Here is a 113,132-nt window from a genome sequence, read left to right as displayed (position 1 = left end):
ATCTACGTTGTAATGGCGGGCATGCGTGTCTACGCCGGCCCGTCCGGGTTCAGATCATGCCGCTGACGTCCATTGGCGGGCTTGGGTGGCACTGGCCGTGGTGGGCGCGGGCGAAGTCGCGTACACGCGCCCCTCGAACAAGCGGCGCGCGGTGCGGACCACGCTGGCAATCACCGGCGAATCGCCCGAGCTGCGACTGAGGCCCACCTCCAGGGCCCCGCTCGGATGTTCGAGGGTAATGCGGCCGGGAACGGACAGGCATCCGACCAAAGTGTGGGCCAGCGTGCCCGGCGTAACGGCGGCGGTGGCCAGGCCAACGGCACCGGTAATGGCCAGCGCGGTGTGGCATTGATGCGGCATGAAATAGCGCACCTGCAGATCGCCCCCATGTTGCGGCGCCGACAGCAGCACCGGCTTCGGAATGACCTTGTTGCCGGCGTCGGCGATGCCCATGCGGGCGCCCGCCTCGATGCGCAGCGCTTCCAGCCGGCGCATGAATACCGCGTCCGCGTTCAGTTCGGCGGGCGGGGCATCGCCGCGCACGCCCAGGTCTTCGGCACGCACCAGCATCATCGGCATCGCGCAGTCCACCAGGCTGACCGGCACGCCATCGATGGTCTCCTGCGCGTGCCCGCTGGGCAGCAGCTTGCCGGTGCGGGCACCTGCCGCATCAAGGAAGGAGAGCCTGACCGGCGAAGCCGAGCCCGGCGCGCCGGCAATGCGCGTGTCACCTCGGTACACCACGTTGCCGCCGGGCGTTTCCACCGTGGCGATGATCAACTTGCCGGTGTTGACGTTGTGGATGCGCACTTCGGTCTGCGGATCCTGCGCCTGCACCAGCCCACGCTCGATGGCATACGGGCCTACGGCCGCCAGCATGTTGCCGCAGTTGGGCGAGGTATCCACCACCTGCTGCTCTACCCGTACCTGGGCGAACAGGTAGTCGACATCGGCGTCCGGACGGCTGGAGCGGTCGATGATCGCCACCTTGCTGGTCAGCGCGTTGCCTCCGCCGATGCCATCGATCTGCAGCGGATGCCCCGATCCCATCACTTCCAGCAGCAGGCGATCGCGTTCGGCGGTGTCCGCCGGCAGGTCGCTGGCCAGGAAGAACGGGCCCTTGGAGGTACCGCCGCGCATGAGAACGCAGGGAATGCTGAGCAGATCGTTGGACATACGTGTGCTAGATTGATGCGTGTAGGGGATGAATGACCCCTCTGTGATTCGATACTGGCATGACCCCAATTGATCTGTGAATTGCTGATTTTTGGATGATTGATACCCAATGAGCATCAATTGCGAAATCCTGGATCTGCGTGCGTTCCTGCTGGTGTCGGAGACCCGCAGCTTCCATCGCGCCGCGGAAATCCTGCACGTCTCCCAGCCAGCACTCAGCCGGCGTATCCAGAAACTGGAACAGGCGGTGGGGTCGCCGCTGCTGGAGCGCACCACGCGCAGCGTCAGTACCACCGCTGTCGGCGAGAACCTGCTGCCGCTGGTGCGCCGCATGCTGGAGGAATTCGATGGATCACTGTTCTCGCTGCGCGGCCGCGAAGACACCCGCGGCGCGACAGTGACCATCGCCTGCCTGCCGACGGCGGCGTTCTACTTCCTGCCCAGCGTGATGGCGCGTTTCCACGAAGCGCACCCGAACGTGCGCTTCCGCATTCTGGATATCCCGGCCACGGAGGGTCTGCAGGCAGTGGAACGTGGCGAAGTGGAGTTCGGCATCAACTTCATGGGCGCCAACGATCCGAATCTCGATTTCGACGTACTGGCAGAGGACCCGTTCGTGCTGGCGTGCCGTCGCGATCATCCGCTGGCGCGCAAGCGCAAGGTGGAATGGGCCGACCTGGCCGAGCACCAGTTGATCACCGTGCATCGCACCAGCGGCAACCGCACGCTGCTGGATGGTGCGCTGGCGCGCGAGAACCTCAAGTTGAGCTGGCACTACGAAGTGACCCACCTGTCGACGTCACTGGGCATGGTCGAGGCGGGCATCGGGGTGTCGGTGCTGCCGAAGATGGCTACGCCAGATGGGGATCACCCCACCCTGGTGACGCGCGCGATCGGCAACCCGGTGGTGTCACGCACGATCGGCATCGTCCGCCGCCGCGGCGCCCTGCTCTCGCCCACGGCGGAGCGATTCCTGCAGATGCTGATGAGCCAGTGGCGCGGGGAGGCGTGAGCAGCCCCGCAGTTCACGCACCCATCCGTTCCGGCACACTGGGCGCTGACAGGGTCGCCCTTCATGACGAGGCCGCGAAGATCGACGCAATACCTGCAAGCGATCCCACGGCCACCCATGAGAGCGTGGCGAATGCAGTCAGCAGTACCTTCCGGTGGACGGCCTGCGCTTCGTTCTGGGCCTCCGACCGTCGCGCATAGGGCCTGGAGAAACCCAGCAGTTCGCCGGTGACAGTCAACACCCCCATCAGGATCAGTGCGGTCACGCAGAAGCCGAACATGGAGCCTATGAAGGCCAAATGGCGGGTGTCGCCGATAGCCGGCTGAGTCCCGGCCAGGGCTTCCACAAGTTGCCCCGTCCACCGGGCGGGCAGCCAAGCCAGGGCTGCGACAATGCCGAAGTGACTGGCCACGTTGATCCAGAACCAGGATGTGGTCTTCATGACGTCAGCGTTTCCGGTGTTGGCCAGTGGCGGGCATCGTGACGCCTGCGCCAGCCCCGCGCAACGCTGCATGGGGAAGCCAGCCAGCGGCCGGCACTACCAGGTCAATCAGCCTGCGGTTTCCAGCCCCTTGCCTGCCGCATCCATCCGCAACGAGGCCAGGTACCGGCAGTACTTGCCGACGAACATGAGCGGCCCCTTGGTGAGCGGTGGCGAGGGGCCCTCGCCTTGGCGCTCACTATTCGCTTCCGCCCCAATGGCGACCAGTGACAGCTGTCAGTCTTCGTGGACTACGCCGCGCGCACCGCGAACACGCTGCCGGTACTGCTCGATCCACTCCAGCGAGGGCGCGACACCGCCGAACGGGAACAGGTGCGGACTGACTTGGCCATGCGCGCTGGTCAACCCCTTCACCAGGCGATCGACGAACACCTCCGGCCCCGCCGTTCCGAGCAGGCGGCCGATCGAGATGCCATACCGGGCGAGCATCGATGCACTGGCGCCTACGCCGCACATCGCCGCATAACGCAGCAAGCGGGTGATGCTGGCCGGACCCGGCACACCGACCAGCACCGGAACGGTGATGCCACGCGTGCGCAGTGCATCCAGCCAGGTCAGCACGGTATCGGCATCGAACGCGAACTGGGTGACGATCAAGGGGGCCATGCCGCGTGCTTCGATGCGCTGGCATTTGTGTTGAAGCGCCTGCCAGCGTTCGTCACTGCTCATTACCGGATGGCCTTCCGGATGCCCGCCGATGGCGGCGACCTTGATACCGTGTCGCTCCAGAAGACCGGTCTCGATGATCGACGCGCTGTCTGCAAATGGTCCGATGGGCGTGGCCAGGTCACCCGCGATCAGCAGGCAACGCGCGACCCCGGCTTCGCCGGCGGCACGTTCCAGGAAGCGTTCAAGCGCTGCGTGTGACCCGATACGCCGGGCGGAGAGATGCGGCATCGGCTCGAAGCCGAGCTCGCGCACCGCGCATGCGGCGGCCAGGCGTGCGTCGTCGTCCTCGCTGGCCAGCCAGGGAATGGAGATGATTGTGCCGCGCGGTATGCGGGCCGCCTCGGCGCGCAGCGCAGGCATGGCTTTCGCGCTGACTTCCAGTGAAAAGGCGTTGATGAAGGCGTCCGCCCGCAGTGACATGCCTGCCGACATCAACGCGCCCCGCCCACATTGCCGGCAAGCGGCGAGCTGTTACGGGCCAGCTCGATGAAGGCCTGGAGGTAGTCGATACCGGTATCGGCCTCGCGCGCGCCCAGGTAGATCTGCTTGGGAATGCCCTTGGCGCCCAGGCGCACCGGCACGACGTCCATGCGCGCGGCGTACTCCTCCACCAGCCAGCGCGGCATGGCGGCCACGCCGCGGCCGCTGGCCACCATCTGCATCATGATGTCGGTGGTTTCAATGGCCTTGTGGCGCCGCGGCGTGATGCCGGCCGGCAGCAGGAACTGGTTGTAGATGTCCAGGCGCTCGAACGGCACCGGGTAGCTGATCAGCACTTCCTGGCCGAGCTGGCGCGGCTTTACGTAGTCCACCTTGGCCAGGGCGTGGTTGCTGGCCACCACCAGCACCTGCTCGTAGTCGAACACGGGAATGAACTTCAGGCCTGGCTTCAGCAGCGGGTCGGGGGTGACCAGCAGGTCGATCTCGTAGCCGAACAAGGCGCCGATACCGCCGAACTGGAATTTCTGCTTGACGTCCACATCCACATCCGGCCACGCGGCCAGATACGGCGAGACGATCTTCAGCAGCCACTGGTAGCAGGGATGGCATTCCATGCCGATGCGCAGCGCACCGCGCTCGCCCTGGGCGAACTGGCCCAGTCGTTCCTCGGCCAGGTCCAGCTGCGGCAGCACGCGGTTGGCGACTGCCAGCAGGTATTGCCCGGCCTGGGTCAGCCGCAGGCTGCGGCCTTCGCGCAGCCACACATCGGTGCCGAGCTGCTGCTCCAGCTTTTTCATGCTGTGGCTCAGGGCTGACTGGGTCAGGTTGAGCACGCCGGCCGCGGCGGTGAGCGAGCCCTGCTGCTCGACCTGCTGCACGATGCTGAGGTGGATCCGTTCCAGCATGACGATGAATCTCGCTCATGGATTGGTGAAGTAATACCATTTTACGTCATGGAAGGCACTGACTAGGATCGGGTCATGCTTTCACCTGCCCCCCCCCTTCGAATCGTCGCCGTCTCCGGCGGATTGCAACGCCCTTCCAGGGCCGCCACGCTGGCCGAGCATCTGCTGGACCTGATCGGCGAGGACATCCATTGCGAGCAACGCCTGATCGAACTGGGTGAGCTGGCGCCGCAGCTGGCCGGCGCACTGTGGCGCTCACAGTTGCCCGACGCTGTGGAGCGGCAGCTGGTTGCTGTTGAACAGGCCGACGTACTGGTGGTGGCAACGCCGGTCTACCGCGGTTCGTACACGGGGCTGTTCAAGCACTTCTTCGACTTCATCCACCAGGACGCACTGGTCGACACCCCCATCCTTCTGGCCGCCACCGGTGGCAGCGAGCGCCACTCGCTGGTGATCGACCATCAGCTGCGCCCGCTCTTCAGCTTCTTCCAGGCGCGCACCCTGCCATTGGGTGTCTACGCCACCGATCGCGATTTCGCCGACGGCCGCGTGCACAGCGACGCCCTGATCGAGCGGGCGCGACTGGCGGTACGGCGGGCCATGCCGCTGCTGGCGCTGCCCCGCCATCGTGCCACCGCCCTTGAGGCCGCCGCAGCGCTTTGAATGCCGGATGCCCTCGCCCGCATCCGGATGCCACCCCGCAACACGGAACGCCGCCCATGACGACCGACACCTTCACCTTCAGCATCACGCGCATCCCCTTCAACGAGGACTACCAGCCCGCCGATGGCACGCGCATCACCACCAATTTCGCCAATCTGGCGCGCGGCGCATCCCGGCAGGAGAACCTGCGCAACACGATCAGCATGATCAACAACCGCTTCAACGATCTGGCGCACTGGGACAACCCGAGCGCGGATCGCTATGCGGTCGAGCTGGACATCATCTCGGTGGAGATGCACATCGACGGCAGCGATGGCAGTGATCCGTTCCCGTTGATCGAGGTCCTGCGCCCAACCATTGTCGACACGCAGACCGGTGCGCGTACCGAGGGTATCGTCGGCAACAACTTCTCGTCCTACGTGCGCGACTACGATTTCAGCGTGGTGCTGCCGGCCAGCAACGAGGGCAAGGCCACCTTCGGCATTCCGGAAGGCTTTGGCGACCTGCATGGCAAGCTGTTCAAGCACTTCCTGGAGTCTGACGCCTACCGTGCCAACTTCAGCAAGGGGCCGGTGATCTGCATCAGCGTATCCAGCAGCAAGACCTACCACCGCACCGAGAACCACCATCCGATCCTGGGCGTGGAATACCGCCAGGGCGAGTTCTCTCCCACTGACCAGTATTTCGACAAGATGGGCCTGCAGGTGCGCTACTTCATGCCACCGGGCAGCGTGGCGCCGCTTGCCTTCTACTTCCAGGGCGACCTGCTGGGGGATTACTCGAATCTGGAACTGATCGGCACCATCAGCACGATGGAAGCGTTCCAGAAGATCTACCGCCCGGAGATCTACAACGCCAACTCCGTGGCCGGCAAGGTCTACCAGCCCAGCCTGAAGCACCAGGACTATTCGTCCACCCGCATCGTCTACGACCGCGAAGAGCGCAGCCAGCTGGCGGTCAAGCAGGGCAAGTTCACCGAAGAACACTTCATCAAGCCGTATCGCGCCGTGCTTGAGCAGTGGGCTGCCCGCTGATCCATCGATTTTACATCCGCCCCCAGGAAACAAGACGCAATGTCGACGAAGAAACTGCTCCCTACCTCCACCGCCGGCAGCCTGCCCAAGCCGTCCTGGCTGGCAGAACCCGAAAAGCTCTGGTCGCCCTGGAAGCTGCAGGACGAAGGCCTGACTGAAGGCAAGCAGGATGCCCTGCGCCTGTCCCTGCAGGAACAGCAGCATGCCGGCATCGATATCGTCAGCGACGGCGAGCAGACCCGGCAGCACTTCGTCACCACCTTCATCGAACACCTCAGCGGCGTTGATTTCGAGAAGCGCGAGACCGTGCGCATCCGCAACCGCTACGATGCCAGCGTGCCGACCGTAGTCGGCGCAGTGAGCCGTCCGAAGCCGGTGTTCGTGGAGGATGCGAAGTTCCTGCGCCGGCAGACCACGCAGCCGATCAAGTGGGCACTGCCTGGCCCGATGACGATGATCGACACGCTGTACGACGCGCACTACAAGAGCCGTGAGAAGCTGGCCTGGGAATTCGCGAAGATCCTCAACGAGGAAGCAAAGGAGCTGGAAGCCGCTGGCGTGGACATCATCCAGTTCGACGAGCCGGCCTTCAACGTGTTCTTCGACGAAGTGAACGACTGGGGCGTAGCCGCGTTGGAGCGTGCGATCGAAGGACTGAAGTGCGAGACCGCCGTGCACATCTGCTACGGCTACGGCATCAAGGCCAACACCGACTGGAAGCAGACGCTGGGGTCGGAATGGCGGCAGTATGAAGAGTCGTTCCCCAAGCTGCAGACCTCCAACCTCGACATCATCTCGCTGGAATGCCACAACTCGCACGTACCGATCGACCTGATCGAGCTGGTGCGTGGCAAGAAAGTGATGGTGGGCGCCATCGACGTGGCGTCCAGCACGGTGGAGACCGCCGATGAAGTAGCCAACACCCTGCGCAAGGCCCTGCAGTTCGTGGATGCCGACAAGCTTTACCCGAGCACCAACTGCGGCATGGCGCCGCTGGCCCGTGAAGTGGCACGGGGCAAGCTGCGTGCGCTCAGCGAAGGGGCCCGGATCGTGCGTGAGGAGCTTTCGGTGTAGCCCTGGCTGGAGATGTGTTCCCGTTTCGGGGCGAGGAGGATGGAATCTGGCCGGGTACAGACCAGGCTCCACCTCGTCCCTGCACCTCGGGCCTGGCGGCCATCATGCGCGGCCTTGGTGTCAGCGCTTCCTTGATCCTCCCCATCTCCCCTGCCCCGGCTTCAGCCAGGCGCCGGGCCTGCTGCCGCTGCTCCCGCGTCAGCACCTGCGAGGGCACGGCGCCCGCGCCGGGCGCAACAGCCACCAACCGCGCCACCGCATCGCGCAGAGGCAACTGCGGGCAGAGCCGTGCAGCACACCAGCGCTCGGCGTAGCGCTTGGCCTGACGGGCGCTGGCGGCGGACACGACCTTGGCCTGTGACATCTTGCGTGCGTCCAGATACAGGCGGAACCCGAGCACGGCATGCGGCACGATACTGGCCACCGAACGGCCGTTCCACCACAGATCCCAGCGCTCACCGCTCTGCGCCCAGCCGGATGGCCGGGAGGCGGTCACGCACGCAGGAAATTTGAACGAAGAGGCCATGGCGGAAAGGATACGAACACCCGTCGCATGACTTGAGACCGGGCGAACACCTGCGCGGAAGGCCGCCCGGATGCACTATTAACGTGACGCGTCACGCTCGATGATGCTTTCGATCCAGTTGAGGTAGCGGGACACGCGGACGTTGTAAACCACCTGGCCATAGAAGCCCGCCTCTAGCGCATGCTCGGGAACGGCGGTGATCCAGGAGCCGAGGCCCACCAGCTGCCAGGTCCCTTCCTTACTGATCAGCAGCGGGCCGCCGCTGTCGCCGTTGCCGAGCACGCCCTCAAGGGGAAGGCCCTGCGGAGGTGGATCGAACCGGTACCAGAGATAGCGCGTGTTGCCGCCGGTGATCGCGTTGCAGGCTCGCCGCAGCGTCGTACGATGCGACCCGCCGGGCGCCAGCCCCACGGCACCGTTGCCGGTGGCGCCTTTCCCTATCAGGGAGGCGACCTGCGTGACCTCGTCGGCGCCACGGTAGAGTGCAACCGGCGGCACACCGCTCACCGGGGCGGCAAGTCTGATCAGTGCAATGTCGTCCGACGCTGCCAGAAACGCATGGATTTTCGATGCGCTCCCGGTTGCCATCGCTTCCTTGCCCAGCGCCTCGGGCATCCTCCGGTAGCCGGGGTGCAGGAAGACACGCTCGACGCCGTAGCCCTTCCCATCGATGGTGATCGTGGCATCCATCCCCTCCATCGGCGCGGCATGCGCGGCAGTCAGCACCCACTGCGGTGCGATCAGGACGCCGTGCCCCTCGCCCGGCATGTCTGCCAGTGCCGGGAACACCGATGCGTCGATCCGGTACCTGGCATCGTCAACATCATCGCGGATGACCACGGCACCGGCGGCGAACGGGAGCGTGGCCAATGCCAGGAAAATCCAGCGGTTCATGATTGCTTTCATCCTTGCAGTTCAATCACAACAGCCTAGGGGATATCCCTGCAATACGGGGAGATCGTGCGACCACTCCCGGCGATGGCCGACGAACCCGGGGAAACGGGAGTTGAAGCCAGGTGGGCCATGCCCTACCTGCGGCCCCGATAGGGTTCGCAGCCCACGCCGTCATTGTCACGATCGAGGTGCGGGCCATACCCCGGATCACCACGCCGTACCGGCGCAACCCCGGCGGCGCGGGCCTCCGCGCAGTTGGCAAATGCCCGGGAACCGCGCGCGGGGGCGGGGGCGAAACTGCTGCGCGGAGTGTCGACGTATCGAGGGGCGGCTGGAGCGCCTCGATGGCAGTGATACTCACCCGTTTTCCGGTTGGTGTGGCAACCCTGCTTGTCGAGCCCGCCCGGATGCGCGAGCACATTGGCGGACAGTGCCAGTGCGAGCATGCCGGATGCAGCCAATACGATGGAATCTCGGCGCCGGGTATCCATGCCTTCCCCCTGTCAGGCAATCCTGCCAAAGGGAAGGCTAGCATGGTGTCTCGACCGCCAGGCTTGACGCTGCAGCGGCGACCACTCAGCGCTGGTAGTCCTTCAGGAACAGCCAGGTGATCAGCGTGGCATCCGGCCCCTTCGGGTCGGTGAATGGCAGGCCCGACTGGCTGCCGCTCCAGGCATGCCCCATGCCCTGCACCACATAGTGCTGGACCAGCGTCCTGCCGCCGTACGCGTAGGTGTCGACGGTATACGCGCGGCCGCCCGGCACCTGGCCGTGATAGGTGCTGGTCGGCACGCACTTCACCGAATCGTTGTCCATGCCGTCGTCGGCCAGGTCATTGGTCTGCAGGAACTGGCGCACGGCCTGCTGCCCGTTCGCCGGGTTGACGGTGAGGTCGGCGCTGCCATGGAACACCAGCACCGGCAGCGGTCGCGGCGACGGCGAACCCGAACACTGCCATGCCAGGCGACCGTTGCTGTCCGGCGAGTAGATGCTGCCGGCCAACAGTGCGTAGGCGCTGCCGGAAATCGTGGTCGCGCCCTTGAACATGCCACCGGAATGGATGGCACCTGCGGCGAACACGTCCGAATAGCAGCCCAGCATGATCGAGGTCATCGCGCCGCCCGCCGAAATGCCGGTGACGTACACGCGATGCGGATCAACGCTGTAAGCCGCCTTCACTTTGTCCACGATGCCGGCCAGGAGCGAGGGCTCGCCACTGTCGCGTGCCTGGTTGATCGGCAGCTGCCAGTTCCAGCAGCGGGCCGGATTGGAGGTGACGTTCTGCCGCGGGTAGACCACGATGAAGCCTTGGGTGTCGGCCACATCGTTGAAGCCCGAGGCCTCGCCCATCAGGTTCGGCCCGGTCACGCAGCCGTGCAGGACCAGCAGCAGGGGCAGCGGTTGTGTGTCGTCGTAGCCGGCGGGCACCCACACCTGGTATTCGCGGGCGCCGAACAGATTGCCGTACAGGCCAATGTCCCAATGCCCGGCCGGGCCTGCGGCAACGGCGCTGCCCGCTATCGCCAGCCAACTGCACAGCATCAGCAGTACAACCTTGATCGAATCGATTCCGGATTTCATGGCCAGATCCTCATGCGTGAGTCGTGGATGAAGGGGTACCGGGATGCGCTTCCGGCTGGGGGCGCGCCCATTTTCCGCATCCGGCGGCCGCTGCCGACTGGACCTAGGTCCACTCGCCGCTGCCCGATGACACCGCTAGCCTTGGCTGCAGGGGTGGCAATGGGCCATCTGCAAGCACCTGCCTGGGGGAGGACCGAATGAAACGGAATTGTTTGAGTCTCATGATCGGCGCGCTGCTGGCCTCCGGGCCGGTACTGGCACAGGAAGCGCCCCAGGCCACGCCGACGGTGGGCAGGACTGCATCACCCACCAATCTGGACAGCATCAAGGTCACCGCACGCAAGCGCGAGGAAACCCTGCAGGAGGTGCCGGTTGCCGTCACTGCGTTTACCTCCGAGGCGCTGGACAAGATGAATGTCCAGGACATCAGCGACCTGGATGCGCAGGTGCCCAACCTGACCATCTACGCTGCCCGCGGCGCCAGCAGCACGGTCACCGCCTACATCCGTGGCATCGGCCAGTCCGATCCCACCTGGGGCGCCGATCCGGGCGTGGGCATCTACCTGGACGACGTCTATATCGCGCGTCCGCAGGGTGCGCTGCTGGATGTGTTCGATGTCTCTCGCATCGAGGTGCTGCGCGGCCCGCAGGGCACGCTGTATGGCAAGAACACCATCGGCGGCGCGATCAAGTACATCTCGCGCGGCCTGCCCACCCAGACCGAGGGCTTCGCCCAGATCACCGTGGGCAACTACAGCCAGCTGGATGCGAAGGCGGCCATCGGTGGCCCGATCGGCGGTGCCGACAGCGGCCTGCGCGCCCGTGTGGCGGTGGCCAGCATGAACCACGACGGGTTTGGCGAGAACACCTTCAACGGCCAGCCGGTCAGCGACAAGCAGATCAACGCGGCACGCCTGAACCTGGGCGCGTATGCGGGCGATGACTTCGACGTGCAGTTCGCACTGGACTGGATCGACGATCAGTCCGGCATGCGCGGCTCGAAGATGCTGGCGCCCAATCCGTTCCTGCGTGCCTACCCGCCGATGGACAGCCGCTATGACATCCGCTCGGGCATGCGCAACCTCAACAACGTGGAGAGCAAGGGCGCCTCGGCCACGGTGAACTGGCGGCCGAACGAAGACATCGCACTGAAGTACGTGATCGCCAAGCGTGAATCGGACAGCGAGGCCAACATCGACTTCGATACCGCGCCGGTCAAGCTCGCCGACGTGGGTGGCACCTACCACGACGACCAGGTCAGCAACGAAGTGCAGTTGAACTACGATGCCGGCGGCCGGGTGCGCGGCGTGGTCGGCCTGTACCAGTTCAGCGGCGAAGCTGGCGGGCAGATCCAGAACAACTACTTCAGTGCGCAGTTCGCCGACAACCAGGGCAAGGTGCTGACCGACAGCATCGCGCTGTACGCGGACTGGACCTTCGACCTGACCAGCAGACTGAAGCTCGATGTCGGCGCCCGCTACACCGACGAGGACAAGCGCGCGATCGTGCTGAACCGCCTCTACGCCGACCCGGGCTTCAGTCGGCCGGCGGCGGTGACCGCCGATTTCGACAAGAAGACCAACTTCAAGAACGTCTCGCCCAAGGTCTCGCTGGACTACCAGATCACCCCGGACATCATGGTCTATGGCCTGGCGACGCGTGGCTTCAAGTCCGGTGGCTACAACATCCGCGCCAACGCGGTGGCGGTACCGCGCTCGGCGGAGCCGTTCGATGACGAGACCGTGGACAGCTACGAAGTCGGCAGCAAGATGGCCTTCCTCGACCAGCGCCTGTTCCTGAACCTGTCGGCGTTCTACAACAAGTACAAGGACATTCAGCTGTCGGTGTTCACCGGCCTGGATACCAACGGCGATGGCATCGACGATTCCTTCTTCGGCGACTTCACCAACGCCGGCGCCGGTACCGTCAAAGGCCTGGAAGTCGAGTATCAGTACCTGCCCAGCCAGCACTGGCTGATTTCCGGAAACCTGGCATGGCTGGATACCAAGTACGACGAGTACATGGACCGTGGCATCAACGTGGCCAGGCAGATGAAGTTCACCAATGCCCCGGAATTCTCTGGTGCGTTCAACGTGGAATACCGCACCGACCTGGCCAACGGCAGCAACCTGTCGGCACGGGTGAGCTACAGTTACCAGAGCGAAGTGTGGCCGACCACCGACCTCAGCCCGGTGATCCGACAGCAGGGTTACGGGCTGGTCAATGCCGGCGTCATCTGGCGCCTGGATGACGCGTGGACCTTCTCGCTGCAGGGCACCAACCTGGCCGACAAGGAATACCGCACCACCGGCTACAACATCCCGGCGGTCGGCACGCTGATTGGCTTCTATGGCCCACCACGCGAATATAGCCTCAGCGTCCGTTACGATTTCTAGCGCATCCGTTACGATCTTCAGGAAGCTTCTGCATGACGCAGTCTTACGACGACCTGTACTGGAACAGCAATGATGGATTGCGCCTGCATGCGCGCGACCATGCACCCGATGCGGGGCAGGCAGCGCGTGGCACAGTGGTCTGCATTCCGGGACTGACCCGCAATGGTGCCGATTTCGATGCGCTTGCCAATGTACTCACCGCCGAGGGCTGGCGCGTGATCGCGGTCGACCTGCGTGGTCGTGCAGGCTCGGAACGCGCATATGACCCGTCCAGCTACAACCCGCGTGCCTATGCGGATGACATGGTTGCGTTGCTGCGCTCGCAGAACATCGACAAGGCGGTGTTCATCGGCACCTCGCTGGGCGTGCTGGTGACCATCACCCTCGCCTCGCGCGCGCCCGAGCGGATCGCGGGCGCGGTGCTCAACGATGCCGGCCCCAAGGTGCCACGCGAGGCGCTGGCACGGATCGGCAAGTACGCCGGCAAGCCGGTCCCGCCGATGGACCTGGTGCAGGCCACGGCCTACGTGGAATCCATCGGCAAGGCCGCGTTCCCTCGCTTCAGCACCGACGACTGGCGGCAGATGGCGGTGCGCACCTTCCGCCCACGAAGCGATGGCCTGCTGGAACTGGACTACGACCCGGCGGTGATCCGCACCACCCGGCCATGGCTGCTGTGGCTGTTGCGTCCGGTGCTGTGGCGCGCGGTTCGCGGACTGACCGCCCGGGTGCCGGTGCTGGTGGTACGCGGTGCGCTGTCCGACATCCTGCCAGCCGATGTCGCGCGGCAGATGGCGGCCACCTCGGAAAGTACCTGTCTGGTCGAAGTGCCCGATGTGGGGCACGCGCCGATGCTGTCCGAGCCAGAGGCGCGTGACGCGATCCTGACCTTGCTGGAGCGTGTGGCGTGAGTGCGGACAGCGACCTGCCTCCCGCCCTGCAGGCGTTGCAGCAGTGGGCAGCCAGCGAGCGGCTGAGTGGCGTGACCCGCGTGGACCAGACGCGTATCGATGCCTTTGCCGACGCCACCGGCGACCACAACTGGATCCATGTCGATCCAGCGCGGGCGCAGGCCCAGATGCCGGGTGGGCAGACCATCGCACACGGCTTCCTGCTGCTCTCGCTGACGGTGGAGGACGATGTGGCCGCCCTCGCTGGCTTCCCCGGCATCGCCCACGTGCTCAACTACGGCTTGAACAAGGTCCGCTTCCTGGCGCCGGTGCCGAGCGGGTCCGAGGTGCGGGTACGCTCGCAGCTGGTGTCACTGGACGCGCGGCAGCCCGGCCAATGGCTGCTGACCCAGCGCAAGGCCGTCGAGCGGGTTGCTGATGGCGAGCTGGCACTGGTCGCTGAGCAGCTGTCACTGATCGTGATCGCCTCCTAGCACCGCCCTCCCCGCTTCTCTCCCTACACTGGAGCGATGTTGACGCCCTCCATCGTCCTCTTCGCCTGCATTGCATGGACCGCACTGCTGTTTGGCGTGGCGCTGTGGGGCGAGCGCCGGGGGCACCGGCTTTCGAGGGCATGGCCGCTCATCTATGCACTGTCGCTGGCCGTGCACTGCACCGCGTGGACCTACTACGGCGCGGCCTCGCAGGGGCTGCAATGGGGCTTTCCGATTCCACCGACCCTGGCCGGGATGGCGCTGATCTTCGCCTTGGGCCTGCCGTTCCTGCTCCGCCTGGGGCGGCTGGCCAAACAGCACAACAGTGCCACCATCGCCGATCTGGTCGTTGCACGACTGCGTGCCGATCGTGGTCTTGGCTTCACCATCACCCTGGTGGCGCTGTTCGGCATCATTCCCTACATCGCACTGCAGCTGAAAGCCGTCAGCCAGGGGCTGGGCGCCCTGCTCGGTGATCGGTTCGCGCCTGCCGGTGCGCAGCTGGACATGTCGTTCTGGTTCGCGCTGACGATGGCTGCGTTCACCCTGCTGTTCGGTGCACGCAAGGCCTCGGCCACCGAGCCCAACCGCGGCATCGTGGTCGCGCTGGGCCTGGAATCGGTGTTGAAACTGGTGGCGCTGTTGGCCATTGGCCTGTATGCGGCGCTGTCCGTGCACACGGCCGGCACACCGCTGCTGGAGAAGATGGTGCAGCTGCCGCCCCCGGCCATCGTGCCGGACTATCTCACCATGGTCGCGCTCGGGGCGATCTCCGCGTTCACCCTGCCGCACCAGTTCCACGTCGGCGTGGTCGAGCTTCGCCAGACCTCGGACCTGAAGACGGCACGCTGGATGTTCCCGGTCTACCTGCTGCTGATCGGTCTGCCGTCGGTGCCGATGGCATTGGCCGGTGCCGCGCAGCTGCCGGCCTCGGTATCACCGGACCTGTACGTGCTGGCGCTGCCGCAGGCCGGTGGCCATCATCTGCTGGCGCTGCTGGCCTATCTGGGCAGCCTGAGCGCGGCCACCGGCATGATGATCCTGTCCGGGCTGACCCTGTCGATCATGCTTGGCAACCACGGATTCGGTTCGCGCCTGCTCGGCGGCATCGAGGGTGGCGTGGCCAACGCCGATCTGCGCCCGCGCGTGCTGGCGTTCCGCCGTGCCGGCATCCTCGCCGTGTTCCTGATGTCGTGGCTGTACAGCCGCGCGATGAGCGGCACCGAGGCACTCAGCGATTTCGGCCTGATGTCCTTCACCGCCCTCTCGCAGCTGGCACCGGCTGTGCTGCTGGCGGTGTATCGCCCACGTACGCCCTCCGCGGCCATCATGGCCGGCATCGTGCTGGGCTCGTTGGCCTGGCTGTGGGTGGTACTGCTGCCGATGGTGATCCCGGCCGCGACGCCGTCGGTCGACGCCGACGGGCTGCATTGGTTGTCGGTGGTCTCGCTGCGCGTGCAGCCGGGGCATATCGCCATCAGCATGGGGGCCAGCCTGGCGGTCAACCTGCTGGCCGTGGCCCTGGTGTCGCGGGCCGTGCGTCCGTCCTTGCCGCGGAGGCGGGATGCGGTGGCTGCGGCGTCCCTGCGCAGGACCGCCGGACGCTTCCTTGGCCAGGAGCGTGCGCGCCAGCTGCTGGAGGGCCACGCCGGGCAGATGCTGGATGACGACCGGGTCACCGCCGTCGAGCGTGAGCTGACAGCCGTGGTCGGCGCAGGCATGGCACGGCTGTTGGTCGAAGCCGCACGCGAGGGCGGCGCCGCGCCGCTGGACGCGGTGACCCGCGCCGTCGGCGAGGCCACCCAGGTGCTGCGCTTCAACCAGCGCCTGCTGGAAGCTGCGCTGGAGAACATGAGCCAGGGCATCAGCGTGGTCGATGCGCAGCTGCAGCTGGTGGCCTGGAACAGCCGCTACGCCGCGCTGTTCAAGTTCCCGCCGGAGCTGCTGCAGGTCGGGCAGCCGGTGGTCAACCTCACGGCATGGGCACTGGGACAGCTGAAGATCGGCGACGGCCCTGGCGACACGCCGACCAAGGCATTGCAGCGCCGCGTCGCGCATATGCGCCGTGGCACGCCACACCTGTCCGAACGGATCTTCCCCGATGACACCATCGTCGAGATCCGCGGCAACCCGATGCCGGGCGGTGGCTATGTAGCCACCTTCACCGATGTCACGGCGTTCCGCCGCGCGGAAGATGCGCTCAAGCGCAGTAATGAGAATCTGGAACGCCGGGTACAGGACCGCACCGCACGGCTGCAGCAGGCGGTACAGGAGGCCGAGCGCGCGAACGCGGCAAAAACGCGCTTCCTGACGGCGGTCGGCCATGATCTCATCCAGCCCATGCATGCGGCCCAGTTGCTGACCGAGGCGATGTCGCAGCACATCGAGTCCGAGTTCCTCGAAAGTTTCCTGCGGCAGATCCGCGGCGCATTGGATTCCACTGATGACCTGCTGTCCGGCCTACTGGATATCTCGCGACTGGAAGCCGGTGGGCTGGTGGCCGATCCGCGCCCCTTCGCGCTGTCGACCGTGCTCGATCCGCTTGCGCAGGAGTTCGCGGTGCTGGCGGCGGCGCGTGGCCTGCAGTTCCGCCACGTGCGGAGCCAGGCCTGGGTCCATAGCGACCCACTGCTGCTGCGCCGGGTGCTGCAGAACTTCCTGGCCAACGCCATTCGTTACACCCGCCATGGCGGTGTCTTGCTGGGTGCGCGCCGCCAGGGGCAGGCACTGATGATCGGCGTGCATGACACCGGCCCCGGCATTGCTCCGGAGCAGCAGGCGGTGGTGTTCGAGGAGTTCCACCGGATCGATCGCAGCAACGGGCAAGGACTGGGCCTGGGCTTGACCATCGCGCACCGAATCGCCGACCTGCTGCATGCACCCTTGCACCTGCGCAGCGTACCCGGGCATGGCTCGGCCTTCTCGATCAGCGTGCAACGGGCAGCCCCCCCCTGTGACCCCGCGCAGTCCACCACCGACGGGCGGCAGCAGCGCCCTGAAGGGAATTCGTGTACTGGTGGTGGACAACGACCCGGACGCACTGGCGGCGATGCGGCAGCTGCTGCATTCCTGGGGTTGCGATGTGATCGCGGCAGGCAACGCCGATGACATCGGACCCTCAGCGCTCGAGGCGGCGCTGTGGCTGTTCGACTATCACCTGGATGATGGCGATACCGGTGTTGCGCTGTGGAAGCGGCTGGTGGGCATGCATGGGCCGCGGCCGACGGTGATCCTCAGTGCCGATACCGGCAGCGATACGCGCGGGGCGGTGCGCGGCGTTGGGCTGTCCCTGCTCAACAAGCCGTTCAAGCCGTTGGCGCTGCGCTGGGCGATCAACCACCTGCTGGCGACCACTGCCACGCCCTGACCCATCAGGGCTCGGGAAGCTCTTCGATCTGCCGGGACGGATCGGCCAATCCCATTTCGTGCAGCACGCGGATGGCCTGCGCGCGGTTGCGCACGCCCAGCCGCTCCATGATGCGTGTCATGTGTGCCTTGACCGTGCGCAGCTGTACGCCCAGCCGGTCGGCGATCTGCTTGTTGAGCAGGCCCTCGGCCACCAGCCCCAGCACCTTGTACTGATGTGCCGACAGGCTGGCCAGGCGTGCGGCCAGGTCGGCATCCCTGCTGAACGGTGCCACCCGCGCCACCGGCTCGCGCAGCAACGCTGGAATCCAGCGCTCACCCTCCAGCACGGACTGCAGCGCGGACTGCAGTTCGTTCAAGCCCGAGCTCTTGGGCAGGTAGCCTGCGGCGCCGAGGTCGATGGCACGCCGGATGACCTGCGGCTCCTCGTTGGCAGAGACGATGATGATCGCCAGGCCCGGCTGCAGGGCACGGATCGTGGCCAATCCGGCCAGCCCATGGTTGCCGGGCATGTGCAGGTCAAGCAGCATCAGGTCGATCGACTGGTTCTCGATCACCTCCAGCACGCCGTCCAGCGAATCAGCCTCGCTGATCTGCAGATCGGCGACCGCCTCTTCCGCCGCGCGATGCAGTGCCGCACGGAACAAGGGGTGATCATCGGCGATGAGCAGGGTTGGCATGTCCTGGCGAGATTATCAAATCGGGTGCGCGCGGGAACAGGTACCTAGGTACGCTGGTACAGCAGGAAGGGCTTGCTAGTGTGGGGCGGAGAAGGCCGGCGACCGCAACGCCGCCCACGAGGAAATGCCATGTCATCCGCCCCCACTCCCGATGCCCATGCCTATCCACTGCTGATCAAGCAGCTGCTGCTGATGCCGCTGGCGGTGAGCCCTGGACAGGAAATCGTCTACGGCGACCAGGTACGGTTCGATTACCGCACCCTGCACGCGCGCATCGGCCAGCTGGCAGGCCTGCTGACCTCGCTGGGAGTCGGCCACGGCGACACGGTGGCGGTGATGGACTGGGACAGCAACCGCTACCTGGAGGCCTACTTCGCGGTGCCGATGATCGGTGCGGTGCTGATGATGGTGAACGTGCGCCTGGCCCCCGAGCAGATCGCGTACACGCTGAACCACAGCGGCGCGCGGGCGATCCTGGCCAACCGCGAGTTCCTGCCGCTGCTGGACGCCATCGACGAGCAGCTGCCGGACCTGCGCACCCGCATTCTGCTGGACGATGCCGATGGCCCGCTGCCGCCAGGCTTCGCCACCGAGTACGAAACGGGCCTGCGTGATGCCACGCCGGTCGTCCGCTTCCCGGACTTCGACGAGAATGCCCGTGCCACGGTGTTCTACACCACCGGAACCACCGGGTTGCCCAAAGGGGTCTATTTCAGCCACCGGCAGCTGGTGCTGCATTCGCTGGCGGCGATGGCCGCGCTCGGCGGCGCCCCCCGCCAGGGCCGCCTGCACCGTGACGACGTCTACATGCCCATGACCCCGATGTTCCATGTGCACGCGTGGGGCCTGCCCTACGTGGCTACCGCGATGGGCATCAGGCAGGTCTATCCGGGGCGCTACCTGCCTGCGAAGCTGCTGGCGTTGATCGCGCGCGAAAAGGTGACCTTCTCGCACTGTGTGCCAACCATCCTGCACATGCTGCTGGAGCATCCGGACGCGGCGCAGACCGACCTGGAGGGCTGGAAGGTGATCATCGGCGGTGCGGCCCTGCCCCGTGCTCTGGCGCAGCGTGCACTGGCACGGGGCATCGACATCTTCGGCGGCTATGGCATGTCCGAGACCTGCCCTCTGCTCACCATCGCCCAGATCGACGTGGACAGCATGACCGATGCCGACGAGGTGCTGTCACTGCGCACCAAGGCCGGCACTCCGGTGCCGCTGGTGGACCTGCGCATTGTCGACCCGGACATGGGCGATGTCGTCCACGATGGCGTGGCCACCGGCGAAGTGGTGGCACGAGCCCCCTGGCTGACCCAGGGTTACCTGCACGATCCGGACGCTTCGGCAGCGCTGTGGGCGGGCGGCTACCTGCACACCGGCGACATCGGCAACATCGATGCAGGTGGCTACCTGCGCGTCACCGATCGCATCAAGGACGTGATCAAGACCGGTGGCGAATGGATCTCCTCGCTCGCGCTGGAAGACATCATCGCACTGCACCCGGCGGTCAGCGAGGTCGCGGTGATCGGTATCGCCGATGCGAAATGGGGCGAACGGCCGCTGCCACTGGTGGTCAGGCAGCCCGGCCGTGATGTGTCAGAGGCGGAGATCATCGAACTGGTCGCAGCGCGCAGCCGTTCCGGAGACATCTCACGCTATGCGATTCCGGAGCGTGTCAGCTTCGTGGATGCGATCGAGCGGACCAGCGTGGGCAAGATCAACAAGAAAAAACTGCGCGGGCTGCATGATCCGGGCGCTGGCACCGGCGGGCGCTGACGCCCTCTGCCGGCACGGCTCAACCGCGCGATGCCCCGCCCTGCAGCAACTGGACCCAGGCCTGGAATCCCTCCAGGAAGCGCTGCAGGCGCTTGCGCGTCGCCGCGTCGAAATCGTCCGCGTCATTGTTGTAGGCGGCCGCTGCTTCGGCCACATAGAGCTGTGGCGAGGCCATGGTCAATGCCCCCATGGCGGTCAGTGTATGGCGCAGCTGCGACTGTGCCAGTTTGGTGCCCCAGTGACCCGGCGTGGCGCCGATGATCGCCACCGGCTTGGCCGAAAGGACCGTGCGGTATTCGGCATCGTCGCGGGACAGCCAATCGAGCGTGTTCTTGAGTACGCCGGGCAGTGACTGGCTGTACTCCGGCGTGGCGATCAGCACGCCGTCAGCGGCTGCAATGGCCGCGCGCAGGCGCTTGACCCCGGCAGGACCGGCCGGATCGGCGGATTCGAGGTCTTCGTCGAACAGCGGAACATCGGCAATGGTGTCATGCACGGTCAGCAGCAGGCCCGCAGGCGCGGCGCCTGCCGCGGCCCTGACCAGGCGCCGGTTGTAACTGTTGCTGCGCAGGCTGCCGGCAAACGCCAGGATGTTCAGCGGTGGAGGGTTGTCGGACATGCGGGATTCCTGGAATGAGTCGGTGCGGGGTCACGGGCCAGGCATCGACAGCGCGGGAGGCACCGGGAACGGTCGCGCACAGCGTACCCCAAGAAGCACCGCGCCCCAGCGGCAGGTGCAGGTGTCCGCCAGGTCCCGTCAGCCGGTGGCAAGCACGATCACCTGGTCGGCTTCGGTCACCACGCTGCGGCGATGGGTGATGGCCACGATCGTGACATCACCGGCAAGCGCGCGGATATGGCCCATGATCTCGCGCTCGGTCGCCTCGTCCAGCGCCGAGCTGGCTTCATCCAGGAACAGGATGGCGGGCTCTCCGTAGAGTGCACGCGCAATGGCGATGCGCTGCCGTTCGCCGCCGGAAAGTTTCAGGCCGCGCTCGCCCACCGTGGTTTCAAAGCCCTCGGGCAGCGCGTCGATCAAGGCCAGGATCGACGCCTTGTGGGTCGCGCGGCGCAACCGGGTGTCGTCGCGCGGGCGCCCCAGCAGGATGTTGTCGGCCAGGCTCTCGTTGAGCAGGATGACATCCTGGGGAACGACGGCGACGGCGGCGTGCCACGCGGCACGGTCGATGTCGGCCAGGTCGATGCCATCCACCAGGATGCGACCGTGCTGGGGCTCGATCGACTTCAGTGCCAGCTTGAACAGCGTCGACTTCCCTGCCCCGGTCTCCCCCATCAGGAAGTTGATGCCGCCGCGCCCGGCGTGGAAGGACGCATCCCGGACGCCGCGGCCATTGCCGTAGCGATGGCTGACATGCTGGAACTCGATCCGGCCGCATTCTCCGTGGAATCGGCCGGCGTTTGCTGCCTGCCGCTCTTCGAGTGCCGCCCACAGGGACGATAGCGGCGTCAGCAGCGTCCACGAACGGGCAACGTCATCGATCGAGCGCGCGATCATTTCAAAGGGCATGTTGAGCTGCAGCAACAGCAGGTTGAACAGTACGATATCGCCGACGCTCAGGTCACCGCTCTGATAGCGCGGGAGCAGCAGTGCGAAGGTGACGATGAACTCGACCGCCAGGCCGATGCCCAGCAGCGCGATGAAACCGACCCGCTGCAGCACGTAGGCCCGCCAGCTGTCGCGCACCTCCTGGGCCTTCTGTTCGAAGCGCTGGATCATCCACGCGCTGCCGCCGAACTGCCGCAGCGTCTCCATCGCGTTCATCGCATTGCCGACGAAGCGCGCATTCTGCTGGCCCGCTTCGACCGCCGCCTCACGATGGATCCGTGCTCGCCGCGTAGCGATGGCCGAGAGCGTGACGGCCACAGAACCGTAGCCCAGCACGATCGCCACCATCTGCAGGTTGATCAGCGCACCCAGTGTCAGCAGGGTCAGCAGGATCTGCAGTGCGCTGGGAATGAACACCACCAGGCCAAGCTGCACCACGATCTTCAGGGCGTTGCGGCCCTTCTCCCCGGCCACCTGCAGTTCGACTGCGTTGTAATCCAGGAAGAAGCTGTGTGTCTTCTTCAGCAGCCGCGCGAAGTAGCGGGTGCTGGTGATGAAACCCAGGTTCTCGCCACTGAGGAACGACAGGTACTGCACGGTGTTCTGCAGGATGCTGGCGGCGCCGAGCATCACCGCGTAGAGCAGGAACCATCCCGCCAGTTCACGGATGCCTTCCGTGCTGATGCGGTCGATCAGGCGCGAGAACAGGTACGGCGCTGCCACCGTGGCCAGGCTGGAAAGCACGACGATGGCGGCAATCAACAGCAGCAGCCTGCGGTCCGCCTTCCAGTACGCGGTGAGGATCTCGGTGACCGGCGGCGGCAGCGCGAACATTCTCATCAGCGTCGGTCCGGCATCGGTGCAGTGGCTCCTGTGTGGCGGTGTGCCTGCTGTCGCCCCTCGGCACAGCAAGAGATCGTCGCGCATCTTGAATGCTATGATATAACATCGCTATTGAAGGCGCGATGGCTCGTGCCGCAGACCAACATCCGATGAGATCGATGGACCGGGGCATGAACAACGCATCCACCGCCAGGCCGGCGGCATTGGTGATCGTCAGTCTGGCCGCTGCTCTGCAGCTCAACGCGCCGGCAATGGCGCAGGATGCCAGCGCTCTGGGCAGTACTGCCCAGGGCGACCGGCGATCCGATACCGCCACGCTGGACAAGGTGATGGTCATTGGCAGCAATATCCGCGATGCCATTGGCGGCGGCGCCTCTCCGGTCATCGTGATCGACCGGGAGGCCATTGATCGAACCGGGGTGGCCTCGTTGCAGCAGCTCTTCGAGAAGCTGCCGCAGAACTTCGGCGGTGGTGCCAGCGGCGCCAACGTCGGCAACCTCGGCGTCGACCGCGATACCGGCAACAACTTCGGCCAGGGCACCGCCATCAACCTACGTGGCCTCGGCACGGGCACCACGCTGACGCTGATCAACGGCCACCGCGTGACCTCCTCGAACCGCTACCAATACGTCGACATCTCGCTGATTCCGCTGAGCGCCATCGAGCGCGTGGAGATCCTCACCGATGGCGCCTCTGCCATCTACGGCACCGACGCCGTCGGCGGTGTGGTCAACATCGTCCTGCGCCGCGATTTCACCGGCTATGAGACCTCGCTGCGCTATGGCAGCGTCACCCGCGGCAACATGGACGAGTACCAGGCCTCGCAGTCGGCCGGCTGGTCGTGGGAGGGTGGCCACCTGATGGCCAGCTACGAGTTCCTGAAGCAGGGCAACCTCGCCGCCGTCGACAAGGACTTTTCCCGGAACGTTACGGTCAAGCCCTACGACATCTATCCCGGTTCGAAGCGGCACAGCCTGTATCTGGACGGCGTGCAGGAGCTCAGTGATGTGCTGACGCTCAACCTGACCGGCTCCTTTGCCAAGCGCGAGATGGACACCACCATTTCCGGCACCGCCGACGAGACCCGCCTGTTCCCGCACACGCGGCAGTTCGATGTGTTCGCCGGGCTTACTCTCGAGCTTCCGCGCCAGTGGCAGGCCCGCCTGAATTCCGGATTCGGCAGGAGCGACGTCTCCTACGAGAGAACGACCATCACCGGCAGCTCGGTCAGCACCGCGCCGCCGACGGATACGAACTCCGAATCGCGCTATCTGGAAGTGATCGCCGACGGCGAGCTGTTCAATCTTCCGGCCGGCGGCGTACGCGCGGCATTCGGTGCGGGCTACCGCCGCGATGGCTATGAACTGCTCGACCACCGCGGGCTTGAGAAGCCGCTGGATCTGCAGCGCACGATCCGTTCCGCTTTCGCTGAGCTCAACATTCCGCTGCTGGCAGACATGCCTGGCGTTCGTCGGCTGTCGCTGACTGCGGCCGCACGCTACGACGACTACAGCGATTTTGGTTCCACCCTCAATCCCAAGCTCGGCCTGCTGTGGGAAGCAACGGAAGGACTTTCATTCCGCACCAGCTACGGCCGCTCCTACCGGGCGCCGGTCTACCAGGACATGCAGCTGAACAACACCGTGGTGGTGGCCAAAGTACCCAACCCGAGCGCGGCCAACGGAAGCACGGTGCTGATGATGCTCTCCAACGGCAACCCGGATCTGGGGCCCGAACGTGCCAAGACCTGGACCGGCGGCTTCTCGTTCGCGCCCCCGTCGCTGCCGGGCCTCAAGATCGACGCGAACTACTATCACATCGAGTATGCCGACCGGATCGGCAGCGGTTTCGGCGGCAGTTTCCCGTCGCTGTTCCTGCAGTCCACCGCGCCCTATGCGGACCTGCTGACCGTCAACCCGACGCCGCAGCAGATCCAGCAGGCGCGCCAGCTGGGTGCCTCCGGCCTGGGCCTGTTCGTATCGCGGGTGGGCCCTTATGCCCTGACACCAGGAACCGATGAAACCAGCAGCGAAGTCATCCTGGACAACCGCTTTCGCAACAACGCGTTCACTTCGCAGCGCGGCGTCGATTTCAATGCCTCCTACGATTTCGACGCTGGCCAGACCCGCATCGCGTTGAACCTTGCCGGCCAGTACATCATCGATTCCAAGCGCCGCGTGACCGCCACCTCGCCCGAGGTGGACGCGGTGAATGCGGTGTACTTCCCGGTCGACCTGAAGGTGCGCGGCGGCCTCGCCATGAGCCACCGGCAGGTTGCCGGCGGGCTGTTCGTGAACTACGTGGACAGCTATCGCGATCCCGCCAACCGCGCCGACCGCCATGTCAGCTCGTGGACGACGGTCGACCTCAATCTCAGGTATGACTTCAGCGGTGCTGCCGGTGCCGGACAGGGCACTTCGCTGGCCTTCAACGTGCAGAACCTGTTCGACCGGAATCCGCCCTTCATCGTCAACAGCATCAACACCGGTTTCGACCCGACCAATGCAACGGCGCTCGGCCGATTCCTGTCCATGACATTGACCCATCGCTGGTAGGGCGCCCGCCATGAGCGATGCCTCCCCCACCTTCTCCAGACCCGCATCCGCCGTGCGCCAGACCCTGGTCGTTGCCGCGACCCAGCTGAAGCTGATGTGGCGCGAGCGGCGCCTGTTGTGGCTCGCGCTGACCCTGCTGCTGCTTGCGGGAGCGTCGGTTACCACGGGCGCAGCACGGCTGGCGCAGCAGGCCCAGGAGCGCCAGATCGTAGCGGAGCAGGAGGCCGGGCTATGGGACGGCCAGGGCACGATCGACCCGCATGCTGCCGCGCACGTCGGCCGCGCCATTCCCGCGCCGGTGCGGCCGCTGGCGGCGCTCGACCCGGGCATCACGGATTTCGTCGGCACCTCGGTGTTCATCGAAGGCCATGCGCAGAACCCGGCCCGGCACCGACCCGTCGACGCCGGCACCGCGCTCAGCCGGTTCGATGGCTTCTCCGCCGCATGGGCGCTGCAGGTCGTGGCGCCTCTGCTGATCATCCTTGCCGGATTCGCCAGCCTCTCCGGCGATGTCGCCCGCGAAACCCTCCGCCAGGAGCTCGGCAGTGGTGCATCGGCCCACGTCCTGATCGGCGGCCGGCTGATCGCGCTGGCAACGGCATCGCTGCTGCTGGTGCTCGCCCTGCTGGCGGTCAGTGTTCCCGGCATGGCCGGACGCACCCTCGGCACGGCCGACATCATGGCGCTGATTGCGATGTTCGCGGCGTATGCGCTCTATCTCCTGGTGTTCTGCGCCATCACCATCGGCGTCTCGGCGCGCTTCAGCGCAGCACGCACGTCGTTGGTGGTGCTGCTCGGCTTCTGGGTGGTAGCCACCCTGCTCGCGCCGCGGGTGGCCCCCGCACTGGCCGAATCACTGTATCCCACGCCTACTGCCCCCGCGTTCCGGGCGGCGGTCAGCGAGGACGCAGAGCACGGCGCAGATGGCCACGACCCGGCGGACAAGCGGCTGGACGCACTGAAAGCAGAGATGCTGGCACGCTACCAGGTGAAGGACGTGGACGATCTTCCGGTCAACTTCCGCGGTGTCGCGCTGGAGTTCGCCGAAGCGAATTCCACCGAGACCTACAACCGCCACTTCGAACGCATCTATGCCACCTACCAGCGGCAGGCGATCACGCAGCGCGCCTTCGCGGCGCTGTCGCCCACCCTCGCGCTGCAGGCCGCTTCACGGGCACTGGCGCGCACCGACTTCCCTGCACAACTGGCGTTCCTGCGCGGAGTCGAAGACTATCGCTACCGGCTGATCCAGGCACTCAACCTGGAAGTGAAACAGCACAAGGCCGCGAACGGCAGCAAGCATCTGGCCGATATCGCGACCCTTACCCGCTCCGTGGCGTACAGCCCGCAACAACCGCCGCTGGGCCACATCGCCGCGGCACAGTCGGTGAATTTCGCCATCCTGCTGGCCTGGGTGCTGCTGGCCCTGGGGCTGGTGTTCACGTCGGCGCGGCATCTCGGGAGTGCCCCATGAGCAGCCTGTCGATCGCAGGGCATGAGATCCGTCGCCTGCTGCGTGACCGGGCGTTGCCGGTGCTGCTTGGCCTGCTGGTGGTGCTGGCGGCCTATGCAGCATGGAATGGCAGTGCGTGGGTCGGGCAGCGCGAGGCAGCCATCAGCCTGATCAACGCGGAAGAACAGGATGCCAGGGACCGCAGCCGGGGGTTCGTTGGCAAGGCGCCGTCGGTACTGCCCCGCGTCCAGCCGGTGCTCCCTCCCGGCCCGATGGCGGCATTGTCGATTGGACAGGCGGACGCCTACCCCTACACCGCCGATGTGGTTGCGCTGGGTGACCGTACCCAGCTGCTCAGGCATGTGTGGTCCGACATCGGCAATCCTGCCGTGCAGGCCGCTGGCCGATTCGACCTGGCCTTCGTCATTGTGTTTCTGCTGCCCTTGGTCATCCTGGCGACCACCTTCGATCTCTGGTCACGCGAATGCGAGCGCGGCATCACAGCGTTGGTGTTGTCACAGCCCATCGCGGCAGGACGGCTGATCGCGGTCAAGGCCCTGGCCCGAGGTGCCATCGTGCTGCTGCCTGCGCTGGCGATCATCATTGCCGTTGCCGCTGGCTCGGGCGCAACACGCCCTTCCGGCCTGGCCGTGCTTGCCCTGATCGTGCTCGCCTACGGCAGCTTCTGGCTGGCACTGGCGGTGCTTATCGGCTGCTTCGCCCGGCGCACCACCGAGGCCGCGATCGCCGCTGGCGCACTGTGGCTGCTGATCGTTGTCATGGCCCCATCACTGGTCCTGGCAGCGGTGAACCTGAGGGTTCCACCGCCCTCGCAGATGCAACTGGCGACCGCACTGAAGGCGCAGCTGGCCGACACTGCCCGCCAGCAGCAGCTGCGCCACGCGGCAGCCTCCCCCGCCACGCGTTCGCCAGCACCGCGCATTGCGGACGCCGTGCGCGTGGCCTATGCCGATCTTGTCCAGGCCGATCAGGCCATCGCGCCCTTGATCGCCGCGCACACGGAGGCTGAGGACGCGCGGCGCCAGGCACTCGACCGGGCGCGCCTGCTGCTGCCTTCGGTCGCGGTGCAGGATGCACTGGACCGCCTCGCCGGATCCGACGCCGACCGGGCGCTGGCGTTCCAGCAGCAGGTCCTCGCGTACTGGCACGCACGTCGGCAGCTGCACAAGGACTATCTGGACCGTGACGTGCCACAGACGCTGGCCGAGTACGACGCCCTGCCCCGTTTCGAATTCCAGGACACGGCGGGCGCCCTGCAACGCGGTGTACTGATCGACCTGGCCGCATTGGCCGTCGCCACCCTGCTTCTGCTGATCGCGGCGTGGTCGATGCGGCGTCGGCTGGCCACCCCCTGAGGTACATCACACATGCTGACTGCAACGCATCTGGTCAAGGAACACGGCACGCATCGGGCGCTGGATGATGTGAGCTTCACGGTGCGCCCCGGCGAGATCTTCTGCCTGCTGGGTGCCAACGGGGCCGGCAAATCGACCACGATCAAGCTGTTCCTGGGCTTCCTCGAACCCACCTCCGGATCCGCCGAGGTTGATGGGCTCAGTGCCTGGCAGCAGCCACACGAGGTACGCCGGCGCCTGTTGTACATCCCGGAGAACGTGGCGCTGTATGACGAACTGACCGGCTATGAAAACCTGGATTACTTCGCGCGCCTGGCTGCGGTGGAGCAGCGCTCGTCCGCACGGCTGAAGGACGCGCTCAGGTCCGCTGGCCTGGCACCCGAGGCATTCGGGCGGCGCGTCGGGCTTTACTCCAAGGGCATGCGCCAGAAGGTGGGCATCGCGCTGGCCATCATCAAGGAAGCCAGGGCGCTGCTCCTCGATGAGCCGACGTCCGGCCTGGACCCGACCGCCTCGGCCGAGTTCCACGAGCTGATCGTGCGCCAGCGCGATCGCGGCACGGCGATCCTGATGGCCACCCACGATCTGTTCCGTGCCCGCGAAGTGGCGACCACCATCGGACTGATGCAGGCCGGCAGGCTGCGCAGGACGCTGGATGCCAGCACGATCACCGCCAATGATCTTGAGAGCCTCTACCTTGAGGAAATGAGCCGGAGCACCTAGGCCACGCCGGCTGCGGGCATGCCTGGCGCGCCCATCCAGCGCCTGAGCCAGGCTTCGATGTTGACCTGCGGACCGAAGATGCCCAGCACCTGGGATGAGTGATCGGGGCTGACCCTGCGGATGCCCGCGTCGGCCGATGCGCTGTCGATGTAGCCCCGCCGGGCCAGCAGGCCATCCACCAGCAGGCCCCTGATGAACTGCTGATGCCGCTGGGTGACGGCCACCGAGTGATCGTCCAGGTAGGACTTCACCTTGCGCGAGAGCAGCGCCTGCGGCAGCAGGCCCTGCAGTGCACGACGCGCGATCGTCCTGTCTTCCGCGCCGGCCATCAGCAGGTGCAGCGGCAGGCGGGCGAACAGTTCCACCACAGGCTGTGCGCTGATGGGTGATACGCCGTGCCAGCGTCCTGCACCCTCGAAGGGATCGAGCACGCTGGTCGGGAAGATCATCCGGCCAATGTGCGCCAGCTTGTGCGGAGAGAGCCTGTACCCCTGTGCGCGTGCATGCCGCAGCCAGGCCGGCGGCAGGCCATCCTGTTCGGACGCATCCACCTTCACCCATTCGCACGGGTTGCCCCAGCGGCCGTTGATGCTGCCCGGCTTCTTGAACATGCCATGGACGAAGGCATCCTTGAATACCCCGTACAGCGAATCGCCCGACTGCGCAGTTTCGAACGCGACACGGAAGAAGTCGCGGTCGATCCCACGCCGCCACGCATAATCGATGGCAGCGGCATTGCCCTTGAAGCGGAGGAAGACCGCATCGCCGCCGACACCGGTGAACTGCACCGTGTCCGCGTCGACATCCACGTCGCGCCGATGCAGCAGGTAACCCGAGCAATGCGCAGGACGCGCGGTTCGCGGGAAGTCCATGATCTCTTCCAGCGAGCAGTGCGGCTGCCGTTGGTACTCGACGAACTCGCAGCTCCTTCCGGAGGATTCACGGGCACCGGCAACGGCCATGCGCGCGAACATGCGCTCATCGGCACCAATGCCGGCATCGTAGTGATGGACGCACTTCACCTCCGGTGCGGAGGGCGCATGCAGCAGGCCGGCGAGGACGATGGAGGAGTCCAGCCCGCCGGACAACTGAAGCTGGATGCATCGATGCTGGCTCGCCAGCGCACCAATGCAGCCCAGCAGCGTTGCACGTGCCAGTTGCACGGCTTCCTCCAGATCTTCGATGGGCGCTTCACTGGCCTGCCGCACCACATCCCACTGGTAGTGCCGGCCGATCGGCCGGCCATCACGGATCGTCACTGCCTCGCCCGCTTCGAGCGCGGTGACCTCCTCGAAGCCTGTCTGCAGGCCGTCACGGAACGGGAACAGCAGCGAATAGGACAGGAACGACCAGTCGACGTTGAAGTCACCCACTCCCAGCAGCAGGCAGTCTTCCATGCTCGAAAAGACCACCGTCAACTGATCGACCGTGGTCATGTAGCACGGAATCTCCGCTGTCGGATCGCGCAGCACGAACCAGCGGGTGGTATCCGGCTGGTAGCCCACGGCAACGTAGCGCCCCCAGTACTGCTCCACCAAGCTCCTGCCCTGCGTACTGCAGGCGCTGTCTGCCGATGCAGCATCGGGAAATGCCTGTGCGGGAACGGTATCGGCGGCGAACACCTTGTGGAACAGCTTGCCGAGTACCACCAGCGGACCGGACCGGCTGTAATCGAAGTAGCCCGGGTTGTCGGTCTGGGCATAGATGGCGCCGCCGCAGCCCTTCATCACGCAGGCGATGCCGGGGCGGCCCGCTTCGATCCGTTCCATGGCCTGCAAAGCCTGCGCACGAGCGGATTCGGAATGTTCGTTCCAGAACAGAGCGATGTATCGGTACATGCCTCAAGCCGGTTACAGCACCAGGATGGGCGTCATCCGGCGCAGATTGAAGGGGATGTCGGTCAGGACCTGGTCGCCGTGCTGCAACCAGCAATGCGCTGCGAACGGCTGGGTGCGCACCGCGAACACCCACGCGGGAACGATGCCGTACCGCGACAGGAACTCACGCATGGCCAGGCAGTAGAGGAAGCACTCATCGGTCTTCCTGAAGGCGATCGGTCGCAACCAATCGAACACCCGGACCAGGAGGGCCAGCTGCTGCAGATCCACCTCGCCCGGCATGGAGGCCTGACCGCGCCTGCGGGCTGCCGACACCGTGTAGTTGAAAGGCAGGAACGTCCTGCTGCAGGCCGCGCGCGTGACCGAGGCCAGGAAGCGGCGCACATCGCAGGCCGTGATCGGCGGACATCCTCGGGACTCGCCCTCGCGCACCCAGTGCAGGGGCAACGCGATTTCGGCACTTGCTGCGGATTTGCCACGCAGCGGATCCTGGGTGATCAGGCGCCGATCAAGCAGCGACTGCAGCATCCTCGGCCTCGGCGCTCCATCGGAAGCCAGGGGCCAGTCCTGCACCAGCCCGCCAAGCGCCGCCGCTCCGCGCCGATCGATGGAGAGATAGCTGCCGGACGCCTGATCAAGAATGACCATTGCGTCACCGGTCACACAGACATGTGCGTGCTTCGAAAGGAAGTAGGTGGTTTCAGGCTGGTCCATCGCGAGCGTGATCTCATGCTGCTGCAGGCATCAGAGCGGTGCATGCGGGGGGCATGCACCGCAGGTCATGCAGGGTGCGATGGATCAGGGCGAGGTGGTCGGGAAGACGCCATCCCACAACGTGCCGTGGTTGTGCGCCTTCGTTTCGGAAACCACCGAGCCCAGCTCGATCAGTTCACTCGGATCTTCGTGATTCTGCTCTCCAGCCACTACGCCCAGCTCAATCAGTTCGTTCATGAACATCTCCTCTAGTCAGTGGATGCACCCACGCGATGCAGTGGATGCACAGCGGCCAGGCCAGCCTCGCCCCGCGTGTTTCAGGACGATTGCCGCCAAGGCACGTAAATGTTACGATATAACATATTATTTTGGTGTGACGGCCGACCGTGATCGGACGCCGCTGCAGCGACTCCCAAGAGAGCGAGATGGATGCCCACCGAGATCAATGACGATGGCCTTGATCCCACCCTTCTGCTGAAGGGCCTGTTTCCACTGCCGAAGTTCATCCGCTTCGTCCGGGAGCGTTGCCCACCAGGAAGCCTTGATGAAGCGATGCTGGTGGAGCAGTGGCGGGAAGCCCGCGCCCTGGTGCGTCGCCTTCATCACGACGAAGCAGACGACGCCGATGCCATGGACGTCCTCGACCTGCCCGAAGAAATGCGGCCACTGGCCGAGCAGGCGCTTCGCCAACCCTCGATGCACCGCATGACGAGCGTGGTGCCCCGCAGTTGGCAGATGGTGGAGATCGACCGGCTGGTGGTCTTCCAGGAGTGCATCAACCTGCGCCACATCGATCAGCTTGCAGCGGCCACGGCCGCGTCACCCGATGCATGCGAGATCATGGAACTGGTGGCGCGACGTGGACGCCACGCACATCCGGATGTGCGCTTTACCCAGTCCGATGGCAGCTACACTTTCGCATCTGCGTCCAATGACCTGCGGTTCCTCGACGTAGCGACGATCGACCCTCGCACCATCGCCGGTTACGAGCCGTTCGGCGCGGCCAGCCACGCCCTTGTCATCTATCTCGGTTTCAGCGACAACCTGATCAGCGCCACACGCATTGGCCGCCGGATCATCCTGACCAACGGCTCGCACCGGCTGTATCTGCTGCGCAGGCTCGGCTTCCGCCATGCCCCTTGCCTGGTGACCGATGCGTCCGACAGTGATCTGTCCGACGTGTTGCTGCCAGCCGCGGTGAAGCAGGATCGGCCGTTCTATCTGGGCGCTTCGCGACCGCCGATGTTCAAGGACTACCTGGATCCACGCCTGACCTGCACCGTGCCGGTCACCCGCAAGCACTATGCGCTCAGGGCCAAGCTGGATCTGCAGCGGATCACGGTTCCAGCGGTGTAGAAAGGCCGTGGGCATCAAGCCCGACGGCGGTAGCCAGCCACATCAGGTCGCCGCCCGCAGAACGCCTTTCAGATACGCGTCGTCGCCATGAACCGTTCGCGGTCCTGCTGCGTGCGGCGGCGGATCTCCTCCAGCGCCTGGCTTTCGGTCGCCTGCAGCATGGCTTCGAACAGGCGCTGGAAGTGATGGCGCATGGCATTGCGCGCGGCCACCGGATCACGCGCACGCAAGGCTTCGAAGATGGCCATGTGCTCGTCGGCACGGCTGGCGCCATCATCGTGGCAGACCCGGGCATAGACCTCGCTCACCCGCGGCAGTTCGCTGCGCATGCGCCAGATCTGCTGCACGAAAAATTCCACCACCGGGTTGCCGGAAAGCCGTGCGATGGCCAGGTGGAAACGGCGGTCGTACTCGCCGGCTTCGGCGTCGCTCAGGTCGCGACGGCACAGCGCTTCGGCCAACGACTGCAATTCGGCAATGCCGGCATCATCCAGATTGCTGGCAGCCAGCGCGGCAGCCTCGGCTTCGAATACCGCGCGGGCAGCGGTGAGGTCGAAGGCGCTGACATCCGGCAGCCCGCCGGACGCCTGCGTCGGGCGCGGCTTCACATGCACGCCCGAACCGATGCGGATGGCGATCCAGCCCTGTGCTTCCAGTGCGATCTCGGCTTCGCGGATGGTGACCCGGCTGACACCGAACCGTTCGGCCAGTTCACGCTCGCCCGGCAGCCGCGAGCCCGGCGGAAATTCGCCGTCCTCGATCAGCTTGCGGAGCTTGGCAGCGATGGTCTGGTAAAGGCGGTTGGCGGACATGCGGCTGACCCTTGGCGATTCCCTCCGGGTCCCTGCCCTGCCACCGCGGCCGGCAAGGGTCCGGTTGGAGCGACGGCGCGACCACTGGCCGCGCCGCCCTGTTCAGAACTTGTATCGTACACCGAAATACGCACGCCGCCCGTAGGTCACCACTTCGCGGAAGTTCCCATAAAGCGGCTGGTAGGCCACGCGCGGCTCGTTGGTCAGGTTCATCAGCTCCAGCGACAGCGACAACTGCTTGTTCACCCGGTAGCGCAGGCGCAGGTCCACGCTGGTGTTGTCATCATAGTAGCGGTTCTGCTGCGCGGTGTTGCCGGTGAAGTCCTGGTAGTAGTGCGAGCGGAACTTGCCGATGGCCTGGATGTTGAAGCGCCCGACGTCCCAGTAGATCGAGCCGGACAGGACGTGCCGCGAGAAGCCGCTGAGACCCGCCGGCGGCACGATCGCCGGAATGATCGTGCCATCACTGGCCAGCTGCTCGCCCAGTCGTGAGTCCTGGGTCCGGTAGTCGGCATCGGCGTAGTTGTAGCTGACCTTGAAGCCCAGCCCGTCGAACGGCTTGGGCAGGTACGACAGTCGATGGGTGGCGGTCAGCTCGAAGCCGGTCAGCGTGCTGTCCTCGTCGGTGGTTACCTGCTGCCGCACCGGCACAGTCACGCTCTGGCCGTCGATGGTGTAGGTCTCCGGCACCAGCGCGGTGGCGGTGCCGCCGTTGAACTGCTTCCAGTACACCGCGCCGGCCAGCATCGTGTCCGGGTTCGGGTACCACTCCAGTGACAGGTCGCCGTTCCAGGACATCAGCGGCTGTGCCGCCGGGTTGCCACTGGCGCTGATGTCATCCAGCGCATCGGCCAGGTTGCCGTAGGTGGCATCACTGCTCACGTTAATGGTGCGCCCCGCACCCAGCGCGGCGATGTCCGGCCGTGACATCGCGCGGTACGCACCGACCCGCAGCAACACGTCCGGGCGCAGTTCGAAGGCCGCGTTGAGGCTGGGCAGCAGCTTGTCGTTGCCCGCCTTGAACACCTGCGTGCTGTACTCGCCGGTGGGTTGCAGGCGGATCGTCCCGTCACCGTTGTCATCGATACGCAGGCCGGTACGCACGCCTTCGGAGCGAACATCGGTCTTGACCCAGCGCAGGCCGAGGTTGCCGGTCACCGGCAAACCGAACAGGCTGCTGCTGAACTCACCCAGCAGATAGAGCGCGCGTGTCTTCTCGGTGATATCGACATTGTTCGGATCCTGGAAACCCGGATCCAGCCCGCTGTCGAGGCTGCCACGGAACGACTGGTACAGGCAGTTCGGATCGAAGTACGCCCACGAGGAGATCGTGTTGCCGCTGGCGGCATCCATGAAGTCATCCTGGGGGAATGGTGCACGGCAGGCCTGGTTGGCAGCGATGATCTTCGCCTTGTCGGCCGCCACGCGCTGGTCGTAGTCGGTTACCAGAGTGTTGTCGCGCAGGCGGTAGTCGGCCTGGCTGGCGCGCACGCCGCCCTTGATGCGGGTGAAGAAACCGGACTCGGGCATGAAACTGGCATCGAAGCGGCCGGCCTTGATCTTGTGGTCATTCTCCGTTGCGCTTGAGGTCACCCGCGCCGCCCCGGTGTAGGCGTCCCAGTTGGTGGGGTCGAAGTTCGGCGCCAGCGCGACACTGGGCACTTCGCCGTGCCAGTCCCAGTCATAGTCCACGTAGCCGGTGGCACCACTGCTGATGCCGGGCACGGCGGCATTGTTGACGTCGCGCTGGTTCGCGCGCAGGCGGGTCATGCGCTCGCTATCGAGGCGATTGGTATGCGAGTACGAAAGATCGGTGGACAGCTCCCAGGCCGGGGTCGGTCGCAGGATCAGGTTCAGGCCACCCCCGGTGTATTCCTCGCCACGCCAGTAGCGGTTGGAGGTGGAGTCGATCGAGGTGCTGCCATGCAGGTGGCGCACGATGCCGTCTGCGTCCACGTCGCGCTGGGTGATGCCGCGACGTGCGTTGGACAGGCTCAGATCGCTGCGGTTCTCGTACCAGTTGCGCTCGGTGTGTTCGAAGTCGAGATTCACTTCAACCACGTCATTGGGCCGCCACTGCAGGGCAGCGAACTCGCTCTGGCGGTCGTTGCGCTCCTGCTTGAGCCGGTAGATGCGGCTGCTGGGCACCAGGTAGTAAGGTGCGCCGTTGGCGATGGCCTGCGCGGACACTTCATTGCAGTTGGCATTGCCCACGTTCTGCGTGCCATCGCAGGCATACCAGGTGGAACCGCTGGTGATGCTCTCTTCCGGATCGGTGCCGTCCAGGCGCTGGAAACCCAGCGAAATGCCCAGCTTCTGCCCGTTGCCGAACTCGAACTGGTCGATGTAGCTGGCGGTGCCGCGGTAGCCGATGCCGTCGTCGTCGCGGTACTTCTTGTCATACTCGGCCCAGCTGCCACGCAGATCGATCTGCGTCGCCCGCTTGCCGTACTCCAGTGGGCGCACTGTTTCCAGGCCGATGGTGCCAGCCACGCCGCCTTCGATGATGTCGGCGCGCTGGGTCTTGTAGATGGCCACCGTATTGATCAGCTCGGCGGGGAACATGTTGAAGTTCACCGAGCGGTCGCCACTGCCGTTGGTGATCTCGCGGCCATTGAAGTTGGTGCTGCTGAGGAAGGCGCCCAGGCCACGGATGGAGATTTCCGAGGCCCCGGTCTTGTCGCGGGTCGAGGCGGCGCCGGTCAGGGTCTCGATCGCGTCGGCCAGCGAGGGCGCCGGCAGGTCGCCGATGTCATCGGCCGAGAGCACATCGGCAATGACCGTGTCGTCGCGCTTCTTGTTGATCGAACTCTGCATCGATTCGCGGATGCCGGTGACCTGCACCTGGTCCAGCGTGGTGGGATCCTGCCCTGCTGCCTCCTTGCTGGATTGCGCCTGGGCCGTGGGCAGGCCCGCCAGCACGGCGAGCAGCGCCACGATCAGGGGTGTGGGGGACAACGAGATGCTATGCACTGCTCCGGCGGGTCGCCGCATGGTTTCCTCCTCCCAAAGGATCGCCTGCATGCCAGGCGTGGGACGCAGCTTCGGCACGGCGACATGAAAATGTCAACCAATTGGTATGTGAATGTTCAAATGCCTTTGATCCATACCAGTTGATCGCAATTTAATGTGCTTCTGCAGCATGACTTTGCGCGAAAGCTGGCTTACAACAGACCCGAAAGTGGTATGCAGACCCACCCTGAAACGACGGCCGGGCCGTCCCTGGAAGGATTTCATGCGCATTCACTCGCTGGCGCGTCACCCGTCCAACAATCCATCGCTGTTTTGCCTGGCCACTGGTCTGGTCATGTGCCTGACCAATTCAGCGGCAAGTGCAACCAGCTGGCTCGTCCACGATGTCGCTGAGTTCACTACCGCCGCCTCGGCGCTGCAGCCCGGCGATGAGATCGTGTTGGCTGACGGCATCTGGACCGACGCCCGGTTGCTGCTGAAGGGCCAGGGCACGGCAGCCGCGCCGATCACGCTGCGCGCGCAGACCGCCGGCAAGGTCGTCTTCAGCGGGCGCTCGGACCTGCGCCTGGCAGGGAGCTACCTGCAGGTGTCCAACCTGGTGTTCCGCAACGGCTACGCACCGGGTGATGCGGTGGTGGCATTCCGCGAATCGAGCAAGGCCGTCGCCAGCAACAGCCGCGTCACCGGCCTGGTGATCGACGACTACACCAACCCCGATGCCAGCGACCAGGACTACTGGGTTTCCTTCTATGGCAGCCACAACCGCCTCGATCACAGCCAGCTGCGCGGCAAGACCAATGCCGGGCCGACCGTGGTGGTGGTGCGCGATGCCACCCAGGGCCTGGACAACCAGCACCGCATCGACCACAACTGGTTCGGCCCACGCCCAGCGCTGGGCGTCAACGGCGGTGAAACGATTCGCGTCGGCACCAGTGACACCTCACTGAGCAATTCCAACAGCACGGTGGAGAACAACTGGTTCGAAGGCTGCGACGGCGAGACCGAAATCGTCTCCAACAAGTCTGGCGGCAATACCTTCCGCGGCAACGTGTTCTATCGTTCGGCCGGAGCACTGACCCTGCGCCACGGCAATGGCAACCGGGTGATCGACAATGTCTTCCTCGGCGATGACAAGGCCGGCACCGGCGGCGTACGCATCATCAACGCCGACCAGACCGTCAGCAACAACTACTTTGAACGGCTGGCCGGGTCCAGCAACCGTTCGGCGCTGGCGGTGATGGATGCGCAGGCCAATCCGCCGCTGTCCGGCTATGCGCCGGTGGTGAATACCACGATCAGCGGCAACACCTTCGTGGACGTGGCGAAGATCAGTTTCGGCGTCGGCCATGATGAGGCAAAGGGCATCGTGGTGGCCGCCAGCAACAGCCGCTTCACCGGCAACCTGATCGTCAACCGCACCAGCAGGAACCCGCCCAATGCCGCCAGTTCGCTGGCCGGTATCGACTTCAGTGGCAACGTGCAGTCGCCGGCAGCCAGCACTGTGTTCCCGGGAGGCGTAGAGAGCCGTGGTGTCAGCCTGCAGCAGGCTGATAGCGGATTGTGGGTTGCCACGCCTGCCCTGCCCGCCGTGGGTGCCGATCCTGCCCTGGCAATGACCGCGCGCGAGGCGACCGGCGTTGCCTGGTATCCCAAGGTGGGCGAAGTTGCCCTGCCACGCACCCGCAATGGAGTTGATCGATGAGGTTGCAGCCGCTGTTCATTTCCCTGGCTTTGGCCGCCCCCTTCGCCCTGCTGCCGAGCGCATCGCTGTTCGCAGCCCCCACTGCTGCCGTGCGACAGGCCGAGGCCGCGCCGGTGCTGGTCACCGCCGCACAGTGGCAGCAGATGGCCAGCGAAGGCCGCCGCTACCCGTGGTTTTCCAAGGAACAGGCGCGCACCGAGGCGACGCTGAAGAAGATGATGAAAGCCGGTATCGACGTGCCGGTACCCAAGGACAAGGGCGGCGGGCGCACCCATGAACAGCACAAGCGCAACTACCAGGCGCTGCTGGCGGCGGGCACGCTGTACCGGCTGACCGGCGACAGGGCCTACGTGGACTATGCGCGCGACATGCTGCTGCAGTATGCCCAGCTCTACCCGACGCTGGGCCCGCACCCGGAAGGCCGTGGGCAGATCCCCGGGCGCGTGTTCTGGCAGGTGCTCAACGATTCGGTATGGCTGGTCAACGCCATCCAGGGCTACGACGCGATCCGCGACGCGCTGTCCGCCGAAGACCGCAACACCATCGAATCGAAGGTGTTCCGGCCAATGGCCGAGTTCCTCGTCAGCGAGCCGAAGAACTACGACCAGATCCACAACCACGCCACCTGGGCGGTGGCCGCCACCGGCATGACCGGCTACGTGCTGCGCGACCCTGAGCTGGTGGAGAAATCCCTGCGCGGCAGTCGGAAGGACGATCATTTCGGCTTTCTTCGGCAGATCGACCTGCTGTTCTCGCCCGATGGTTACTACGAGGAAGGCCCCTACTACCAGCGCTATGCACTGGCGCCGTTCCTGCTGTTCGCCAATGCCATAGAACGCAACGAACCTCAGCGGAAGATCTTCGCGCGCCGTGACGGCGTGCTGTTGAAGGCCGTGGATGTGCTGGTGCAGTCCAGCTACAACGGCTTGTTCTTCCCGATCAACGACGCCATCCTGGACAAAGGCATCGACACCGAAGAGCTGGTGGCCGGCATCGGCATCGCCTATGCGCGTACAGGTGATGACCGCCTGCTGTCCGTGGCCCAGCAGCAGAAGCGCCTGCTGCTTTCGCCCGAAGGGCTGGAGGTGGCGCAGGCGCTGGCGGCGAACAAGGCCAAGCCTTTCGACTACAGGCCGATGCTGCTGCGCGACGGCCCTGACGGCGACCGCGGCGGCTTGGCCATTCTGCGCATGAACGGCGAGCGCGGCCAGGCGCTGGTGCAGAAGGACACCATGCAGGGCATGGGCCACGGCCACTTCGACAAGCTCAGCTGGTTGTTCTACGACAACGGCAACCCGGTGGTGACCGACTACGGCGCGGCCCGCTTCCTCAACGTGGAAGCCAAGCGCGGCGGCATCTACCTGGCCGAGAACCGCAGCTGGGCCAAGCAGACCGTGGCCCACAACACCCTGGTGGTGGACGAGCAGAGCCACTTCAAGGGCGACTGGAAGCGCGGCGAGGAGCATGCCCCGCAGGTGCGCTTCTTCCAGGCCGATGCCGATACCCAGGTCGCCTCGGCAACCATGCGCGATGCGTATCCAGGCGTGATCTTCACCCGCACCCAGGCGCTGCTGCGCCACCCCGACCTGGGTCTGCCAGTGGTGCTGGATCTGTTGCAGGTGCACGGTAACAAGGCCGCGCGCTACGACCTGCCGCTGCACTTCAACGGTCACATCGTCACCACCGGCTTCGAGGCCGAACACTTCCCCGCCCAGCGCCCGGTGCTGGGCAAGGACAACGGCTACCAGCACCTGTGGCTGGATGCACGCAGCAGACCCGGCAGCGAACCGCGTTCGCTGGCCTGGCTGCTGGACGGCCGCTTCTACACCTACCGCTTCGGCAGCAGCGCACCCGCGCAGGCGCTGCTGGTGGAAAGCGGTGCCAACGACCCGGAATTCAACCTGCGCCGCGAACCGGCCTTGCTGCAGCGCGTGGAAGGCCAGAAGGACGTGACCTTCTTCAGCGTGCTGGAGCCGCACGGCGAGTACAACGGCACCGCCGAGTACGTGCACGGCGCAGACAGCCGCATCAAGGACATCGTGCGCACCCGTGGCAGCGATGCCGAGGTGATCGAACTGCGCCTTGCCAGTGGAGCCCGCATCGCGCTGGGCGTGGCCGATGACAGCAGCGCCAAGGGCGAGCACAGCGTGACCGTCGACGGCCATGCCTACCGCTGGAGCGGCAGCCACGCGCGCATGGACCGCAGCAAGGGGGACGCGAAATGAACGGCCCTGCGGTGGTGGCCAACCTGCGCAAGGTGCCGGTGCGTTCAACAGTGCGCTGGCTGATCGTGGGCCTGATCGCCGTGGCTACGGTCATCAACTACATCGACCGCAACGCACTGGCGGTGATGTGGCCGGAAATCGCCAGGGAAGTGGGCGCGACCAAGGATGACTACGCGCTGCTGGTGACGGTGTTCATGCTGTTCTATGCCGCCGGCCAGTTCCTGTTCGGGCGCCTGTTCGACATGATCGGAACGCGCCTGGGTTTCGCTCTGTCGATCAGCGTGTGGTCGATCTCCATCGCCCTGCATTCGGTCACCCATTCGATGCTGTCCTTCAGCCTGGTGCGGGCGATGCTCGGCATCAGCGAGGCCGGTGCCTGGCCAGGCGCGGTCAAGGCCAATGCCGAGTGGTTCCCGGCACGCGAGCGCGCACTGGCGCAGGGCGTGTTCAACGCAGGTGCGTCGATCGGCGCGATTGTCTCCGCACCGGCCATCGCCGGCCTGTACCTGTGGCTGGGCTGGCGCGGCACCTTCGTGCTCGTCGGTGCGATCGGCTTCCTGTGGCTGCTGCCATGGCTGTTTGTCTACCGCGCCGGGCCGGACAAGCATCCGTGGGTGAGCGATGCGGAACGCCGCTTGATCATGGAAGACCAGACCGGGCAGCAGGATGTCGCCGCGCCGAAGGTGAGCGTGCGTTCGCTGCTGGCCCATCGGCAGAGCTGGGGCATGCTCGCCTGCCGCTTCCTGCTGGACCCGATCTGGTGGTTGTTCGTGTCCTGGCTGCCGATCTACCTGGCCGAAACCTTCGGCTTCGACATCAAGCAGATCGGCCTGTTCGCCTGGGTGCCGTTTGTCGGCGCGATGCTGGGCAGCCTCAGCGGCGGTTGGCTGTCCGGGCGGATGATCCGCGCCGGGCACAGCGTGGACCGCGCCCGCAAGCTGGCCATCACGCTGGGCTGCGTAATCATGGCCCCTGCCCTGCTGGCTGCCGTGCTGGCCAACCAGCCGCTGCTGGCGGTGCTGGCGATCGCTGCCGTGCTGTTCGGCTTCCAGGTGGCCATCGGCAACATCCAGACCCTGCCGGGCGACCTGTTCGACGGCCGCTCGGTGGGCACGCTGGCGGGCCTCGGTGGCCTCGCGGCCGTGGCCGGCACCTTGATCACCACCTGGCTGGTGCCGGTGCTGACCCGCCATTCCTACGCTCCGATCTTCATCCTCGTTGCCGCGCTGGTGCCGCTGTCGCTGGCTGCGCTGTGGTGGTGGACCGGGCCTATCCAGAAGCTCGACCGCCGCGCCGGTTGAGCCTGGGTCTCCTTCTTTTCCAAGTACATCCATTCCCCCGCAAACCAAGGAGTTTTCCGCATGTCGTTCCAGGACAAGGTGGCCATTGTCACCGGCGGCGGCCGCGATATCGGCCGCGCCGTTTCGATCAAACTGGCTGCCGCCGGTGCACGCGTCTGCATCAACTACGCCAATGATGAAGCCAGTGCCCAGGAAACGCTGGCGCAGATCCAGGCGGCCGGTGGCCAGGCCATCGTGCATCGCGCCGACGTCACCGATGCCGCTGCCGTCGCCGGCCTGGTCGCTGCGGCACAGGCCGCGTTCGGTGAGCGCATCGACCTGCTGGTGAACGTGGCCGGTGGCATGGTGCAGCGTCGCCCGCTGGCCGAGATCGACCCGGCGTTCTTCCACACGGTGATGGACCTCAACATCACCTCCACCTATCTCACCACGCACGCGGTGGTGCCGCACATGCGCGAAGGCGCGGCCATCGTCAATTTCGCCTCGCAGGCCGGTCGTGATGGCGGCGGCCCGGGCGCATCGATCTACGCCACCGCCAAGGCGGCGGTGATGACCTTCACCCGCGCCATGGCCAAGGAGCTGGGGCCGAAGGGTATCCGGGTGAACGCACTGTGCTGCGGCATGATCGCCACCCGCTTCCACGACGAATTCACCAAGCCGGAAGTGCGCACGGCCGTTGCCGGCGCCACCCCGCTGCGCCGCCAGGGTGCGCCGGACGAAGCCGCTGACGCTGCTGTATTCCTGGCCTCGGATGCGGCGGCGTTCATCACCGGTGCGAATCTGGACGTCAACGGCGGCACCTACTTCTCCTGACTGGAATCCTGCTCATGCAGCGCTGGACGCTCCTGCTTTCATTGACGATCTGTTCCGCCGCGGCCGCGCCTGCCGCTTTGGCTGCACCGGTCTGGGTCACCGCCTGGACCGCCTCGCCGGCACCTGACCGCAAGGATGGCACCGCCGAGGCACCCGTACAGTTCGCCGCACAGACCGTGCGCCAGGACATGCGTATCGGCAGCCGTGGCGATGCGCTGCGCCTGCGCATAAGCAACGAACTCGGCACGGCACCCTTGCGGGTCGAGGACCTGCGCGTGGGAGTAAAGAACGGCAAGGCCGCACCGCTGCCGGTAACGGTGGATGGCCGCGCGGTCATCGAGGTGCCGGTGGGTGCAGCGCTGCTGAGCGATCCGGTGCGGATGCCGGTGGCGGCGCTGCAGGAAATCAGCGTGAGTGCCTATTTCCCGCAGCCCACCCGTCCCGCCGTGCGCCGCACCGAGCTGCGGGTAGCGGACGGCAGGCAGGCAACCGTTGCCGACAGCGTGCGGCTGAGCTACCAGCAGAACGTGTTCTCGGCGGTGATGGTGCAGCGCGCAGATCGTCCCCAGGTGATCGTGGCGCTGGGCGACTCCATCACGGAAGGTGCCACAGCCCGTCGCGGCACCTTCAACCAGTGGCCGGAGCGGTTGGCGCAGCGCCTGCAGCAGGCCTGCCCGAACCGGTTCGTGGTGCTCAACCAGGGCATCAGCGGCAACAAGCTGCTTGACCATGGCCGCAGCCACAGCGCACTGTCACGATTGGATCGCGATGTGATCGCGGCGGCCGATGCCGATCAGGTGATCCTGTTCGAAGGCATCAATGACATCCGCCATAGCGGTGGCGCGCAGCCGCTGCCTGGCCGCAATGCGGCGGACATGCTGACGGGCTATCAGCAGGTTGCGGCGCGGCTGCATGCGCATGGCATCCGCGCCTGGCTGGGTACGTTGACCCCATTCGGCGGCTCCGAGCGCTACGAGCCCGTGTCCGCAGCCACCCGCACCACGATCAACCAGTGGGCACGCGGTGGGCAGACCGGGTTCGATGGCATCATCGATTTCGATGCCGCCCTGCGTGATCCGAAAGCGGCGGAATCGTTGCCCAACGACATCACCCGCGACCATCTGCATCCCAACGACGAAGGCTACCGGCGCATGGCCGATGCCATCGATCTGCGCATGCTGGGCTGCGCCACCGCCGACTGAGAGGGAACCGATGAGCCGCGTCGTTTGTTTCGGTGAGTTGCTGCTGCGCCTGGGTGCGCCGGGTCGTGAACTGCTGCTGCAGACGCCGCAGCTGCAGGTCCATGTAGGAGGCGCCGAGGCCAATGTTGCGGTCTCGCTGGCCTGCCTGGGCCACGATGTGCAGATGGTCAGCACGGTACCCGGCAACGCGCTGGGCCGGCATGCCGTGGCCGAGCTGCGGCGGCATGGCGTAGGCGTGGCCGGCGTGCGCGAAGTGGATCGCGACCGCATGGGCCTGTACTTCCTGGCGCCCGGTGCGGTGCACCGCGCCAGTGAAGTGGTGTATGACCGGGCGGGGTCTGCATTCGCAAACAGCAGCGCCGAGGATCATGCGTGGCCCGCTCTACTGTCCGGCGCGCAGCTGCTGCATGTCTCCGGCATCAGCCCGGCGCTGGGCGACAACGTGGCCGGGTCCGTGCTGGGGGCCGTGCGTGCGGCGCGCGCGGCGCGCGTCCAGGTGTCCTTCGACGGCAATTACCGTCCCTCACTGTGGCGACGTTGGGGCGGCGACGCAGCGGTGATCCTGCGTGAGATCTTCGCCGAGGCCGACATTGCGTTTGCCGATCATCGGGACATCGAACTGGTGCTGGGGCTGCACTTTCCGCAGGACGATGCGGTCGCTCGGACCGAAGCCGCTGCGGCGGCCGCTTTTGCCGCCTTCCCGCACCTGCAGTGGCTGGCCTCCACCCAGCGCGACGTGGTGAGTGCAGATCATCACATCCTGGGTGCGCTGCTGTTGGGGCGCGACGGCACGCGGGCGCAGGCACCACCGCGCCCGCTGCCCGGTATCGTTGATCGCATCGGTGGTGGCGATGCCTTTGCCGCCGGCATCCTGCACGGAATGCTGTCCGGGCTCGACGCAGAAAGCACCGTGCGCTTCGGACTGGCTGCGGGCGCGTTGAAGCACGCCATTCCCGGCGACTTCAGCCCGGTAGCGGAGGCGCAGGTGCTGGCCCTGCTGGGCGATGGAGGTGCGGATGTCCAGCGCTGAATGCCGAACGCGCGTGGTCACCCCGCCGGGGTGGCGACGAAGCGACGGTTGGGACGCAGATAGATGCTGCCGGAACGGGCATCCAGCAGGATATTGAACTGCTGCAGGACTTCGCTGCCAAGCGTCCCGTCGTCCGTGGAGCCATCGTCATCGACGGTGATCGAGGCTTTCGGCCCCTTCAGTTGCAGGGTCGAGATGCTGGCCACGGGCACGCGCACGTCCACCGCGCGGATCTTCCGGCCCGCGCTGCCGCTGAACTGTGATGTTCCAAGTCGTTCCGGAAACGCTTCCTGCAGGCGGTGGGCGCTGCCGAAGGCGTAGGACAGGTCGATGTTGCCGTTGCTGCCGGTGTCCAGGGTAAGCCAGGGTGCGAAAGTGCTGCTGCCGTTGCCGAGCGTGACCTGGATGGCTGGGATATTGTCGATCCAGCGCACGTTGGCCCGGATATACCCCGCAAGGTCGGGAACATCGTCGTGCACGCGCAGCAGGCTGCGGTCGTAGTCGATCTCCAGCACCTTGCCCTGGAAGAAGGTCCAGCCCAGTACTGCATCGAAGGGGCGCCCCGTGTAGTCGATCACCACGGCCCCCATCGGTCGCTGCACGCCGCCGATCTGCACGGCGTTGTGCGTGCTGTAGGCGAGAAGCGTGACGCCATCGGAACCGGTGTTCTCACTCTGGTCGTCAATGACCAGCTTCGCGTCCTGCTGGATGCGCCTGGCAACGGCGATGGCCGACGCGCCTGTATCGACGAGAAAGCGCAGTGGTCGCGAGCCGTTGATCGTACCCTCCACGTAGATCCGGTGATCCTTGCCCAGCTCGAACGGAACTTCGGTGACCGCAGCACCTGCTGCGAAAGGCACCAGCATGATCAACATCGCGCATTGAAGCGCAGTACGAGGCAGTTCGCACATCCGAGGGCTCCTTCGTTCAGTAGAGCTGCAGCAGCGGTTGCCGGGCTCATTGCGGGTTGGATGCAGCTGCCGGTGAAAAGGTTTAATGTGCCGGAACTGCTTCACCGGTACGCCACCAGGACGGGATCATCGTCCGGAGATCCACGCCTCAAGTGCTGCGGTGTCCCGCATGTCGCCGGTATAGCGATGATCGGGCACGTGCGGTTCGTTCGAACCACGCACCCGCCCCCGGAACACCTTCATCGGCACTGAAATCCTGGCCAGCCCGCTTGGCAGCCGCTCTGGCCGCACGTCCATGTAGAGACTGTCGGCCGATGTCTCGACGCCCACCTGCACCGCGCCCAACCGCTTCCACAGGTCCAGCGCATCCAGGCAGGCCGAACCACAGGCGGCATCAGCCACGATCACCACCCTGCCCTTGCGCAGCGGTGCGGCCGGGCCTGAGGTTGGTGCTGTATCTGCGCTGGCCTCGGACGGCTCGCGCCACAACGCCTCACCCCGGCCGCGTGCCTGTGCCATGCCCGCCGTCACCGACTCCAGCATGCGACGCAGCTCTGGCGACGCGTCGGGCGCCTGCACCAGCTTCTGCAGGAAGCTGCGCAACTGGGCGATGTTGGCCTCGGAGGTCCGCCACTCCACCCAGCTGGGGTCGGGCAGCACGTCCACGGCGGCCCGGCCCCAGATCAATCGCGCCAGTTCGATGCTCCATTGCGAAGCTCCGCCGCTGTTGCCACGCACGTCCAGCACCACCGACGGTGCCTGCTGCAGGGCTTCGGCTTTCGGAGCAAGCTGCTCAAGCAGGGCGGTCAGTTCCTTGAAGTTCTGCTCCGTGGGGTCGGCATTGAAGCTGCTGGTGGTGATCCAGTAGCCGCCATCGGGCATGATGCGCCAGCCGTTCGCCGGGCGGAAGCTGCGCCGGGTGTCGGCCAGACGCTCCTTGCGCTGTGCCGCCTGCAGTGGTTGCCACTGCAGTGCGTAGGATTTCTCGCGTCCATCTACCTGGAAGACGCAGGCGTTCAGCGTGGGCACGAACGGATTGCCCTGCTCCAGCAGCACTTCGCCACCGCCGTGGATGCGGCTGGCCTGCAGGTTCCAGCGCCCGCTGAAGTCCCCGATCCGGCGCGCAGCCAGCGTCTGTGCATCGATGCCATCACAGGACAGCAATCGCGCCCCAAGTGGCGGATGGCCATGGCCACCATCCACGGTCATGACCAACTGCGCATCGCCGTCGAAACCGGTCAGGAACCCGGGCCACTGCGCTGGAACATCGGGAGCGTCGGCAAGCGCGTTGAGGCTGACATGCCCATCGTTGAAGAACGCCGCATAGCCTTTCATCGCCCACCAGTAGCCCTGGTAGTTGGTGACCCGACCTGCACGCGAACCTGCAAGCGCCTGGGCCTCGTCGAGCTGCGCGCCGAACCCGGGATTCCGCAGATCCACTGCGCCCGGATGACTGCCACGCAGGGCGGCGTCGGCAGCGTCCAGATCCTTCAACAGCGTGTCCGGCCAATCGATCGGCGCACCTTTCGCGGTGGGTGCCGCGAGCACCGCACCGAGAAGCAGCCATGCAATGACCATGGATTCATCCGTTTGCCGGGACAAACACGAGTCTCGCAGTTTTCCGGCCCGGTGTACCGCGCCCGCCGCAACGGGCGCGGACGCACATCAATGCAGCGGCACCTTCAACACCGAAGGCGCATTGGCCGGCGAGCTGAAGGTCACCGCCCCACCCAACTGGCTGATGCCCGCATACCGCAGATCCACCGTATCAACCACCAGGGTCAGGCGGCTGCCGGCCGGAATGTTCCAGCTGCTCGCTTCCAGGCGCAGGTCCAGCGTCTTCGGCTGGCCCGGCGTGGCACCACGCAGCGTGTAAGGCTTGTGGCTGATCAGCTGGCCGTTGCCCAGCACATCCTCGGCATACAGGTAGGCATACAGCGTGGTGTTGGCGCGGCTGGGCGTGACGGTCAGGCGCACCTCCGGCGCGCCGTCCAGGCGTCGTGCGCTCCACTGGACCGGCCCCTGCCAGACGCCGGCGGCGTTGCGGCCCACGAACGGAACATAGGCGCCTGGCGGCAGATTGATCATCTGCAGCGCGCCGGAGGCCATCGCCACGCCCGAGTTGGCAGCGGTCAGCAGGCCACTGCCGATACGGTAGTTCCAGCCGGTGCTGCTTCCGCTCTCGGCCAGGCCGCCGGTGGGTAGCAGAAGCCCTTTGGGTGAGGTCAGCGCATAGCTGATGGCGCCGGCATTGGTCGCCTGCCAGTTCGGATACGTGCTCCAGCTGCCCTTCTGCGACTTCAGCTGCACCGCGGGCTGCCGGTCGATGCCATTGGCTTCACCCTTGAGGTAGTGGTCGAACCAGTCGCCCACCGAATCGTAGACCTCGTTGGGAATACCCAATGCGCCAAAGGCTTCGTTGAGCGCATGGTCGCCATGGCGCAACTGCAGCTGCTTGGGGCCCTTCAAACGGTTGAAGAAGTCCACCAGCTGGCCCGGCGGGAACAGGCTGTCGTTGAAGGCGTTGGCCAGGAATACCGCTGGCTGGTTGGCGTTGATCTCATCGATGCTGGACCCGGGGCTGCGCTGCGCCGCCACCGGCAACAGCGAGTCCACCGCGCCCTGGTAGTTGCCGACCAGCACATTGCGATTGATGGTGGACAGCTCCGGTCCCGGGCGACCGGTGGCCAGGCCCGCGGCAACCAGCAGCGCGATGCCCTGCGCGCTGGGGGTGTCGTTGCTGTACAGGGAGGCCTGCAGATCGGCCCAGCCGCTCAGTGCGGCCACTGCCTTGATGCGAGGGTCGCGCGCCGCCGCCAGCAGGCTGGTGCCGGCGCCGTAGGAGATGCCCGAAACGCCGATTCGTAACGGGTCGGCGCGGGTGTTGTCCAGCGCCCAGTCAATCAGCGCACTGACGTCCTCGACCGTGGCCGGCCCGGCGATGTCGATGCTGCCGCCGGATTCCCAGAAGCCACGCGAGCTGTAGCTGATGACCACATAGCCACGCCGCGCCAGCGACTGCGCCACGCCCACGTATTCCACGCTGGGCACCGCCCAGCTGCTGGGCATCACCAGCAAGGGATACCGCCCGCTGCCCGCGTCCTGCGGTTCGATGACGAAGGCCCCGAGAGGCGTTCCATCCCAGCTGGGAATGGTGCGATGGGTGGTCTTGACCGTGGCCGCCCAGGCGGTGGGCGCCAGCCCGGTCAGCAGGATCAACAGCAGCAATACCTTGCGCATCGTGGCCTCTCCCCGTCGGTGGTGGTGCAACGGGTTGGACCGTACCAGTGCGAATGGTGGGTGACACCTTGCGACGCAGCATCGCCGGGCAAGGGCTCCGCCTTCAATGCGAATGCGACGTGCTATCATTCAGCAACGTCAAGAACGTCCCAGCCCATCGCCAGCGGACTCGCTCCAGAGTGCTGCCCGATGTAGAAGACCCGATCGTTCACTGCCTGCCATGTGCAGCGCTGCACCCGCGCCTACTCCTGGCCCAGGTGCCTCATCCCCCTCTTTCCAGCGTAGTCGCGACCCTGCGGCTGCCTGCGCTTTCATGGACATTGGAGCTAAAGGAACCCGTGCAATCCAGATACCAGTCAATACCAGGCCGCGCCCTCCCCGCTCCCTCAGCCGTCCTCGCCATCGCGCTCGCGCTTTCCCTGGGCGCCTGTGGATCTGAAGCCGACCGGGTTCACGCGCCTTCTCCATCAATCACTGATGCGGCATCAAAACCTCTGTCCGCCGCCGCGATCCGGCAGGGTGCTCCGTTACACGCCGCCGAGAATTCCGTACTTGATCGCTACAACCACACAGATCGACTGCGCCCCCTCATTGCGGACCTCGAATACCTGTCCGGCAGCGGCGATGGCAGTGCCAGCCTGATCCTGAGCCGCGTCTACAGCGAATGCAGCGGCTCGATCGACGCCACGCTGCTCAGCGCCGCGGAGATTCCGCGCGAACGCCTCAATGCACTTGCGCGCAGCAGCGGATGGCTGAAGCAGCGCTGTGATGGCGTCGCCGTCACCGCGCCCGAAGCCATCGAAAGACAGCGTCACTACCGCGATCTTGCCGCCGAACAGGGCAGTCTCGTGGCCCAGATCGAAAAGACCGTGCTTTCGGGAGCGCTTGTCCTGACCGACAGGAACTTCTCAGTCGAGGATCACCGGACACTGGTCGACGCGGTCCTGATGCAGGACGACGGCGAAGCCTACATCGCACTCGCTGGCCTGATGGGTGACACCGCCGCCAGTCGCACCCGGCAGATGCAGCCTTTCAAGGTCGGCACGCAGGTGGATGAAGTCGCTTGGATCCTGGCCGGCTGCCAGAAAGGAGTGCCCTGTGGTACCGACTCCGCCCTGCTGAACCGCATGTGCGGGCAAGCCGGTATGTGTGGCTATGGATCGGTCGAGGATACCTATGCCAGTGGCGTACTCACCAACGAAGAAATGAACGAGGCGCGTACCCGCGCTTCTACGATCATCGCAATGTCAAGGAAGATGAAATGAACGCATCTGTGGTACGAAAGTTGTTGCTGGCAACGTTGATGGTCCCGGTGGCTGTTATGGCTGCCAAGGGCATGGGAAAAGTGATCAATGCCGCTGATCGCATCTACAAGGACCTCGCCAACGTGGTCGATGCCAGCATCGGCTCCGATCTCGGGATCCGGCAGGCCGCCATGTTCCAGATGGTGGGTGCCTACCGCCTGTCGCATGGCCTTGCTTCGGTGAAGCGCGGCGAGACAATCACCTTCATCTGGCCGGACGGCTCCGCCGAGAAGGGACTGGCCGCTGATCCCTTCCTGACCACTGGCATCGAGCCGATTCCAGGCACTCAGATGACCAAGAAACAGATGTCCCTGCGCTGCGGCTCCTGCCACAACCAGTACAAGTGAACCGCAGGAAACAACCGGTTCCGGCTGGCTGCACATTGCACATCCGGACGCTCCCTGCCGCACCCTAGCACGCGCGCGTTTCAGCCACGTGCCGCGTGATCTGACACATCTCCAGTGCTTGCGCGCTGTCACAGCTTCGTCTTTTCATCGTTGACCGAAAGACGACAACTTGTGACGCTTACGACACCGCAGGGCCTCCACAGCCCAACAACGCGGTCACGTCCCACCGCAATCCGCTGCACCCGACTCCGCACCGTCTCCCCATGACCTCGCCCTGCCAGGTCGTGGCGGACGGCTGCGCCCTGAACTTCTGCTGGAGAACCGCAATGCGCCTTGCAAGCTTCTTCTTCGCGTTCGTCCTCAGTGCCTTCGCCAGCGCTGCCCAAGCCCAGGTCGTCACCCTCAACAAGGGCGGCTTCGTGCTCACCTACGATTGCAGCATCCACAGCGCCACCCGCTACGAATACACCCTGACCGCCGACACCGGCTCGGCTGCCCGGCCGTCCAGCTTCTACAAGGACCCCGACCTGCCGGCAGGCTGCCTCGGCCAGACCAGCACCGCCTCCTACGCCAGCATCAAGTCCGGCTATGACCGTGGTCATCTGGTGACCTCCAATCACATGGACTACAACGCGACCTACATCCGCCGCGCCAACTACATGACCAACATCGTTCCGCAGGTCTCCAGCTTCAACCAGGGCATCTGGGTGAAGGCCGAGAACGTGGCCGAGTGCTATCGCGACATCGCGCCGGTGGATGTCTATGGCGGCGTGGTCTACGGCGACGCCTCCAACGACTATTTCCTTTCCAGCCACGGCATTCCGACACCGGAGTTCTTCTGGAAGACGATCATCACCCGCGATCCGAACACCGGCACGGCCAAGGCGATCAGCTGGATCATCCCCAATGAAGCGAACCTGGGCAGCCTGGACAGCTACCTGGTAACCATCGCCGATCTGGAGGAACTGCTGGGTGCCAGCTACGTGGCCATCAACGCACCTGCCTCGCTGAAGAACATGCTGCCGGCCAGCACCTGGCCGCAGCCGGCGGGGTGTGATCTGGGTTGACCGGCCTGCCGGGAATGGGTGGCACCCTGCGCGGGTGCCACGCAAGAATGGCTGTGGGAAAATGACGGGCAATTGCACCACCGCATTGCCCCCTGGAGCTGTAGATGTCCCGTTTTCCCTTCGATGCCGTGCTGTTCGACTGCGACGGCGTATTGGTTGATTCCGAGCCGCTGGTGGCCCGCGTCCTCTCCGAGATGCTGACCGAACGTGGCTGGCCATTGACTCCGGCACAGGCGGGTAAAGTCTTCCTTGGTCAATCCGTTGCCCACTTGGCCGGACTGATCGAAGAACGCACCGGCAAGCCGTTCACCGAGGCGTGGCTTGAAGAGTTCCGCCAGCAGCGCAACCGGGCACTGGAACGTGACCTGGAAGCGATCCAGGGGGCACCCGAGGCCGTGCGTGCGATCGCTGCGGCCACCGGTGGGCGGATCGCCTGCGCCTCCGGCGCCGATCTGCTAAAGGTGAAACTGCAGCTGGGCAAGGTCGGCATCCTCGATGCCTTCGGCGACCACGTCTACAGCGGCCAGGACATGCCGAACACCAAGCCGCACCCGGACGTCTACCTGGCGGCCGCTGCCGCGCTGGGTGTGGATCCGAAGCGCTGCGCGGTCATTGAAGACACCGTGACCGGTGCGACCGCCGGTGTGGCGGCAGGTGCCACCGTGTTCGGCTTCAGCGAGGGCGGCCCGCACCACAGCACGCCCGAGGCTCTGCGCGCGGCCGGTGCCCAGGTGATCTTCCAGCGCATGGAAGATCTTCCCGCACTGCTGGCGGCCTACACCGCCGACGCTGCCGCCTGACCCGGCGTCAACCCGCAGCGCCCTGCCCGGCGCTGCGGCACCTGCCGCTGTAGTGCAGCGCAAACAGGTACAACCCGGTGAACAGCTGCAGGAACAACGGCGGCAGCGGCGAATAGGTGATCCACGCCGCAGGCTCGCCCTGCCCCAGCCCGCGCACCACAAAGTTGGCGATCACCGCCAGGGTGAACACGATCGAGGTCCAACGATGCACGGGCCGTGCCCAGCCACCGCGGCTCATTGCCGGCGCCTCGCTTCGGAACGGGCTTCGATCATCTTCCAGCCATTGCCCGATGGATCGCGGAATCCGGCGTCGACGGCGCCAAAGCGCTCGATCGGCTCCTGGGTGAATTCCACGCCCTGTGCCAACCACTGCGTGTAACGCGCCTGGCAGTCATCCACAGCCAGCACCAGGGGCGGCATTGCGCCTTTGGCCACCAGCTGCTGCAGCGAAAGCGCGGTGGCCGCATCGTGGGTGGGCGGACCCGGCACGAACAGGCCCAGCTGGAAACCGTCCTGGCCTGGGCTGCGTACCGTCAGCCAGCGGTAGCTGCCATTGCGCACGTCGGTATGCACTTCGAAACCGAGCTTGCCGACGTAGAACGCCAGCGCCTCATCCTGGTCGCGCACATACAGGCCGACCGTGTTCACCATATCTGACATGCAGCACCTCCTCTCAAGTGCGCCTACGTTACGCCCCGACGAGGCGGTTCTGCTTCTCCAAAACTGCGCCAATGGCTGGGACGGCGAACGTGAAGGAATCAAAAGTACATGGCCCTCCCCAAAAGCGGATGAATACGCAGTTCCGCGACGGCGGATAATCCGCCCCGGCATTAAGTCAACTTAATGTGATGCCAATCACGCACGCGCCTGAGGGCGCATGCGATAACCGCGCGGACCGGGATTCATCGGCACCATCACGCCGACAGGGAGCGCATCATGCAGGACGTAACGCAACGCCAATGCAAAGTTGTGTCCGACAGCCGCTGGTCGCTCAGTACCTTCATGGAATTCTATGAGCGGATATTGAGCCCTCGCATTTTCCAGCCTTACGGGATGCTGCTGGCCGGGGAAATCGCCAGCGACATCGATGCAGGGTTCGCGGTCAAGGACGTGCTGGAAGTGGCATGCGGCACCGGGGTGATCACCGCCAGCCTGTATGAGGATCTTGCGCGGCCACGGGGCTTGCGGCTGGTGGCCAGCGATCTCTCGCAGATTGCGGTGGACATGGCCCGACGTGTCCTGAACCCCGAGATCCAGCAGAACGTTCCGTTGTTGGCCGACGTGGACATGGCAGAGCTTCCATTCGATGACAACAGCTTCGATGTGATTGTCTGCGGCTTCGGCCTGATGTTCCCGCCCGACAAGGCGCGCGTGGCCAGGGAGTTCCGGCGCGTGCTGCGGCCGGGGGGCGTGTCTACGCGACGATGTTCCACTACAACCAGCTCTTCGAACTCACCCGCCAGCAATCGCAGCTGCATTTCGGCATGCCTTCCCGGTTGATGGACGCGGCGCTGAGCCTGACCGACCCGTCGCCGATCACCCGCGCCTTCGCGATCGAAGGGCTGTCCCGGGCCAACGACGTGCCTGCTGGGCTGCATCCCCTGTCGTTCTCGCTCGACGCAGCCGGTGCGCGCGAGTTCCTGTTCAATGCCTGCATCCTGCTCGAAGAGTTCAACCAGTGCGACACCCGCACCCGTGAGCACTACCTGGACCTGATGCTGGCGCAGTTCGGCAAGGACGTGCCTGACCAATGCTACCGGGTGGAGGCATGGTTGCTGCGCGGCCAGGCCGATCCCGCCAATGCGGGCACGACGGTGGACATCGCGTCGCCCGACTTCTCGCCGCTGGTGCGCTGCCAGCAGCTGACCCATCGCGCGTCCAGCGCGGGCGTCGAGTGCGCAATCGCCGTGCAGGAGGCACAGGGGCTCGCTGCATTCACCGCTGCCAAGGCGGAGTTCCTGGCTGAGTATCCCGGCTTCCCCGACGCATCGGTAGAGAAGATGCGCAACGAGGAGTACGCACGGCTGGACGAGCAGCACGTCACGTATCTGGATCATGTAGGCGGAACCCTGCCACCCGAAAGCCTGCTCGAACAGGACCTGCAGGCGTTGAAGCACGCAATCCTGGGAAATCCGCATAGCGGATCGAAGGCCTCGCAGGCGGCATACCAGGAGGCGCGGGATGCCATCTACGCCTTCTTTGACTGCTCTCCGGACGAGTACGAAGTGATATTCACTGCGAACGCCAGCAGCGCGATCCGGCTTGTGGCGGAATCGTTTCCGTTCCAACCGTGCACGCAGCTGCTGTTGACCAAGGACAATCACACGTCGGTGCATGGACTGCGCGAATACGCCAGGGCCAAGGGCGCCTCGGTGAAGTACATCCCTCTGGACGACGATCTGCTGCTGCACGACGACCTGATGCGGCGTGCGCTGCAGCGGCTGGGCGACGGCGCCCCACACCTGCTGGCCTTTCCCGCCCAGTCCAACGCGACCGGCGCGCGGCATGACCTCGCCTGGATCGCCCGCGCGCAGGCGCACGGTGCGATGGTGCTGTGCGATGCAGCCGCACTGGTCCCGCAGGCGCGGCTGGATTGCGGCACCCTTCAACCGGATTTTGTGGTGGCCTCGTTCTACAAGATCTTCGGCTACCCCACCGGCGCAGGCTGCCTGCTTGCCCGCCGCTCGTCGCTGCAACTGCTCAGGCCACCGTCCTTTGCCGGTGGCGGAGTCTGCTACTACTCAGGCCCCTGGTCGCCCACCGAGCGGCTGCTGTATCGCGATGCCGGGCAACGTTTTGAGGTGGGAACACCCAACTACGCCGCGTTCCCGGCGATCGCCCGGGGCTTTGCCTTCGTGGCACGAATGGGCGGCGCCGAAGCCCTCGCGCTGCACTCCACTGCACTGGCCCGGTGGATCGAGGTGCGTCTTGCCGCGCTTCGCCATACCGTGCGCGGCGACACACCACTGTGCCGCGTGTACGGCCCGCCGGCACAGCGAAAAGGAGCGACGGTGATGCTCAACTTTTTCGACTGCTATGGCTCGATCGTGCCGCATGCCCGCGTCAAGCACCTCGCCGACCGCTTCGGCATCACCCTGCGCAACGGATGCTTCTGCAACCTCGGAGCTGTCCAGCAGGCAACCTATGCAACTGCGGGTGCCGAGCACTGCGAACTGGACAAGACCGGGAAGATCCTCGACTGCACCGCCTTCGATGAGAAGATCCTGGACAAGGGAGATTGTGGCGCGGTCAGGATTTCATTTGGGCTCGGTTCGAATTTTGCCGACGCCTACCGCTTCCTGATGTTTGCGACCTGCCTCCTGGACACCGACGTTTCTGGTCTTGAAGGTGTGCTCGCCGCGAGTGACCCTGAAGCCGATGCCGGCAGTCCTTGTACCGCTCCTGCCGTGCCGGCCTGACGCTCCACGGCGAGTGCCACCGCCGGCGCGCGACGGCGACGTTGTTCCAGCACGGATGTGTCCAGGCGGGGGCGCTGCGCGGCGCGTGCGTGGCATTCCGGCACACTGGCCGACGCCGCCTGGCCAGCACGCTCACGCTCGCGCACAGTGCCCGGGCTGTCACCGGTGATGTCACGGAAGATGCGGCCAAAGGTACCCAGGCTGCGCCATCCGGTCTGCGCGGCGATTTCGGTCACCGCCAGATCGGTATCACGCAGCAGCGCCACCGCTCGTTCGATGCGGCGGCTGAGCAGATAACGGTGCGGCGGCAGCCCGAAGGCCTGCTTGAACGAGCGGGCGAAGTGCGCCGGCGACACCGCACTGACCTCAGCCAGGCGCGCGACGGGCCATTCCTCATGGCTGGCCCGATCCATCCGGTCCTTGGCGCGCAGCAGGCGCCGCAGCAGTTCGGGGCTCTGACTCATGGCATTACCGCCCGGGCCAGGTAATGGCGGGCTGCATGCCGCGCCTCGGCGGCCTGCTGGACCAGCCAGTCACGGAATGCAATGACCTTGGCACTGCCACCTCGCGCCGTGGGTGCCACGAACCACAAGCTGCGACCGTCGCTGGCCACCCCCGGATGCGCCTGCACCAAACGCCCGCTGTCCAGCTCGGCCTGGAACAGGATCGGCGAACCAATGGCGATGCCCTGCCCTGCGATCGCGGCGCCGACATCCAGATGCTCGACGGCAAAGGGCGCGACGAAACTCTCCGGTGCCGGCGGTGGAAGGTCCCCGTGCGCGGCAAACCACAGAGCCCACCAGTCCGGCCGCCCGAGCAGGGGAATTTCCAGCGCGCTGCTGCCCAGCCCACGGGCCGCTGGCAGCAGCGCCGGCGCACACAACGGTGTGAACACGCTGGGAAACAAAGGAGTTGCCTGAAGACCTGGCCATTCGCCCTGGCCATTGCGGATGGCCGCATCGAAGTGACCGGCGGCCAGATCCTGCGGCGCTGCCGACAGGTCCAGCTCCAGCACGAACTGCCGGTGGCGGGCGCGGAACGTGCCCAGCCGCGGCGTCAGCCAACTGGTGCCCAGCGTGGGCAGTACAGACAGGCGCAGTCGCGCCGCATCCATGTCTGCGGCGCGCATGAAGCTGGCGCGCAGTGCATCGAATGCCCGGGTGGCCTCCTGCGCGACGCTGGCCCCCGTCGCCGTCAGTTCTACGTGCTGTGCATGGCGCAGGAACAGGCAGGTACCGGTCTGGGCCTCCAGCCGCCGCACGTGGTAGCTCACCGATGCCGCGCTGGTGTCGAGCTCTTCGGCGGCACGCGCGAAGCTGCCCAGCCGCGCCGCCGCCTCGAAGGCACGGATGGCGGCAAGCGACGGAAGCTGGCGTTGGGTCACCATAAGTGTGGCTTAGCCTGAGCCCCGATATCTGCGTGGTCAATCCCCCCTCCTGCCCGCAACGATGGAGGCACCTTCGGTAGGGGATCACGCACATGGATCGACGGCAGTTCCTGGCCACTTTGGCCGCCGCGGCAGCGTCCACCGCCCTGCCCTCCGGGTGGGCCCTGGCCAGCCACAGCGAAGACTGGACATGGTTGCAGGGCAACTGGCGGGTCCGGCACCAACGCCTGAAGGAGCGCCTGGTCGGCGATACCCGCTGGGAGTCTTTCACCGGCTCCAGCGCGGTCTGGCTCACCCTGGGCGGGCTCGGCACCATTGATGACAACGTGATGGCGCTGCCTTCGGCCCCCTACAGGGGGCTGGGCGTGCGTGCATTTGATCCAGTGTCTTCCACGTGGTCGATCTGGTGGATCGATGGCCGCAATCCTGCCCATATCGAAGCCCCCGTGCGCGGGGGCTTTGAGGGCGATGCCGGCAGCTTCCGTGGCACCGACCGGATCGACGGGCGCCCCATCGATGTGTGGTTCCGCTGGCATGACATCCACGGCGAGGAGCCGTGGTGGGAACAGGCGTTCTCCGACGATGCCGGTGCGCACTGGGAAGTGAACTGGCGCAACTGGTTCCGCCGAACTGCTGCGGTCCCCTCTCCGCTTCCGAAGCTGCCGGATGCACCGGGCGACTTTGATTTCCTGGTGGGCCATTGGAACGTGCGCCATCGTCGCCTGCGCGCTCGGCTGGCAGGCAGCGACGCGTGGGACGCGTTCAACGGCACCCTGCACAACTGGCCGGTCCTGGGAGGATTCGGCAACGTGGGTGACAACCTGATGGACGTGCCTGGAGCACCGCTGCGCGGCATGGGCATCCGTGCCTGGAATGCGGCGGAGCAGCACTGGCTGAGCTGGTGGCTGGATGGCCGCGAGCCGACCCGGATCGGCGCGCCACTGCGTGGTGGTTTCCAGGCCGGTGTCGGCCGCTTCTTCGGCGAAGACCAGCACGACGGTCGATCAATCCAGACGCGGGTGATCTGGTCACGCATTACCCCGCGCTCGGCGCGCTGGGAACAGGCGGCCTCGGCCGATGGTGGGCGCAGCTGGGAAACAAACTGGGTCAGCGACTTCGAGCGACAGGCATGAAGGCGCTGCTGGCCGTGATGCTGCTGGTTGCTGCGTCGCCTCCCGCGTCTCCATCAAGGGTGCTGCGGATCGTCGGCCCCGCCGAGCGCTTTGCCCCGGGCGTTGCATCCACGCAATACGACGAGATTCGACTGACCTTGAGTCCGGACGGGAAAACCGCACTGTGGTTCAGCCGCAACCGGCCCGGCGGTCCGGGCGGGTATGACATCTGGGTCTCCCGCAACGATGGGCAGCGCTGGCGGCCGGCGACGCCGGTGCCGTTCAACACGCCGGGGCGCGACTTCGATCCCGCCTTTTCCGCCGATGGCCGCATGGTGTATTTCTGTTCGGATCGCGCAGGTGGCCAGGGCGGCGACGATCTGTATCGGGTCAGCATGGGGAGCGACGGTCGATTCGGGGAGCCGGTCAATCTTGGCCCGGCAGTGAACAGCGCGGCCGATGAATTCGCGCCGATGCTCTCGCCGGACGCAGCCACGCTGCTGTTCTCCAGCGATCGTGCGGGCGGTGCGGGTGGCCATGACATCTACGTCGCAGCGATGGTCCGTGGCATGGCACAGCCGGCACGGCCGCTGCCGGGAGACCTCAATACCGCAGCGCAGGAGTTCGATGCCACCTTCCTCGGTGACGGCCGCACGGTGGTGTTTGCCCGCGCCCTGGACTTCGGCAGTGCACCGGTGCGCCAGTTCATTGCCTACGAGCGTGGAGGCCGTTATGACGCCGGCCATGCGTTGCCCTCCCTCTTGAACGAGGCCTCCGGCGACAGCTACGGCGCGATGCTGGATGGCTCGCAACCCGGCAGCTTGACCTATTCGGCGCGGCGCGCGGACGGTGCAGGGTTGGACCTGTACCGCGTCCGCTACCGGATGAAGCGCCCTTGAAGGCGGATGGTGTCGATTCCCGGCGCCCCGATTCGTCGAGAGGATGACTACCCCAGGAGAAAATGCAGATGCCCTCCCATCAGTCCCTTGCCTGCGCCTGCGGCCAGGTCCGCCTGACCGCCACGGGCCGTCCCATTGCCACCGTCGAATGCTGCTGCGACAGCTGCCGCAAGGCCGGCGCCATGCTGCAGGCGCTGCCCCGCGCACCGGCCGTACTGGGCCGGCATGGCCAGACGCTCTTCGTAATGCATCGCAAGGATCGCGTCAGCATCGATGCCGGACATTCCATGCTGCGTGCCTTGCGATTGTCCAGCAGGGGCGGCAGCCGCCGCGTGCTGGCGGGCTGCTGCAATACGCCGCTCTTCCTGGAGTTCAGCGGCGGCCATTGGCTGAGCCTGCATGGCCTGTTGTGGCCGGCATCGACAAGACCTGCCGTGGAGATGCGGACCATGGTCAGTGATCTTCCTGATGCGTCTGTGCTTCCTGACGATGTGCCGAACCTGAAGACCCGGTCGCTGCGCTTCTATGCCCGGTTGATGAAGGCGTGGATTGCCATGGGCTTCCGCAGCCCACGCATCGAGGTCACGGGAGATACCCATGCCTGAGCCCGAACGGATCGAGATCGAAAGCATCACCACGCCCGGGCACATCCAGCGCGTGGATCGCGCCAAGTACCTCGCCATGCGCCATGCCTTGCTGCGGGCGCTGCCCGCGCAACCGCCCGGCCTGACCGTCGCGCAGGCGAAACAGGCACTGCTGCCACACCTGCCCGCCGCGCTGTTCCCGGCAGGTGCCACCGCCGGCTGGTGGTTGAAGGCCGTGCAGCTGGACCTGGAAGCCAAGGGCGTGATCGAGCGCGTCGCGGGCAAACCGTTGCGCCTGTTCAAGCACCTGGCGGCCGGCTGATCAGCGCTGTGCAGGCAGTTCCAACCGGTGCTTGCGGCACAGGCGATACACCGTGACCCGCGATATCTGCATCTGCCGCGCGCACTCGGAGACGTTGTAGCCGGTCTGGCGCAGGGTCTGCAGCAGTACATCGCGCTCGGCCTGCCCCCGTGCATCGTGCAGCATCGCCGCCGGCAGGACCGCCGCCGATGCGCCCAGCTCCAGGTCACGCTCACTGATCAGCTCGCCTTCGGCCATGATCGCTGCACGCTGCACACGGTTCAGTAGTTCGCGTACGTTGCCGGGCCAGTCGAAGCGCCGCATCGCCTGCAGTGCGGCCGGTGCGAAGCCGCGTGCACGCACGCTGTGGCGCAACCGGAAGCAGCGCAGGAAGTGCTCGGCCAGCAGCTGCACGTCGGCACCGCGCTCGCGCAGTGGTGGCATCAGCAGGCGCAGCACGTTCAGGCGGTAGTAGAGATCGCTGCGGAACCGCCCCTGCGCCACCGCGTGTTCCAGTTCGACGTGGGTCGCGGCAAGTACCCGCACGTCCGCGCGCAGCGGCTGGCTGCTGCCCACGCGCTCGAAGGTTCCCTCCTGCAGCACGCGCAGCAGGCTGGTCTGCGCTTCTGCCGGCAGATCGCCTACCTCATCAAGAAACACCGTACCGCCATGGGCGGATTCGAACACGCCGATCTGCCGCTTGTCGGCACCGGTGAACGAGCCACGTTCGTGGCCGAACAGCTCCGACTGCACCAGGCTGGCCGGAATCGCACCACAGTTCACCGCAATGAAAGGCCTGCCGGCGCGCCCCGACAGCGCATGCAGCGCATGTGCAGCCAGTTCCTTGCCTGTACCGGTTTCGCCGGTGACCAGCACCGGCAGTTCCACCGGCGCGAACTTGTGCAGCACCGTGCGCACCGCATGCAGCGCAGCGCTTTCGCCAATCAATGCGTGCGGTCCGTACCCACTGCAGGTTGCATCGACAGGCGGATCATCCGCATCGAACTGCTGGCGCATTGCGCAGACCAGGTCCTGCAGGCCGAACGGCAGCGTGAAGCGCGCGCCACATCGCTGCAGCAACGGCAGCCAGGCCGGCGATGTGGGTCCGGCGCCCGGTGGCAGTACCGCCAGCCAGGGCAGATGCTGGTGCTGCTCGATCCACGGTGCCAGCAGCTGCAGCGACGCCGCATCGAGATGGCGCAGATCGAGTACGGCGAGCAATCGATCGCGCCCACGCAGGCCTATCGCCATGGCGGGATCGGGATGGATGCTGCGCACATACCAGCCTGCTGCCGCCAGCGCACTGCGCTCGTTCGCCAACGGCTCGCCAAACCAGAGCACGCAACGTGACGTAGAAGCCTCCGGGACCGCTGCCATGCTTCCCCCAGCATCCGGACACCGTCGGCGGACTGTCAGGCAATCGCCGGCGTGCCGCCCCCCCGCCGGGACCTCTACGGCCACCGGGGCGGCCTTTGTTGGGCGGATCCTAGCGCTTCCCTAAACGGCAGCGCAATGAGCAATGCGTCAAGAAATTCGTGGCTGAACCGGCACCGTTGCAGACGGCGGCGCCACCTGTAACACCCATGCGACAGTTGCCCGCCGCCCTTGCCCCGCGGTGCCTGGGGCTTCGAAATCCCAACGATTCCGCGACGTGCCTGTAACACCGTGGCAGCAGCACGGTCAGGTGCTGCACGGTCCCGACATTGGCGGGTGGGCACTTCCAGGTTGGCACGGTTGATGCGTGGTTCCGCCGCACCCATCGCGGGAGATCGGCATGGACGGCACCACCCTGATTCGCTGCTTGGCCGCAGCACTGGCAATCGCCCTGCTGTTGGTTGGCGCGGGCGCATCCGCGTCCGGCGCCCGCCAGGGCGTGAAGGCACAGCCGGGCGAAATCGTCCTGTTGCGGGACGTATCCGCGCGGCCGGCCTATCGCATGGCACCACCGGGCATGGCGCTGATTGCCGACCCGAAGCCACAGCGCGAGATCGCCACCGCATTGGGCGCCGGTGGCACGACGAACGGCATGGACGAGTTGAGCGACGAGGACTATGCCGGCATGGGTGCCGGCCAGGCAGCGTCCGTCGCGACACCGGGCGGCACTACGGTTGAACGGGTCACCCAGCAGGCCCTGGGCGGCACGCTTGGCCGCGGTGGTGATGGCATGGTCGGCAGCAACCTCGGGGGCGCCATGAGCGGTCCGCTTGGTGCGGTCGGCAGCAACACCCGCGGTATCGCCGATACCGTGCGCGGCGCACTGGCCCAGTTCCCCCTGCAGGGCACGGCCCCGGCAGGTGGAAAATGAAGGCCCTGCAAGGCTTGCTTCTGCTGCTCGCTGCCGCGCCCTGGGCGACCCGCGCCGATGACTACGGCGGCATGCTCGCCTATCTCGACGTGGCCCGCATCGACGGCCACGCACTGGCCGGGGCGACGGGTGCCATCGCCGTGAGCCAGGCCGCCGGCGACCTCAACGTGCAGGCCAACCTGCGGGGTATCGCCAAGGGCGATCGCGCCGACGTGGCGATCAATGCCCGGCAACTGCAGCAGGGCAACCGCGTGCTGTCCGGGCCGCTGCAGGCCACCGCGTTCATTGGCGGTGACGCACTGGCCGGTGCCAGTGGCATCGCATCCATCAACCAGGCCAGCGGCATCGCCAACACGACGCTCAACGTCGTCAGCGCGACGCTGGCCCGACAGGGCATACGCGAAACCGACGATACGGCCTTGGCCGCCGAGGGTTCCGCGTTGGCAGGGGGGCGGGACGACACCGGTCGCGGCGTCGCGACGGGCACCCGCAGCGCCGGTGTAGCCAGCACCGCACTGCGGGGATTCGACGGGGTCCTGCAACTCAATCAGATCGCGGGCAACGGCAACGACACGGCCAACGTACTGGGCCTGGTCGTGCAGGACCGCCCGTGACAACCACCCAACCGATGCACCACCTGATGAGAGAGAGGGCACCATGAAAGCGACCGTCAAACAGACCATGCTCGCCATGGCGATTGCCACTGCCTCGACCGCCGCTGCGGCCAATGGCTGGGACAACCAGAACGCCAACGCGAACATCAACCACAACCACACCGTCAGCGAGACCCGCAACGACACGCACAACCACACCGACAACGACGTGCGCAACCGCACCGTCAACGTCAATGTGCAGAAGCACAGCAACATCCAGGCCGACGAACGCAAGGAAAAGAACAACCACGGCGTCGACGTGAACCTGGAGAAGGACCTGCGCCTGAGCACCGACATCAATTTCTCCGGCGACCCGAACATCACCGGTGACATCGACCTCGACTCGGCGGCCATTGCCGTGATCGACAACCGGCAGTCGATCAGCAACAACGCCACCAGCAACAGCCTGGTCACCAACAGCGCGTCGATCGGTGACAGCGTCGGCGCCGGTGCCTCGGGCAATCTGGGCTTCAATGTCGTCTCCGGCGACAACAATGCGCAGGACAACGCGGCCTCACTATCTGCGGCCGATGCGTCCTTCAGCTTCGGCATGGCCGACGCCGAGGTGTTCGTCAACCAGGCCGGCTTCGGCAACGCCACCATGAACTCCGGTGTCACCAACGCCGCAGGTCTCAGCGGCAACGCCTTTGGCGGCGCGTCCGGCAACATCGGCGTGAACATCGCCTCGGGCAACAACAATGAGCAGAAGAACGCCCTCGCGGCCTCGGTCGCGACCACGGCGGTGGCCCAGTCGAGCATCAGCTCCAACCAGGTCTCCACCGGCAACACGGTCAGCAATGCCGGCTTCGTGCAGTCCTACACCGATACCGTGCAGGTCGGCATGCGTGGCGGCGTCAGCGGCCTGACACTGGCCTATGGCGCGGGCACCTACCGCGGCACCGGCAACGCCTACCAGATGGCCAACTACTACCTGGATACGTGGAGTGGCGAGCTGCCGCACCCGGGTGGCAACAGCACCGGCCATATCGATCTGGACAACCAGATCCAGAACGCCACGATGAACCCCAACCGGCCGGGGGTGGGCGGCCTGGGCTTCGATACGCGTGAGAGTGGCACCAGCCAGTTCGTCGAACTGGGCGTGGCCGACCTGTATGCCAGCCTCAGCGGCACGGTCAGCACCACGCGCTGGGTGAACGTCAATGCGACCAACACCTCGGCCTTGTCCGGCAGTGCCTTCTCGGGCGCCTCCGGCAACATCGGCGTGAACGTTGCCGCGGGCACCGGCAACCTGCAGGCCAACAGCCTGGCCCTGGCAGTTGCCCAGCCCAGCACCGGCGGCGGTGGTGGCAGCGGCGAGTAAGCGCAACACCCCGGCCGTCCGCCAATGGCCGGGTCCCCGGGAGCCCCTGTTCCTCCTCCCCCTTGGGACAGGGGCTCCCCCCTGCCGCCGGAGAACGTAGATGATCCGTTGCCCTCCATCGATGCGCCTGCTGGCCTTCCTGTTGCTGATGGGCACCGCATCGGCATGGGCGGGCGAGGTCCACTTCGCCGGCGTGCTGCCCAATGGCGCGCTGCTGCAGCAGAAGGTGGAAAGCATGCAGGAGCGGCGCTACCGCAACGTGGTGCGCCAGCACACCGATTACAGCTGCGGGGCGGCCGCATTGGCGACCATCCTGCGCCATGCCTATCACCTGCAGACCGACGAAGCGACGGTGATCGAAGGAATGATGGGGGTTTCCGATCCAGCGCTGGTGGCCGAACGCGGCTTCTCCCTGCTCGACATCAAGCGCTACGTGGAATCGCTCGGCATGCGTGGCCGGGGCTACCGCATCGATGAAACACGACTGCGCACCCTTCGCGTGCCAGGACTGGTGCTGATGGATGTGCGCGGCTTCCGCCATTTCGTGGTGCTCAAGCAGGTCCGCAACGGCATCGTGGAAGTGGCCGACCCGATCCTCGGCAACCGCAGCCTGGCGCTGCCGGAGTTCCTGGCTGCCTGGCCATCTCGCGCGGTCTTCGTGGTGATCGGCAGCGACTTCGATCGCAACACCGTTCTTCTGCAACCCAGCGAACGGCCAAGTGCCCGCGCGCTCTATGCGCGGCAAGGGCCGATCACCGATGCCGAACTGGTCGACTTCGGCTTCAGCCACGCCGACCTGTTCTGAGGAGGTACGACCATGTTCCGTCAACACGTATGGATGGCGCTGCTGCTGATGGCCCCTGCCCTGCCCCTGCAGGCCGCCGACGGCAGGACCGGGCGTGGACTCACGGAAATCCCCGACCCGGAGCTGAGCCTGATGCGGGGGCGCTACACCGTGGGTGGCAACAACGTTGCCTGGTTCGGGGTCACCATGGTGTCGCAGTGGCAGGCCAGCAACGGCACGACCCTGCAGGGCAGCCTGACCCTGGGCATGGACTTCCGCGGTGGTGGCGCGCCGAAGCTCAGCTTCCAGCCCAGCGTGCATGTCACGGCAGCCGATGCGCCGCTGCCCGATACCCACGGACGCAGCATCGACAGCAGCGGCCTGGCCAATGCCAGCGGCCTGGTGCAGAGCGTGCAGGTGGCCGGCGATGGCAATGTCGCGCGCAACGTCACCACGCTGACCGTCCGCGAGGGTGGCGTGCCGGCTGTTCTCTCTGATGGCGCAGGCAACGTCACCGCGCAGCAGGCCGGCGCCAGCGCGACGGCCGTGCTGGAAGGCAACCAGGCACGCCTGCTGCTGCAGGTGGATGGCCAGGGGCTGGTGCAGCAGTGGATCCGCAATGGCAGCGTCGGCCAGGGCATCGCCCTTACCGGTGACGGCCAGATCGCCAGCAACCAGCTGCGGCTGGCGCTGGTGCGCAACGCCGTGGGCGGCAACCTGCCGTTGAGCCAGAACGTGGCCCAGGCGATTGCGTTGAACCGCGGCATGGGGCCGGGCCAGTAGCAGGGCCTGGCATTGGGGGAAACGCTCCACAACGCAGGACACGAACATGCACACCCTGATGAGGATCACCCCGTTGGCGCTGGCGGCGCTGGCGGGCACCGCCCTTGCCGTGCCGCCGACGCCTGACGATGGCGCAGACGTGCAGGCCCTGGCCAACCAGCTGGAACAGCTGAAAGCCAACTACGCACAGGAGGTGCGGCGGCTGCGCGAACTGGACATGCAGGTGCAGGCCATGCAGGCACGCCTGGGCGGGCGGGTTGGCCCAGCCTCGACCCCACCGGCCGCACCACTGGCGCAGGCAGCGGCCGCCGCGGTTCCACCGAGCAGCGAGGGCTACGCCAGTACCGCTGCCGAGGCCCAACAGGCCAAGCAGGAGTCGCGGCGCAGCGTGGACGACGTGAAGCAGCAGCAATCGGCCCTGTTCTCCCGTCGCTTCACCATCGAGAACAGCCTCACCTACGCCCGCTATGACCGCAAGCAGCTCACCCTCAACGGCTTCCTCGCGTTGGACGCCATCTTCCTAGGCAATATCGCCATCGAGAACGTGGAGTCCGACTCGCTGACCTATAACGTGGCGGCCCGCTGGGGCGTCAGCCCGAACCTGACCCTCAACCTGGATGTGCCCTACCTGGCGCGGCGCACCGTATACCAGAAAGGCGGCGCCGGCGGTGCAGCGGCCGCCATCGCGCAGGAGCAGACCAACGGCAACGGCCTGGGCGACATTGCACTGAGCGCGAACTACCGGCTGTTCGGCGAACGCGGCTGGCGCCCGGAGACCGTGCTCACGGCCGGTGTCACCGCCCCCACCGGGCGCGCACCCTACGGCCTGGACTGGAAGGTGATCGAGCGCGATGACGACGACTACATCCGCTTCGCCGTGCCGCGCGAGCAGCCCACTGGCAACGGCGTATGGCAGGCCAACCTCGGCCTGTCGATGGTGAAGACCGCTGACCCGGCCATCCTGTTCGCCAACATCGGGTACGTGCACTCCATCCCTCGCGGCTTCAGCGACATCGACAGCAATCCGGATACGGTCAACCCAGGCGACGTGAAGCTGGGCGGCTCGGTGTACTTCGGTGCAGGTGTTGCCTTCGCATTCAACGAGCGGACCAGCCTGAGCCTGTCCTTCAGCGACCGCATCAGCGCCCGCGCCTCCACCCGCTTCCAGGGCGGCAAGTGGATGAAGGTGATCGGCAGTGACGCCAATGCGGCATCACTGAACCTGGGCGTGACCTATGCGTTGAACCAGCACACCACGCTGGTGACACTGCTGGGCATCGGACTGACCCCGGACGCACCGGACTTCACGCTGGCGTTCAAGATTCCTTACATGCTCTAGCGGCCACTGCCCATGGCATGATGGGCGATCTGCGGCCAGCGGACGTCCATCATGCGCATCGGATTCCTGGGACTTGGAGTGATGGGAACGCCCATGGCGGCCCATCTGGCTCGCGCAGGTTACGAGGTATGCGGCTGGTCGCGCTCCGACCGCAACCATGCGGCCGCGCGCACCGCCGGCATCAACGTCTGCGAGGCGGTGGACGAGGTATTCGCGGCCTGCGACACCCTCATCCTGATGCTGGCCAATGACGATGCCATCGACAGCGTGCTCGATCGGCATGGCGCGGCGTTTGGCGAGCGGGTCGAGGACCGCCTGCTGATCAACATGGGTACCAGCTCGGCAGCGTACTCACAGGCGCTGGCCGAACAGATCCGCGCCGCGGGCGGCCGCTACGTGGAAGCGCCGGTGTCTGGCTCACGCGTGCAGGCCGAAGCGGCGCAGCTGGTGATCCTGCTGGCCGGTGCCGATGTCGACCTCGCGGCAGCCGCCCCACTGGTTGCACCGATGGGCAGGCAAACGGTGTGCTGTGGTGCAGTGCCGTCCGCACTGCGCATGAAACTGGCGGTGAACCTGTACCTGATCACCTTGGTCACCGGCTTGGCCGAAGCGGTGTACTTCGCCGAAGCACACGGCATCGAGCTTGATCGCTTCGCGCAGGTGCTCAACGCAGGGCCGATGGCCAGCGAAGTATCGCGAATCAAGCTGGACAAAATGATCCGTGGTGACTTCAGCGTGCAGGCGTCGATCACCGACGTGCGCAAGAACAGTGGGCTGGTAGCCGCTGCCGCCCATGAGGTGGGCATGCATGCGCCCTTGATCGACGCCAGCGACGCGCTGTTCGCACAGGCACTGGCGTCCGGATCGGGGGCGCTGGACATGGCGGCCGTGCTGCAGGCGGTACGGGCCGGGCCAACCGGCACTGGCCGGCGCTGATCCGGATTCATGTTCCGGCACTACTGCCGTCCTCCACCGCTGCTATATTCAGTCCAGCTCGGCAGGCATGGTGCCTGCCTTCGAATCACAGGGAGTTGGTCATGGGTCTGGTACAGGCGGTGAAGGGTGCGGTTGGCGGTGTGCTGGCCGACCAGTGGAAGGACTTCTACACCGTGCCGGCGGGCCTGCCGTCCACGGCCGCCCTGTTCGCGGCGGTGCCGCAGGGCACCAATGCCGGCCGCGGCTCCAACACCAGCGGCTCGTCCAACATCATCAGCAACGGCTCGAAGATCATCGTGCCGGAGGGCTACGGCCTGCTGCTGTTCCAGGACGGCGCGATCACCGCGTTCGTCGCCGAACCGGGTGGCTACGAGTGGCGCTCGGACGATCTGAACTCGCAGTCGATCTTCGCCGGCGACGGCCTGGTCAGCACCTTCATCAAGCAGAGCTGGGAACGCTTCAAGTTTGGCGGCCAGCCGGGTTCGCAGCAGGCGGCCTATTTCGTCTCGCTGAAGGAACTGCCGGACAACCGCTTCGGCACCCAGTCGGAAATCTACTGGGACGACGGTTTCCTCAACACCCAGGTAGGCGCGGTCACCCGTGGCTCGTACACGCTGAAGATCGTCGACCCGATCCTGTTCGTGAAGAACTTCGTGCCGGCCAGCTACCTGCAGCCGGGCCAGGTGTTCGACTTCACCGATCTGGACAACGCCGCCGCCAGCCAGCTGTTCAATGAAGTGGTCGGTTCGCTGGCGCCGGCCTTCAGCCTGTATACCAACGATCCGGGCAAGGGCAACCGCATCACCAAGCTGCAGCAGGACTCGCTGGGCTTCGCGCAGAGCCTGTCGGCCGCCGTCGAACAGGGTTACCAGTGGAAGTCCGACCGCGGCCTGGCCATCGTCAAGACCGCCATCGTCTCGATCGAGTACGACGCCAACACCCGCGAGCTGCTGAAGACCGTGCAGCGCGCCGATGCGCTGTCCGGTTCGCGCGGCAATTCCAACCTGCAGGCCAGCGTCGCCCAGGGCATCCAGTCGGCCGGCGAAAACGGCGGCGCGGCAGGTCTGGTCGGTGTCGGCATGGCGTCTGGCATGTTCGGTGTCGGCGGCATGCAGCAGCCGGCCACCCCGGCGGCCGACGATCCGGTCGCCAAGCTGAAGAAGGCCAAGGAAATGCTCGATCTGGGCTTGATCACCCAGAGCGATTACGACGCGCTCAAGGCCAAGGCACTGGGCCTGTAACGGCAGGACGTACACCCAACATGTCCGATCCCCGAAACGGCCCACCGCCGCTGCCCGGATCCGCGCCCGCGACGCCGCCACCCTTGCCGGCGGCGTCGTTGGATGGGCCCGGTTCGCCGCAGGACGTCCCTCCCCTGCCCGGCAGCTTCCCGCTGGACACCTCCAAACTGCCGCAGGCCATCCGCGATGAAGTGGAAGCGCCCGATCCTGTGGCAATCGATACCTCGGCCAGCGAGCTGAAGGACGGTCTCAACCGCTGCCCGAAGTGCGGCGCCACCGACATCCGTCCCAAAGCCGGGACCGATATCCTGGTCTGCCTGTACTGCCGTCACGAATGGCATGGCGCGCGGGTCGAGGAAGAATTCGGCCTTGGCGAAGCCATCGACCAGCTGCGCGGTACGGTCATCGCCTCCGGTGCGCGTGACATCGATGCCGACACCTCGGCACTGATGACGTTCAAATGCACCGGGTGCGGCGCCGAAGTCACGGTCAATACCGAGAGTACGATGACGGCGCGTTGCCACTGGTGCCGCCACGTCTTCGGCGTCAACGAGCAGATCGCCAACGGCGCGGTGCCCGACGCGGTGCTGCCCTTCCATATCAAGAAGGACGATGCGGTCGCGCGCATCCGCCAGTTCGTCGACAAGCGCCGCATGTTCGCGCTGAAGGCATTCAAGGACCAGTTCACCCCGGAGAACGTGGTGGGCGTGTTCCTGCCCTACATGATCGTCGACAGCAATGTCAGCGCGGCCGTGGCCGGCAAGGGCGAGATCCAGACCCGGCAGTACACCGTAGGCAGCGAGAAAAACAAGCGCACCCTGTATGACGCCGACGTCTACCAGGTCGAACGCCAGGTCGATTTCACTGTGGATGACCTTCCGCTGGAATCCTCGGCCGAGCGCGGGAATCTTGATATCCGCGCCAACACCAACAACATCATCAACACCATCCTGCCGTTCGATACCAAGAACGCGGTGAAGTGGAATGCCTCGTACCTTGCTGGCTTCACTTCGGAGAAGCGCAACCTGGACGTGGAGAAGCTGCGGCCGCGACTGGAAGACCAGCTGCTGTCGATTGCCCGCGCACAGGTGGAAGGTTCGGTGAAGCGCTACAACCGTGGCGTGCGCTGGGAGCAGGAGCAGCTGGAGGTGCATGGCACCCGCTGGGTGTCGATGTACCTGCCGGTGTGGTTGTACTCGTACCACCAGCCCGGAAAGAACGGCGGCATGCTGCACTACATCGCGGTGAACGGCCGTGCCGGCGAAACCATGGGCAGCGTGCCCGTGCAGCAATGGAAGATGCTGCTGGCGGCACTGGCCACCGGCACCATCATTGAAGCCCTCGCAATTGCCTTCCTGGTGGCATCGACATGAGTGACGACAGTGGCCTCTGGCTGTTGGCGGCAGGCCCAGCCGGCGCGACCGCGCTGTACTGGGCGCTGTACCGCTATTACCGCAACACCGACAAATCGCACTCCTTCGAGCACGAGACCGAGATCGAGGCACAGCCCGTGACCGGTTCGGACCAGCAGGTGGGCCGGGTCACCGGCACCGAGGACAAGCGCATCCGCGGTGACAATGTGTATGAGTACCGGAAACGGGTGGTAAGGGTGAAACCCGATCAGTAGAGCCAGGCCGCCTGGCTGCGGGTAATGCCGGCCGCTGGCCGGCACTCCTTCGGTCTCTGGGCGTCAAAGGGGAGCCGGCCAGCGGCCGGCACTACCCTTCAGCGGACAGCACCTACCCTTGGCTGGCTTGCCTCAGGGCGCGCCCTCACACCGTCTCCCACCCCACCGGTTCGATACTCGCGCGATCCACCCTTCCGAGGATCCTGCGATGGCTGCCCTGCTTGCCTGTAGCTGCCTGTCGGCGCTGTACTTCCTGGCCCTGCCCGCCCTTGCCCAGGACGCCTCGTTCGGCTTCGGCGAACAGACCACCCGCACCGACCAGGCCACCCAATCGAGCAGCACAGAGACCCGGACCAGTGGCTCGGTGACCACCCAGACCACCACCAGCGGCAGCTCGCAGTCCGAATCACGCAGCGAAAGCAAAGAGATCGACGTCGGCTTCGGTTTCCACGACGACAACGACGACTGGAGCCATGACCGCCACCGCGGCGACCGCGATGTGCGCGACAGCGATCTGTTCGGCAGCTGGACGCTGGGCCAGGAGAACGGCAGCACCTGCACCATCGAGCTGAAGAACAGTGAGTGGTTCGGTGGCTACAGCGCCTACGTGCCTGCCGGCTGCCCGGACGGATTCTTCTCGGCCAACCGCTGGGTGCTGTCGGGCAACCAGCTGCTGCTGACCGATACCAGCAATACGGTCTTCGGGCGTTTTCGCGCGTCGGGAGGTGGGCGTTGGACGGGCTACCGTGAATCGGATGGGGCACGTTTGTATCTCAATCCCAAGGGGCACTGATCGCATCGTGCACACAGTAGGCACGCGCTGATCGGGAAGATCAGGAATCCGCCTCACCCCGCCGCCGAAATGTCCGCTCCCACTGGTTCCCGCCTGGTCATCTACGCCGCCCTCGCGGGCAACCTGGCCATTGCCATCGCCAAGTTCATCGCCGCCGGCATCTCCGGCAGCTCGGCCATGCTCAGCGAGGGCGTGCATTCGCTAGTCGACACCCTCAACGAGGTGCTGCTGCTGTACGGGCTGCGTCGCGCCGGCAAGGCGCCGGACCAGGTACATCCGTTCGGCTATGGCCGCGAACTGTACTTCTGGAGCTTCATCGTCGCCCTGCTGGTGTTCGCCGCCGGTGCCGGCGTTTCGGCCTACGAAGGCATCCAGCACATCCGCCAGCCGGAGCCGGCCACCAACCACGCGTTGAGCTACAGCGTGCTGGGCATCTCCATCCTGTTCGAAGGGGCTTCATGGTGGGTGGCGCTGCGCGAGTTCCGGCGCACCAAGGGCAAGCTCGGCTACTTCGAAGCGTTCCGCCGCAGCAAGGACCCGTCCACCTTCACCGTGTTGCTGGAGGATAGCGCGGCCCTGCTGGGTCTGGGTTTCGCACTGACCGGACTCGTGGCGGCCCAGGTGCTGGACATGCCGGTTCTTGATGGCGTGGCATCCCTGTGCATCGCGGGCGTGCTTGCCGCGACCGCCTTTCTCCTCGCACGCGAAACCAAGGGTCTGCTGGTGGGTGAGCCGGCCCATCCTGCGGTGGCTGAGCGGATCATGGCCGTGGCCGAAACCGATCCGGACCTGCGCCGCGCCAATGGCGTGACCACCATGCAGATGGGCCCGGAACAGGTCGTGGCCATGCTCAGCGCGGAATTCGAGGATGACCGGCGCACGCCGCAGATCGAAGCCTGCATCACCCGCATCGAAACTGCAGTGAAGCAGGAGTTTCCGGAACTGGTGGCACTGTTCGTCAAGCCGCAGACGCCGGAGGTCTATGCCGCCCGGCGAGCCGCACTGGCCTCGCCGCCGGCACCGGACTGATGATGTCTCTGTACAGGCTTGCCCTGTAGATCCTCCGGTGCAGCCTCCACTGGCGCGTGCTCGTTCGCGACCATCGTCACGCTTTTGCACCCCTCGCGTGCAGCTCGCAAACATTGACGGAAGCGCGTCACGTCGGCATCACCTCACCGTAGCGATACATAACGTGGTGCGCACTAGCGTAGTACCTGACAGCCGCCGAAGCCGCCCTCGCCACCCAGCCCTGCAAAGCGCCATGGACGAAGCCGACCGCCTGCTTGAAATCGACCGCCTGCACCTGCTCGACACGCCAGCCGAACCGGTGTTCGATGCAATCGTTGCTGCCGCCCGCGCAGCGACTGGCATGACGATGGGCCTGATCTCGGTGGTGGCTGAGGAGCGCCAGTGGTTCAAGGCCAATATCGGTCTTGAAGGCGTCAGCGAGACTGCACGCGATATCTCGTTCTGTACCCACGCCATCGAGCAGGATGAACTGTTCGAGATCCCGGATGCCCGGCAGGACCCTCGCTTCTCCACCAATCCCCTGGTGACCGGCGGCCCGCGTATCCGTCACTACGCGGGAATCTCGCTTGGGTCGGCACAGGGCGCCCGTATCGGAACACTATGCCTGCTCGATCCGATGCCGGGCGTGCTGTCGCCCTCGCAGCGCGAACTGATGGTGCATCTGGCGCGGGTCACCACCCAGGTGCTGGAACAGCGCAGCACCCTGATGGCACAGGTCGGCCAGGCCAAGGCACTGCACCGCGAACTGAAACGCAGCGAGGACTTCCTGGAACGCACCAACCGCGCGGCACGGGTGGGCGGCTGGGAGATGGACCTGCTCTCCCACGAAGTGCGCTGGACCCGCGAAACCAAGCAGATCCACGGCGTGCGCGGCAACTATCAACCCACGTTCGACACCGCACTGTCCTTCTATCGGGAGGACAGTCGCAACATCATCCGCAGCGCGGTCCAGCGCTGCATCGATGAAGGCACCTCATGGGAAGTGCAGCTGCCGATGACCACCGCCGATGGGCGCTCCATCTGGACCCGGGTGGTCGGTGGCCGTCAGCAGGTGGATGGGCACCCTCGCCTGGTCGGCGCCATCCAGGACATCACCGAGGAGCGTGCCGCGCTGGATGCCCTGGAGGCGAGCGAGACGCGCTACCGGCGCCTGTTCCACTACAGCCTCGGCCTGATCTGCACGCACACACTGGAGGGCGTGCTGACATCGGTGAACCCGGCGGCCGTGCAGTCGCTGGGCTTCGATGAGACTCATATGATCGGGCGCAGCCTGTGCGATCTGATGCCTCCCGAGAAGCGTGCTGCATTCAAGGCCTATCTCGCGCGGATCACGGTCAACCACACCGATGCCGGCGTCATCGAACTGATCGCCGCCGATGGCACCCGCCATTTCTGGGCATATCACAACGTGCTCGACAGCGAGGCGAACCCTCCCTATGTGCTGGGCCATGCGCAGGATGTGACTGCACTGCGGATGCAGGAGCAGCAGCTGCGCGAGATGTCCTTCAAGGACCCGCTGACCCAGAGCTACAACCGCCGCTTCCTGCCGCGCCTGGACGAGCTGGTTGATCAACCCTGGGCCTGCCTGATGTTCGATCTGGATCATTTCACGCAGATCAACGATACGCAGGGCCACGCGCGGGGGGACACTGTGCTGGTCGAGTTCGCCGCCTTCCTGCGCGCTCCACTGGGGGCGATGGAAAGCGTAGTGCGCATGGGCGGCGACGAGTTCATGGTGGTGCTGACCTGCCCGGAGCCGGGGCGGTTGGCCGCGCTGGAGCAGTGGTATACGCAGCAGGCCGGTCGATCACCCACGCCCTTCTCACTGGGTGCGACCCACCACGCCCCGGGTGAGTCGGTGGCCGACACCCTGCAGCGTGCCGACAGTCGCCTGTACCGCGAGCGCGCACGCGTGCGCACGCACCCGCGACCGGCAACCTGAGACTCTCCCCGCAGCGGGCGCGACCCTACTCCGCCGCCAACGCCTGGATCGGGTCCAGCTGTGCGGCACTGCGCGCCGGGAAGTAGCCGAAACCGAGCCCGATGGCAGACGAACATGCCAGCGCGGCGAGCACCGGCCCAGGCGTGAACAGGAACGGCACCCCCAGCGACAGCAGGCTGGACAAGGCTCCCACAGCCAACGCGAACAACACCCCCAGCGCGCCGCCGAACAGGCAGATCAACACGGCCTCGATCAGGAACTGGCGCAGGATGTCGCCCTGACGGGCACCCACCGCCAGCCTCACACCGATCTCGCGCACGCGCTCCTTCACCGACACCAGCATGATGTTCATCACCCCCACGCCACCGACCACCAGCGCCACCGCTGCAATGGCCGAAACCAGTGCCGCCATGGTCTGGCTGGACTTCATCACCGCCTTGCGGATCTGGTCGGCGTTGTAGATGAAGAAATCGCGCCGGCCGTGCAGGCGTTGCAGCTCCACACCCAGCGAGGCTTCAGCGGCGGTGGTTGGCACGTCATCCCGCACGCGTACGGTGATGCTCTCCAGCCGCTGGCTGCCAAGCAGGCGCGAGGACGCGGAGGTGTACGGCACATACACCGTCGGCGTCGCCCCGCCGGCGAATGCGTTGGGGCCAACCACGCCGATCACTTCCACCGGCATGCCGCCCAGCAGCACCGTGACGCCGATCGGATTGCCGTTGAACAGTACCTTGGCCGCCTTCTGGTCGACCACGCCCACCGCGCGATGCGCCTCCACCTCGGCATCGGTGAAGAACCGGCCCGCCCTCAGCCGCAGCCCGCGCACACGCGGTAGATCAGCGCCCACGCCAAGCACCTGCGTGTTGGCGCGCCGGTTGCCCTGCAGTGCCGCCACCGAACCGCTCAGGTTGGGGCTTACGCTGTCTACGTAACTCAATGCGGCCAGGTGATCGGCATCGTCCACGACCAGCGTTTCGATCTCTGCCGAGCGCGGGTCACCAAAGTCCGCGCCCGGGAAGATGTCCAGCGTACTGGCACCCAGTTCGTTGATCTGTGACTCGACCTGCGCCTGTGCGCCCTTGCCCAACGCAACCACGGTCACCACCGCAGCCACGCCGATGATGATGCCCAGCATGGTCAGCAGGGTGCGCAGCCGGTGGGCCAGCATCGAACGCACCGCCATCCGTGCAGCTTCCCTGATTGCATCCAGGCGCGCGCGGCGCTCGGTGGCCGGTTCTGGACGGCGCTCGGGCACAGCGGCACTGCGTGCAACCGCAGGATCACCCATACCACGGTCGGATACGACCTGGCCGTCTGCGATCTCGATCATGCGTGAAGCGTGCGCGGCGATCGCCGCATCATGGGTCACCAGGATCACGGTATGGCCCTGCGCATGCAGGCGCTTGAGTTCCGCCATCACCTGCCTGCCGCTGGCATGATCCAGCGCGCCGGTCGGCTCATCGGCCAGCACGATGGCGCCGCCGTTCATCAGCGAACGCGCAATGGAAACGCGCTGCTGCTGGCCGCCGGACAGCTGGCTGGGCCGGTTCGTGGTGCGCTCACCCAACCCCAGCGTTTCCAGCAGCATGCGCGCACGGGCGGTGCGCGCATCGGCATCCACGCCGGCATAGACCGCCGGCAACGCCACATTCTCCGTGGCGTTCAGGTTCTCCATCAGGTTGTAGCGCTGGAAGATGAAGCCGAAATGCTCGCGACGCAGGTGCGCCAGTTCATCGGGTGACATCTGCTCGGTTGCTGCGCCCTGCACCCGGTAGCTGCCTTCGCTTGGCCGGTCCAGGCAGCCCAGAATGTTCATCAGCGTGGATTTGCCCGAACCGGACGGGCCGATGATGGCGATGAACTCGCCCGCCTCGATGCGCAGCGACACGTCCTTCAACACCACCACCTCGCCGGCGGCCGAGCGATAGGCGCGCGATACGCCATGCAGTTCCAGCAGCGCGTCGACCATGCTCACATCCCCAGCAGGCTGGTGGACTCGGCTTCCGCGCCGCTGGGCGCCTGCCCGATCACCACGTTCTCGCCTGCCTTGAGGCCGGACAGGATCTGCACCGCAGTCGCGGTGCGCAGGCCGGTCGTCACCGCCCGCTCGTGCGCGCGGCCCTTGGCATCGATCACCTGGACGGTCGCGCGGTTGCCCGCCTTGTCGTCGCGCTCTGACACTGCCGTCAACGGCACCTGCAGCGCATTGGCGGCACGCGCCAGCTGGATCGTCACCTTCACCGTCATCGACGGCTTCAGTTTCAGGCCTGGATTGGGTACGTCAAACAGCCCGGCGTAGTACACCGCCTTCGGCGTCTGCGCCGATCCGCCGCTGTTGCCGGTGGCCACGTCGGCAATCGACGACGGCGCAGGTTCAAGCTGCTGCAGATGCGATTCGTAGCGGCGTCCACCCGGCCCCAACGTGGAGAACCACAAGGGTTGGCCGGGCGCGATCAGTTCCACATCGGCCTCCGCGATCTCGGTGCGAACCGTCATCGTGTCCATCTGTGCCAGCATCACGATGGTCGGCGTGGTCTGCATCGAGTTCAGCGTCTGCCCGGCCTTGGTGACGATGGCCACGATGTAGCCGTCGGAAGGTGAGACGATGCGCGTGTAGCCCAGGTTGATCCGCGCGGTTTCCACCTGGGTCACCGCCTGGTCGATCTGGGCCTGCAGCGCTGCGACGTCCGAGCGCGCCGCTTCGCGCGCCACCCGTGCGGTCTCGAAACCTTCCTGCGAAACAAGCCGCGACACCACCAGCTGCGCCTGGCGCTCATGCACGCGGATGGCCTGGGCGTAGCGCGCCTGGCTGGCCGCGTGCTGGGCACGCAGCGTGTTGGCAGCCGCTTCGGCGCTGCGCAGGGCGATGCGCTGCGGCTGCGAATCCACTTCGGCAATCAGGTCGCCAGCGTGCACACGCTGGCCCAGCGCCACATGCAGGCGCGTGACCTGGCCCGACACCTGCGCGCCCACCGCCACCAGTTCCTTGGGGTTGACCCGGCCAACGGCCTGCACGATCTTTTCCAGGTCCGCCACCCTTGCCGGGGCCGTGATCAGCGCGGCATCATCACCTTCGGCGAACAGCCACCCGCCGGTGCTGCCTGCAAGAAGTACAACGATTGCGGCAATGATCCAGGTCCTGCGATTGTTCATCGGAAGGCTCGCATGCACGCAGCCACCGGATGTGACCGCAGAAGCCGCAGTCTGGAAGGTAGTGGTGGATGTTTCTTGGAGCCACTGTGGAGATTGCATGGAGGCCGCACATCCGTTCAGGCACGGGGCCCGCTCCTGAACGGCACGGATCGCGTCCACGAAATCTCGACACAATCTCGACCAAGTCTCCATCAACGGCCCCTAGCCTTGTCGGCCTCGCCGACTGCTCCGCCGCCGTGTCCTTCCCGTTTCCAGACCTGCCTCCCATCGATGTCCGCCGCGCCTACCTTGCCTGGTGCGCGCCTTCGCCGTGGCTGCTTGCGCTGGTGCTGACGTCCACCAGTGCCTGGATGCTTGCCAGCGCGAACCCGGCGCCGCCCCTGCTGGCGGGCGCCGGTGCTGCCGCGCTGGTGTGGTTCCGCAGCGAAGGCCCGGGTCATTCGGCGCGCGCGGGCACCCTGGCGTCGGCGTCGCTGATCGGCCTCGCGGCCTGGTCCGCCTCCGCCGCTGACGTGAGCCTCATGCCAGCAGGGATGGCGGCTGTCCTGGTGGCCGCGTTGCTTGCCCTGCGCCTGCGGGCCGTGGTCCGCATGGCCCGCCGCCTGCAGGACCGGGTGGACGCAACGGGCATGCAATCGCGGTGGAGCAAGCTGCCTGCGGCCGTATCGACCCTGCTCGCACAGCACCTGCGCGCCACCACAGCACTGGCGCCCGCCCTGCAGCACACGCTGGTGCTGGCCACCCTGGCCTGGGCCGCCCACGAAGAAGCGCAGACCCTGGAACGGCCACGATGACACCGTCGCCGGCGTTTCCCATTCCTTACTTGAAACCGCAGCATGCAATGAAATCCGATGCCCGCACGCGCCTGGCGCCCCTGGTGCTCATTGCCGAAGATGAAGGCGAAATCGCCGACATTCTCGGCGCCTACCTGGCCCGCTCCGGGCTGCGCAGCGCCCGCGCCGCCGACGGCGAAGCCGCCCTCACCAGCCACCGCCAGCTGCGCCCCGACCTGGTGCTGCTGGACGTGCAGATGCCGAAGATGGACGGCTGGCAGGTGCTGAGCGAGTTGCGCCGGCGCGGCAACACCCCGGTAATCATGCTCACCGCACTGGACCAGGACGTGGACAAGCTCACTGGCCTGCGCGTCGGTGCCGACGACTACGTGGCCAAGCCATTCAATCCCGCCGAGATCGTCGCCCGCATCCAGGCGGTGCTGCGCCGTAGCGCGAAGCCCATTGCAGAAGAGCCCAACGGGCTGATCCGGCAGGGGCCGTTCGAGATCGACCTGCGCAGCCATGAAGTCACCGTGCGCACCGATGACCACGTGCATGCTCTGAGTTTCACGCTCACCGAGTTCCGTCTGCTGGTACACATGGCGCGCGCACCGCGCATGGTGCACAGCCGGCTGGATCTGCTCCAGACCTGCCTGCCGGAAGGCGATGCGCAGGAGCGCACCGTGGACAGCCACGTCAGCAAGCTGCGCCGCAAGCTGGAGGAAGCAGGCGTCATCGGCATTCCCGCCACCATCCGCGGTGTCGGCTACCGCTTCCTGGACTGAGCCGATGAACCCCAAAGGCAAGAGTATCGGGCGCCAGATCACGCTCTCCATCACGGTCGCGTCGCTGTGTTCAACCGTACTGTCGATCAGTGGTTTCTACCTGTTCTATTACCTGATGGAGGTGTTCTATCCACGCTGGTACGACGAACCGGAAACCATCATGCCGTCAGGCCTGGAATGGCTGTGGATCGGCCTGACCGCCACCGTGGTCGTTGCGCTGGCCACATTGATCGCCTCGCGCCTGACCCGGCGCATCATCACCCCGCTGAACTCGGTCGCCGAAAGCCTGCGTCGCGTCGCCAGCGGTGATCTGGAGGCGCGTGCGCGCGGCGGTGACACCTCGATGACCGAGGCCGCCGCGCTGGTCAGCGACTTCAATTCCATGGCCGAGCGATTGAGCCGGATGTCGGAGAACCGCGTGTTCTGGAACGCGGCGATCGCACACGAACTGCGCACGCCGATGACCATCCTGCGCGGCCGCCTGCAGGGCATCGCCGAAGGCGTGTTCGAGCCGGGGCCGGAGCAGTTCAACAGCATGCTCACCCAGCTGGAGGGCCTGACCCGCATCATCGAGGACCTGCGCGTGGTCAGCCTGGCCGAGAGCGGCCACCTCGATCTGCGCATGCAGCGCAGCGACGTCAGCGTGCAGGTGGCCGCAGTAGTGGAAGCGATGTCCGAGGCGCTGACCGAGAGTGGTTTCTCGGTGACCTTGGACGCGCGTTCTTCACTGGCCGACTGCGACCCGGCGCGCATCCGCCAGGCGGTGCTGGCGCTACTGGAAAACGCACGCCGCCATGCCATTCCCTGCCCGCTGCGCGTACACGTGACGCTGGCCGAAGGCCATTGCACCGTAACCGTTGAGGATGGTGGCCCGGGTGTGCCGGACGACCTTCGCGACAGCATCTTTGAAGCCTTCCAGCGCACCGATGTATCGCGCTCGCGGCAGAGCGGCGGCTCCGGTCTCGGCCTGGCGGTGGTGCGGGCGATTGCCGTGGCCCATCACGGAAAGGCGCGATGCCGGGCGACCGAACGTGGCGGCAGTGCCTTCGAAATACGCTGGCCGGTGCACGCGCGTCGTTGAGAGCGCGGCGTTGCGGTAGACGCTGCCCTGGTAGCGGCCCACCTTGGTGGGCATCGGCACACTGCGGCGCCAACCAAGGTTGGCGACCACCACGACTCTGGTAGTTGCCCACCTTGGTGGGCACCACGCCCTCCACTGAACGCCACCGGTTTCTCCACGCAATCTCCATCGTCCCTCCATGCCCGCTCCAAAGGGCTGCAGATACTGGGCGCGACCCGGGAGATCGCAGGCATCCGTCCCCTGCCCTGTCCCCGACCCACCCAGGCACCCCATGAAACACCCCCATGATCCAGCGGCCGCCGCCGGCAGCATCGGCCAGCAGAATGCGGCCGCCACCCTGAAGGCCATCCTGCGCACCTACCCCTGGCAGCTCACCGGCACGTTCTCGCTGGTGGCACTGGAGAACACACTGCTGCTGGCCTATCCCTTGTTCGCCGGCTTCGCGGTGGACGCGATCATCAGCAGCAACATCGGCCATGCCGTCTCCTATGCCGGCGTGGTACTGATGTTCTGGTTGGTCGGTGCCGCCCGTCGAGCGGTCGATACACGCACCTTCACCCGCATCTATGCCGATCTGGCGGTGAACGTGGTGCAGGCGCAGCGTCGGCTGGGCCAGGCCACGTCCACCTCGGCGGCACGCGTGGTGCTGGCCCGCGAGTTCGTCGACTTTTTTGAAAAGCACGTGCCGATCATCGCCACCGCGCTGGCATCGATGTTCGGTGCGGTGGCCATGCTGCTGGCGATCGAGCCGATGGTCGGTGCCGCTGGCCTGGTCACCCTGCTCGGCGCCCTGCTGGTGCTGCCCTCGTTCGCACGCCGCAACGAGCAGCTGCATGGCCGCCTGAACAACCGCCTGGAACACGAAATCCGGCTGGTCGACCGGGTCAGTCCCTCGGTGCTGCGCCGCCACTACACCACGCTGTCGCGCCTGCGCATCCTGTTGTCAGACCGCGAGGCCGGCGCCTACGTGGTGATCGGACTGGCTGCCGCGGCATTGTTCGCGCTGACCATCGGCCGCCTCGCCACCACTGAGGGTGTCACGCCGGGCCACGTCTACGCGGTGATGACCTATCTGTGGACCTTCGTCGGCAGCCTGGACGATGCGCCGTCGATGGTGGACCAGCTTGCACGGCTGAAGGACATCGGCCGGCGAGTCAGTCCCGGGATGGACGACGCGGAGCACAAGGACGCCGCTTGACCGGTAGATGCCACCTTGATGGGCACCGACACATCGCGGGGCCAACCAAGGTTGGCGACTACCGGGAGCGATAGCTACCAATGCGCCGCTCGGCGCTACAGGAACCCCGCCATGCGCTGCAGCTCGTCTTCCAACGCGCCACGAAACACCCTGTCGCGGGCCAGCGACTTGCCGGCATAGCCCACACTCGATGCCAACTCACCGTCGCGCACGCTGAGATTGGCCCAGCCCACCACCTGGTCGTGCCACAACACCGGCAGAGCGTAGTACCCATACTGTCGCTTCGGTGCAGGTGTATACGCCTCGAACTTGTACACCCATCCCCACAGCAGCTCGAAGCGGCGGCGGTCCCACACCACCGGGTCGAACGGCGCCAGCAGGCGCACCTGTTCGTCCGGTGCATGGCGGCGCGAGCGCGGATTCTCGTCCACCGGCCAGTACCAGGTGGTGCCCTCCAGCGTGCAGCTGGCCAGTTGTTGCTTGGCCAACGCCAAGGCCCGCCGGGTCTGCTCGGCCAGATGTGGGGCGCCATAGCCCAGCAGGCGCACCAGATAGGTCAGGCTGGCCGAGGGCAGCGGCGCGTACTTGCGAACTACCAGATCAATAAGGGCGGCGGCGCGTTCAATCTGTGCCTGCTCGCTGACGTCCGCCTCGGCGTGTTCGGCCACCGCATAGATGCGCGTACCGCTGTCGCGCCGCTGCACCCGCAGCAGGCCACGGTAGTGCATGCCGTCAAGCAGATGCGTGCTTGCGTTGCTGGTGCCGCCCCAGTAATTGGTCACCCGCCCATGCGCGAACGCCTGGTCCACCTCGCGCGGGTGCACGCTGCCGCGCTCGCGCACGAAGGCCAGTACGTCGGCCGCGCGGCGATGGGTCTCGGCGTCCCATTCGCGCTTGGACACGCGCGGGTGCATCAGTGCCAGATGCTCGCGCGGCAGGAAGCCGTAGTTCACCAGGCAATCCTCTTCCACCGGCAGGCGCGTGTAGCGCCGCTCAAGATCGCCTGCGCGGTAGTCCTTCACCCGGTGGCGCAGGGTCAGGTCCTGTGCGCGCGCCGGTGCCCTGATCGGGTCGGCCTGCACGAAGCCCAGCCGTCGTATCGCGGTCAGCAGCGTAGTCGGCTTGAACAGGGTGCGCGCCACCGCGTAGCGGCGAAGATCATCGAGAGTAGGCGTGGCAGGCATGGCCGCATTGTATTCTCGACACCACGCGATCCGTCCAGTAGAGCCAGGCCATGCCTGGCTGGCGTCAGGGTGAACGGCCAGGATCGTCCACGCATGGCATGCATCTACCGAAGCCGCGATACCTCCAGCGAACCGATCACCAGCGCCCGCATGCCCTGCTTGAACTCGGTGATCACCTGTCCTTCCTCGTCGTCCGCAATCGCATAGATCGTATCGGCGCCGGCGATGCAATAGAACGCGATCGTGGCCAGCAGCCAGCGCGCCTTGTCCACCGGCAGGCCGAACACATCAGCCACGTGCGCCTGGTGCGAGGCGATCTTTTCCAGCATCGGCGCAGTCGCCACCGTGCGCCGCAGCAGGTACGGTGGCAGCCCGGGATGTGCCTTCACCACCTCGCACAGTGACTCCACGAACCGCATCAGGTAGGCCTCCAGCCCACCCGTTGCGTCGACCGACGCGCGCGGAATCTGCCAGCGCTGGAATACCGCCTCCGCCACCAGTCGCTTCAACGCCTCCAGGTTGGCCACGCGCTTGTACAGCGCCGCCTGGGTCACCGCCAGTTCGGTGGCCACGTTGGCCATGGTCAGGTTGGGTAGGCCCAGGCGGATGCCGATGTCGGCCAGGCGCTCCGGGGTGATGGTGGGCGGGCGGCCACGGGTCGGCGCCGTTGGATCGGAGTGAGGGCTCATACGGTGCGTGCTCATACCCTGCTGAGGGTGCCAGCAAAGGGACCCTCTTGTCCGCTTCGATTGATTTAGTTTAATTTACTTAACTAATTCGGAATGCGTCCAGCACGCTGCCCGTAGTCGAGCCCATGGCTCACCTTCCGCCAGGTCCCCACCCAGCCAACAACCCTGCGCTGCGCCCTCTCCCCGTGCTTGCCGTCGGCAGCGCGCCAGGCGCGCTCGCGCCTGCGATTCACAGGAATCTGGCATGACCGTGTACAACTTCTCTTCTCTGCAGCATCGCGCTGCCGCCGCATCTTCCGGCCTGATGCATCCACCAGGCATCGCCCGGCGCTACCGGATGTCGGCCCTCGCGCTAGGGCTGCTGGCCTCGTTTGCCGCGCTGGCCGACTCCGTGCCGTCCACCCTGCCCTCGGTGCAGGTGCAGGAACAGCGCCGGGTCACTGCAGACTATGCGGGCGGGCAAGTGGCCGCTGGCAGCCGCGTCGGCCTGCTCGGCGACAAGGACTTCATGGACACGCCGTTCAATACGGTCAGCTACACCGAGTCCTTCATCCGCGACCGCCAGGCCAAGGACCTCACCGACGTCATCGCCGCCACCGACCCCACGGTGTTCAGCAACGGCGTCACCGGTTCGTGGAGCGAGAACTACGCGATCCGAGGCTTTGCCTCCAACACCAGCGACACCACCTTCAATGGCCTCAGCGGCATGGCGCCGTACTACCGCACTTCGCCGGAAATGTTCGAACGCATCGAGGTGCTGAAAGGCCCCTCCGCGCTGCTCAACGGCATGCCGCCGGGCGGCTCGGTCGGTGGCAGCGTCAACCTGGTCCCCAAGCGTGCCGGCGATCAACCGCTGCTGCGGGTCAGTGCCAACTTCGCCTCCGATGCGCAGTTTGGCGCCCATGTGGATGCGGGGCGTCGCCTGGGCGCGGACAAGCAGTTCGGCATCCGCTTCAACGGCGCGTACCGTGATGGTGATGGCGCGGTCGGCAAGCAGAGCAAGAAGGTGCAGCTCGGCGCACTGGCAGTGGACTGGCGCGGCGAACGTGCGCGGCTGTCGGCCGATCTGTACAGCGCCGATGACCGCGTGGACGGCCCGGCACGCGGCGTCGGTCTGGCACCGGGCGTGGCCATTCCGCGGCCGCCGCGTGGCGATACGCTGATCAACCCGGACTGGGCCTACGTGGACAGCCAGGACAAGGGCGCGATGCTGCGGGGCGAGCTGGACATCAATGACACCCTGATGGCCTACCTGGCCTACGGCATCAGCAAGACCGACTACCGCTACAATGGTTCGATCAGCGCGCAGATCCTCAATCCAGCCGGCGACTTCACCACCGTGATCGGCCAGCTCGCCTTCGATATCAAGAAGCAGTCCGCAGATGCCGGCCTGCGCGGCTCGTTCCACACCGGCAGCGTCAGCCATCAGTGGGCCGCCAACGTGACCCACTACCAGCACACCCAGAACGATTACGGCCGCCGCAGCGTGCCGGGCTGGGACTGGACCACCAATCTGTACAACCCGGCATGGGGCCCGGCGGCACCGTTCGTAACGCCGCACATCTCGCACACCGAGCTGCGGCTGGACAGCCTCGGTTTCGCCGACACCCTCGCCTTCGCCGATGACCGCGTGCAGCTGACCCTGGGCGTGCGCCGCCAGCAGGTGGTCAGTGAGACCTTCAATGTCGCCAGCGGTGCGCGCACCTCGCGCTACGACGAGAGCGCCAACACGCCGGCAGCGGCGCTGCTGGTGAAGGCCACCGGAAGGGTCTCCATCTACACCAACTACATCGAAGGCCTCAGCCAGGGCGCCACCGCGCCGATGACCGCTGCCAATGCCGGTGATGTGTTCGCACCGTTCCGCACCAGGCAGAAGGAGCTGGGCCTGAAGCTGGACCTGGGCAGCTTCGCGCACACCTTCAGTGTGTATGAAATCAAGCGGCCCAGCAGCTACACCGACCCGGTCACGAATATCTTCTCGTTCGGTGGCGAGCAACGAAATCGCGGCGTGGAATGGGGCTTCTTCGGCACGCCACTGGATGGCGTGCGCCTGCTCGGTGGCGTGGCCTACGTGCAGCCGAAACTGACCCGCACGGCCGGTGGCGTGAATGAGGGACGCATCGCCACCGCCGTAGCGCAACGGCAGGCCAAGCTGGGGGTGGAATGGGATGTACCGACCTTGCAGGGCCTGACCTTGACCGGCAATGCCACGGCGATGTCGAAGCAGTACATCAGTGCCGACAACAGCCTGTCGGTGCCGGGCCGCACGTTGTTCGATGTCGGGGCGCGCTACAGCACCACCGTGGCGGGTCGACCGCTTGCGCTGAGAGCCAGTGTGAACAACGTGACCAACAAGGCGTATTGGGGCATGCCGTTGCTTTCCAGTCTAGCGCTGGGAGCGCCGAGAACGGTGCTGGTGTCGGCGACGATGGACTTCTGAGGCAGGCGCCTCCACGCCAGACATGCATCACCTGTGGAGTCGAGCCATGCTCGGCTCGCTTTGCCGGTCACGCATGGCGTGGATTTCCCAGAACGTGTAGAGCCGAGCCATGCTCGGCTCCGGCTCGCCCGCTGAGTCGGGCATGGCTCGACTCTACACACGCCGATGGCGGCATGCTTCACCCCCACCTGCGACGCGCATTCCTTGACCGCATCCGGCATTCAAGACACTCGACATGCCAGTTCCGAAATTACACAAGCAGATGGGCAACCAACGCCAGCACCGCCAGATGCCCCACGTAATACCCGTAGAACGCCCACCGCCAGCGCGGCAGCTGCCACGGCACCCGCGCCGCCAGCAGCACTACCGGAATGGCCAGCAGTGCCCAGCCGTTGTGGTTGGCCCAGCACACCGCTGCAAGCGCAACCAGCAACAGCCACCACGCCCGGTGCCGGAACGCGATCCAGGCCAGCAGCACGCTGCCAACCCCGGCCCACTGATAGTCCACGAACATCGGGAGCACGCCGGCAGCCAGCAACAGCTGCACCGGCCGATTGTTCGCCAGCGCATGTACGGCTACTGCTGCAAATGCAAAGGTGAGCAGGATGTTGAGCGGCAGCCAGGAACCAAACGCGAATGCGTGCAATGGCTGTGCGATCAGCCCCCACAGCGCGAGCCGGCGCATCGACTTGCGCAGGTCGGCCCCGGGCTGGGCGAGATTGCAGGCCATCACCAGCGCGAACAGCGGGAAGGCGATGCGCCCCAGTTCGCTGACCACCGGCACGTAGCCGCCGAAGACCACCTTGGCCACGTGGTCACCCGTCATGGCCAGCAGTGCGATCCACTTCAGCAGCTCGCGCGCGCCGCTGCGGAGGGTGAAGTTGAAGGTTGACGTCCCGGTCGTGGTCGCTTGCATCGCGGAAGCTTATGCGCATCGGCCAGCCCATTTCCAGCGCCGCGCAGGAGCACGACGCTGCAGGCAGCAGGCGGGGGCGCTATGCTGGCCGCCCCTGCTTGTGAGACGTCCGCCGTGCGAACCCTATACCCCGCCATCGAGCCGTACCGCGAGTTCACCCTGAAGGTGAGCGATCTGCACACGCTGCACATCGAAGAGTGCGGCACGCCAGAGGGCATTCCGGTGGTGTACCTGCACGGCGGCCCGGGTGCTGGCATCTCGCCCACCCACCGCCGCTTCTTCGATCCGGCGCGGTACCGCATCGTGCTGATCGACCAGCGCGGCAGCGGCCGCTCCACACCGTTCGGCGAACTGCGCGACAACACCACGCAGGATCTGGTGGCCGATATCGAGAAGGTGCGTGAGCACCTGGGCATCGAGCATTGGCTGGTCTACGGCGGCTCATGGGGTTCGACGCTGTCGCTGGCCTATGCGCAGGCGCATCCCGAACGCGCCACCGGCCTGATCGTGCGTGGCGTGTTCCTCGGCCGCGAGATGGAGAACCGCTGGTTCGCCGAGGCCAACGGCGGTGCGCGCTGGATCTTCCCGGAACGCTGGGAACGCTATGAGGCCTACATACCGGAAGCCGAGCGTGGCGACATGATCGCGGCCTACTGGACGCGCATGGATGGCCCGGATGAAGCGACCCGCATCGAAGCCGCGCAGGCTTGGCTGGGCTGGGAAGACAACGCCGCCACCCTGCAGCACGACGTGGATGCGCAATCCACCGACGACCCGCTGGACACATTGGCAAAGGCCCGCATTGAAGCGCATTACTTCCGCAACAGCATCTTCCTGGAGCCGGACCAGCTGCTGCGCGATATCGATCGCATCCGCCACCTGCCCTGCGTGATCGTGCAGGGGCGCTACGACATCATCTGCCCGCCGCGCAGTGCGTGGGATCTGGCCAAGGCCTGGCCGGAAGCCCGGCTGGAGATGGTGACCTCCGGCCACAGCGCGAACGAGCCGGCCACGGTGGATGCGCTGGTGCGGGCGACGGACGCCTTTGCCGACCGTTTCTGAGCAGATGGTAGTGCCGGCCGCTGGCCGGCATCCCACCGTTCGAGGGTAGCGTCGACTCCGCGCGATCGCTGCTGCGCGGCCAGGTGAATGGCGACCCACCGGCAACGGTCCACGGCCCCATTCTTCGCAGCCCGCTTACAGCTCCGCGCAGAAGATCCGGCGGTGACCACCGCACCGGTGGTTCGCCCTTTCCCCAGGAGCACGCCATGACCGGTTATCGCTGCCTTCCCATCGCTCTCTCGCTATCTGCGGGCCTGCTGCTGGGCGCCTGTTCCAATCCGCAGGAGGCCAGCCAGGCCACCGCCGCCGAGGACGTGACAGAAGTAAGGCTCATCCCTGCCTACGAATCGCTGGACAAGGACAAGGACGGCATCGTCACGCTGGCCGAGGTGGATGCCGTGGCACCGGACTGGGCCGAACGACTGCACGCCTGCGACACCGACCGCAACAAGACGCTGAGCCGCGGCGAGTACGACGTGTGCAAGCAGACCAGCGCTTCGCATTGATCCATCATTGAGCCCTCGACTGGCGCTGCGCATGCCGGCTATACCAAGGTATAGCCGGGCTAACCCACGAGCCTCTAGGCCCGTCCCATTCAGGGGCGGACAATAGCGCCACTGGCCAGGGCAATCCTGGCCGGCACCCTCCCCTCATGGAGACGCAGATGGACCCCGACCCTGCCGGGCGCACCGCGCCCCGGATGACCGCTTGTTGCCTGTTCCTGGCGCCTGCCCGCCGGCCCCTGCCTGCCTGAGTGACGGGGGGCCGCCAGGCGCCGCTTGCCTGGAGAGCACCCCCATGTCCTACAAGATCCTCTACATCACCCTGCGCCGCCTGATCGGCGAGCGCGATGTTGCCGCGCTGCGCAGCCAGCTGCTGCAGCACGGCCCCGTGATGTTTGCCCGTTCGCTGTCACTCGGTTCGCCACGCGTGGTGGCCGACGCCTTGTCGCTGCTGCCGATCAGCGAGCGCATCACCGTGCTGCGTCATCTGCCCTATCCGCTGCGTGATGCGATGAAGCCGCTGTGCATCGGCGGCAGCCAGCGCCTGCACATGCAGCCGTGGTCGCCGGCGGTGCTGGCGATGCGCCACGCCTGATCGGTTGCATCCGTTCCGTTCGTGTTCCGGCCCCGGCCGGCTCTGACATTCGAGGAGAGTCCCATGAGCCTGCTCAACGCCTGGTTCAATGCCTTCCTGCGCAGCCGTCGCGCAGGCAACCTGTTCCGCCGCCGTGCGATGCCCGAAGCCGGGTTTGGCCCGGGCAGCGCCGGCGCGGCACCGTTCGCGCTCACCACCGGCCTGGTCACCCTGGCCCAGCAGGAGGAAGCCGAGCTGCTGGCCACGCTGGGGTCGCATGCCGATGGCCTCAGCCCGCATGAGGCCGAGGAACGGCTGGCGACGCTCGGCCCCAACGAGGTGGATCACGAAAAGCCGCTGCCGTGGTGGCGGCACCTTTGGCAGTGCTACCGCAATCCGTTCAACCTGCTGCTGACCGTGCTGGCGGCGGTGTCCTGGCTGACCGAGGACATCAAGGCCACCATGGTGATCGGTGCGATGGTGCTGCTGTCCACGCTGATCCGCTTCGTGCAGGAGGGCCGCTCGAACCGTGCAGCCGAGCGGCTGAAGGCGTTGGTCGGCAATACCGCGCGCGTGCTGCGCCGCAATCCCGGTACCGAGGCCGCCGATGTGGCCGACCATTACTTCGGTGCGCACCTGCACAGCCGGCGCCCGGCGCGCCTGCTGGACCTGCCGATCCGCGAACTGGTGCCCGGCGACCACATCGTGCTGTCGGCCGGCGACATGATTCCGGCCGACTGCCGCGTGCTGACTGCCAAGGACCTGTTCGTGGCACAGGCCGCGATGACCGGCGAGTCGCTGCCGGTGGAGAAGTTCGCGCACCCGGGCGACGGCCTGGCTGGCCTGCTGGAACAGCACAACCTGCTGTTCATGGGCACCAATGTGGTGTCCGGCACTGCCACCGCCGTTGTGCTGGCCACCGGCAACCGCACCTATTTCGGCACGCTGGCCCTGCGCAGCACCGCCACCGACCGTGCGCCGACCGCGTTCCAGGCCGGCGTCAACAGTGTCAGCTGGCTGCTGATCCGCTTCGCGCTGGTGATGGTGCCGTTCGTGCTGCTGATCAACGGCTGGACCAAGGGCGACTGGACCGAGGCGTTCCTGTTCGCACTGTCGGTGGCAGTGGGCCTGACGCCGGAAATGCTGCCGATGATCGTCACCTCCACGCTGGCCAAGGGTGCGGTGCTGCTGTCGCGGCGCAAGGTGATCGTCAAGCGCCTGGATGCAATCCAGAACTTCGGCGCGATGGAAGTGCTGTGCACCGACAAGACCGGCACCCTCACCCAGGACAGGATCGCGCTGGAGCGTCATACCGATGTGTTCGGCCACGATTCGGAAGACGTGCTGAAGTTCGCCTATCTCAACAGCCACTTCCAGACCGGGCTGATCAACCTGCTGGACCGTGCGGTGCTGGAGCACGTGGAGCTGCAAAGCTCGCTGCGGCTGTCGCAGGACTACCACAAGGTGGATGAGATCCCGTTCGACTTCGAGCGCCGCCGCATGTCGGTGGTGGTGTCCGAGCGCGAGGACCATCATGAGCTGATCTGCAAGGGGGCAGTGGAAGAAATGCTGGCGGTGTGCAGCACCGTGCGCGAGAACGGCCAGGACATGCCGCTGGATGAACATCGCCTGGCCCGCGTGCGGCAGACCACCGAAGAGCTGAACGAACAGGGCCTGCGCGTGGTGGCGGTGGCGATGAAAGAGACCGCCGCCAGCCAGACCGCCTACTCACAGGCCGACGAGTGCGGCCTGACCCTGGTCGGCTACGTCGCCTTCCTGGACCCGCCGAAGGAATCGGCAGCGCAGGCGCTGCAGGCGCTGGCCGCGCATGGCGTGGAGGTCAAGGTGTTCACCGGCGACAACGAACTGGTGACCGCCCGCGTCTGCGCGCAGGTGGGGCTGGACGCCGACACCATCCTGACCGGCCCGCAGATCGAGCGCATGGATGACGGCGCGTTGTCGCGGGCACTGCACCACCACCGCGTGTTCGCGCGGCTGACGCCGCTGCACAAGGAACGGCTGGTACGCGAGCTGCGCGCCCAAGGCAAGGTGGTCGGCTTCCTCGGTGACGGCATCAACGATGCCCCGGCACTGCGTGCGGCCGATATCGGCATCAGCGTGGACAGTGCCGTGGACATCGCCAAGGAGGCGGCTGACATCATCCTGCTGGAAAAGAACCTGATGGTGCTGGAGGAAGGTGTCATCCAGGGCCGGCGCACGTTCAACAACATGCTGAAGTACATCCGCATGACCGCCAGCTCCAACTTCGGCAACGTGTTCTCGGTGCTGGTAGCCTCGGCCTTCCTGCCGTTCCTGCCGATGCTGCCGCTGCAGCTGCTGGTGCAGAACCTGCTGTACGACATCTCGCAGATCGCCATTCCGTTCGACAACGTGGACGAGGAGCTAGTGCGCAAGCCACTGAAGTGGAACCCGGCGGACATCGGCCGCTTCATGGTGTTCTTCGGGCCGATCAGCTCGATCTTCGACCTGACCTGCTTCGCGCTGATGTGGTACGTGTTCGATGCGCGCACCGCCGGCGACCAGAGCCTGTTCCAGTCCGGCTGGTTCGTGGTCGGCCTGCTGACCCAGACCCTGATCGTGCACATGATCCGTACGCCGAAGGTGCCGTTCCTGCAGAGCATCGCCGCGCCGCCACTGCTGCTGATGACCGGCCTGATCATGTCCATCGGCGTGGCCCTGCCGATGAGCCCGTTGGCCGGTTACTTCAAGCTGCAGGCGCTGCCGGCTGGCTACTGGCCGTTCCTGGTGGCGATCCTGTTCGGCTATGCGGTGCTGACCACCGCGCTGAAGAAGTTCTACATCCGCCGGTACGGCTGGCAGTAAACGCCCGCCGCTTGTCCAGGGAGAAACACAATGGACATCAATCCCAACCTGCCGGCCTTCAACGCCGGCGCGACCTTGAGCTCGCTGATCAGCCTGTCGGTGGCGTTCGTGCTGGGCACGGTCATCGGCCTGGAGCGGCAGCTGCGGCAGCGCACCGCAGGCCTGCGCACCAACACGCTGGTGGCGGTGGGCGCGGCAGTGTTCGTCGATCTGGCGGTGCGCTTCCATGACCTGTACGGTGGTCCACCCTCGCCGCTGCACGTGGTGGCCTATGTGATCTCCGGCGTCGGCTTCCTCGGCGCCGGTGCGATCATGAAGGACGGCGCCCAGGTGTCCGGCCTGAACACCGCCGCCACCCTGTGGGGCTCGGCGGCGGTAGGTGCGTGTGCCGGTATCAAGCTGCTGCCCGAGGCGGTGCTGGCGGCAGTGTTCGTGCTGGCCGCCAACACCCTGCTGCGGCCGGTGGTGAACCGCATCCAGCGGCAGCCGCTGCCGGAAGCGTTCAGCGAGGCGACCTATGCGATCAACGTGGTCTGCCAGCGCGAGCAGCAGGCCGAGGTACTGGACCGGTTGTTGCTGCTGCTTGAGCAGGCGCAGTACCCGGTGCGCGCGGTGGACCAGCGCCCGTTCGGCGAGCGCGATGTCGAGATCGAAGCTGTGCTGTACGCCACCACGGTCGATGGCGGCGAACTGGATGCCGTGCTGGCGACGTTGGCGGCCACGCCGGGTGTACTGCAGGGGTTCTGGAACGCCAGCCTGGAGGAGTAGTGCCGGCCGCTGATGGACGCATCCCGCCGGGCATGGCCCGGCGCTACCGTGCACCGCCTTGGTAGGTGCCGACCGTGGTCGGCACAATCCGTCAGGCACCATGACCGCGCACAACCCATGCCGACCAAGGTCGGCATCTACCGAACAGCGCTTTGCTATCCTTTCCACCCACGCCAGGGAGCCATCCCGATGCCATCGCTGTCACCCCGCCGCCCCCTGGTCGTGCTGGCCCTGATCATCGTGATGGCGGCCATCTTCCTGGTCGATACGGTTACCGACTACGCCGTTGCCGCCGCCTGCTTCTACGCTGCCGTCATCCTGGCGGCGTCACGGCGCCTGCCCGCACGCGGTCTCATCCTGCTTGCCGCGGTCTGCATCGCGTTGACCGGCCTCAGTTTCTTCCTGACCCGCTTCGGCACCTACCGCATCGGCCTGGTCAATTCAGCGATCGGCATGCTGGTGATCGGCATCACCACATATCTGGCATTGAAGATGGAAGCGGCCAAGGCCGCGGTGCAGGATGCGCAGGCCCGCCTGCTGCGGGTTGCCCGCGCCTCCACCGTCGGCGAGCTGACCACCTCCATCGCGCATGAAGTGAATCAGCCGTTGGCGGCCATCGCCAGCAGCGCCGAGGCCAGCCAGCGCTGGTTGGCCCAGGATCCACCGAACCTGGACAAGGCACGTCAGACCATCGCCCGCATCGTCGCCGACGCCCATCGTGCCAGTGACGTGATCGCCCGCATCCGCGGCCTGACCCAGGGCGCTGCACCTGAGCGCCAGGCCTTCGACCTCAACCAGGCCGTGGAGGAAATGCTGGCGCTGTCGCACAGCGAACTGGAGCAGCATGGTGTGACGGTCGCGCTGGTGCTGGGCAGTGACCTGCCCCCTGCCCATGCCGATCGCGTGCAGGTGCAGCAGGTGATCGGCAACCTCATCCTCAACGCCGTCGACGCGATGGCCGGTACGCCCACGGGCGAGCGCAGGCTGTCGCTGCTGACCGCGCATGATGGGCACGGCCACGTCAGCCTGAGCGTGCGCGATCGTGGTATCGGCCTGCCGGCAGAGCAGCCCGACCGCGTGTTCGATGCATTCTGGACCACCAAGTCGAACGGCCTCGGCCTGGGCCTCAGCCTGAGCCGCTCGATGATCGAGGCCAACGGCGGCCATATCCGCGCCGAACGACCAGCAGGCGGCGGTGCCTGCTTCGTCTTCGACCTGCCCATCGCCACGGACGTTCAACATGCGTAAGCCCGCTGCCCCAGCCATTGATCCAGCACCCATCGTCTACGTAATCGACGACGACCCGTCGGTGCGCGCGGCACTGGAAGACCTGCTGGCCTCGATGGGCCTGCAGGTGCGCGCCTTCGCTTCCACCCAGGCGTTCCTCGAACACGAACTGGAAGATGCACCGGCCTGCCTGGTGCTGGACGTGCGCATGCCCGGCCAGAGTGGGCTGGAGTTCCATCGCACGATGGGCAGTCACGGCCTGCAGCTGCCCGTGGTGTTCATCACCGGCCACGGCGACATCGCGATGGGCGTCAACGCGATCAAGGACGGGGCCATCGAGTTCCTGACCAAGCCCTTCCGCGACCAGGAACTGCTGGATGCCATCCACAAGGGCATTGAGATCGACCGCCAGCGCCGCCGCGAGGGCGACGTGCTCGGCGCGCTCCAGCAACGCTGGGATTCGCTGAACGCGGGCGAGCGCGAGGTGGTCGATGGCGTGGTACGCGGCCGCCTCAACAAGCAGATCGCCGGCGACCTCGGCGTCAGCGAGATCACGGTGAAGGTGCGCCGTGCGCAGGTGATGCGCAAGATGGGCGCACGCACCCTGGTCGACCTGGTGCGGATGTATGACCGCCTGCAGGCCGGCAGCGCTTGACTCCGGGAACGGTCTATTCCGGCTCCGGCAACACATAGACCAACCGGTAGTCGTGGCGGCCTTCACTGATGGTGATTTCCAGGATTCCGCTCAAGCCGAGCAGCCCTTCACTGCCCGAATCGGGCACCACCACCACGTTCAGCTCCGGCGTTCCCCGAGTCATCAGACCGTTGTGCTGCAAGGTAAAAGCGCCCTGACGCCCAGCCAGCGTGGCCGTTACCCGTTCCATCGCCACATAGCCCGCTGAGCCCTGCACCGGGCTGCGGAATGCCAGCATCTGGCCGACACTGCTGCCCTGCAGGTCACCATGGAAGACCTTGTCGATCGACATCACCCCGATCGGGCCGTCGTTGCCACCGATCGGCAGCAGCTTCACTTCAAAGGTTCCGCGCGCTTCGCCCTGCATCCTGCTCTCCCTCGTCGATCATGCGGCAACGGCGCGTGCGGATCATGCGCGCCGCAGGCGACGCTTCAACTGCGTATCCATCAAGCCCACCGCCAGCAGCACCGCGCTGGTCAGCCAGCCGGCGCCCAGCAGATGGGTGTGCGGCAAAACCACCCCCAACACGACCAACGCCACTGCACCGACCAGATGCGAATACGGGGCGCGCCCGTACACGATGCGCTTGTACAAGGCGCTGCCCAGCAGGTAGATCAACGGTCCGGCAACCAGCACCGTAGCGTAGACCAGGGTCACCGCCGCGCCAGGATGGTCCATGACCAGGTCATTGCCGACCGCGGTGGCGATGATGCCGGCGATCAGCAGCGCATGCACGTAGTGGAAGTTGGCCCCCATCCGCCCGGCGTCCTCGGAATGGGTGATCGCCGCGGTGGCATCGCGGCTGGAGATGCCGAAATACAACCACCACATGGCGATGGTGCCGGCGAAGGTGGCCAGCACCGCCGAGACCACATCGCCGCTCCAGTGCTCGACCTCGCTGAGCACGCCGCCAGTGGCCAGCAACGTTTCACCCAGCGCGACGATGACGAACAACTGGCAACGTTCGGCCAGGTGCCCGCCTTCGATGGTCCACTCGCGGGTGTGCGAACGGCCCAACCCCGGAAACGCGAAGCCGAACATCGGCGAGATGTACTCGCAGGCCACCGCCACCGCCCACAAGGCCAGGCGCAGGTTGCCCTCGGCAGCAGCGCCTGCCAGCCAGAAGCAGGCCGACACGCTCACCCACGCCAGCATGCGGCGGAAATTGGGCGCCAGCGGATGGTTGCGCCCGACCTCCAGCAGCACGAACACCGTGCGCCCGACCTGCATGGTGGCGTAGGCCCCCGCGAAGACCCAGGCGCGTTCAGCGAAGGCCTCGGGAATGGACGAGGACATCAGCAACGCCAGCAGCATGGTGACGAACAGCAGGCTGCGGATGCGTGGCGCCTCCGGATCGAACCAGTTGCTGACCCAGCAGGCGTACTGCCAGCCCAGCCAGACCGCGAACCACAGCACCAGGGTCTGCATCACCCCGACCAGATCCAGGTGATGCAGCAGATGGTGGCTGAGCTGGGTAACCGCAAACACGTAGACGAGGTCGAAGAACAGCTCTTCGTAGGTCACGCGGGCGTGGTGGCCATCGCGCTGGCGCAGGGCAGGCAGTCGCAGTCGTGTGCTCATGGCCGTCCTTCAGCGCGCCAGGCGCCAGTACAGCAGACCGGCCAGCAAGGCCGGCACCGCGAACACCAGCAGCAGGCTCGGCAGCTCCTCCCGGACGGCGTAGCCGGCCTTGCTCACGCCCACCCACATGTTGGCCACCGTCACCAGCAGCCAGGTGGCGATGAACGCGATCAGGGCCGTGGGCAGCTGTGACTGGCCTACGCTCCACAGCCGCCCGAAGAGCAGGAACACCCCCAACAACAGCACCCCACCCACCATCACCAGAAGCACGTGCATGGTCCATCTCCTTGAGCCTGCTGGCAGGCTAGCCGCGGCCGATTCTGCGCTCCAGCCGATGATCGTGGTTTCACTTTCCAGCCTCGCCGAACAATCCCGATCCCCGAACCACATAGCAAACGAGAACGGTTCCCATTAGTATTGCGTCATCGCGCAGGGATGCCCTCCCCGTGCCCGCCCCTTGCCCCTGCTTCCGGTCCGGATGTCCCAACTACCTTCCCCACACCCTCCTGCGCTGCCGCTGGTGTCCTCGCTGGTGCGCCACTACGAGGAACTGGTGGAGTACCTGCGCTGCCGTTTCCGGTCGCCAGGGCTGGCCCGTGAAGTGGTGCACGACGTCTGCGTGCGGCTGCTGGAACGCCCCGCCGCCTACGATGCACGGCAACCCATCGCACTGCTGCGGCGCATCGCCCACGATGCGGCGGTGGACCGCTGCCGCGCCGAGGCTCTGCGCCGGCACTGGGTGGAGTCGCGTGCCGAACTGCCCGATGACGCCTGCCCACGCCCAGGCCCCGAGCAGCAGGCGCAGGGACAGCAGGCGTTGCAGCGCCTGAGCGCGACCATCGAGCGCATGCCCTGCCGGCGCCGGCAGGTCTTCATCCTGCACAAGATCCACGCGCTGCCGCAGGCCGACGTCGCGCAGCGCATGGGCATCGGCCTGAAGGCGGTGGAGCGTCACCTGCGGCTGGCCATGGCCGATTGCCGCCAGCAGGGCACGCTGCAATGAGCGATGCACCTGCACCACCGCCGCCACCCGAAGTCCCCAGCACCGACCAGATCCTGGACCAGCATCGGGACGCCCTGAAGCAACGCTTTCCGCTGCCCGACCCGGAAACGCTGCGCCGCCGGGGTGGCGGCGCGAAGCGGGTACTGCCCGTGTTGCTGGTGCTGGCCGGCGCCGTACTCGTGGCCGACCCGGCCTGGCAGGTCCGCGATTACCAGACCGGCGTGGGCGAACGCCGTGAACTCGTCCTGGCCGACGGCAGTCGGGTACAGCTGGATGCAGGCACCCGCGTGCAGGTGCGCCGCCATCTGCGCTCCCGGCAGGTGCTGCTGGAACAAGGGCGGGCACGCTTCGAGGTGCAGCACTCGGCCTGGCGACGCTTCGGGGTGGATGCCGGCCCGGTCCACGTGCGCAATTACGGCACGGTGTTCGACGTCGACCGCCAGGGGGAACTGAGCGAAGTGACACTGTGGCGCGGCGAGGTCGGCGTGCGCGTCGACGAGGGCGGCAGCGAACAGCGGCTGAAGCCAGGGCAGCGCCTGCTGGCCCAGCGCGGTTCGCTGTCACCTCCGGAAGCCATCGATCCAGAGCAGGCGGACTGGACCACCGGACGCCTGCAGTTCGACCGCATGCCACTGACCGAGGTCCTGCGCATCCTGCAGCGCTATCACGACCGTCCCATCGTGCTGGACGACCCAGCGCTGGGGCCCCTGCAGGTGTCGGGCGTCTTCGATGCCGACCGCGCCGAGACCGTACTCGCGCTGCTGCCCGAGATCCTGCCGGTGCAGGTGCATGCCGGCACCGATGGCAGCCTGCATCTGCGCGCCCGCGATTGAATGCCACACCGAGGGTGGGTTGCGCGCCGTCCCATCCGGCAAGTGCTTGAACCCTTCCGAAGGACCCCCGCATGACCCGCCCTGTTCCGCCTGCCGCTCTGCGCCGGCTGGCCCCCACCCTGCTCGCTGTCTGCCTGTGTGCGGCCCTGCCCGCCACGGCGCAGACCGCTGCGTCAGCGCCCATCGAGCTGCACCTGCCGGCCGGCCCGTTGCAGGCTTCGCTCAACTCGCTGGCGCGGCAGAGTGGCATCCAGCTGTTGTTCGCCGCCGACAGCGTGAGCGGCCGCAGCGCCCCGGCTGTTGATGGCCGCTACACCCCGCGTGAGGCCCTGCAGCGGCTGCTGGCCGGGCAAGGCCTGGCGATGCAGGAACGTTCGCCGGGTGTGTTCGTGGTGAGTGCCGCGCCAGCGCCGGCGAAGCCGCGCACCCCGGCCCGGGCCGCATCATCGGCGCCGTCATCCGCCACGACGACGTCGCTGGCCCGCGTTACGGTCTCGGCCTCGACCGCGCGCATGCCGCAGGGCGAGACCGCCATGCCCAATACCATCACGGTGCTGACCCGCGAGGACATCGCCCAGCAGCTGGCGCTGGGTTCGGATGTGTCGCGGGTGCTGTCGTCACAGATCCCGGCATTTGCCCCGGCGCGCGAAAAGATGTCCAACTACGGCGAAACCCTGCGTGGCCGCGGCATCCTGTACATGGTCGACGGCGTGCCGCAGTCCACGCCGCTGCGCGATGGCTCGCGTGATTCGCACACCATCGACCCGGCGATGATCGAACGCATCGAGGTCATCCACGGCGCCAACGCGCTGCAGGGCATCGGCGGCACCGGCGGCATCGTCAACATCATCACCCGCAGTGCGCCCAGTGAGCCGGGCGCGTTCCTGCTCGACACCAACGTCAGCTACAGCGCTGCCCTGCCCAGCCGCCACGACGACAATGGCCAGCGCGGCTCGGCCCTGGTGGGCGTGCGCGGCGAGCAGTTCGACCTGGTGGCTGGCCTGGCCTATGAGAAGCAGGGCCTGTACCACGACGGCGAGGGCCGATCGATCGGCACCAACGCGCAGGGCGAGCTGATGGACTCGACCTCATCGAACGTGTTCGCCAAGCTGGGCTGGAACATTGCCGAGGGCCATCGCCTGCAGGTCATGGCCAACCGCTACGAACTGCGCGGGATGGACAACTACCTGGCCATCAACGGTGACTATCGGACCGGTCGCCCGACCATTTCGGTCCCCGGCGATACGCCACTCGATCCGCCGATGAACCGCTCGCGTTCGCTGACGGTGGACTACAGCGCCGCCGACCTGCTCGGTGGCCGTTTCCAGGCGCAGGCCTTCGCGGTGGATTTCGAAGGCCGCTACGGTGCCAGCCAGTGGGACCCGTGGGGCAACACCGGCGCCAACGCCGCCTGGGACCAGACCCAGAACGAATCGGACAAGCGCGGCTTCAAGCTGACCCAGAGCTGGACCCGCGTCGCCGACACCACGCTGGACGTGACCCTGGGCCTGGACGGCCTGCGCGACCGCACCCACCAGGTGCTGCTGGCCAGTGGCATGAACTGGGTGCCGCAGACCACCTACCAGAGCCTGTCACCGCTGCTGCAGCTGCACTGGTGGCCGACCGATCACCTGATGCTGTCCGGCGGCCTGCGTTACGAGAAGGGCGAGCTGGAGGTGGGTGACTACACCACCCTGCCCCGCTACGGCGCCCGCAAGGTGGCTGGCGGCAAGCCGACCATGAGCGAGGCCCTGCCCAACTTCGGCGCGGTCTGGTACATCAACGATCGCCTCAACGCCTACGCCTCGTATTCGGAAGGCTACACCGTGGCCGACGTCGGCCGCGTGCTGCGCGCGATCAACCGCGACGGACAACGCGTGGACAGCCTCATCGACCTGTCACCGGTGGTGTCGGACAACCGCGAGATCGGCCTGGAGTACGACGATGGCCGCTTCAGCGGCGACATCGCCTACTACATCTCCGAATCCAAGCTCGGCTCGGTACTGATCTACGATCCGGGCATCGATGCCTATGCGGTGCAGCGCCAGGCCACCCGCGTGGAAGGCTTTGAAAGCAACCTGCGCCTGCGGTTGGGCGACAGCCGGCTTGGCCTGGGCTATGCGCGCGCCAACGGCCGCTACGACGCCGACGTCGACGGTCGCCTCGACAGCGACCTGGCTGGTGTGAACATCGCACCGAACCGGCTGACCGCGTTCTGGGAACAGAGCTGGACGCCGCAGCTCAGCACGCGCCTGCAGGCCAGCCATGCCTTCGACCGTGATTTCGACCTGCGTGGCGCGCAGGTGGCGGAGTTCAAGGGTTACACCACTCTGGATCTGGTCGCGCGCTATACGCTGGACAAGCACGCCTTCACGCTGGGCGTGCAGAACCTGGCGGACAAGCAGTACATCAGCTACTACTCGCAGACCACGCCGTCGAATCCGAGCTATTTCTCCGGCCGCGGCCGGGTGCTGACGCTGGGGTGGCAGTACCGGTACTGATCGATGGCGCCCTTATGGGAGCCATGAAATCTATGCGAGACGCGATGAAGGGGGCCCATGCTAGTTTCTGGGCCTCCTTCAAACGGACGTGAACCATGCGTTGTTCCCTGCTCGCCTTCGCCCTGACCGCTGCTGTTCCGGTCGCGCACGCCAGTGCCGCCGAGGCACCACTGCCGCAGCTGCGGGCCTACACCGTGGACACCTCCTGGCTGCAGCCGATGGCACCGCTGCAGATCGCCGACCACACCTGGCAGATCGGTACCGAAAACCTGACCGCGCTGCTGGTACAGACCGCCGAGGGCGCAGTGCTGCTGGACGGCGGCATGCCACAGATGGCCGGCCACCTGCTGGACAACATGAAGGTGCGCGGCGTGGCCCCGAAGGACCTGCGACTGATTCTGCTCAGCCATGCGCATGCCGACCACGCCGGCCCGGTGGCCGAGCTCAAGCGTCGCACCGGCGCGCACGTGGTGGCCAATGCCGAATCAGCGGTGCTGCTGGCGCGCGGCGGCAGCAACGACCTGCACTTTGGCGACGGCATCACCTATCCGCCCACCAGCGCCGACCGCATCATCATGGATGGCGAAGTGGTCACGGTGGGCGGCATCGCATTCACCGCGCACTTCATGCCGGGGCACACCCCGGGCAGCACCGCCTGGACCTGGACCGATACGCGCGACGGCAAGCCGGTGCGCATCGCCTACGCCGACAGCCTGAGCGCGCCGGGCTACCAGTTGGAGGGCAACCCGCGCTATCCGCGCCTGATCGAGGACTACAAGCGCAGCTTCACTACCGTGCGCGGCCTGCCCTGCGATCTGCTGCTGACCCCGCACCCGGGTGCCAGCAACTGGAACTATGCCGCCGGCAGCAAGGCCGGCGCCAAGGCACTGACCTGCAGCGCCTACGCGAATGCGGCCGAGAAGACGTTCGACGCGCAGCTGGCCAAGGAAACTGCGGCACACCGCTGATCCTGTAGAGCCGAGCCTACGCTCGGCTTGCCGGAAGAAAACAGCCGAGCGTGGGCTCGGCTCTACACAGGACACGTGGGAAGGTGCCGCTCAGGGCGACCGGCACCTGCGACCATCAGCCACCCTGCCCGTGCTGGGCAAACGGCTCGGTGCTGCCGTCGGTGCGCACCAGCTCGACAGTGTACGGCTGCACGTAGCCGTCGGGCATTTCCATGCCCGGCGAACCGGCCGGCATTCCGGGCAGCACAAGCCCGCGCACCGCCGGTCGCTCGGCCAGCAGTCGCTTGATGTCCTCGGCCGGAATGTGGCCTTCAACCACGTAACCACCGATCTCGGCGGTGTGGCAGGACGCCTTGCCGACCGGTACACCCAGGCGGACCTTGATCGGGTTCATGTCGTCGGTGTCGCGCACATCCACCTGGAAGCCTTCGGCCTTCAGGTGATCGACCCAGATGCCGCAGCAGCCACAGCTGGCAGTCTTGTGCACGATGGCGATGGGCAGTGCAGGATCCACCTGCGACGGACCGGCCATGATCGGTGCCGCAGGGGCGTCGCTGGCAACCGGTGTGGCGGCGGATTCTTCAGCGGCACGCGCGCAGGCGGTGGTGGCCAGCACGGTGCCCAGCAGCAGGCCGAGGGAGAGAGAACGGTTCATGGTGTTGATTCCTTTGCAGATGCGGGCAACGCGGCCCGCTGCCTGTACATCGAAGGCACAGGCAGAGTCGAGAATGAGTCGAGCAGCTATGGCAGGCACTTGAGGCCTGCAGGGAATCACACGATGGGAGGCCGTAACGGGTCCGGCAACGGCGGCGGTGCGCGTTGCTGGGTGCTGGCTGGCAAAGGCGCCTCACGCCATGGCAAGGCGGGCGTTCCGCTCAGGGAGGCCAGCATGCCGAGGCTGGCCGGCGGGCATTCGCACTCATTGCTCTGGCAGACCGTTGATGCTGCATCGTCGCAGCATCCGGCCATGGCCGCCGAGTGCGGTGCAGCGCAATGGTCCTGGCTGGCCGGGCCGCTGTACGAAGACGCGGCGAGCGCCAGCGCCGGTGCATTCAGCACCAGGGCGACAAGCAACGTCCATCGCAGCAGCAGGCCAGACAGGTTCACACGCCGATGATAGCCGATGCGCGCGCTACGCAATCGCCGCGGCCATCGCCTGCACCCGCACCGGAATCGACTTGGCGGCGGGCGTGCCGCTGATGCGGTCGTAGTAGTCCAGCGGCAACAACGGGTTCAGCTCCGGGTAGTAACCGGCCAGCGCGCCGCGCGGCATCGGGTAGTCCAGCACGGTCAGGCCCTCGATGCGCCGCTGCACGCCATCGCCGCTGATCGTCTCCAGGCTGACCAGCGCCTCCTTCTGCAGTCCGCGCGCCAGCCGGTCCTCGATGTTCATGAACAGCACCATGCGATCGTTGTACACGCCGCGATAGCGGTCGTTGTAGCTGTAGATGGTGGTGTTGTACTGGTCGTGCGAGCGCACGGTGGCCAACCGCAACATGTCCGGATCGTGCACCGGATCGTCCACGTCCAGGCCGGGCATCACCAGGATGTTGGCCTTGCCATTGGGCGTGGGCCAGACGCGGCGGCGCGGCGGAATGTCCAGATGGAAACCGTGTGGCTGCTGGATGCGCTCGTTGAAGCCGGTGTAGATCTCCGGGTACACGGCAGCGATCAGATCGCGGATGGGCGCATAGTCGTGCATGCACCGCGCCCAGTCGACCTTGCTGTCTGGCAGTGCGGCCATCGCCATGCGGCAGACGATCTCGACCTCGGGCAGCACCTCGGTGCTGACCGGTTCGAGCACGCCGCGCGAGGCGGTCACGTTCGACATCGCGTCTTCGATGGTGACGAACTGCTCGCCGGCCGGCGTGACGATGCGCTCCGAGCGCGCCACCACCGGCAGGATCAGCGCATCGCGGCCATGAACCAGATGACCGCGGTTGAGCTTGGTGGCGATGCCCACGGTCAGGTCCAGCCCACGCATCGCTTCATACGCGCGAGGCGTATCGGGCACCGCATGGATGAAGTTGCCACCCAGGCCGATGAACACCTTGGCGCTGCCGTCCAGCATCGCCTCGATGGATTCGACCACATGATGGCCATGCTCACGCGGCGGATCGAAGCCGAACACCTGCTGCACGCGGTCCAGATAGGCCGGCTTGGGCTTCTCGTCGATGCCGACGGTGCGGTCGCCCTGCACATTGGAATGCCCACGGATCGGCCCGATGCCCGCACCGGGCTTGCCGAAGTTGCCGCGCAGCATCAGCAGGCTGGCGACCTGCTGCAGCAGGCGCGAGCCATACTGGTGCTGGGTCAGCCCCATGCCGTAGCAGATCACGGTGGCCTTGGAGCGGATGTAGATCTCCGCACAGCGTCGGATCTGCGCCTGCGAAATGCCGGACACCTGCACGATCTCGTCCCAGTCCTGCGCCATCACGTCTTCGCGAAGCGCCTCCAGCCCCACCGTGTGTTCTGACAGGAAATCATGGTCGAGCACGCGCTCGCCCTGCGCCTCGCGCTCGAACATCACCTTCATCATGCCTTTGATCAGAGCCAGGTCGCCGCCGATACGGATGTGCACGAACTCGCTGGTGATCTCGGTCGAACCGAACGTGGCCATCTGCACCACGTCCTGCGGCTCGGCAAAGCGGATCAGCGCGCGCTCGGGCATCGGATTGACCGCCACGATCGGGATGCCGCGTTTGCGCGCCTCGACCAGGTTGCTCATCATCCGCGGTGAATTGGTGCCGGTGTTCTGGCCGATCACGAAGATCGCCTCGGCGTGCTCGAAATCCTGCAGCACGATCGTGCCCTTGCCCACCCCGATGGCCGGCGGCAGGCCGCGGCTGGTCGGCTCGTGGCACATGTTCGAGCAGTCCGGGAAGTTGTTGGTACCGAACTCGCGCACAAAGATCGAATACAGGAACGCCGCTTCATTGGGCGTGCGCCCGGAGGTGTAGAACTCGGCCTGGTGCGGGCTGTCCAGCGCCTGCAGGTGGCGGCCGATCAGCGCGAAGGCATCATCCCAGCTGCACGGCACGTAGTGGTCGGTGGCTGCGTCGTAGCGCATCGGCTCGGTCAGCCGGCCCTGCATCTCCAGCCAGTAGTCGGTCTGCGCCATCAGTTCGGTGACGGTGTGCTGGGCGAACAACTCGCGGCCGGCGCGGAACTGGGTGGCTTCCCAGGCCAGTGCCTTCGCGCCGTTCTCGCAGAACTCCAGCTTCTTGCGTTCGTCGGCGTCGGGGAACGCACAGCTGGGGCACTTGAAGCCACCCGGCTGGTTCATCGCCAGCAACGCCTTCGAGCCTTTGCCGATCACGCTTTGCTGCAGCAGCACCTTGGCCGTGGCACCGGCGGCACCCCAGCCACCGGCCGGCTGGTTGTACGGCTTGTAACGCGGTGGCTTCTGCTCGGACATGTTCGGGGACCTTACGGTAGGAACGCGGCAACAATGGGCACATCGCAGTCCGGCGGCGCTTTCAATCGCACGGCCAGCCCCACAGTCAAACACGGCCTGCACGGCTTCGCCAGTGGCTGCGCGCTGTTTTCAGCGCAGCCTGCCATGACAACGGTTACACCTGCGTCAGCGCACGGCCACTGCGCTATTCTCGATGCCGCGGGTGGTCCACCACCTGCGTATTTCCTTAGTCCGGACGCGCTGCATGCCAGATTCGCCCCCACCGCACACCCCGCCTGCCGGCACGGCCCTGCGCCCGTTGCAGCGCTGGCGCAGCAAGGGGCAGCAGCCGCAGATCGACGTGGTGGCCGAGGAAGTGCCGGTGGCGCTGCGTTACAACGGCGCCGCCTTCGCGGTGATGATGGCCACACCCTGCGACCTGGAGGACTTTGCGCTGGGGTTCTCGCTCAGCGAGGGATTGATCGCTACGCCTGCCCAATTGCTGGCCATCGAGGTACGACCGCAACTGGAAGGCATCGAGCTGCAGATGACCGTGACCGAGGATGCACCCGGTGCCGACCTGGATCCGGCCAACGGGCGCCTGCTGCCCGGCCACGGTGGCTGCGGCCTGTGCGGCACGCGCCAGCTGGAGGAAGTGCTGCGGCCACTGCCCGAGGTGCGCGAACGGCGAACCTACCCGCCAGCAGCCCTGCAACGGGCGCTGGCCACGCTGGTGCAGCATCAGCCGATGAATGCGGTGAGCGGTTCGACCCATGCCGCGGCCTGGGCCGACGCCAGCGGTCGCATCGGCTGGGTGCGCGAAGACGTCGGCCGCCACAACGCGCTGGACAAGCTGATCGGCGCCCTGCATCACAATGAACACACGATCGAGGGGGGGCTGCTGGTGATTTCCAGCCGCGCCAGCTACGAAATGGTCAGCAAAGCCGTACGGGCCGGCGTCAGCGTACTGGCTGCTGTCTCGGCACCGACCGCGCTGGCGATCGACCTTGCCCGTAGTGCAGGCCTGTGCCTGGTCGGGTTCGCGCGGGAGCGCGGATTCAACGTGTATACCCATCCCGAGCGGCTGCAGGCGAACGATAACCGGGACGACTGAGAACGACCGGGAGCACGACGCCCCCGGTCTGGCACAGCTCAGCGCAGCGCCACCTTCGGGAAGTCCACCGGCACGTCGAACGCTACGTTGACGTAGTTCGTGAACAGGTTGAGCGCTACGTGGGCGAGGATCTCAACGATCTGCTCATCGTCGAAGCCGGCCGCACGCAGCGCCTGCACATCGCCATCGGTGACCTGCGCACGCTGCTCGACTACCTTCAGCGCGAAGTCCAGGGCAGCGGAGGTAGCCGGGTCACTGGACTGACCGATCTGTGCAGCGGCCATCTGCTCGCTGCTGGCACCCGCCTTGCGGCCCAGCGCGGTGTGTGCGGCCAGGCAATACTCGCAGGCATTGCGGTTGGCGATGGCCACGGCGATCTGCTCGCCCAGCAGCGGCGACAGGCGACCGCCGCCCAGCGCGCCGAACGAACCCCACATGCTCTGCAGGGCGGCTGGCGAGTTGGCCACGGCGCGGAACATGGCCGGGGTGGCGCCGAAGGCAGCGTGGACCTGACCCAGCAGGGCCTCGCGGTCGGCGGTGGTGTTGGCGGCATCGATCAGGGGGACACGGGACATGGTGGATCTCCTTGGGAAAGCGCCCGGGATTGGACGACCCGCTCATCCTAGGTAGACTCGCTGGACGCTTCAGGCGCAATCAGCCACACATGTTGTCCATTCATCCATGAGCACGCCCACCGACACCTCCCCACCCGACCGTCTCTCCTCCCTTCTGGAACGCTTCCGGGTGCAGGCCGCGCTGTTCCACAGCGGTCCGCTGTGCGGGCGCCATGTCTTCGAGCCGCAGCCCGGTCGTGCCTTCCTGCACATCCTGCGCCAGGGTGAAATGGAGGTCCGTCATCCCGACGGCGATATCGCGCTGCCCCGGTTGAAGATCGACACACCCAGCCTGCTGCTGTATCCGCAACCGCTGCACCATGTGTTCTTCAATGCACCGCTGGAAGGCCCGGATTTCACCTGCGCCACGCTGGATTTCGATGGCGGCGCGCGTAATCCGATCGTGCAGTCGCTGCCGCCGGTGATGGTGGTGCCACTGGCCGCGATCGGCGAACTGGATGACACCCTGCACCTGCTGTTCGCCGAGGCCGATCGCCAGCGCTGTGGTTCACGGCTGCTGACCAACCGCCTGTTCGAGGTCGCGCTGATCCAGATCCTGCGCTGGGTGGTGGACCACCCGGATGCGGCCGGCGTCAGCCATGGGCTGATGCGGGGGCTGTCCGATGTACGGCTGGCACGCACACTGGTGGCGATGCACCAGGCGCCACAGGACGAATGGACGCTGCCGCGCATGGCCGCGACGGCCGGCATGTCGCGCAGCGCGTTCGCGGCCGTGTTCAAGGACGTGATGCAGGCAACGCCGGCCAGTTATCTGCTGGACTGGCGGCTGAGCCTGGCCTGCGCGCAATTGAGGGCCGGCGTGGCGGTCAAGCAGGTGGCGATCGAGGTGGGCTTTGCCGATACCGCGTCGCTGTCGAAAGCGTTCCGCAAACGGTTGGGGGCCTCGCCGAGGGCGTGGTTGGCCGCGAGCGCAGCGCCGGCTGGGTAAATAGGTAACGGGTAGAGTCGACCGCGGGTCAGCTATCGCGCGAAGCGCGGGGGTTTCGTTGCCTGACCGGAGAGCAGTCGAGCATGGCTCGACGCTACAAGTGCGGTGACCCATCAGACTTCGCCAGCAGCCCGGCGATGCGCTCGGCAACCTGGGCACGTACGCCTTCGTCCAGCTGCCCTTCGTACATCGCCTCGTAGATCCACAGGCCATCGGCGGCCAGCCGCGCCACGAAATTGTCGAGCGCTGCGCTGTCTTCCGCTGTACCCGCCTCCGGCGGCAGCGGTGCCCAGCGACGCACCGCCGGTCCCCACGGGCGCTCTTCGGCGTCCGGGTCGGCCGATTCGAGCATGAACATCAGCTCGGCACGGGTGGCGCTCTGGGCCGACACGCGCACGAAGGTCTGGTAACGCTCCAACGCAGTGGCCTGCTCGGCGGTCTTGCCCAGCAACGCTTCCATCGACGTCTCCCAGGCCTGTACCAGGTGTTCGTCGATCCCCCGCAGCAGCGCCTCGCGGGACGGGAAGTGATACAGCAGGCCACCGCGTGTCAGCTGGGCCTCGGCCGCCACCGACTCAAAGGTCACCGCACGCACGCCGTCACGATTGATCACGTTGACGGCGGCGTCGAGGATGCGATCGCGCTTGCTGGTTCTCATCGCTTCATTTTACGCGATCGGCCGCGCCCTCGCGGCTGCCGACGCGGCCGCGCAGCAGGCGCGCGATGATCGCCGCCCCCAGCGCCAGCACCGCCATGATCACCAGCAGCACGATCTGGTAGCCACGGTCATACGCGGCCGCAGCCAGTGCGAACCACTCGCCCTGCCCGCTCGCGCGCGCGGCATGCAGCGCCTGGGTGAAACCCTCGCGGGCAAGCGCGGGCATATCGGCCGAGACCGGCAGGAACGCGCTGTACATCGCGGCGCTCAGGCTGCCCAGCATCGCCACCGCCAGCAGGCCACCGAACTCATAGGACACTTCTTCCACCGACGAGGCCATGCCCGCACGGTGCGCCGGCACGTTGTTGAGGATGGCGGTGGACGCCACCGAGATGGCCGAACCCATACCGAAGCCGGTGATGGCCATGCCAGCCACCACCCAATCAAGGCCGTGCAGGAAGCCGAACGCCACCACGCCGACGCCCAGCGCACCTGCGGCCAGGCCACCACAGATCAGCGGGCGCAGGCCAACCCGGTGCAGGATGCTGCCGCCGAGCAGCGCACTGGGCAGGCTGCCCAGTGCCGCCACCGACACCAGCAGGCCCGCCTGCAGCGGCGTGAAACCTGCCACCAGCTGGAAGCGCTGCGTGGTGACCAACTGCAGGCCGGCCATCGCGAACAGGGTGAACACCGCCGACAGCGTGCCGGCCAGGAACGCCGGATTACGGAAGATCGCAAAGTCCAGCAGCGGGTACGGCAGCTGCTGCTGGCGGCGCGCGAACGCCGCACCGCTGATGACGGCCAACACCAGCGCGGCTGCGCCCAGCGCATATGAGGGCGGCGTGGCGATCAGCGACTTGATCGCCAGCACCAGGCCGGACAGTGCAGCCAATGCCAGCACTGACGACACCAGGTCCCATGGCCGCGAGGTGTCGCGCTGTCCTTCCGGCGCCAGCAGCAGCGTGGCCACGAACGCGACCACCACCACCGGCACGTTGATCAGGAACACCGAGCCCCACCAGAAGTGCTGCAGCAGCCAGCCGCCCATGATCGGGCCGAGCGCCGCACCGACGATGGCGACCGAACCCCAGATCGCGATGGCGATGTTGCGTTCGCGTTCTTCGTGGAAGCTCAGTCCGATCAACGCCAACGTGGCCGGCATCATCGCCGCCGCACCGATCGCCAGGAATGCACGTGCGGCAATCAGCTGCGTTGCGGTGTCGGCGAACGCCGCTGCCAGCGAGGCGACGCCGAACACCACCAGGCCGATCAGGAACATGCGCCGGTGACCGATGCGGTCGCCCAGCGTGCCCGCGCCCAGCAGCAGGCCGGCCATCACCAGCGGATAGGCGTTGATGATCCACAGCGCCTGGCCGGCACTGGCCGAGAGTTCCTCAGTCAGGGTGGGCAGCGCGGTGTAGAGCACGGAGTTGTCGAGCGTGACCAGCAGCAGGCCAGCGGCGACGGTGAACAACAGTGCCCAGCGACGGGCACGCGACAGGGCCGGCGCACCGGCCAAGGGCTGGGACAAAGCCATGGGAGAACCTGATCGGGGATGGAATACGGCCATAACTATACAGGATGTCCTGTATAGTTATGAAAACAGCGCCACCAATTCAGATTGGGGCCCGGGCAATGTTCATGTTGTCGTGCCCCTCATGCCGGGTCGTGCCCCGTGTCAGGGATCATCACCGGCAATCTTCCGGCAGTGCGGCAATCGCCGATACCACCGCCGCCTGCATGCCCTTCCCCACGGCCATGTCCAGTTCCCCGCCAGTTCCCCCATGCTGGCGCCGCAGCTCGTCCTCGCACAGGCCGCGCACCCGCGCACGGGCATTCGCGCGCAGGCTGCTGCACCGCCAGTCGGCGCCACCCAGCGGCAGCACCGAATACACCACGCTGTTGCAGGCGTTGCCGGCACGCTGCTGCAGCGACAGTCCACCAGAATCCCGCGGTTCGCTGCTGCGTTGCGGGTCGAAGTAGCTGTCCGGAAACGTGCGCGCATACTGTTCGATGTCCACGGCCATGCTGCGCCCACCGGCCAACGGCATCTGCAGCGGCTGCCCGCACGGCGTCGCATCGGCGCGGTGCTGGATGTACTGGTAGATCGGCCGGTCCAGCGATGGGTCCTGCTGGGTCACCGCGCTGACTGCCGCCAGCACCGGCAGCGATGCACGATTGGCCATGCGCGCCAGCAGCCCCGCCTGCGCCGGCTGGCAGCGGTCGCGCAATGTTGCTGCGAGCAGGAAGAGCACGTCGTTGCGAAACGCGGGGTCATCACCCAGACGCTGTTCGATACGCTGGCTGGCATCGGACGCCGGTGCCGGAAACGCGACCGCAGGCGGCGCGGTGGGTGCGCGCTGCCGCTGCCACCACACCAGCAGCACCACCGCGCCCAGCAACACCCCGGTAGCCATGAGCCATCGCCTGCGCATCAGTTGCGGATCGCCGTCAGCGTGGCTGCCGCGGCATCGTAGGACGCGCTGGCGATGTCCGCGTCGAAACGCTTCACCTGCAGGCGGCCGGCAAGCCGGTACGGATCCCACAGATCGCCCAGCGCGATCGGTGTCGCCAGGGTCACGTGGATGATCTGGTTGGGTGGCGGCGGCGGCACATGGATACACGCGCCGTAGAACGGCACGAACAGCAGTTCATCGACCAGGCCGGCATCGTTGGTGCCGAGCGGCACCACGTAGCCATCCAGATCCACCGCGCGACCGTCGACAGCGTCGACCACGCGCGAGGAGCCGAACTGCTTGGCCCGGTCCGGGCTGGAATGGTCGATCTCCAGCCCCGGTGGCGTGCCCGAGCCGGTGTCGTCGATCAGGCCACCCACGCCCTCCATGCCATTGCGTGACAGGCCGATCTGCGGGGGTGGGCGCTGGTAGCTCACTTCTTCGGGTCGCAACGCGTCCCAACGGTCGATGGGGGCTTCGGCCGTGGCGGAGGGCGCCGGCTTGTCCTGCGGCCCGACCACCAAGGCATCGCCGCCCGGCGCCGTACAGCCTGCCAACCACAGGCATCCCGCCGCCAGCAACAGGTGACTACGGTTCATAGGGCCTCAGCTGTGCGTCACGCATGGTGTAGGCCGAACCGGCCAGATCGTCATCCAACCGTTCGGCGCGCAGGGTGCCCGCCAGGAAGAACGGTGAGTACATGTCCGGCATCTCGATCGGGCGCGGCAGCACTACGTGCACGATCTGGTTCGGTGGCGGTGGTGGCACGTGGATGCAGGCGCCGTAGTACGGCACGAACAGGAATTCGGTCAGCCGCCCGTCCTGCGCGTTGGCCAGTGGCACCACGTAACCCGGCAGGCGCACCGGCCGCTGCAGGACCGTGTCCACCGTGCGGAAGGTACCGAACTGCGGCATGCGCCGGTTGCCGTTGTGCTCGACCTCCGGGCCCTCGCCCCGCTCCAGCGCGGCCAGCTCGTCCTTGGGCATCATCTGCAACCAGTCCAGCTCCTGCTCCACAGCGCCTGCAGGGTCATCGCGGTCGACGACCGGCGAGGGTGGCAAGGCCTGTACGCCGGTATCCACCGGCCGCTCACAGGCGGCCAGCGCCAGCACCATTGCCACTACCCGCATCCATCGCATGCTCAGCCTCCCGGTGAAAGGCCATCGGCCAAGGTGCGCCGGTAAGCGAGCAACGCCGGGACCAGCCCGGCTACGGCGCTGATCAGCAGCACGCCCGCAGCCCATGCCAGTTCACGGCCATCCGGCCAGACATGGGTGATCGACAGACCGAAGGTGGCCAGTACCCAGCCGCGCCCGGCAATGCTGGCGACCACCAGCAGCGACAGGGCCAGCACGCTGGCCACCGCACTGGTCGCCACCGCTTCCACCACGAGCAGGCCCGCGATGTAGCCCGGTCGCGCACCGGTGGCACGCAGGATGGCCATCTCGCGCCGCCGCTCCTGCAGGGTGGAGACCAGCAGCGCCACCAGCGAGACCATGCCCAGCAGCACCACCATTGCACTGATCAGCTGCAGGGCTCGCTCGGCGGTGCCCAGCGACTGCCACAGCTGCTGCAGGGTCACGCCGGGCAGGATCGCCAGCATCGCCTCGTCCGGATACTCGTTGATCCTGCGCTGTACCGAGAACGTGGAGATGCGCGAGTTCAGGCCGAGCATGAAGGCGGTGATGCTGGTCGGGGTCAGGTCCAGGTGGCGCGCCTGCTCGGCGCTGACGCTCTGGCTGCGCAGCTGCACGCCCGATCGCCAGTCAACATGGATCGCCTCGATGGCCGGCAGCGAGACCAGCAGCGACGAATCCACCGGCGTGCCGGTGCGCTGCAGGATGCCGGCAACGCGGAACGGCTTGTCGGCATGCGTGGCCAGCGTGACCGCGCCGGTGCCGTGCGCCAGCACGATCTCGTCGCCGAGGCCGACCTTCTGCGCGCGAGCCACCTCCGCGCCGATCACCGCGTCATACAGATCATCGAAGGGCCGCCCCTGTGCAAAGGCCAGCGCGTGGCCGGAACCATAACGATAGTGTTCAAAGTAGCCGCCAGTGGTACCCACTACCCGGTAGCCGCGCCAGGAATCGCCCAGCGACAACGGCACCGACCACTTCACCTGCGGCAATGCGGACAGCTCCTGGTAGGACTGCCAGGACACGTTGTTGGTCGGGTCGCCGATATGGAACACCGAATACAGCAGCAGGTTCACCGGTCCCGAACGCGCACCGACGATCAGATCGGTGCCCGATACGGTGCTGGCAAACCCCTCGTGCGCCTGCGTGCGTACACGCTCGACGCCCAGCAGCAGCAGCACGCTGAGGGTGATGACCAGCACGGTCAGGCCCACGCTCAACGCGCGGCTGCGCAGGCTGGCCCAGGCAAGCTCAAGCATGGCCGGCACCTGCCTGGTTGATCTCGGTCAGTGAAATGGTGCGATCGAACAACGGCTGCAGGCTGTCGTCATGGCTGACCACCA

General features: G+C 66.3%; 101 protein-coding genes and 3 pseudogenes. 61 read left to right on the top strand and 43 right to left on the bottom strand.

Annotation, left to right across the window (positions count from 1 at the left end; translation table 11 throughout):
• Positions 1-54: 54 nt before the first annotated feature.
• A complete protein-coding gene (locus N5D20_RS04145) occupies positions 55-1,176 on the bottom strand; it encodes a 4-oxalomesaconate tautomerase (RefSeq protein ID WP_279914353.1) in 1,122 nt (373 codons plus the stop codon).
• Between the two features lie 109 nt (positions 1,177-1,285).
• On the opposite strand from N5D20_RS04145, the gene N5D20_RS04140 reads away from it, so the two are divergent.
• Positions 1,286-2,188, top strand: coding sequence for a LysR family transcriptional regulator (locus N5D20_RS04140; RefSeq protein WP_010485668.1), 903 nt, complete (start codon positions 1,286-1,288; stop codon positions 2,186-2,188).
• A 61-nt stretch (positions 2,189-2,249) separates the two neighbouring features.
• Here the strand turns inward: N5D20_RS04140 and N5D20_RS04135 are convergent, their stop codons facing one another.
• From N5D20_RS04135 to N5D20_RS04125, 3 genes are all read right to left on the bottom strand, one after another.
• Entirely contained in the window at positions 2,250-2,630 is a 381-nt protein-coding gene (locus N5D20_RS04135; RefSeq protein ID WP_019337724.1) for a hypothetical protein, read from the bottom strand.
• Positions 2,631-2,906: 276 nt separating this feature from the next.
• A complete protein-coding gene (locus N5D20_RS04130; RefSeq protein ID WP_241872787.1) occupies positions 2,907-3,791 on the bottom strand; it encodes a methylenetetrahydrofolate reductase in 885 nt (294 codons plus the stop codon).
• Positions 3,791-4,705: a LysR family transcriptional regulator gene (locus tag N5D20_RS04125; protein WP_010485658.1), complete on the bottom strand. Its 915-nt coding sequence runs from the start codon at positions 4,703-4,705 to the stop codon at positions 3,791-3,793. The genes N5D20_RS04130 and N5D20_RS04125 overlap by 1 nt, the downstream gene beginning before the upstream one ends.
• A 75-nt stretch (positions 4,706-4,780) precedes the next feature.
• Between N5D20_RS04125 and msuE the strand changes: the two genes are divergently transcribed.
• From msuE to N5D20_RS04110, 3 genes are read left to right on the top strand one after another with little or no spacing between them, the layout of a single operon-like run.
• A complete protein-coding gene (msuE, locus tag N5D20_RS04120; protein ID WP_279914352.1) occupies positions 4,781-5,368 on the top strand; it encodes an FMN reductase in 588 nt (195 codons plus the stop codon).
• 56 nt (positions 5,369-5,424) lie between these two features.
• A complete protein-coding gene (locus N5D20_RS04115; RefSeq protein ID WP_054171777.1) occupies positions 5,425-6,402 on the top strand; it encodes a DUF1852 domain-containing protein in 978 nt (325 codons plus the stop codon).
• Positions 6,403-6,441: 39 nt separating this feature from the next.
• Positions 6,442-7,476, top strand: coding sequence for a methionine synthase (locus tag N5D20_RS04110; RefSeq protein WP_049455201.1), 1,035 nt, complete (start codon positions 6,442-6,444; stop codon positions 7,474-7,476).
• On the opposite strand, the gene N5D20_RS04105 is transcribed toward N5D20_RS04110, so the two are convergent.
• The 4 genes from N5D20_RS04105 to N5D20_RS04090 form a co-directional block, all read right to left on the bottom strand.
• Entirely contained in the window at positions 7,433-8,002 is a 570-nt protein-coding gene (locus N5D20_RS04105; protein WP_279914351.1) for a hypothetical protein, read from the bottom strand. The two genes, N5D20_RS04110 and N5D20_RS04105, sit on opposite strands and share 44 nt — an antisense overlap.
• Positions 8,003-8,080: 78 nt before the next feature.
• Positions 8,081-8,896, bottom strand: coding sequence for a trypsin-like serine protease (locus N5D20_RS04100; protein WP_057504109.1), 816 nt, complete (start codon positions 8,894-8,896; stop codon positions 8,081-8,083).
• 134 nt (positions 8,897-9,030) lie between these two features.
• Positions 9,031-9,342 (bottom strand): excalibur calcium-binding domain-containing protein, encoded by a 312-nt coding sequence (locus N5D20_RS04095; RefSeq protein ID WP_100050059.1) that lies wholly within the window; start codon positions 9,340-9,342, stop codon positions 9,031-9,033.
• A gap of 130 nt (positions 9,343-9,472) precedes the next feature.
• Positions 9,473-10,477: a PHB depolymerase family esterase gene (locus N5D20_RS04090; RefSeq protein ID WP_279914350.1), complete on the bottom strand. Its 1,005-nt coding sequence runs from the start codon at positions 10,475-10,477 to the stop codon at positions 9,473-9,475.
• Positions 10,478-10,698: 221 nt separating this feature from the next.
• Between N5D20_RS04090 and N5D20_RS04085 the strand changes: the two genes are divergently transcribed.
• The 4 genes and pseudogenes from N5D20_RS04085 to N5D20_RS04070 all read left to right on the top strand — a co-directional run bounded on the left by N5D20_RS04085 (position 10,699) and on the right by N5D20_RS04070 (position 17,624).
• A complete protein-coding gene (locus N5D20_RS04085; RefSeq protein ID WP_279914363.1) occupies positions 10,699-12,873 on the top strand; it encodes a TonB-dependent receptor in 2,175 nt (724 codons plus the stop codon).
• A 32-nt stretch (positions 12,874-12,905) separates the two neighbouring features.
• Positions 12,906-13,784 (top strand): alpha/beta hydrolase, encoded by an 879-nt coding sequence (locus tag N5D20_RS04080; protein WP_099559321.1) that lies wholly within the window; start codon positions 12,906-12,908, stop codon positions 13,782-13,784.
• Positions 13,781-14,257, top strand: a complete 477-nt coding sequence (locus N5D20_RS04075) for a MaoC family dehydratase (RefSeq protein ID WP_043395926.1) — start codon at positions 13,781-13,783, stop codon at positions 14,255-14,257. Before N5D20_RS04080 ends, N5D20_RS04075 begins: the two co-directional genes overlap by 4 nt.
• A 36-nt stretch (positions 14,258-14,293) precedes the next feature.
• Positions 14,294-17,624, top strand: a pseudogene (locus N5D20_RS04070) (PAS-domain containing protein).
• A 4-nt stretch (positions 17,625-17,628) separates the two neighbouring features.
• On the opposite strand, the gene N5D20_RS04065 reads toward N5D20_RS04070, so the two are convergent.
• Positions 17,629-18,303 (bottom strand): response regulator transcription factor, encoded by a 675-nt coding sequence (locus tag N5D20_RS04065; RefSeq protein ID WP_010485636.1) that lies wholly within the window; start codon positions 18,301-18,303, stop codon positions 17,629-17,631.
• Positions 18,304-18,432: 129 nt separating this feature from the next.
• On the opposite strand from N5D20_RS04065, the gene N5D20_RS04060 reads away from it, so the two are divergent.
• Positions 18,433-20,079, top strand: a complete 1,647-nt coding sequence (locus tag N5D20_RS04060; protein ID WP_191849365.1) for a fatty acid--CoA ligase — start codon at positions 18,433-18,435, stop codon at positions 20,077-20,079.
• 19 nt (positions 20,080-20,098) lie between these two features.
• On the opposite strand, the gene N5D20_RS04055 is transcribed toward N5D20_RS04060, so the two are convergent.
• Entirely contained in the window at positions 20,099-20,698 is a 600-nt protein-coding gene (locus N5D20_RS04055; RefSeq protein ID WP_279914349.1) for an NADPH-dependent FMN reductase, read from the bottom strand.
• Between the two features lie 138 nt (positions 20,699-20,836).
• Positions 20,837-22,486 carry an ABC transporter ATP-binding protein gene (locus N5D20_RS04050; RefSeq protein ID WP_279914348.1) on the bottom strand — a complete coding sequence of 550 codons (1,650 nt, stop codon included), beginning with the start codon at positions 22,484-22,486 and terminating at the stop codon, positions 20,837-20,839.
• A gap of 173 nt (positions 22,487-22,659) precedes the next feature.
• On the opposite strand from N5D20_RS04050, the gene N5D20_RS04045 reads away from it, so the two are divergent.
• The 4 genes from N5D20_RS04045 to N5D20_RS04030 are packed head-to-tail and all read left to right on the top strand — an operon-like array spanning position 22,660 to position 28,596.
• Positions 22,660-25,044 carry a TonB-dependent receptor gene (locus N5D20_RS04045; protein ID WP_279914347.1) on the top strand — a complete coding sequence of 795 codons (2,385 nt, stop codon included), beginning with the start codon at positions 22,660-22,662 and terminating at the stop codon, positions 25,042-25,044.
• A 10-nt stretch (positions 25,045-25,054) separates the two neighbouring features.
• Entirely contained in the window at positions 25,055-26,518 is a 1,464-nt protein-coding gene (locus N5D20_RS04040) for a DUF3526 domain-containing protein (protein ID WP_279914346.1), read from the top strand.
• Positions 26,515-27,873 (top strand): ABC transporter permease subunit, encoded by a 1,359-nt coding sequence (locus tag N5D20_RS04035; protein ID WP_071305241.1) that lies wholly within the window; start codon positions 26,515-26,517, stop codon positions 27,871-27,873. Before N5D20_RS04040 ends, N5D20_RS04035 begins: the two co-directional genes overlap by 4 nt.
• Before the next feature lie 12 nt (positions 27,874-27,885).
• Positions 27,886-28,596, top strand: a complete 711-nt coding sequence (locus N5D20_RS04030; protein ID WP_248853508.1) for an ATP-binding cassette domain-containing protein — start codon at positions 27,886-27,888, stop codon at positions 28,594-28,596.
• Here the strand turns inward: N5D20_RS04030 and N5D20_RS04025 are convergent.
• The 3 genes from N5D20_RS04025 to N5D20_RS04015 all read right to left on the bottom strand — a co-directional run bounded on the left by N5D20_RS04025 (position 28,593) and on the right by N5D20_RS04015 (position 31,385).
• Positions 28,593-30,365 (bottom strand): asparagine synthase-related protein, encoded by a 1,773-nt coding sequence (locus N5D20_RS04025; protein ID WP_279914345.1) that lies wholly within the window; start codon positions 30,363-30,365, stop codon positions 28,593-28,595. The two genes, N5D20_RS04030 and N5D20_RS04025, sit on opposite strands and share 4 nt — an antisense overlap.
• Positions 30,366-30,446: 81 nt before the next feature.
• Positions 30,447-31,097 (bottom strand): lasso peptide biosynthesis B2 protein, encoded by a 651-nt coding sequence (locus N5D20_RS04020; RefSeq protein ID WP_279914343.1) that lies wholly within the window; start codon positions 31,095-31,097, stop codon positions 30,447-30,449.
• 135 nt (positions 31,098-31,232) lie between these two features.
• Positions 31,233-31,385 (bottom strand): hypothetical protein, encoded by a 153-nt coding sequence (locus N5D20_RS04015; protein ID WP_162257677.1) that lies wholly within the window; start codon positions 31,383-31,385, stop codon positions 31,233-31,235.
• A gap of 192 nt (positions 31,386-31,577) precedes the next feature.
• Here N5D20_RS04015 and N5D20_RS04010 point away from each other — a divergent pair, with 192 nt between their 5' ends.
• Positions 31,578-32,504 (top strand): hypothetical protein, encoded by a 927-nt coding sequence (locus N5D20_RS04010; protein ID WP_279914342.1) that lies wholly within the window; start codon positions 31,578-31,580, stop codon positions 32,502-32,504.
• 68 nt (positions 32,505-32,572) lie between these two features.
• On the opposite strand, the gene N5D20_RS04005 is transcribed toward N5D20_RS04010, so the two are convergent.
• A complete protein-coding gene (locus N5D20_RS04005) occupies positions 32,573-33,316 on the bottom strand; it encodes a FadR/GntR family transcriptional regulator (protein WP_010485608.1) in 744 nt (247 codons plus the stop codon).
• A gap of 102 nt (positions 33,317-33,418) precedes the next feature.
• Positions 33,419-36,310, bottom strand: coding sequence for a TonB-dependent receptor (locus N5D20_RS04000; RefSeq protein ID WP_279914341.1), 2,892 nt, complete (start codon positions 36,308-36,310; stop codon positions 33,419-33,421).
• A gap of 241 nt (positions 36,311-36,551) precedes the next feature.
• On the opposite strand from N5D20_RS04000, the gene N5D20_RS03995 reads away from it, so the two are divergent.
• From N5D20_RS03995 to N5D20_RS03970, 6 genes are read left to right on the top strand one after another with little or no spacing between them, the layout of a single operon-like run.
• Positions 36,552-37,991, top strand: coding sequence for a polysaccharide lyase 6 family protein (locus tag N5D20_RS03995; protein ID WP_279914340.1), 1,440 nt, complete (start codon positions 36,552-36,554; stop codon positions 37,989-37,991).
• A complete protein-coding gene (locus tag N5D20_RS03990; protein WP_248853512.1) occupies positions 37,988-40,216 on the top strand; it encodes an oligoalginate lyase in 2,229 nt (742 codons plus the stop codon). The genes N5D20_RS03995 and N5D20_RS03990 overlap by 4 nt, the downstream gene beginning before the upstream one ends.
• On the top strand, positions 40,213-41,517 hold the full coding sequence (locus N5D20_RS03985; protein ID WP_248853513.1) for an MFS transporter: 1,305 nt from the start codon (positions 40,213-40,215) through the stop codon (positions 41,515-41,517). The genes N5D20_RS03990 and N5D20_RS03985 overlap by 4 nt, the downstream gene beginning before the upstream one ends.
• 60 nt (positions 41,518-41,577) lie before the next feature.
• Positions 41,578-42,330 (top strand): glucose 1-dehydrogenase, encoded by a 753-nt coding sequence (locus N5D20_RS03980; protein ID WP_049409649.1) that lies wholly within the window; start codon positions 41,578-41,580, stop codon positions 42,328-42,330.
• Positions 42,331-42,344: 14 nt separating this feature from the next.
• Positions 42,345-43,532: a GDSL-type esterase/lipase family protein gene (locus N5D20_RS03975; protein ID WP_049481124.1), complete on the top strand. Its 1,188-nt coding sequence runs from the start codon at positions 42,345-42,347 to the stop codon at positions 43,530-43,532.
• Positions 43,533-43,542: 10 nt separating this feature from the next.
• Positions 43,543-44,562, top strand: a complete 1,020-nt coding sequence (locus N5D20_RS03970) for a sugar kinase (RefSeq protein ID WP_279914338.1) — start codon at positions 43,543-43,545, stop codon at positions 44,560-44,562.
• Between the two features lie 17 nt (positions 44,563-44,579).
• Here N5D20_RS03970 and N5D20_RS03965 read toward each other — a convergent pair whose 3' ends face one another.
• The 3 genes from N5D20_RS03965 to N5D20_RS03955 all read right to left on the bottom strand — a co-directional run bounded on the left by N5D20_RS03965 (position 44,580) and on the right by N5D20_RS03955 (position 48,713).
• The gene (locus N5D20_RS03965) at positions 44,580-45,578 is read right to left on the bottom strand and encodes a retropepsin-like aspartic protease (RefSeq protein WP_279914337.1); all 999 of its coding nucleotides are present in this window, start codon (positions 45,576-45,578) and stop codon (positions 44,580-44,582) included.
• Between the two features lie 21 nt (positions 45,579-45,599).
• Positions 45,600-47,051 carry a S41 family peptidase gene (locus N5D20_RS03960; protein WP_279914336.1) on the bottom strand — a complete coding sequence of 484 codons (1,452 nt, stop codon included), beginning with the start codon at positions 47,049-47,051 and terminating at the stop codon, positions 45,600-45,602.
• Positions 47,052-47,138: 87 nt separating this feature from the next.
• Positions 47,139-48,713 carry an alpha/beta fold hydrolase gene (locus N5D20_RS03955; RefSeq protein WP_279914335.1) on the bottom strand — a complete coding sequence of 525 codons (1,575 nt, stop codon included), beginning with the start codon at positions 48,711-48,713 and terminating at the stop codon, positions 47,139-47,141.
• Between the two features lie 338 nt (positions 48,714-49,051).
• Between N5D20_RS03955 and N5D20_RS03950 the strand changes: the two genes are divergently transcribed.
• From N5D20_RS03950 to N5D20_RS03935, 4 genes are all read left to right on the top strand, one after another.
• Complete coding sequence (locus tag N5D20_RS03950) at positions 49,052-49,978, top strand: hypothetical protein (RefSeq protein WP_279914334.1); 927 nt, start codon at positions 49,052-49,054, stop codon at positions 49,976-49,978.
• A 56-nt stretch (positions 49,979-50,034) separates the two neighbouring features.
• A complete protein-coding gene (locus N5D20_RS03945; protein ID WP_279914333.1) occupies positions 50,035-50,364 on the top strand; it encodes a hypothetical protein in 330 nt (109 codons plus the stop codon).
• A gap of 326 nt (positions 50,365-50,690) precedes the next feature.
• Positions 50,691-51,431, top strand: a complete 741-nt coding sequence (locus N5D20_RS03940) for a DNA/RNA non-specific endonuclease (RefSeq protein ID WP_057504028.1) — start codon at positions 50,691-50,693, stop codon at positions 51,429-51,431.
• Positions 51,432-51,535: 104 nt separating this feature from the next.
• The gene (locus tag N5D20_RS03935; protein ID WP_010485561.1) at positions 51,536-52,231 is read left to right on the top strand and encodes an HAD family phosphatase; all 696 of its coding nucleotides are present in this window, start codon (positions 51,536-51,538) and stop codon (positions 52,229-52,231) included.
• 7 nt (positions 52,232-52,238) lie between these two features.
• Here the strand turns inward: N5D20_RS03935 and N5D20_RS03930 are convergent, their stop codons facing one another.
• Both N5D20_RS03930 and N5D20_RS03925 read right to left on the bottom strand, forming a co-directional pair.
• Complete coding sequence (locus tag N5D20_RS03930) at positions 52,239-52,469, bottom strand: hypothetical protein (protein ID WP_019337402.1); 231 nt, start codon at positions 52,467-52,469, stop codon at positions 52,239-52,241.
• On the bottom strand, positions 52,466-52,891 hold the full coding sequence (locus N5D20_RS03925) for a VOC family protein (protein ID WP_019659769.1): 426 nt from the start codon (positions 52,889-52,891) through the stop codon (positions 52,466-52,468). The genes N5D20_RS03930 and N5D20_RS03925 overlap by 4 nt, the downstream gene beginning before the upstream one ends.
• A gap of 276 nt (positions 52,892-53,167) precedes the next feature.
• Here N5D20_RS03925 and N5D20_RS03920 point away from each other — a divergent pair, with 276 nt between their 5' ends.
• Positions 53,168-53,731, top strand: coding sequence for a class I SAM-dependent methyltransferase (locus N5D20_RS03920; RefSeq protein WP_279914332.1), 564 nt, complete (start codon positions 53,168-53,170; stop codon positions 53,729-53,731).
• Positions 53,731-55,650 carry an aminotransferase class V-fold PLP-dependent enzyme gene (locus N5D20_RS24700; RefSeq protein ID WP_343239043.1) on the top strand — a complete coding sequence of 640 codons (1,920 nt, stop codon included), beginning with the start codon at positions 53,731-53,733 and terminating at the stop codon, positions 55,648-55,650. The genes N5D20_RS03920 and N5D20_RS24700 overlap by 1 nt, the downstream gene beginning before the upstream one ends.
• A gap of 32 nt (positions 55,651-55,682) precedes the next feature.
• Here N5D20_RS24700 and N5D20_RS03910 read toward each other — a convergent pair.
• Positions 55,683-56,114, bottom strand: a pseudogene (locus tag N5D20_RS03910) (helix-turn-helix transcriptional regulator); the annotation flags it as partial.
• The gene (locus tag N5D20_RS03905; protein WP_279914330.1) at positions 56,111-57,037 is read right to left on the bottom strand and encodes a LysR substrate-binding domain-containing protein; all 927 of its coding nucleotides are present in this window, start codon (positions 57,035-57,037) and stop codon (positions 56,111-56,113) included. The pseudogene N5D20_RS03910 and the gene N5D20_RS03905, both read right to left, overlap by 4 nt.
• Positions 57,038-57,129: 92 nt before the next feature.
• On the opposite strand from N5D20_RS03905, the gene N5D20_RS03900 reads away from it, so the two are divergent.
• From N5D20_RS03900 to N5D20_RS03885, 4 genes are all read left to right on the top strand, one after another.
• Positions 57,130-58,170, top strand: coding sequence for a hypothetical protein (locus N5D20_RS03900; protein WP_279914329.1), 1,041 nt, complete (start codon positions 57,130-57,132; stop codon positions 58,168-58,170).
• Positions 58,167-59,048: a hypothetical protein gene (locus N5D20_RS03895; RefSeq protein WP_279914327.1), complete on the top strand. Its 882-nt coding sequence runs from the start codon at positions 58,167-58,169 to the stop codon at positions 59,046-59,048. The genes N5D20_RS03900 and N5D20_RS03895 overlap by 4 nt, the downstream gene beginning before the upstream one ends.
• A gap of 182 nt (positions 59,049-59,230) precedes the next feature.
• The gene (locus N5D20_RS03890) at positions 59,231-59,653 is read left to right on the top strand and encodes a hypothetical protein (protein WP_279914326.1); all 423 of its coding nucleotides are present in this window, start codon (positions 59,231-59,233) and stop codon (positions 59,651-59,653) included.
• The gene (locus N5D20_RS03885; RefSeq protein ID WP_049433778.1) at positions 59,646-59,954 is read left to right on the top strand and encodes a hypothetical protein; all 309 of its coding nucleotides are present in this window, start codon (positions 59,646-59,648) and stop codon (positions 59,952-59,954) included. Before N5D20_RS03890 ends, N5D20_RS03885 begins: the two co-directional genes overlap by 8 nt.
• Here the strand turns inward: N5D20_RS03885 and N5D20_RS03880 are convergent, their stop codons facing one another.
• Complete coding sequence (locus N5D20_RS03880) at positions 59,955-61,310, bottom strand: sigma-54 dependent transcriptional regulator (protein ID WP_279914325.1); 1,356 nt, start codon at positions 61,308-61,310, stop codon at positions 59,955-59,957.
• A 397-nt stretch (positions 61,311-61,707) separates the two neighbouring features.
• Between N5D20_RS03880 and N5D20_RS03875 the strand changes: the two genes are divergently transcribed.
• The 13 genes from N5D20_RS03875 to N5D20_RS03815 all read left to right on the top strand — a co-directional run bounded on the left by N5D20_RS03875 (position 61,708) and on the right by N5D20_RS03815 (position 74,686).
• Positions 61,708-62,238, top strand: a complete 531-nt coding sequence (locus N5D20_RS03875; RefSeq protein WP_049409617.1) for a hypothetical protein — start codon at positions 61,708-61,710, stop codon at positions 62,236-62,238.
• The gene (locus tag N5D20_RS03870) at positions 62,235-62,852 is read left to right on the top strand and encodes a hypothetical protein (RefSeq protein WP_279914324.1); all 618 of its coding nucleotides are present in this window, start codon (positions 62,235-62,237) and stop codon (positions 62,850-62,852) included. The genes N5D20_RS03875 and N5D20_RS03870 overlap by 4 nt, the downstream gene beginning before the upstream one ends.
• A gap of 43 nt (positions 62,853-62,895) precedes the next feature.
• Positions 62,896-64,212, top strand: coding sequence for a hypothetical protein (locus N5D20_RS03865; RefSeq protein ID WP_057504019.1), 1,317 nt, complete (start codon positions 62,896-62,898; stop codon positions 64,210-64,212).
• Positions 64,213-64,312: 100 nt separating this feature from the next.
• Positions 64,313-65,017: a C39 family peptidase gene (locus tag N5D20_RS03860; protein ID WP_019659781.1), complete on the top strand. Its 705-nt coding sequence runs from the start codon at positions 64,313-64,315 to the stop codon at positions 65,015-65,017.
• Between the two features lie 12 nt (positions 65,018-65,029).
• Entirely contained in the window at positions 65,030-65,779 is a 750-nt protein-coding gene (locus tag N5D20_RS03855) for a hypothetical protein (protein WP_279914323.1), read from the top strand.
• A 46-nt stretch (positions 65,780-65,825) separates the two neighbouring features.
• Positions 65,826-67,118 (top strand): transporter, encoded by a 1,293-nt coding sequence (locus tag N5D20_RS03850; RefSeq protein WP_049409609.1) that lies wholly within the window; start codon positions 65,826-65,828, stop codon positions 67,116-67,118.
• Between the two features lie 27 nt (positions 67,119-67,145).
• A complete protein-coding gene (locus tag N5D20_RS03845) occupies positions 67,146-68,054 on the top strand; it encodes an NAD(P)-dependent oxidoreductase (protein WP_258306715.1) in 909 nt (302 codons plus the stop codon).
• 101 nt (positions 68,055-68,155) lie between these two features.
• Positions 68,156-69,295 carry an SPFH domain-containing protein gene (locus tag N5D20_RS03840; protein ID WP_049455166.1) on the top strand — a complete coding sequence of 380 codons (1,140 nt, stop codon included), beginning with the start codon at positions 68,156-68,158 and terminating at the stop codon, positions 69,293-69,295.
• A 20-nt stretch (positions 69,296-69,315) separates the two neighbouring features.
• Positions 69,316-70,668 (top strand): TFIIB-type zinc ribbon-containing protein, encoded by a 1,353-nt coding sequence (locus N5D20_RS03835; RefSeq protein WP_279914322.1) that lies wholly within the window; start codon positions 69,316-69,318, stop codon positions 70,666-70,668.
• Positions 70,665-70,922: a hypothetical protein gene (locus tag N5D20_RS03830; RefSeq protein ID WP_010485524.1), complete on the top strand. Its 258-nt coding sequence runs from the start codon at positions 70,665-70,667 to the stop codon at positions 70,920-70,922. The genes N5D20_RS03835 and N5D20_RS03830 overlap by 4 nt, the downstream gene beginning before the upstream one ends.
• A 208-nt stretch (positions 70,923-71,130) precedes the next feature.
• Positions 71,131-71,715, top strand: a complete 585-nt coding sequence (locus N5D20_RS03825; protein ID WP_049455165.1) for an AprI/Inh family metalloprotease inhibitor — start codon at positions 71,131-71,133, stop codon at positions 71,713-71,715.
• A 69-nt stretch (positions 71,716-71,784) separates the two neighbouring features.
• The gene (locus N5D20_RS03820) at positions 71,785-72,744 is read left to right on the top strand and encodes a cation diffusion facilitator family transporter (RefSeq protein ID WP_279914321.1); all 960 of its coding nucleotides are present in this window, start codon (positions 71,785-71,787) and stop codon (positions 72,742-72,744) included.
• 232 nt (positions 72,745-72,976) lie between these two features.
• Positions 72,977-74,686: a PAS domain S-box protein gene (locus N5D20_RS03815; RefSeq protein ID WP_343236686.1), complete on the top strand. Its 1,710-nt coding sequence runs from the start codon at positions 72,977-72,979 to the stop codon at positions 74,684-74,686.
• Positions 74,687-74,711: 25 nt separating this feature from the next.
• Here N5D20_RS03815 and N5D20_RS03810 read toward each other — a convergent pair whose 3' ends face one another.
• Positions 74,712-76,655: a MacB family efflux pump subunit gene (locus N5D20_RS03810; protein ID WP_279914319.1), complete on the bottom strand. Its 1,944-nt coding sequence runs from the start codon at positions 76,653-76,655 to the stop codon at positions 74,712-74,714.
• A gap of 2 nt (positions 76,656-76,657) precedes the next feature.
• Positions 76,658-77,839: an efflux RND transporter periplasmic adaptor subunit gene (locus N5D20_RS03805; RefSeq protein ID WP_279914318.1), complete on the bottom strand. Its 1,182-nt coding sequence runs from the start codon at positions 77,837-77,839 to the stop codon at positions 76,658-76,660.
• A 236-nt stretch (positions 77,840-78,075) separates the two neighbouring features.
• Here N5D20_RS03805 and N5D20_RS03800 point away from each other — a divergent pair, with 236 nt between their 5' ends.
• The 4 genes from N5D20_RS03800 to N5D20_RS03785 all read left to right on the top strand — a co-directional run bounded on the left by N5D20_RS03800 (position 78,076) and on the right by N5D20_RS03785 (position 81,676).
• Positions 78,076-78,633: a hypothetical protein gene (locus N5D20_RS03800; RefSeq protein ID WP_279914317.1), complete on the top strand. Its 558-nt coding sequence runs from the start codon at positions 78,076-78,078 to the stop codon at positions 78,631-78,633.
• Between the two features lie 47 nt (positions 78,634-78,680).
• Positions 78,681-79,397, top strand: a complete 717-nt coding sequence (locus N5D20_RS03795) for a response regulator (RefSeq protein WP_019337245.1) — start codon at positions 78,681-78,683, stop codon at positions 79,395-79,397.
• Between the two features lie 4 nt (positions 79,398-79,401).
• On the top strand, positions 79,402-80,478 hold the full coding sequence (locus tag N5D20_RS03790) for an ATP-binding protein (protein ID WP_279914316.1): 1,077 nt from the start codon (positions 79,402-79,404) through the stop codon (positions 80,476-80,478).
• A gap of 271 nt (positions 80,479-80,749) precedes the next feature.
• Positions 80,750-81,676, top strand: a complete 927-nt coding sequence (locus N5D20_RS03785; protein WP_053443102.1) for an ABC transporter six-transmembrane domain-containing protein — start codon at positions 80,750-80,752, stop codon at positions 81,674-81,676.
• Positions 81,677-81,771: 95 nt separating this feature from the next.
• On the opposite strand, the gene N5D20_RS03780 is transcribed toward N5D20_RS03785, so the two are convergent.
• Positions 81,772-82,860 carry a crosslink repair DNA glycosylase YcaQ family protein gene (locus tag N5D20_RS03780; RefSeq protein ID WP_279914315.1) on the bottom strand — a complete coding sequence of 363 codons (1,089 nt, stop codon included), beginning with the start codon at positions 82,858-82,860 and terminating at the stop codon, positions 81,772-81,774.
• A gap of 104 nt (positions 82,861-82,964) precedes the next feature.
• Positions 82,965-83,549: a TetR/AcrR family transcriptional regulator gene (locus N5D20_RS03775; RefSeq protein WP_053443104.1), complete on the bottom strand. Its 585-nt coding sequence runs from the start codon at positions 83,547-83,549 to the stop codon at positions 82,965-82,967.
• 244 nt (positions 83,550-83,793) lie between these two features.
• On the opposite strand from N5D20_RS03775, the gene N5D20_RS03770 reads away from it, so the two are divergent.
• A complete protein-coding gene (locus N5D20_RS03770; RefSeq protein ID WP_279914314.1) occupies positions 83,794-85,989 on the top strand; it encodes a TonB-dependent siderophore receptor in 2,196 nt (731 codons plus the stop codon).
• 250 nt (positions 85,990-86,239) lie between these two features.
• On the opposite strand, the gene N5D20_RS03765 is transcribed toward N5D20_RS03770, so the two are convergent.
• Positions 86,240-86,905, bottom strand: a complete 666-nt coding sequence (locus tag N5D20_RS03765; protein WP_099559287.1) for a TraX family protein — start codon at positions 86,903-86,905, stop codon at positions 86,240-86,242.
• Positions 86,906-87,019: 114 nt separating this feature from the next.
• On the opposite strand from N5D20_RS03765, the gene pip reads away from it, so the two are divergent.
• The 7 genes from pip to N5D20_RS03730 all read left to right on the top strand — a co-directional run bounded on the left by pip (position 87,020) and on the right by N5D20_RS03730 (position 94,538).
• Positions 87,020-87,967 carry a prolyl aminopeptidase gene (gene pip / locus N5D20_RS03760; protein WP_043396307.1) on the top strand — a complete coding sequence of 316 codons (948 nt, stop codon included), beginning with the start codon at positions 87,020-87,022 and terminating at the stop codon, positions 87,965-87,967.
• A gap of 206 nt (positions 87,968-88,173) precedes the next feature.
• The gene (locus tag N5D20_RS03755; protein WP_049481058.1) at positions 88,174-88,473 is read left to right on the top strand and encodes a hypothetical protein; all 300 of its coding nucleotides are present in this window, start codon (positions 88,174-88,176) and stop codon (positions 88,471-88,473) included.
• 292 nt (positions 88,474-88,765) lie between these two features.
• A complete protein-coding gene (locus N5D20_RS03750) occupies positions 88,766-89,065 on the top strand; it encodes a hypothetical protein (protein ID WP_005413574.1) in 300 nt (99 codons plus the stop codon).
• Between the two features lie 63 nt (positions 89,066-89,128).
• The gene (gene mgtA / locus N5D20_RS03745; RefSeq protein ID WP_279914313.1) at positions 89,129-91,888 is read left to right on the top strand and encodes a magnesium-translocating P-type ATPase; all 2,760 of its coding nucleotides are present in this window, start codon (positions 89,129-89,131) and stop codon (positions 91,886-91,888) included.
• A 30-nt stretch (positions 91,889-91,918) separates the two neighbouring features.
• Positions 91,919-92,656 (top strand): MgtC/SapB family protein, encoded by a 738-nt coding sequence (locus N5D20_RS03740; RefSeq protein ID WP_019337229.1) that lies wholly within the window; start codon positions 91,919-91,921, stop codon positions 92,654-92,656.
• A 189-nt stretch (positions 92,657-92,845) separates the two neighbouring features.
• Positions 92,846-93,904: an ATP-binding protein gene (locus N5D20_RS03735; RefSeq protein ID WP_049481054.1), complete on the top strand. Its 1,059-nt coding sequence runs from the start codon at positions 92,846-92,848 to the stop codon at positions 93,902-93,904.
• The gene (locus N5D20_RS03730) at positions 93,897-94,538 is read left to right on the top strand and encodes a response regulator (protein WP_010485466.1); all 642 of its coding nucleotides are present in this window, start codon (positions 93,897-93,899) and stop codon (positions 94,536-94,538) included. Before N5D20_RS03735 ends, N5D20_RS03730 begins: the two co-directional genes overlap by 8 nt.
• Before the next feature lie 13 nt (positions 94,539-94,551).
• On the opposite strand, the gene N5D20_RS03725 is transcribed toward N5D20_RS03730, so the two are convergent.
• The 3 genes from N5D20_RS03725 to N5D20_RS03715 are packed head-to-tail and all read right to left on the bottom strand — an operon-like array spanning position 94,552 to position 96,435.
• Entirely contained in the window at positions 94,552-94,944 is a 393-nt protein-coding gene (locus N5D20_RS03725) for a DUF3224 domain-containing protein (RefSeq protein ID WP_171954360.1), read from the bottom strand.
• Between the two features lie 42 nt (positions 94,945-94,986).
• Entirely contained in the window at positions 94,987-96,159 is a 1,173-nt protein-coding gene (locus N5D20_RS03720) for a low temperature requirement protein A (RefSeq protein WP_057503982.1), read from the bottom strand.
• A 9-nt stretch (positions 96,160-96,168) separates the two neighbouring features.
• The gene (locus tag N5D20_RS03715; protein WP_197653955.1) at positions 96,169-96,435 is read right to left on the bottom strand and encodes a hypothetical protein; all 267 of its coding nucleotides are present in this window, start codon (positions 96,433-96,435) and stop codon (positions 96,169-96,171) included.
• A 202-nt stretch (positions 96,436-96,637) separates the two neighbouring features.
• Between N5D20_RS03715 and N5D20_RS03710 the strand changes: the two genes are divergently transcribed.
• The 4 genes from N5D20_RS03710 to blaL1 all read left to right on the top strand — a co-directional run bounded on the left by N5D20_RS03710 (position 96,638) and on the right by blaL1 (position 101,464).
• Positions 96,638-97,162, top strand: coding sequence for an RNA polymerase sigma factor (locus tag N5D20_RS03710; protein WP_164191151.1), 525 nt, complete (start codon positions 96,638-96,640; stop codon positions 97,160-97,162).
• Positions 97,159-97,995, top strand: coding sequence for a FecR domain-containing protein (locus N5D20_RS03705; protein ID WP_191849436.1), 837 nt, complete (start codon positions 97,159-97,161; stop codon positions 97,993-97,995). Before N5D20_RS03710 ends, N5D20_RS03705 begins: the two co-directional genes overlap by 4 nt.
• A 71-nt stretch (positions 97,996-98,066) precedes the next feature.
• Positions 98,067-100,496: a TonB-dependent receptor gene (locus tag N5D20_RS03700; protein WP_279914312.1), complete on the top strand. Its 2,430-nt coding sequence runs from the start codon at positions 98,067-98,069 to the stop codon at positions 100,494-100,496.
• Between the two features lie 95 nt (positions 100,497-100,591).
• A complete protein-coding gene (blaL1, locus tag N5D20_RS03695; protein ID WP_279947550.1) occupies positions 100,592-101,464 on the top strand; it encodes a L1 family subclass B3 metallo-beta-lactamase in 873 nt (290 codons plus the stop codon).
• A 115-nt stretch (positions 101,465-101,579) separates the two neighbouring features.
• Here blaL1 and N5D20_RS03690 read toward each other — a convergent pair whose 3' ends face one another.
• The 3 genes from N5D20_RS03690 to N5D20_RS03680 form a co-directional block, all read right to left on the bottom strand.
• The gene (locus tag N5D20_RS03690) at positions 101,580-102,119 is read right to left on the bottom strand and encodes a DUF411 domain-containing protein (RefSeq protein ID WP_100051404.1); all 540 of its coding nucleotides are present in this window, start codon (positions 102,117-102,119) and stop codon (positions 101,580-101,582) included.
• A gap of 116 nt (positions 102,120-102,235) precedes the next feature.
• Entirely contained in the window at positions 102,236-102,571 is a 336-nt protein-coding gene (locus N5D20_RS03685; RefSeq protein ID WP_100053440.1) for a hypothetical protein, read from the bottom strand.
• A gap of 25 nt (positions 102,572-102,596) precedes the next feature.
• Positions 102,597-104,882, bottom strand: coding sequence for an FdhF/YdeP family oxidoreductase (locus tag N5D20_RS03680; protein WP_100445871.1), 2,286 nt, complete (start codon positions 104,880-104,882; stop codon positions 102,597-102,599).
• Positions 104,883-105,126: 244 nt separating this feature from the next.
• Here N5D20_RS03680 and fdhD point away from each other — a divergent pair, with 244 nt between their 5' ends.
• Positions 105,127-105,975, top strand: coding sequence for a formate dehydrogenase accessory sulfurtransferase FdhD (gene fdhD, locus N5D20_RS03675; protein WP_279914978.1), 849 nt, complete (start codon positions 105,127-105,129; stop codon positions 105,973-105,975).
• Positions 105,976-106,013: 38 nt separating this feature from the next.
• On the opposite strand, the gene N5D20_RS03670 is transcribed toward fdhD, so the two are convergent.
• A complete protein-coding gene (locus N5D20_RS03670; RefSeq protein ID WP_019337220.1) occupies positions 106,014-106,550 on the bottom strand; it encodes a peroxidase-related enzyme in 537 nt (178 codons plus the stop codon).
• A 106-nt stretch (positions 106,551-106,656) separates the two neighbouring features.
• Here N5D20_RS03670 and N5D20_RS03665 point away from each other — a divergent pair, with 106 nt between their 5' ends.
• The gene (locus N5D20_RS03665) at positions 106,657-107,538 is read left to right on the top strand and encodes an AraC family transcriptional regulator (RefSeq protein WP_049455146.1); all 882 of its coding nucleotides are present in this window, start codon (positions 106,657-106,659) and stop codon (positions 107,536-107,538) included.
• 94 nt (positions 107,539-107,632) lie between these two features.
• On the opposite strand, the gene N5D20_RS03660 is transcribed toward N5D20_RS03665, so the two are convergent.
• The 7 genes and pseudogenes from N5D20_RS03660 to N5D20_RS03630 form a co-directional block, all read right to left on the bottom strand.
• Positions 107,633-108,196 carry a TetR/AcrR family transcriptional regulator gene (locus tag N5D20_RS03660; protein WP_049455145.1) on the bottom strand — a complete coding sequence of 188 codons (564 nt, stop codon included), beginning with the start codon at positions 108,194-108,196 and terminating at the stop codon, positions 107,633-107,635.
• A gap of 4 nt (positions 108,197-108,200) precedes the next feature.
• On the bottom strand, positions 108,201-109,733 hold the full coding sequence (locus N5D20_RS03655) for an MFS transporter (RefSeq protein ID WP_279914979.1): 1,533 nt from the start codon (positions 109,731-109,733) through the stop codon (positions 108,201-108,203).
• A gap of 151 nt (positions 109,734-109,884) precedes the next feature.
• On the bottom strand, positions 109,885-110,631 hold the full coding sequence (locus tag N5D20_RS03650) for a hypothetical protein (RefSeq protein ID WP_279914980.1): 747 nt from the start codon (positions 110,629-110,631) through the stop codon (positions 109,885-109,887).
• A complete protein-coding gene (locus tag N5D20_RS03645) occupies positions 110,631-111,251 on the bottom strand; it encodes a DUF3299 domain-containing protein (protein ID WP_279914981.1) in 621 nt (206 codons plus the stop codon). The genes N5D20_RS03650 and N5D20_RS03645 overlap by 1 nt, the downstream gene beginning before the upstream one ends.
• The gene (locus tag N5D20_RS03640; protein WP_043396119.1) at positions 111,241-111,792 is read right to left on the bottom strand and encodes a DUF3299 domain-containing protein; all 552 of its coding nucleotides are present in this window, start codon (positions 111,790-111,792) and stop codon (positions 111,241-111,243) included. Before N5D20_RS03640 ends, N5D20_RS03645 begins: the two co-directional genes overlap by 11 nt.
• 2 nt (positions 111,793-111,794) lie before the next feature.
• Positions 111,795-113,048: an FtsX-like permease family protein gene (locus N5D20_RS03635; protein ID WP_279914982.1), complete on the bottom strand. Its 1,254-nt coding sequence runs from the start codon at positions 113,046-113,048 to the stop codon at positions 111,795-111,797.
• Positions 113,041-113,132: pseudogene (locus N5D20_RS03630) on the bottom strand (ABC transporter ATP-binding protein); the annotation flags it as partial. The gene N5D20_RS03635 and the pseudogene N5D20_RS03630, both read right to left, overlap by 8 nt.

Source organism: Stenotrophomonas sp. GD03877 (assembly GCF_029840555.1).
GTDB classification, from domain to species: Bacteria; Pseudomonadota; Gammaproteobacteria; order Xanthomonadales; family Xanthomonadaceae; genus Stenotrophomonas; species Stenotrophomonas geniculata.
Note: the sequence above shows the minus strand (reverse complement) of the source record. Positions and strands in the feature narration are given on the sequence as shown.

What these genes read in the sequence shown, in the direction of transcription:
- N5D20_RS03990 (WP_248853512.1), top strand. Translation starts at nt 37,988, where the DNA reads ATGAGGTTGCAGCCGCTGTTCATTTCCCTGGCTTTGGCCGCCCCCTTC.
- N5D20_RS03875 (WP_049409617.1), top strand. Translation starts at nt 61,708, where the DNA reads ATGGACGGCACCACCCTGATTCGCTGCTTGGCCGCAGCACTGGCAATC.
- N5D20_RS03900 (WP_279914329.1), top strand. Translation starts at nt 57,130, where the DNA reads ATGGATCGACGGCAGTTCCTGGCCACTTTGGCCGCCGCGGCAGCGTCC.
- N5D20_RS03945 (WP_279914333.1), top strand. Translation starts at nt 50,035, where the DNA reads ATGGCTGCCAAGGGCATGGGAAAAGTGATCAATGCCGCTGATCGCATC.
- N5D20_RS04090 (WP_279914350.1), bottom strand. Translation starts at nt 10,477, where the DNA reads ATGAAATCCGGAATCGATTCGATCAAGGTTGTACTGCTGATGCTGTGC.
- mgtA (WP_279914313.1), top strand. Translation starts at nt 89,129, where the DNA reads ATGAGCCTGCTCAACGCCTGGTTCAATGCCTTCCTGCGCAGCCGTCGC.
- N5D20_RS03830 (WP_010485524.1), top strand. Translation starts at nt 70,665, where the DNA reads ATGAGTGACGACAGTGGCCTCTGGCTGTTGGCGGCAGGCCCAGCCGGC.
- N5D20_RS03935 (WP_010485561.1), top strand. Translation starts at nt 51,536, where the DNA reads ATGTCCCGTTTTCCCTTCGATGCCGTGCTGTTCGACTGCGACGGCGTA.
- N5D20_RS04095 (WP_100050059.1), bottom strand. Translation starts at nt 9,342, where the DNA reads ATGCTCGCACTGGCACTGTCCGCCAATGTGCTCGCGCATCCGGGCGGG.
- N5D20_RS04135 (WP_019337724.1), bottom strand. Translation starts at nt 2,630, where the DNA reads ATGAAGACCACATCCTGGTTCTGGATCAACGTGGCCAGTCACTTCGGC.
- N5D20_RS03655 (WP_279914979.1), bottom strand. Translation starts at nt 109,733, where the DNA reads ATGGCTTTGTCCCAGCCCTTGGCCGGTGCGCCGGCCCTGTCGCGTGCC.
- msuE (WP_279914352.1), top strand. Translation starts at nt 4,781, where the DNA reads ATGCTTTCACCTGCCCCCCCCCTTCGAATCGTCGCCGTCTCCGGCGGA.
- N5D20_RS03870 (WP_279914324.1), top strand. Translation starts at nt 62,235, where the DNA reads ATGAAGGCCCTGCAAGGCTTGCTTCTGCTGCTCGCTGCCGCGCCCTGG.
- N5D20_RS03985 (WP_248853513.1), top strand. Translation starts at nt 40,213, where the DNA reads ATGAACGGCCCTGCGGTGGTGGCCAACCTGCGCAAGGTGCCGGTGCGT.
- N5D20_RS04050 (WP_279914348.1), bottom strand. Translation starts at nt 22,486, where the DNA reads ATGAGAATGTTCGCGCTGCCGCCGCCGGTCACCGAGATCCTCACCGCG.
- N5D20_RS24700 (WP_343239043.1), top strand. Translation starts at nt 53,731, where the DNA reads ATGGACGCGGCGCTGAGCCTGACCGACCCGTCGCCGATCACCCGCGCC.
- N5D20_RS03710 (WP_164191151.1), top strand. Translation starts at nt 96,638, where the DNA reads ATGTCCCAACTACCTTCCCCACACCCTCCTGCGCTGCCGCTGGTGTCC.
- N5D20_RS03955 (WP_279914335.1), bottom strand. Translation starts at nt 48,713, where the DNA reads ATGCGCAAGGTATTGCTGCTGTTGATCCTGCTGACCGGGCTGGCGCCC.
- N5D20_RS03730 (WP_010485466.1), top strand. Translation starts at nt 93,897, where the DNA reads ATGCGTAAGCCCGCTGCCCCAGCCATTGATCCAGCACCCATCGTCTAC.
- N5D20_RS03725 (WP_171954360.1), bottom strand. Translation starts at nt 94,944, where the DNA reads ATGCAGGGCGAAGCGCGCGGAACCTTTGAAGTGAAGCTGCTGCCGATC.
- N5D20_RS03960 (WP_279914336.1), bottom strand. Translation starts at nt 47,051, where the DNA reads ATGGTCATTGCATGGCTGCTTCTCGGTGCGGTGCTCGCGGCACCCACC.
- N5D20_RS04115 (WP_054171777.1), top strand. Translation starts at nt 5,425, where the DNA reads ATGACGACCGACACCTTCACCTTCAGCATCACGCGCATCCCCTTCAAC.
- N5D20_RS04105 (WP_279914351.1), bottom strand. Translation starts at nt 8,002, where the DNA reads ATGGCCTCTTCGTTCAAATTTCCTGCGTGCGTGACCGCCTCCCGGCCA.
- fdhD (WP_279914978.1), top strand. Translation starts at nt 105,127, where the DNA reads ATGCCAGATTCGCCCCCACCGCACACCCCGCCTGCCGGCACGGCCCTG.
- N5D20_RS03920 (WP_279914332.1), top strand. Translation starts at nt 53,168, where the DNA reads ATGCAGGACGTAACGCAACGCCAATGCAAAGTTGTGTCCGACAGCCGC.
- N5D20_RS03975 (WP_049481124.1), top strand. Translation starts at nt 42,345, where the DNA reads ATGCAGCGCTGGACGCTCCTGCTTTCATTGACGATCTGTTCCGCCGCG.
- N5D20_RS04030 (WP_248853508.1), top strand. Translation starts at nt 27,886, where the DNA reads ATGCTGACTGCAACGCATCTGGTCAAGGAACACGGCACGCATCGGGCG.
- N5D20_RS04145 (WP_279914353.1), bottom strand. Translation starts at nt 1,176, where the DNA reads ATGTCCAACGATCTGCTCAGCATTCCCTGCGTTCTCATGCGCGGCGGT.
- N5D20_RS04085 (WP_279914363.1), top strand. Translation starts at nt 10,699, where the DNA reads ATGATCGGCGCGCTGCTGGCCTCCGGGCCGGTACTGGCACAGGAAGCG.
- N5D20_RS03925 (WP_019659769.1), bottom strand. Translation starts at nt 52,891, where the DNA reads ATGTCAGATATGGTGAACACGGTCGGCCTGTATGTGCGCGACCAGGAT.
- N5D20_RS04055 (WP_279914349.1), bottom strand. Translation starts at nt 20,698, where the DNA reads ATGTCCGACAACCCTCCACCGCTGAACATCCTGGCGTTTGCCGGCAGC.
- N5D20_RS03930 (WP_019337402.1), bottom strand. Translation starts at nt 52,469, where the DNA reads ATGAGCCGCGGTGGCTGGGCACGGCCCGTGCATCGTTGGACCTCGATC.
- N5D20_RS03820 (WP_279914321.1), top strand. Translation starts at nt 71,785, where the DNA reads ATGTCCGCTCCCACTGGTTCCCGCCTGGTCATCTACGCCGCCCTCGCG.
- N5D20_RS03740 (WP_019337229.1), top strand. Translation starts at nt 91,919, where the DNA reads ATGGACATCAATCCCAACCTGCCGGCCTTCAACGCCGGCGCGACCTTG.
- N5D20_RS04000 (WP_279914341.1), bottom strand. Translation starts at nt 36,310, where the DNA reads ATGCGGCGACCCGCCGGAGCAGTGCATAGCATCTCGTTGTCCCCCACA.
- N5D20_RS03940 (WP_057504028.1), top strand. Translation starts at nt 50,691, where the DNA reads ATGCGCCTTGCAAGCTTCTTCTTCGCGTTCGTCCTCAGTGCCTTCGCC.
- N5D20_RS03880 (WP_279914325.1), bottom strand. Translation starts at nt 61,310, where the DNA reads ATGGCAGCGGTCCCGGAGGCTTCTACGTCACGTTGCGTGCTCTGGTTT.
- N5D20_RS03765 (WP_099559287.1), bottom strand. Translation starts at nt 86,905, where the DNA reads ATGCAAGCGACCACGACCGGGACGTCAACCTTCAACTTCACCCTCCGC.
- N5D20_RS03815 (WP_343236686.1), top strand. Translation starts at nt 72,977, where the DNA reads ATGGACGAAGCCGACCGCCTGCTTGAAATCGACCGCCTGCACCTGCTC.
- N5D20_RS04100 (WP_057504109.1), bottom strand. Translation starts at nt 8,896, where the DNA reads ATGAACCGCTGGATTTTCCTGGCATTGGCCACGCTCCCGTTCGCCGCC.
- N5D20_RS03705 (WP_191849436.1), top strand. Translation starts at nt 97,159, where the DNA reads ATGAGCGATGCACCTGCACCACCGCCGCCACCCGAAGTCCCCAGCACC.
- N5D20_RS03890 (WP_279914326.1), top strand. Translation starts at nt 59,231, where the DNA reads ATGCTGCAGGCGCTGCCCCGCGCACCGGCCGTACTGGGCCGGCATGGC.
- N5D20_RS04045 (WP_279914347.1), top strand. Translation starts at nt 22,660, where the DNA reads ATGAACAACGCATCCACCGCCAGGCCGGCGGCATTGGTGATCGTCAGT.
- N5D20_RS03865 (WP_057504019.1), top strand. Translation starts at nt 62,896, where the DNA reads ATGAAAGCGACCGTCAAACAGACCATGCTCGCCATGGCGATTGCCACT.
- N5D20_RS03785 (WP_053443102.1), top strand. Translation starts at nt 80,750, where the DNA reads ATGAAACACCCCCATGATCCAGCGGCCGCCGCCGGCAGCATCGGCCAG.
- N5D20_RS03660 (WP_049455145.1), bottom strand. Translation starts at nt 108,196, where the DNA reads ATGAGAACCAGCAAGCGCGATCGCATCCTCGACGCCGCCGTCAACGTG.
- N5D20_RS03970 (WP_279914338.1), top strand. Translation starts at nt 43,543, where the DNA reads ATGAGCCGCGTCGTTTGTTTCGGTGAGTTGCTGCTGCGCCTGGGTGCG.
- N5D20_RS04025 (WP_279914345.1), bottom strand. Translation starts at nt 30,365, where the DNA reads ATGGAACGGATCGAAGCGGGCCGCCCCGGCATCGCCTGCGTGATGAAG.
- N5D20_RS03645 (WP_279914981.1), bottom strand. Translation starts at nt 111,251, where the DNA reads ATGAACCGTAGTCACCTGTTGCTGGCGGCGGGATGCCTGTGGTTGGCA.
- N5D20_RS03775 (WP_053443104.1), bottom strand. Translation starts at nt 83,549, where the DNA reads ATGAGCCCTCACTCCGATCCAACGGCGCCGACCCGTGGCCGCCCGCCC.
- N5D20_RS04080 (WP_099559321.1), top strand. Translation starts at nt 12,906, where the DNA reads ATGACGCAGTCTTACGACGACCTGTACTGGAACAGCAATGATGGATTG.
- N5D20_RS04015 (WP_162257677.1), bottom strand. Translation starts at nt 31,385, where the DNA reads ATGAACGAACTGATTGAGCTGGGCGTAGTGGCTGGAGAGCAGAATCAC.
- N5D20_RS03790 (WP_279914316.1), top strand. Translation starts at nt 79,402, where the DNA reads ATGAACCCCAAAGGCAAGAGTATCGGGCGCCAGATCACGCTCTCCATC.
- N5D20_RS03735 (WP_049481054.1), top strand. Translation starts at nt 92,846, where the DNA reads ATGCCATCGCTGTCACCCCGCCGCCCCCTGGTCGTGCTGGCCCTGATC.
- N5D20_RS03650 (WP_279914980.1), bottom strand. Translation starts at nt 110,631, where the DNA reads ATGCGCAGGCGATGGCTCATGGCTACCGGGGTGTTGCTGGGCGCGGTG.
- N5D20_RS03680 (WP_100445871.1), bottom strand. Translation starts at nt 104,882, where the DNA reads ATGTCCGAGCAGAAGCCACCGCGTTACAAGCCGTACAACCAGCCGGCC.
- N5D20_RS04035 (WP_071305241.1), top strand. Translation starts at nt 26,515, where the DNA reads ATGAGCAGCCTGTCGATCGCAGGGCATGAGATCCGTCGCCTGCTGCGT.
- N5D20_RS04040 (WP_279914346.1), top strand. Translation starts at nt 25,055, where the DNA reads ATGAGCGATGCCTCCCCCACCTTCTCCAGACCCGCATCCGCCGTGCGC.
- N5D20_RS03810 (WP_279914319.1), bottom strand. Translation starts at nt 76,655, where the DNA reads ATGGTCGACGCGCTGCTGGAACTGCATGGCGTATCGCGCGCCTATCGC.
- N5D20_RS03805 (WP_279914318.1), bottom strand. Translation starts at nt 77,839, where the DNA reads ATGAACAATCGCAGGACCTGGATCATTGCCGCAATCGTTGTACTTCTT.
- N5D20_RS04125 (WP_010485658.1), bottom strand. Translation starts at nt 4,705, where the DNA reads ATGCTGGAACGGATCCACCTCAGCATCGTGCAGCAGGTCGAGCAGCAG.
- N5D20_RS03905 (WP_279914330.1), bottom strand. Translation starts at nt 57,037, where the DNA reads ATGGTGACCCAACGCCAGCTTCCGTCGCTTGCCGCCATCCGTGCCTTC.
- N5D20_RS04065 (WP_010485636.1), bottom strand. Translation starts at nt 18,303, where the DNA reads ATGCCAACCCTGCTCATCGCCGATGATCACCCCTTGTTCCGTGCGGCA.
- N5D20_RS03770 (WP_279914314.1), top strand. Translation starts at nt 83,794, where the DNA reads ATGACCGTGTACAACTTCTCTTCTCTGCAGCATCGCGCTGCCGCCGCA.
- N5D20_RS03640 (WP_043396119.1), bottom strand. Translation starts at nt 111,792, where the DNA reads ATGCGATGGATGCGGGTAGTGGCAATGGTGCTGGCGCTGGCCGCCTGT.
- N5D20_RS03690 (WP_100051404.1), bottom strand. Translation starts at nt 102,119, where the DNA reads ATGAACCGTTCTCTCTCCCTCGGCCTGCTGCTGGGCACCGTGCTGGCC.
- blaL1 (WP_279947550.1), top strand. Translation starts at nt 100,592, where the DNA reads ATGCGTTGTTCCCTGCTCGCCTTCGCCCTGACCGCTGCTGTTCCGGTC.
- N5D20_RS03665 (WP_049455146.1), top strand. Translation starts at nt 106,657, where the DNA reads ATGAGCACGCCCACCGACACCTCCCCACCCGACCGTCTCTCCTCCCTT.
- N5D20_RS03855 (WP_279914323.1), top strand. Translation starts at nt 65,030, where the DNA reads ATGTTCCGTCAACACGTATGGATGGCGCTGCTGCTGATGGCCCCTGCC.
- N5D20_RS03980 (WP_049409649.1), top strand. Translation starts at nt 41,578, where the DNA reads ATGTCGTTCCAGGACAAGGTGGCCATTGTCACCGGCGGCGGCCGCGAT.
- N5D20_RS03715 (WP_197653955.1), bottom strand. Translation starts at nt 96,435, where the DNA reads ATGCACGTGCTTCTGGTGATGGTGGGTGGGGTGCTGTTGTTGGGGGTG.
- N5D20_RS04110 (WP_049455201.1), top strand. Translation starts at nt 6,442, where the DNA reads ATGTCGACGAAGAAACTGCTCCCTACCTCCACCGCCGGCAGCCTGCCC.
- N5D20_RS03825 (WP_049455165.1), top strand. Translation starts at nt 71,131, where the DNA reads ATGGCTGCCCTGCTTGCCTGTAGCTGCCTGTCGGCGCTGTACTTCCTG.
- N5D20_RS03835 (WP_279914322.1), top strand. Translation starts at nt 69,316, where the DNA reads ATGTCCGATCCCCGAAACGGCCCACCGCCGCTGCCCGGATCCGCGCCC.
- N5D20_RS03750 (WP_005413574.1), top strand. Translation starts at nt 88,766, where the DNA reads ATGTCCTACAAGATCCTCTACATCACCCTGCGCCGCCTGATCGGCGAG.
- N5D20_RS04140 (WP_010485668.1), top strand. Translation starts at nt 1,286, where the DNA reads ATGAGCATCAATTGCGAAATCCTGGATCTGCGTGCGTTCCTGCTGGTG.
- N5D20_RS03840 (WP_049455166.1), top strand. Translation starts at nt 68,156, where the DNA reads ATGGGTCTGGTACAGGCGGTGAAGGGTGCGGTTGGCGGTGTGCTGGCC.
- N5D20_RS04010 (WP_279914342.1), top strand. Translation starts at nt 31,578, where the DNA reads ATGCCCACCGAGATCAATGACGATGGCCTTGATCCCACCCTTCTGCTG.
- N5D20_RS03860 (WP_019659781.1), top strand. Translation starts at nt 64,313, where the DNA reads ATGATCCGTTGCCCTCCATCGATGCGCCTGCTGGCCTTCCTGTTGCTG.
- N5D20_RS03850 (WP_049409609.1), top strand. Translation starts at nt 65,826, where the DNA reads ATGCACACCCTGATGAGGATCACCCCGTTGGCGCTGGCGGCGCTGGCG.
- N5D20_RS04130 (WP_241872787.1), bottom strand. Translation starts at nt 3,791, where the DNA reads ATGTCGGCAGGCATGTCACTGCGGGCGGACGCCTTCATCAACGCCTTT.
- N5D20_RS03720 (WP_057503982.1), bottom strand. Translation starts at nt 96,159, where the DNA reads ATGAGCACACGACTGCGACTGCCTGCCCTGCGCCAGCGCGATGGCCAC.
- N5D20_RS03780 (WP_279914315.1), bottom strand. Translation starts at nt 82,860, where the DNA reads ATGCCTGCCACGCCTACTCTCGATGATCTTCGCCGCTACGCGGTGGCG.
- N5D20_RS03635 (WP_279914982.1), bottom strand. Translation starts at nt 113,048, where the DNA reads ATGCTTGAGCTTGCCTGGGCCAGCCTGCGCAGCCGCGCGTTGAGCGTG.
- N5D20_RS03795 (WP_019337245.1), top strand. Translation starts at nt 78,681, where the DNA reads ATGAAATCCGATGCCCGCACGCGCCTGGCGCCCCTGGTGCTCATTGCC.
- N5D20_RS03995 (WP_279914340.1), top strand. Translation starts at nt 36,552, where the DNA reads ATGCGCATTCACTCGCTGGCGCGTCACCCGTCCAACAATCCATCGCTG.
- N5D20_RS03670 (WP_019337220.1), bottom strand. Translation starts at nt 106,550, where the DNA reads ATGTCCCGTGTCCCCCTGATCGATGCCGCCAACACCACCGCCGACCGC.
- N5D20_RS03895 (WP_279914327.1), top strand. Translation starts at nt 58,167, where the DNA reads ATGAAGGCGCTGCTGGCCGTGATGCTGCTGGTTGCTGCGTCGCCTCCC.
- N5D20_RS04060 (WP_191849365.1), top strand. Translation starts at nt 18,433, where the DNA reads ATGTCATCCGCCCCCACTCCCGATGCCCATGCCTATCCACTGCTGATC.
- N5D20_RS03700 (WP_279914312.1), top strand. Translation starts at nt 98,067, where the DNA reads ATGACCCGCCCTGTTCCGCCTGCCGCTCTGCGCCGGCTGGCCCCCACC.
- N5D20_RS04005 (WP_010485608.1), bottom strand. Translation starts at nt 33,316, where the DNA reads ATGTCCGCCAACCGCCTTTACCAGACCATCGCTGCCAAGCTCCGCAAG.
- N5D20_RS03755 (WP_049481058.1), top strand. Translation starts at nt 88,174, where the DNA reads ATGACCGGTTATCGCTGCCTTCCCATCGCTCTCTCGCTATCTGCGGGC.
- N5D20_RS03885 (WP_049433778.1), top strand. Translation starts at nt 59,646, where the DNA reads ATGCCTGAGCCCGAACGGATCGAGATCGAAAGCATCACCACGCCCGGG.